82 protein-coding genes, 1 tRNA gene and 2 pseudogenes are annotated in these 91,865 nt (G+C 35.9%); 47 read left to right on the top strand and 38 right to left on the bottom strand.

Features of this window, described 5'->3' with window-relative positions; genetic code table 11:
* The 4 genes from ACGH4F_RS05935 to ACGH4F_RS05920 all read right to left on the bottom strand — a co-directional run.
* Positions 1 to 615, bottom strand: a 615-nt coding sequence (locus tag ACGH4F_RS05935) for a hypothetical protein (protein ID WP_411590421.1), incomplete at its 3' end; no start/stop codon positions are given.
* 241 nt (positions 616 to 856) lie between these two features.
* Entirely contained in the window at positions 857 to 1,402 is a 546-nt protein-coding gene (locus ACGH4F_RS05930; RefSeq protein WP_411590419.1) for a hypothetical protein, read from the bottom strand.
* Between the two features lie 365 nt (positions 1,403 to 1,767).
* Entirely contained in the window at positions 1,768 to 2,838 is a 1,071-nt protein-coding gene (mltC, locus tag ACGH4F_RS05925) for a membrane-bound lytic murein transglycosylase MltC (protein WP_411590418.1), read from the bottom strand.
* A gap of 8 nt (positions 2,839 to 2,846) precedes the next feature.
* On the bottom strand, positions 2,847 to 3,116 hold the full coding sequence (locus ACGH4F_RS05920) for an oxidative damage protection protein (protein ID WP_065559651.1): 270 nt from the start codon (positions 3,114 to 3,116) through the stop codon (positions 2,847 to 2,849).
* Positions 3,117 to 3,324: 208 nt separating this feature from the next.
* Here ACGH4F_RS05920 and ACGH4F_RS05915 point away from each other — a divergent pair, with 208 nt between their 5' ends.
* The 3 genes from ACGH4F_RS05915 (at position 3,325) to ACGH4F_RS05905 (ending at position 6,215) form a co-directional block, all read left to right on the top strand.
* Complete coding sequence (locus ACGH4F_RS05915) at positions 3,325 to 4,536, top strand: aspartate aminotransferase family protein (protein ID WP_267379088.1); 1,212 nt, start codon at positions 3,325 to 3,327, stop codon at positions 4,534 to 4,536.
* Positions 4,537 to 4,604: 68 nt separating this feature from the next.
* A complete protein-coding gene (gene yihA / locus ACGH4F_RS05910; protein WP_065559653.1) occupies positions 4,605 to 5,216 on the top strand; it encodes a ribosome biogenesis GTP-binding protein YihA/YsxC in 612 nt (203 codons plus the stop codon).
* A 12-nt stretch (positions 5,217 to 5,228) separates the two neighbouring features.
* On the top strand, positions 5,229 to 6,215 hold the full coding sequence (locus ACGH4F_RS05905) for a serine/threonine protein kinase (protein WP_411590416.1): 987 nt from the start codon (positions 5,229 to 5,231) through the stop codon (positions 6,213 to 6,215).
* A 24-nt stretch (positions 6,216 to 6,239) separates the two neighbouring features.
* Here the strand turns inward: ACGH4F_RS05905 and ACGH4F_RS05900 are convergent, their stop codons facing one another.
* Positions 6,240 to 6,539, bottom strand: a complete 300-nt coding sequence (locus ACGH4F_RS05900; protein WP_267351934.1) for a GIY-YIG nuclease family protein — start codon at positions 6,537 to 6,539, stop codon at positions 6,240 to 6,242.
* A gap of 170 nt (positions 6,540 to 6,709) precedes the next feature.
* Between ACGH4F_RS05900 and ACGH4F_RS05895 the strand changes: the two genes are divergently transcribed.
* From ACGH4F_RS05895 to rpmE, 7 genes are all read left to right on the top strand, one after another.
* Positions 6,710 to 7,432, top strand: a complete 723-nt coding sequence (locus ACGH4F_RS05895) for a lipopolysaccharide core heptose(II) kinase RfaY (RefSeq protein WP_411590415.1) — start codon at positions 6,710 to 6,712, stop codon at positions 7,430 to 7,432.
* A gap of 182 nt (positions 7,433 to 7,614) precedes the next feature.
* Positions 7,615 to 8,199, top strand: coding sequence for a hypothetical protein (locus ACGH4F_RS05890; RefSeq protein ID WP_411590414.1), 585 nt, complete (start codon positions 7,615 to 7,617; stop codon positions 8,197 to 8,199).
* 739 nt (positions 8,200 to 8,938) lie between these two features.
* The gene (locus tag ACGH4F_RS05885) at positions 8,939 to 9,400 is read left to right on the top strand and encodes a DUF721 domain-containing protein (protein ID WP_267351938.1); all 462 of its coding nucleotides are present in this window, start codon (positions 8,939 to 8,941) and stop codon (positions 9,398 to 9,400) included.
* Between the two features lie 61 nt (positions 9,401 to 9,461).
* Entirely contained in the window at positions 9,462 to 9,863 is a 402-nt protein-coding gene (locus ACGH4F_RS05880) for a ZapG family protein (RefSeq protein WP_411590413.1), read from the top strand.
* A gap of 72 nt (positions 9,864 to 9,935) precedes the next feature.
* Positions 9,936 to 11,309, top strand: a complete 1,374-nt coding sequence (locus ACGH4F_RS05875; protein ID WP_324101220.1) for a Do family serine endopeptidase — start codon at positions 9,936 to 9,938, stop codon at positions 11,307 to 11,309.
* Between the two features lie 112 nt (positions 11,310 to 11,421).
* Positions 11,422 to 12,474, top strand: coding sequence for an outer membrane-stress sensor serine endopeptidase DegS (degS, locus tag ACGH4F_RS05870; protein WP_267351941.1), 1,053 nt, complete (start codon positions 11,422 to 11,424; stop codon positions 12,472 to 12,474).
* A 143-nt stretch (positions 12,475 to 12,617) separates the two neighbouring features.
* Positions 12,618 to 12,833 (top strand): 50S ribosomal protein L31, encoded by a 216-nt coding sequence (rpmE, locus tag ACGH4F_RS05865; RefSeq protein WP_065559662.1) that lies wholly within the window; start codon positions 12,618 to 12,620, stop codon positions 12,831 to 12,833.
* Positions 12,834 to 12,940: 107 nt separating this feature from the next.
* Here the strand turns inward: rpmE and metJ are convergent, their stop codons facing one another.
* Positions 12,941 to 13,258, bottom strand: coding sequence for a met regulon transcriptional regulator MetJ (gene metJ, locus ACGH4F_RS05860; RefSeq protein WP_065559663.1), 318 nt, complete (start codon positions 13,256 to 13,258; stop codon positions 12,941 to 12,943).
* A 174-nt stretch (positions 13,259 to 13,432) separates the two neighbouring features.
* Between metJ and metB the strand changes: the two genes are divergently transcribed.
* Entirely contained in the window at positions 13,433 to 14,617 is a 1,185-nt protein-coding gene (gene metB, locus ACGH4F_RS05855) for a cystathionine gamma-synthase (RefSeq protein WP_411590411.1), read from the top strand.
* A 107-nt stretch (positions 14,618 to 14,724) separates the two neighbouring features.
* Here the strand turns inward: metB and citX are convergent, their stop codons facing one another.
* The 7 genes and pseudogenes from citX to ACGH4F_RS05820 all read right to left on the bottom strand — a co-directional run.
* Entirely contained in the window at positions 14,725 to 15,261 is a 537-nt protein-coding gene (gene citX / locus ACGH4F_RS05850; RefSeq protein WP_411590409.1) for a citrate lyase holo-[acyl-carrier protein] synthase, read from the bottom strand.
* Positions 15,262 to 15,331: 70 nt separating this feature from the next.
* Complete coding sequence (gene citF / locus ACGH4F_RS05845; RefSeq protein ID WP_267379073.1) at positions 15,332 to 16,861, bottom strand: citrate lyase subunit alpha; 1,530 nt, start codon at positions 16,859 to 16,861, stop codon at positions 15,332 to 15,334.
* A 12-nt stretch (positions 16,862 to 16,873) separates the two neighbouring features.
* Entirely contained in the window at positions 16,874 to 17,761 is an 888-nt protein-coding gene (gene citE, locus ACGH4F_RS05840; protein ID WP_065559667.1) for a citrate (pro-3S)-lyase subunit beta, read from the bottom strand.
* Positions 17,758 to 18,048 (bottom strand): citrate lyase acyl carrier protein, encoded by a 291-nt coding sequence (gene citD, locus ACGH4F_RS05835; RefSeq protein ID WP_065559668.1) that lies wholly within the window; start codon positions 18,046 to 18,048, stop codon positions 17,758 to 17,760. Before citD ends, citE begins: the two co-directional genes overlap by 4 nt.
* The gene (gene citC, locus ACGH4F_RS05830; RefSeq protein WP_220215745.1) at positions 18,049 to 19,104 is read right to left on the bottom strand and encodes a [citrate (pro-3S)-lyase] ligase; all 1,056 of its coding nucleotides are present in this window, start codon (positions 19,102 to 19,104) and stop codon (positions 18,049 to 18,051) included.
* Positions 19,105 to 19,112: 8 nt separating this feature from the next.
* Positions 19,113 to 19,955, bottom strand: coding sequence for a fumarylacetoacetate hydrolase family protein (locus ACGH4F_RS05825; RefSeq protein ID WP_411590405.1), 843 nt, complete (start codon positions 19,953 to 19,955; stop codon positions 19,113 to 19,115).
* Between the two features lie 94 nt (positions 19,956 to 20,049).
* Positions 20,050 to 21,342: pseudogene (locus ACGH4F_RS05820) on the bottom strand (2-hydroxycarboxylate transporter family protein); the annotation flags it as partial.
* Between the two features lie 279 nt (positions 21,343 to 21,621).
* Between ACGH4F_RS05820 and ACGH4F_RS05815 the strand changes: the two are divergent.
* The 7 genes from ACGH4F_RS05815 to ACGH4F_RS05785 all read left to right on the top strand — a co-directional run bounded on the left by ACGH4F_RS05815 (position 21,622) and on the right by ACGH4F_RS05785 (position 27,912).
* Entirely contained in the window at positions 21,622 to 23,211 is a 1,590-nt protein-coding gene (locus tag ACGH4F_RS05815; RefSeq protein ID WP_267360554.1) for a sensor histidine kinase, read from the top strand.
* Between the two features lie 18 nt (positions 23,212 to 23,229).
* A complete protein-coding gene (locus ACGH4F_RS05810; protein ID WP_065559672.1) occupies positions 23,230 to 23,931 on the top strand; it encodes a response regulator in 702 nt (233 codons plus the stop codon).
* Between the two features lie 173 nt (positions 23,932 to 24,104).
* Positions 24,105 to 25,076 carry a glutathione S-transferase family protein gene (locus ACGH4F_RS05805; protein ID WP_411590403.1) on the top strand — a complete coding sequence of 324 codons (972 nt, stop codon included), beginning with the start codon at positions 24,105 to 24,107 and terminating at the stop codon, positions 25,074 to 25,076.
* Positions 25,077 to 25,093: 17 nt separating this feature from the next.
* Entirely contained in the window at positions 25,094 to 25,834 is a 741-nt protein-coding gene (locus ACGH4F_RS05800) for an amino acid ABC transporter permease (protein ID WP_411590401.1), read from the top strand.
* Positions 25,831 to 26,589 (top strand): amino acid ABC transporter ATP-binding protein, encoded by a 759-nt coding sequence (locus ACGH4F_RS05795; protein WP_411590399.1) that lies wholly within the window; start codon positions 25,831 to 25,833, stop codon positions 26,587 to 26,589. The genes ACGH4F_RS05800 and ACGH4F_RS05795 overlap by 4 nt, the downstream gene beginning before the upstream one ends.
* A gap of 18 nt (positions 26,590 to 26,607) precedes the next feature.
* The gene (locus ACGH4F_RS05790; protein ID WP_267351960.1) at positions 26,608 to 27,033 is read left to right on the top strand and encodes a GNAT family N-acetyltransferase; all 426 of its coding nucleotides are present in this window, start codon (positions 26,608 to 26,610) and stop codon (positions 27,031 to 27,033) included.
* Between the two features lie 42 nt (positions 27,034 to 27,075).
* A complete protein-coding gene (locus tag ACGH4F_RS05785; RefSeq protein ID WP_411590397.1) occupies positions 27,076 to 27,912 on the top strand; it encodes a transporter substrate-binding domain-containing protein in 837 nt (278 codons plus the stop codon).
* Between the two features lie 269 nt (positions 27,913 to 28,181).
* Here ACGH4F_RS05785 and ACGH4F_RS05780 read toward each other — a convergent pair whose 3' ends face one another.
* Positions 28,182 to 28,922: a carbonic anhydrase gene (locus tag ACGH4F_RS05780; protein ID WP_411590395.1), complete on the bottom strand. Its 741-nt coding sequence runs from the start codon at positions 28,920 to 28,922 to the stop codon at positions 28,182 to 28,184.
* Between the two features lie 336 nt (positions 28,923 to 29,258).
* On the opposite strand from ACGH4F_RS05780, the gene ACGH4F_RS05775 reads away from it, so the two are divergent.
* The 7 genes from ACGH4F_RS05775 (at position 29,259) to ACGH4F_RS05745 (ending at position 38,348) form a co-directional block, all read left to right on the top strand.
* On the top strand, positions 29,259 to 31,697 hold the full coding sequence (locus ACGH4F_RS05775; RefSeq protein ID WP_411590393.1) for an excinuclease ABC subunit UvrA: 2,439 nt from the start codon (positions 29,259 to 29,261) through the stop codon (positions 31,695 to 31,697).
* Positions 31,698 to 31,798: 101 nt separating this feature from the next.
* Positions 31,799 to 32,725 (top strand): serine hydrolase domain-containing protein, encoded by a 927-nt coding sequence (locus ACGH4F_RS05770; protein ID WP_411590391.1) that lies wholly within the window; start codon positions 31,799 to 31,801, stop codon positions 32,723 to 32,725.
* 241 nt (positions 32,726 to 32,966) lie between these two features.
* Complete coding sequence (locus tag ACGH4F_RS05765) at positions 32,967 to 34,349, top strand: MATE family efflux transporter (RefSeq protein ID WP_411590390.1); 1,383 nt, start codon at positions 32,967 to 32,969, stop codon at positions 34,347 to 34,349.
* Between the two features lie 625 nt (positions 34,350 to 34,974).
* Entirely contained in the window at positions 34,975 to 35,565 is a 591-nt protein-coding gene (locus ACGH4F_RS05760; RefSeq protein WP_220225343.1) for a hypothetical protein, read from the top strand.
* A 51-nt stretch (positions 35,566 to 35,616) separates the two neighbouring features.
* Positions 35,617 to 36,291, top strand: a complete 675-nt coding sequence (locus ACGH4F_RS05755) for a hypothetical protein (protein ID WP_411590388.1) — start codon at positions 35,617 to 35,619, stop codon at positions 36,289 to 36,291.
* A gap of 398 nt (positions 36,292 to 36,689) precedes the next feature.
* Positions 36,690 to 36,956, top strand: a complete 267-nt coding sequence (locus ACGH4F_RS05750) for a hypothetical protein (protein WP_411590386.1) — start codon at positions 36,690 to 36,692, stop codon at positions 36,954 to 36,956.
* A gap of 366 nt (positions 36,957 to 37,322) precedes the next feature.
* Entirely contained in the window at positions 37,323 to 38,348 is a 1,026-nt protein-coding gene (locus tag ACGH4F_RS05745) for a hypothetical protein (RefSeq protein ID WP_411590384.1), read from the top strand.
* Between the two features lie 337 nt (positions 38,349 to 38,685).
* On the opposite strand, the gene ACGH4F_RS05740 is transcribed toward ACGH4F_RS05745, so the two are convergent.
* Positions 38,686 to 38,761, bottom strand: a tRNA-Asn gene (locus ACGH4F_RS05740).
* Positions 38,762 to 38,909: 148 nt separating this feature from the next.
* On the opposite strand from ACGH4F_RS05740, the gene ACGH4F_RS05735 reads away from it, so the two are divergent.
* A complete protein-coding gene (locus tag ACGH4F_RS05735) occupies positions 38,910 to 39,485 on the top strand; it encodes a TIGR00730 family Rossman fold protein (RefSeq protein WP_267360717.1) in 576 nt (191 codons plus the stop codon).
* 52 nt (positions 39,486 to 39,537) lie between these two features.
* Here ACGH4F_RS05735 and fruA read toward each other — a convergent pair whose 3' ends face one another.
* The 11 genes from fruA to glnA form a co-directional block, all read right to left on the bottom strand.
* Positions 39,538 to 41,286: a PTS fructose transporter subunit IIBC gene (gene fruA / locus ACGH4F_RS05730; protein WP_411590382.1), complete on the bottom strand. Its 1,749-nt coding sequence runs from the start codon at positions 41,284 to 41,286 to the stop codon at positions 39,538 to 39,540.
* An 8-nt stretch (positions 41,287 to 41,294) separates the two neighbouring features.
* Positions 41,295 to 42,230, bottom strand: a complete 936-nt coding sequence (gene fruK / locus ACGH4F_RS05725; protein WP_411590380.1) for a 1-phosphofructokinase — start codon at positions 42,228 to 42,230, stop codon at positions 41,295 to 41,297.
* Positions 42,230 to 43,432 carry a fused PTS fructose transporter subunit IIA/HPr protein gene (fruB, locus tag ACGH4F_RS05720; protein WP_411590378.1) on the bottom strand — a complete coding sequence of 401 codons (1,203 nt, stop codon included), beginning with the start codon at positions 43,430 to 43,432 and terminating at the stop codon, positions 42,230 to 42,232. The genes fruK and fruB overlap by 1 nt, the downstream gene beginning before the upstream one ends.
* A gap of 389 nt (positions 43,433 to 43,821) precedes the next feature.
* A complete protein-coding gene (gene cra, locus ACGH4F_RS05715) occupies positions 43,822 to 44,850 on the bottom strand; it encodes a catabolite repressor/activator (RefSeq protein ID WP_267360724.1) in 1,029 nt (342 codons plus the stop codon).
* A gap of 128 nt (positions 44,851 to 44,978) precedes the next feature.
* Positions 44,979 to 45,734, bottom strand: a complete 756-nt coding sequence (locus ACGH4F_RS05710; protein WP_267360726.1) for an ABC transporter ATP-binding protein — start codon at positions 45,732 to 45,734, stop codon at positions 44,979 to 44,981.
* A complete protein-coding gene (locus ACGH4F_RS05705; protein WP_267385901.1) occupies positions 45,731 to 46,702 on the bottom strand; it encodes an iron chelate uptake ABC transporter family permease subunit in 972 nt (323 codons plus the stop codon). Before ACGH4F_RS05705 ends, ACGH4F_RS05710 begins: the two co-directional genes overlap by 4 nt.
* Complete coding sequence (locus tag ACGH4F_RS05700) at positions 46,692 to 47,651, bottom strand: ABC transporter permease (RefSeq protein WP_411590375.1); 960 nt, start codon at positions 47,649 to 47,651, stop codon at positions 46,692 to 46,694. The genes ACGH4F_RS05705 and ACGH4F_RS05700 overlap by 11 nt, the downstream gene beginning before the upstream one ends.
* Positions 47,652 to 47,657: 6 nt before the next feature.
* Positions 47,658 to 48,632: a siderophore ABC transporter substrate-binding protein gene (locus ACGH4F_RS05695; RefSeq protein WP_411590374.1), complete on the bottom strand. Its 975-nt coding sequence runs from the start codon at positions 48,630 to 48,632 to the stop codon at positions 47,658 to 47,660.
* Between the two features lie 179 nt (positions 48,633 to 48,811).
* Positions 48,812 to 50,278, bottom strand: a complete 1,467-nt coding sequence (gene glnG / locus ACGH4F_RS05690) for a nitrogen regulation protein NR(I) (protein WP_411590372.1) — start codon at positions 50,276 to 50,278, stop codon at positions 48,812 to 48,814.
* A gap of 11 nt (positions 50,279 to 50,289) precedes the next feature.
* On the bottom strand, positions 50,290 to 51,339 hold the full coding sequence (glnL, locus tag ACGH4F_RS05685) for a nitrogen regulation protein NR(II) (RefSeq protein ID WP_065559691.1): 1,050 nt from the start codon (positions 51,337 to 51,339) through the stop codon (positions 50,290 to 50,292).
* A 71-nt stretch (positions 51,340 to 51,410) separates the two neighbouring features.
* On the bottom strand, positions 51,411 to 52,820 hold the full coding sequence (gene glnA, locus ACGH4F_RS05680; protein WP_267360734.1) for a glutamate--ammonia ligase: 1,410 nt from the start codon (positions 52,818 to 52,820) through the stop codon (positions 51,411 to 51,413).
* A gap of 393 nt (positions 52,821 to 53,213) precedes the next feature.
* On the opposite strand from glnA, the gene ACGH4F_RS05675 reads away from it, so the two are divergent.
* From ACGH4F_RS05675 to gpsA, 3 genes are read left to right on the top strand one after another with little or no spacing between them, the layout of a single operon-like run.
* The gene (locus ACGH4F_RS05675; RefSeq protein WP_411590423.1) at positions 53,214 to 53,654 is read left to right on the top strand and encodes a rhodanese-like domain-containing protein; all 441 of its coding nucleotides are present in this window, start codon (positions 53,214 to 53,216) and stop codon (positions 53,652 to 53,654) included.
* A gap of 25 nt (positions 53,655 to 53,679) precedes the next feature.
* Positions 53,680 to 54,162: a protein-export chaperone SecB gene (gene secB, locus ACGH4F_RS05670; protein WP_411590371.1), complete on the top strand. Its 483-nt coding sequence runs from the start codon at positions 53,680 to 53,682 to the stop codon at positions 54,160 to 54,162.
* A 39-nt stretch (positions 54,163 to 54,201) separates the two neighbouring features.
* On the top strand, positions 54,202 to 55,218 hold the full coding sequence (gene gpsA, locus ACGH4F_RS05665; protein ID WP_370632180.1) for an NAD(P)H-dependent glycerol-3-phosphate dehydrogenase: 1,017 nt from the start codon (positions 54,202 to 54,204) through the stop codon (positions 55,216 to 55,218).
* Between the two features lie 86 nt (positions 55,219 to 55,304).
* Here gpsA and ACGH4F_RS05660 read toward each other — a convergent pair whose 3' ends face one another.
* A complete protein-coding gene (locus ACGH4F_RS05660) occupies positions 55,305 to 56,279 on the bottom strand; it encodes an ornithine cyclodeaminase family protein (RefSeq protein ID WP_411590370.1) in 975 nt (324 codons plus the stop codon).
* Between the two features lie 200 nt (positions 56,280 to 56,479).
* Here ACGH4F_RS05660 and aas point away from each other — a divergent pair, with 200 nt between their 5' ends.
* The 13 genes from aas (at position 56,480) to ACGH4F_RS05595 (ending at position 69,334) form a co-directional block, all read left to right on the top strand.
* Positions 56,480 to 58,621, top strand: coding sequence for a bifunctional acyl-ACP--phospholipid O-acyltransferase/long-chain-fatty-acid--ACP ligase (aas, locus tag ACGH4F_RS05655; protein WP_267351999.1), 2,142 nt, complete (start codon positions 56,480 to 56,482; stop codon positions 58,619 to 58,621).
* A gap of 14 nt (positions 58,622 to 58,635) precedes the next feature.
* Positions 58,636 to 59,844, top strand: a complete 1,209-nt coding sequence (gene lplT / locus ACGH4F_RS05650; RefSeq protein WP_411590368.1) for a lysophospholipid transporter LplT — start codon at positions 58,636 to 58,638, stop codon at positions 59,842 to 59,844.
* Entirely contained in the window at positions 59,810 to 60,715 is a 906-nt protein-coding gene (murQ, locus tag ACGH4F_RS05645; RefSeq protein WP_411590365.1) for an N-acetylmuramic acid 6-phosphate etherase, read from the top strand. The genes lplT and murQ overlap by 35 nt, the downstream gene beginning before the upstream one ends.
* A gap of 288 nt (positions 60,716 to 61,003) precedes the next feature.
* Positions 61,004 to 62,743, top strand: coding sequence for a carboxylesterase family protein (locus ACGH4F_RS05640; protein ID WP_411590363.1), 1,740 nt, complete (start codon positions 61,004 to 61,006; stop codon positions 62,741 to 62,743).
* 371 nt (positions 62,744 to 63,114) lie between these two features.
* Positions 63,115 to 64,089 carry a mannose/fructose/sorbose PTS transporter subunit IIA gene (locus ACGH4F_RS05635; protein ID WP_220215867.1) on the top strand — a complete coding sequence of 325 codons (975 nt, stop codon included), beginning with the start codon at positions 63,115 to 63,117 and terminating at the stop codon, positions 64,087 to 64,089.
* 22 nt (positions 64,090 to 64,111) lie between these two features.
* Positions 64,112 to 64,912, top strand: coding sequence for a PTS mannose/fructose/sorbose transporter subunit IIC (locus ACGH4F_RS05630; RefSeq protein WP_411590361.1), 801 nt, complete (start codon positions 64,112 to 64,114; stop codon positions 64,910 to 64,912).
* Positions 64,913 to 64,929: 17 nt separating this feature from the next.
* Positions 64,930 to 65,841, top strand: coding sequence for a PTS system mannose/fructose/sorbose family transporter subunit IID (locus tag ACGH4F_RS05625; RefSeq protein WP_267380138.1), 912 nt, complete (start codon positions 64,930 to 64,932; stop codon positions 65,839 to 65,841).
* 163 nt (positions 65,842 to 66,004) lie between these two features.
* Complete coding sequence (locus ACGH4F_RS05620; protein WP_411590359.1) at positions 66,005 to 66,379, top strand: DUF956 family protein; 375 nt, start codon at positions 66,005 to 66,007, stop codon at positions 66,377 to 66,379.
* A 238-nt stretch (positions 66,380 to 66,617) separates the two neighbouring features.
* Positions 66,618 to 66,866 carry a 30S ribosomal protein S16 gene (gene rpsP, locus ACGH4F_RS05615; RefSeq protein WP_065559705.1) on the top strand — a complete coding sequence of 83 codons (249 nt, stop codon included), beginning with the start codon at positions 66,618 to 66,620 and terminating at the stop codon, positions 66,864 to 66,866.
* Positions 66,867 to 66,891: 25 nt separating this feature from the next.
* A complete protein-coding gene (gene rimM / locus ACGH4F_RS05610; RefSeq protein WP_411590357.1) occupies positions 66,892 to 67,419 on the top strand; it encodes a ribosome maturation factor RimM in 528 nt (175 codons plus the stop codon).
* 17 nt (positions 67,420 to 67,436) lie between these two features.
* A complete protein-coding gene (trmD, locus tag ACGH4F_RS05605; protein ID WP_220215872.1) occupies positions 67,437 to 68,189 on the top strand; it encodes a tRNA (guanosine(37)-N1)-methyltransferase TrmD in 753 nt (250 codons plus the stop codon).
* 31 nt (positions 68,190 to 68,220) lie between these two features.
* A complete protein-coding gene (gene rplS / locus ACGH4F_RS05600) occupies positions 68,221 to 68,571 on the top strand; it encodes a 50S ribosomal protein L19 (protein ID WP_034900792.1) in 351 nt (116 codons plus the stop codon).
* Positions 68,572 to 68,725: 154 nt separating this feature from the next.
* On the top strand, positions 68,726 to 69,334 hold the full coding sequence (locus ACGH4F_RS05595; protein WP_411590354.1) for a MarC family protein: 609 nt from the start codon (positions 68,726 to 68,728) through the stop codon (positions 69,332 to 69,334).
* A gap of 112 nt (positions 69,335 to 69,446) precedes the next feature.
* Here ACGH4F_RS05595 and ACGH4F_RS05590 read toward each other — a convergent pair whose 3' ends face one another.
* Genes ACGH4F_RS05590 through lysA form a run of 4 tightly spaced genes read right to left on the bottom strand, consistent with a single transcriptional unit; the run spans position 69,447 to position 74,898 of the window.
* Entirely contained in the window at positions 69,447 to 70,856 is a 1,410-nt protein-coding gene (locus tag ACGH4F_RS05590) for an amino acid permease (RefSeq protein WP_411590353.1), read from the bottom strand.
* A gap of 53 nt (positions 70,857 to 70,909) precedes the next feature.
* Complete coding sequence (locus tag ACGH4F_RS05585) at positions 70,910 to 72,016, bottom strand: alanine/ornithine racemase family PLP-dependent enzyme (protein WP_267352017.1); 1,107 nt, start codon at positions 72,014 to 72,016, stop codon at positions 70,910 to 70,912.
* Between the two features lie 18 nt (positions 72,017 to 72,034).
* A complete protein-coding gene (locus tag ACGH4F_RS05580) occupies positions 72,035 to 73,447 on the bottom strand; it encodes an APC family permease (RefSeq protein WP_411590350.1) in 1,413 nt (470 codons plus the stop codon).
* 53 nt (positions 73,448 to 73,500) lie between these two features.
* Positions 73,501 to 74,898 (bottom strand): diaminopimelate decarboxylase, encoded by a 1,398-nt coding sequence (lysA, locus tag ACGH4F_RS05575; protein ID WP_065559713.1) that lies wholly within the window; start codon positions 74,896 to 74,898, stop codon positions 73,501 to 73,503.
* 258 nt (positions 74,899 to 75,156) lie between these two features.
* On the opposite strand from lysA, the gene ACGH4F_RS05570 reads away from it, so the two are divergent.
* Positions 75,157 to 76,593, top strand: a complete 1,437-nt coding sequence (locus ACGH4F_RS05570) for a sigma-54 interaction domain-containing protein (RefSeq protein WP_411590422.1) — start codon at positions 75,157 to 75,159, stop codon at positions 76,591 to 76,593.
* Here ACGH4F_RS05570 and ACGH4F_RS05565 read toward each other — a convergent pair.
* The gene (locus tag ACGH4F_RS05565) at positions 76,590 to 77,795 is read right to left on the bottom strand and encodes an NAD(P)/FAD-dependent oxidoreductase (protein WP_411590348.1); all 1,206 of its coding nucleotides are present in this window, start codon (positions 77,793 to 77,795) and stop codon (positions 76,590 to 76,592) included. The two genes, ACGH4F_RS05570 and ACGH4F_RS05565, sit on opposite strands and share 4 nt — an antisense overlap.
* A 155-nt stretch (positions 77,796 to 77,950) precedes the next feature.
* Positions 77,951 to 78,400 carry a DUF2846 domain-containing protein gene (locus tag ACGH4F_RS05560; RefSeq protein WP_411590346.1) on the bottom strand — a complete coding sequence of 150 codons (450 nt, stop codon included), beginning with the start codon at positions 78,398 to 78,400 and terminating at the stop codon, positions 77,951 to 77,953.
* 323 nt (positions 78,401 to 78,723) lie between these two features.
* Between ACGH4F_RS05560 and gltB the strand changes: the two genes are divergently transcribed.
* Complete coding sequence (gene gltB, locus ACGH4F_RS05555; protein WP_411590344.1) at positions 78,724 to 83,181, top strand: glutamate synthase large subunit; 4,458 nt, start codon at positions 78,724 to 78,726, stop codon at positions 83,179 to 83,181.
* Between the two features lie 13 nt (positions 83,182 to 83,194).
* Positions 83,195 to 84,607, top strand: coding sequence for an FAD-dependent oxidoreductase (locus tag ACGH4F_RS05550; protein WP_411590342.1), 1,413 nt, complete (start codon positions 83,195 to 83,197; stop codon positions 84,605 to 84,607).
* A 235-nt stretch (positions 84,608 to 84,842) separates the two neighbouring features.
* On the opposite strand, the gene ACGH4F_RS05545 is transcribed toward ACGH4F_RS05550, so the two are convergent.
* Together ACGH4F_RS05545 and mazG are read right to left on the bottom strand one after the other, a co-directional pair.
* Positions 84,843 to 85,280, bottom strand: coding sequence for a hypothetical protein (locus ACGH4F_RS05545; protein WP_065559718.1), 438 nt, complete (start codon positions 85,278 to 85,280; stop codon positions 84,843 to 84,845).
* On the bottom strand, positions 85,273 to 86,070 hold the full coding sequence (gene mazG / locus ACGH4F_RS05540) for a nucleoside triphosphate pyrophosphohydrolase (RefSeq protein WP_411590341.1): 798 nt from the start codon (positions 86,068 to 86,070) through the stop codon (positions 85,273 to 85,275). The genes ACGH4F_RS05545 and mazG overlap by 8 nt, the downstream gene beginning before the upstream one ends.
* A gap of 228 nt (positions 86,071 to 86,298) precedes the next feature.
* On the opposite strand from mazG, the gene ACGH4F_RS05535 reads away from it, so the two are divergent.
* Positions 86,299 to 88,311: an OPT family oligopeptide transporter gene (locus tag ACGH4F_RS05535; RefSeq protein WP_411590340.1), complete on the top strand. Its 2,013-nt coding sequence runs from the start codon at positions 86,299 to 86,301 to the stop codon at positions 88,309 to 88,311.
* 294 nt (positions 88,312 to 88,605) lie between these two features.
* Positions 88,606 to 90,528: an ABC transporter ATP-binding protein gene (locus tag ACGH4F_RS05530; RefSeq protein WP_411590338.1), complete on the top strand. Its 1,923-nt coding sequence runs from the start codon at positions 88,606 to 88,608 to the stop codon at positions 90,526 to 90,528.
* A gap of 179 nt (positions 90,529 to 90,707) precedes the next feature.
* Here the strand turns inward: ACGH4F_RS05530 and nusG are convergent, their stop codons facing one another.
* From nusG to ACGH4F_RS05515, 3 genes and pseudogenes are all read right to left on the bottom strand, one after another.
* Positions 90,708 to 91,253: a transcription termination/antitermination protein NusG gene (gene nusG, locus ACGH4F_RS05525; RefSeq protein WP_065559722.1), complete on the bottom strand. Its 546-nt coding sequence runs from the start codon at positions 91,251 to 91,253 to the stop codon at positions 90,708 to 90,710.
* Between the two features lies 1 nt (position 91,254).
* Positions 91,255 to 91,656: a preprotein translocase subunit SecE gene (gene secE, locus ACGH4F_RS05520; RefSeq protein ID WP_065559723.1), complete on the bottom strand. Its 402-nt coding sequence runs from the start codon at positions 91,654 to 91,656 to the stop codon at positions 91,255 to 91,257.
* A 136-nt stretch (positions 91,657 to 91,792) separates the two neighbouring features.
* A pseudogene (locus tag ACGH4F_RS05515) lies at positions 91,793 to 91,865 on the bottom strand (elongation factor Tu); the annotation flags it as partial.

The raw sequence follows: 91,865 nt of genomic DNA, 5'->3' as shown, positions 1-91,865 counted from the left end.
CTGATGGTTTATTCGGCTTTCACCAAAGCCCGGTATGGTGCTGTCTGATTTTAATTGACCAAATAATAAATTCGACGAGGTAGATTGGAGGTTAGATTTGCTATAGGAAATAAAATCACTGTCGGTTTGTGCACTGCCATAACCTAATGTCTTAAAAAATGTCGCATAAACATTGTCTTTCAAACCGTCATAACTGGTGGTGGTTAAAATCGCTTTATACTCGCTATCAATCGATAATGGCTCACCATTATCCGTATCGCCATTCCATAATACCGCTTCATAAGGGCTGATATCACTAAAACGGAAAGTCTTTAAGGGATATTGGTTATCTAAATCAGATTGTCGGTAAATGGTGATTTGGTATTCCGCAATTTTGGTTGGATAGTTGGTATAAACATAAAGCCCCATTGGTGTTGTAAATAATCCTTGTGAAGTTAACTTCACTTTAGGATTATAGATACTTAAATTAAGCTTTTCTTCTGCATTAAACTCATCCCGGATAATGTTCAATTTGGGCACGTTATCCGTACCGGCATAAACACCATTTGAGCCGAGTAAAAAAGCAACACTTATCCCCAAACAAAGCGGATGTCGGGTCCAGTTATGTTTTTTCATCTAATTTATTTCCTTTCTTTTAATAGCTATTATTTTTATTTATTGTTAGTTCAGTTAAATGTCTTTTATTAACATCTATACCGATTATCGTTTTAAGTTAACATTTAATTAATAATTAATGATTTAAATAACATTTTAGTTTGAGACTTTTTGAGCTGACATAACATATTGATCGAATAAAACGATCAATAAATAATAAATTTTTGTCTTAAACTATCAAGATATCATCAAGTTAATATCTTTATGTGTATTTTTTATACGCTCTATCTTTTCGTTGAAATAAATTAGTTAGCAAATTGCTATCTTGCACAACACATTGACCTAAAATCTGAAAGGATGCCGCATTAACACTGTTTTTGAAAAGTCCGTATTGAGCAGCCGAGATTACACTGTATTTATTGTCTATTGATAATAGTTCTTTTATAACAGTAACAGTCTTTTCAAATAGCGCTGTAACAAAATGGCTATGACTGAAAAACAATGTTTCTAATTGACGGTGATTATCTAAATTAGGTTGCTGATATATCTCATTGTGAGATCCGACATTTTTAATCGGATAATTTGTATCTTTATAAAATCCCAAAGAAGCAAGAAATAACTTTTGTAAGGAGAGTCCAGAATGGTAGATGCCTGAATTCAATTTTTCTGTTGTATTTAATTCATCATCAATAGCTCTAAGCATGATTAAATTAGTCATTGTTTTAGCGAAAGCAAAAATTGATCCAAGAAAAATCAACAAACCTATTACCAGATCAGAAAAAATACGGAACCGTTTACATTTATTCATGAATTAGAATTTCCTTTCATTTTATTGCAACTCTGTTATTAAATTTAGGTTGATGACCTTAAACGATATAAAGAAAAGATAAAATTTACTAAAAATTTAATAGCTAAAACTTTACTATTATTTTCACTTATTCTAAGTTTAGGTTGAAACCGCATCAACTCCTTATTTGCTAAGAGTTGTAAGCGGTTAAACAGCAAATAAAACAGATTATTATCAATTTCAATTACCTTCACGGTAAGCTTTTTTTAAGAAGTGAAATTTAAAATTAACAAATCGGGATTAATTAAATAACTATTGTTTCTTTAATAAAGACCATCATAATATAAATAAATCAATATAATATGATGGCACGACTATTTTATATCCTACCTATTGTCTAATATACTACTGACTTTTATAAGATAGTTGCGAGACTCTTGTGAAACATGGGAAGTAACCAATTTTCGATATACTTGCTGTGGGGTCATAGAATTGATAATGTTAATCGCTTCGTTACGATCATTAGAGAAGGTACGAAGTACACTACCTGCACCACCATTATAAGATGTTATCATTGCGTATCTCAAAGAAATAGGATTATTAATCCCAGCTAGATATTTTGTTTTTAATAGTGATAAATAAGCGGTACCCATATCAACATTATTTTTAGGATCGAGTAAAAATTGCCTGCTAGGTTCCCCTGATTTTCCCCTTAATGAAAAAATATCGCGTCCAGCAGTATGTTGTTGAACTTGCATTAATCCAAGTGCATCACTACGGCTCACAGCATAGGGGTTAAATGCCGATTCAACTTCCATAATCGCTAAAATTAATCGTTCATCTATAAGGTAACGATTTGATGCTTCAATCACTAACGGTAAAAATTTTCTGGCGCGCTGATTGATATGATTAGGAACAAGTTTAATTTCAACATAAGTAATTTGATGAGAACCCGATGTGCGAACTTGCATATTATGAGCAAGAACATAGTCAGCAAAGTTATTGGCTCTACCACTCCAACGAATAGGTTGCATTTCTTGGTCAAGCACCTGATTATACAAAAAAGGCTCTTGTGACTGATCCTGCCCCATTTTACCATGACGAATAATATCATCTGGTTCTGGCATTAGTAGCGTTGAAACAATAGCATCTTTTAAACTGATTATGGGCATATCAGACAATGTTTCTATCGTAATCACCCCAGAAACAAAGTTTATATGAACTCGCGTTTCTAAATTATCCTCATATTGAACATAATCTTTAGGTCCCGCAATAAGCACCTCTTTGGGCCCCCATATTTGTTCAATATTATTAGCATATTGGCTGATTAAAATATTAAATGCATTGGTATCTTTAACATAATAATCTTCATTATCGAAATTTGCATTTTTACTAGGACAACCCGCTAAAAAACTTGCAGTAACAAATAATGTAATAATTTTTATGTTATTTTTCATGTGATTTCTCAATTTTGTGGTTTATAGCCATCAATAATGATATCTTCACCATCAAATAAAAATTTAACCATTTCATCTTCAATTTTTTTTCGATGTTCAGGATTCATCATATTGAGTTTATTTTCGTTGATTAACATGGTTTGTTTTTTAAGCCATTCTTGCCAAGCTAGTTTTGAAATTTCGTTATATATACGCTTGCCAAGCTCTCCCGGATATAGCTGAAAATCCAAACCTTCCGATTCTTCTTGTAAATAATGGCAAAATATAATGCGGCTCATATTAATCTTTTTCCAAATACAATTAAAAATAGTGTCCAATTATAACTGAAAACATTTATGTAAAAGAAGAAAATTATTCGGTCGCTATCATACGCAAAACTTTCAAATTGAATTTTAATTCAAATAAAATGAATAATTATTTACTTTACTAAACCTCTATTTGGCATAAAATAGATTGCAACATGTCAATATAGGTAAGGATGTAACAATGCAACATAACGTTTCTCGAGAACTGTTTGATAAAGTCATTTTACCCGTTTATTCACCCGCACAATTTATCCCCGTTAAAGGTGAAGGTAGCCGGATTTGGGATCAAAATGGCGTAGAGTACATCGATTTTGCTGGTGGCATTGCAGTCAACGCTTTAGGGCATTGCCACCCAAGATTAATCAAAGCATTACAAGAACAAAGTCAAAAATTGTGGCATGTCAGCAATGTGTTTACTAATGAACCGGCATTAATGCTTGCTCAAAAACTGATTGACCATACTTTTGCTGATCGCGTATTTTTTGCCAATTCAGGGGCGGAAGCCAATGAAGCAGCGTTCAAACTTGCTCGCTATTATGCCACAAAAAAGTTTCATCCTTATAAAACTAAAATTATTTCTTTTTACCAATCTTTTCATGGACGCACTTTTTTCACGGTTTCTGTTGGAGGTCAAGCAAAATATTCCGATGGATTTGGCCCTAAGCCAGCTGATATCGTTCATGTTCCGTTTAATGATCTTAATGCGGTTAAAGCGGTCATGGATGATCATACTTGTGCGGTCGTCCTTGAACCGGTACAAGGGGAAGGCGGCTTAGCATCGGCTACACCTGAATTTTTGAATGGTGTTAGGTTGCTTTGTGATGAATATAATGCCTTGCTAATATTTGATGAAGTTCAATGTGGCATGGGACGAACAGGCAGTTTATACACCTATCAACAATACAATGTGATACCGGATATTTTAACCTCCGCTAAAGCATTGGGTGGCGGATTCCCGATTAGTGCAATGTTAACCACCGATCAAGTATCCTCTGTGATGCATGTTGGTGTACATGGTACCACTTATGGTGGTAATCCTCTTGCTTGTGCAGTAGGCTGTGAAGCGTTTGATATTATCAATTCACCAGACGTGCTTTCAGGGATCGAAAAGCGTCGAGCAATATTTATTGCTAAACTGGAAGAAATTAATGACAAATTCAATGTGTTTAGAGAATATCGAGGAAAAGGGTTACTTATTGGCGCTGAATTACAACCTGAGTTTCATGACAAAGCTCGCGATTTTTTGAACGTCGCAACAGAATATAAAGTAATGATTTTAAATGCCGGTTCAAATGTATTACGTTTTACACCTTCACTGATTATATCAGAAGATGAAATCCAAGAAGGGATGAACCGATTTGCAAAAGCCGTTGAAAAAGTTGTCAATGCTTAAGTTTTTCTATACAGTAACAGCATTTTAATCGATTAAATGCTGTCTACGCATTTATAGGATACTTATTTATGTACGATATTCGACCATTAAATTATGCAAAAACTAAATTTATATTAAGTGCACCAGATATTTCACATTTGCCCTTTGACGGTGGTGTAGAAGTCGCATTTGCCGGTCGCTCAAATGCAGGAAAATCGAGTGCGCTTAATACGCTGACTAACCAAAAAGGGTTGGCCAGAACCAGTAAAACACCGGGGCGGACTCAGCTTATTAATCTTTTTGAAGTCGAGCCTAATTGTCGGTTGGTTGACTTGCCAGGATATGGTTATGCGCAAGTGCCAGAAACAATCAAGCGAAAATGGCAGAAGTCATTAGGGGAATACCTACAAAAACGTGAAAGCCTTAAAGGTTTAGTGATATTAATGGATATAAGACATCCTTTAAAAGATTTAGATCAACAGATGATTGAATGGGCGGTATCGGTGAACATTCCCGTCATGTTGTTATTGACCAAAGCAGATAAGCTGGCGTCTGGAGCGCTCAAAAAACAAGTAAATATGGTCAAAGAAGCCATCTTACCTTTTCAAGGTGATATTACAGTATCCCCTTTCTCATCACCAAAACGTATTGGTCTTGAACCATTAAAATGGCAATTAAACGAATGGTTTAACCAACAATAAAAGAGAAAATTAATGCATCATCCTGCTTTTTCATTCCAAGCGCTATCCCCTGAATTTATTCTTGATTGTTTATTGTCTATCGGGATACGTGTTGATTCGGGTTTAATAGCATTAAATAGCTATGAAAATCGTGTCTACCAATTTATGGATGAAGAGCGAATACGTTATGTTGCTAAGTTTTACCGTCCACATCGCTGGAATCGAGAGCAAATTCTTGAGGAGCATCAATTTACCCAAGCATTATTTGATGCTGAAATCCCTGTTGTTACGCCTATAATAGTCAATAACAACACTCTGCATGAATATCAAGGTTATTTGTTCTCGCTTTTTCCAAGTATAGGCGGCAGACAATATGAATCTGATAACATTGAACAAATGGAGTCAGTCTCACTGTTATTAGGACGAATGCATCAAATTGGCGCTCAAAAAAACTTTATACACCGACCGACAATCGGTCTTGAAGAGTACCTTTATCAGCCTCAAGAGGTACTTTTATCTTGTCAGTTTATTCCTAAAAATATTCATTCAGCGCTTAGAACAAACCTGACACACCTAATTAAAGCCGTTGAACAACATTGGCATAATGATTGGCAATGCATCCGTTTACATGGTGATTGTCATATTGGTAATATATTATGGCGAGACCAAGCCATACTTGTCGATTTTGATGATGCACGTAATGGCCCTGCAATTCAAGATTTATGGATGTTACTGAATGGTAATCGGCAAGAACAACGTCTACAACTTGATGCGTTAATAGAAATGTATCAAGAGTTTAACGATTTTGATAGTCAACAAATTAAATTAATTGAGCCATTAAGAGCAATGAGAATGGTTCATTATCTGGCTTGGATTATTACACGTTGGCAAGACCCAGCTTTTACTGCTGCTTTTCCTTGGATCACAGATGTTGATTTTTGGTATCAACAACTCAAGGAATTTGAACAGCAAACTAAAGCAATTTACTCACCACCTTTAGCATTGATGTCGGCATTTTGAATTATAAACTCATCTAAAAATAAATTAGTTAGCAATGAATCTTGCCAATAATTCTGTTAAGTTAGGAGATTGTGCAATAAGTTTTTCTTTATGAGTCTTAGAAAGTTGTTTGATACGATACTCAAGCTTTAAAGCTGTGGATTTATCCCCAACATAAACTTGATAGACAAGCGTAAGATCTTGATGACCTTTCAAATATTTAGCTCCTTGACCAGTTTGATGTTGATGTAAACGTCGACTTATATCTGTAGTAATACCGGTATAGAATGTTTGATTAGCCGTTTTAATAATATAGAGAAACCAAACTGATGACTTATTTAGCATAGTAAACAATAGCAGTTAACGTATTTATCAATAATTTTCAATTATAAGAAAACATTTTAATCAGCGCAAAATTTTGATGATTATAATTAGGTTATGTAAACGTTATAATTATCATCGTTTCATTTACTTTAAGATAGATAGTGTTTAAGATAAACCAATTGTGTTGTTGTATGTTGGAGCCAAGTAATTTGAATAACTTTGCAAATATAATTGAAACTGAACGTGGTGATATGAAGTTCGCTTACGTCCAAAATGATGAAATTGACTATCTTGAACTGTTTGATCACTTTCTGGCAGAGGAAGGTCACCATGAATTACTGGATCCTAGTGATCGTATTGAAAGATATACTTATTTAATTAATCATAATCAAAGCAAATTTATTTTTAAAATTGATGGTGGCGTTGAAAATCGTTTGGAACGTCGACTGATTGCCAAAATAACCGGTGATTTTTATTTCAATTTAATCCACAAATTAGCTAAAATTTCGCAGGATAAATGCGACATAGCTTATGAGCTTTATTTAGTCGCATTCGATAAAAAAACTAAACGCCACTATATGATTTTTAATTTTATCGAAGGTCGTTCATTAACAAGGGACGAAATGAAATTACATGGCGAACAAGTCAAAAATTGTATCGAAAAACTTCATCATTATAATTTAGTCTCTAACGATGTGCATGGCGGTAATTTTATTTTAACGCCAGATGGCAAAATTAAAGCCATCGACTTAACAAATTCAGGGTTTATTTGGCTAACCAAAGCTAACGATGCCATAGAACTGCAAGAACGATTTAATATTAAGATTAAAGTTCCGGCTATGGCTATGGCAATTAAAAAATTCACCCATGGATTTAAACGATTATCACGAAAAATTCGTGGTAAAAAGGTTTAATATTATCTTAATGATGTGAGGTAATTATTTACCTCAATCGCATAACGTCTAAAATTGTTATTGATTTCCACATTTTTAACATTGGTTCTTTTCATTCAATTTTAAATATCAATTTATGGTTAATGTTTATCAATATGAGTAAACTAATCAATAAACCATTTAACACCTATGAGGAGCTAGCCATGAAAGCGTTTATAATTTTATTCACTCTTGTTGCTGTGCTAACGGGCTGTACATCGCCCAAAATGGCGTCGATTTATCAAACCCAAGGCGTCGAAATATCACAAAACGCATCGGGCGATGATATTCTCAATAAATATAGCAAAACAATACCAACCCAAAATCTTCATTCTTCCTTGTCGTTGTGTATTGCACAAGAACTCAATAATGGACCAGTTGTGCTAACAAACGAAAGTTATTTTGGATCACCTTGGTGGTATTCATACAACATCCCTAATCAACAATCGATCACAATAAATGGGGGGCAAACGATTAAGCTAGTTGAAGGAAATCATGTTGTTGCCAATGCCATAACCGACTATCATTATAACGCTAAATATTTTGTCAGTTATACTTTAACGGCTACTCACCATCAAAACAATATTCATTATCTATTTAGCAACATTAAACAGGCTCAACAATATACGGGTTCGACAGTAAATGATGGTTTTGAAAACATTAAAACTTTACAACGATCACATCCTGACTTAGTTATCGATGCACTAAATAAAGAAATCAATAAGATCCAATCATGTTTATTAAAATAATAACACGTTTTATTTGAATTAAATTTTTCTGAACTTATTAAGTATTAAACCAAAATCACCGTATTTAATATTTTAGTGTCATTGAACAGAAATCATTAATATACGGTTTGAAATACTGGTTTTAGATCAGGACATAATTTAAAGCGAATATTTTAACAAGCACAATTAAGATGCAAAAAACCAAAACAGTGACAAAATACGATAACCCAATCGCTTCATACTATTTATACTTTTTATACTTTTTCTGTTTAATTAAATTTTTTTAAGTTTTGTTATTAATTTTTATAATCGGCAATGATAATCTTATTTAAATTACAATCCACGTCATTTATTTACAATTTTCAACAATTTTTTATGTTTTAATTTGAAATATATCAAATTAAATTAGCTACATAAGTAATCTGTATCAATTATTTCTTTTAGTCATTTACTGCTTGGATATCTTTGTTAAAATAATAGTTATAAATGATGATTTCCTTTTTTATAAAACGATAATTATGCTATTACTTGAAATAAACGTTTTTAAACGGTGCTATTCCTTTAAAGTATCGACTTCAAAAACAAGTTGTTTATTTTCAGTATGCTAGATTAACAATTTGAAAAAGATTTTTTAACTATCTGTAAATGTTTTTTTTTAGTAAGATATTTTTTATTAGATGCGCTAAATTATTTTAGTCATATATTGCGTATGTTTTTTAAACAGAGCAAAAGATCATAATGGAGAGCATGAGGTTAGCCTATGCGTGATAATGAACCACAAATACTTTCGTCAATTTTGACGCAAGATTCTTCTTTATTGCATATTCAAGAAAGAATATATGCGTTAAAGAAATTAGCTAATGTTGTATTTGATCTATTGCCTCCTCCGTTAAATGTTCAATGTCGGGTATCTAATTTTAGGCAAGGTATTCTCATTCTTGAAGTCAGTTCAGCGAGTTGGCTTACTCGGCTAAAATATGAACAAAGCAATTTATTAACCGGTATTCGCAAAAACCTATTGCCATCTTTAGCATCAATTCAATATCGTATTAATCCTGATATTGCTGCACCTTCATCCCAAAGGGTTAATCATTCGTCAAATGATGCTACAATGAACAGTACCATGACACAAATTAGTGCAACTTATTTATATGCATTAGCAGAAAATGCACCAAATAAACTAAAAAAACAATTGATTAAACTTGCTAACCATGCAAAATGATAACTAGCAAGTTTATATTAATTTTATATAATCAGACTATATAAAGTACAAGGAGTAATTTATGGAAAAAGACATCATCATTTATATTTTAATTGGATTAGTGATAGGCTTGATTGTTGGCGCTATTTTAATGAATGTGGTTAGTCCTAAAGCTCGTCAATATGCAAATACCAAACGAGAGCTTGATAAAGCACAAGAAGAGTTGAAAACTCAAAAACAAATGATTGCTCAACATTTTTCCCACAGTGCTGAAATCTTAGATAATATGGCTAAAGAGTTTAGACGTCTTTATCAACATATGGCAGAAAATTCGCAACAGATTATTGGTAGCGAAAATATGCCTAATCTTAGTCTTGATGAAAATACTTCTGACAGTAGCCCAAAATTAGTTTTAGAAAAGCAACCTAAAGATTATTCTGATAATCCTTCAAATTTATTTAAAACGGATGATCAACGGTCTTAATACGAATTCACTAGTAAACGCTAGTACAAGTTTCTATTATTTTTAAATTATTCGAAAAGCGAGAGTTGTAAAATGAACAATTCAGTAAAAAAACAAAAAAAACTATTAAGTGTTATTGCTTTAAGTATAAGTATAAGTTTATCGATGTTTTCAAATGCTTATGCTGCTTTTCCATCGATACCTACCGATAATAATACTGAAAAACCGAGTTTGGCTCCAATGCTAGAAACAGTATTACCGTCTGTTGTTAGCATTAAAGTTGAAGGTGTTGCTCAGATGCAAAATAACATGCCAGAGGAATTTAGACGTTTCTTTGGTTATCCTGACAGTCAATCGAGAGCGTTTACTGGTCAAGGTTCTGGTGTCATTATTGATGCTGAAAAAGGCTACGTAGTAACCAATAATCATGTTATTGAAAATGCAGATAAAATCATTATTTCTTTAAATGATGGTCATGAGTATCAAGCCAAATTAATTGGTAAAGATCAACAAAGTGATATTGCATTACTGCAAATTCAAGATGGTAAAAAATTAACCGCACTGAAACTCGCTGATTCGGATAAATTACGTGTTGGTGATTATGTTGTGGCAATTGGTAATCCTTTTGGAATTGGTCAAACGGTTACTTCGGGTATTATTTCCGCGCTTGCTCGTAGTGGACTTAGTATGAATGGTTTTGAGAATTTTATTCAAACAGATGCGTCAATTAATCGAGGCAATTCTGGTGGAGCCTTGGTCAATTTAAATGGTGAATTAGTTGGAATTAATACCGCCATTATTGCACCTAGTGGTGGAAATGTAGGTATCGGTTTTGCGATTCCAAGTAATATGGTGAAAAATTTAACTTCGCAATTAATTGAATTTGGCGAAGTCAAACGGGGTGTATTAGGTATAAAAGGGAATGAATTAACTTCTGATATTGCAAAGGCGTTTGATCTCGAAATTCAAAAAGGCGCATTTGTTAGTGAAGTTATCGATGACTCGGCCGCAAAGGAAGCGGGTATTAAATCTGGCGATGTGATTGTGTCAATGGATGGAAAACCCGTTGATAGTTTTGCCGAATTACGAGCTAAAATTGCTACCGCTGGTGTTGGACGAACTGTTGAATTAGGTTTAATTCGTGACGGTAAAAATCTAACCGTTAGTGTAAAATTAAAAAATAGCGACGAATCGACGACCGAAGCAAAATCTTTACACGCTTCCCTTGACGGCGCTATATTAACTAATGGTGAAATTAAAGGACAAAAAGGTGTAATTATTGAAAGCATTGCTAAAAATTCACCTGCATCAAGTTTAAGCCTACAAGAAGGCGACCTTATCACGGGTGTAAATAAAACACGTGTCAACAATATTGCGGATCTTCGTAAAATTATTGACAGCAAACCATCTGCAATTGCGCTAAATATTGTTCGGGGTGATAGCCGTTTATATTTAATTTTACGCTAATTCCTGAATAAATTTTTCTTCGTCGATGCTTTTGTATCGACGAAAATCATTAATTTCAACATCTAGTCAGATGTGCTAAAATCTTCTTATCACCCTTTACAATCAAATCATTATGCTTAAGAAAATTTTATGGCCTATATTGATTGGTACTGTTTTAGCGATAGTGCTATTGATTATATTTCCAACCTTGCGCAATGGAACACAATCAAACTTTTCAAGATCAATCTTTGATAACGAACCCATAAGTTATTCTGATGCTGTCAAAATTGCTGCACCAGCGGTTGTGAATATCTACAGCCGTTCAGTGAATGCAATGTCTCAACAATCGACAGATAACCCAATTACACCACTAGGCTCTGGGGTAATTATGAGTAAGCAGGGTTACATTATTACCAATTATCATGTTGTTGATGGTGCAGAACAAATTATCGTTGCTTTACAAGACGGACGAATTTTTGAAGCGCTAACTGTTGGTTCTGATAAACTGGTTGATATTGCAGTTCTTAAAATTGAAGCTACCAATATACCAACAATTCACATCAATCCTAACCGAGAACCAAAGATTGGAGACGTTGTTTTAGCTATAGGTAATCCATATAATATTGGGCAAACCATTACGCAAGGTATTATCAGTGCAACAGGACGTGATGGTTTAAGTCCTTATCGTCGACAAAACTTTATTCAAACTGATGCATCAATTAACCATGGTAATTCTGGAGGGGCACTCGTCAATACTAAAGGTGAATTAGTCGGAATTAACACCCTAACCTTTGCTAAAAATTTAGGAAATGAAGTACCCGAAGGTATCGGTTTTGCCATTCCAACGGCCTTAGCGGTAAAGATAATGAATAAATTGATTCAAGATGGCAAAATAATTCGCGGTTATATTGGTATTGATGGATTAGAATTTACGCCTACTCGAAATCCAAGCGATATGCCGGTTGTTTTAGGTATTTTGGTTACTAATGCCGAAGGTCCCTCTTTACAAGCCGGAGTACAAACAGATGATATTTTAATTATGGTTGATAACAAGCCTGTAAAATCCATTATTCAAACAATGGATCAAATAGCCGAGTTGAAACCAGGCACAACCGTCCCCATAGTAGTATTGCGAAACGGTGAAAAGGTTGAGTTACAAGTAACTATTGGTCAGTTACCTGTTTAAACAAGGCTTTTATTGCTTGATTACCAGCAGTTTAAAGCGTATAATTCGCAACCTTAATCATGTTTTTTAACACTCGTATGGTGTATAGACTTTGCTTTCACAGCCGTTTATATAGCGATACGAACCAACTCTAGAGGCTTATTATGAAAGAAGGTATTCATCCAGAATATAAAGCAATTACAGCAACGTGTTCTTGCGGTAATGTTATCAAAACTCATTCAACTATTGGTCATGATATTCATCTTGACGTATGTGGTGAGTGTCACCCATTCTATACTGGTAAACAACGTGATGTTGCAACTGGTGGACGTGTAGATAAATTCAAACAACGTTTTTCAATGGTTGGCGGTAAAAAATAGTTTTTGTTGTAACGATTTTTTCGTTATTATCATATAAAAAAGGCGTTTTATGCGCCTTTTTTATATCCCTTCTCTAATGATACTGAACGATGATAACCATTTAATTTTTATTCATCAATCAGATCAGGATCAATACCTAAATCCCTCATCATTTTTTGAGCTTGCTGTGGAATACCATCTTCTCGATCCTTTTGTAAGTCTTCATCACATGGTAAAGGCTGCCCTGTATAAGCATGCAAAAAAGCTTCACAAAGAAGTTCACTATTGGTTGCATGACGCAAATTATTCACTTGTCGACGAGTACGTTCATCAGTCAATATCTTTAAGACTTTTAACGGAATTGAAACAGTAATTTTTTTTACTTGCTCACTTTTTTTACCGTGCTCTGCATAAGGGCTGATATAGTCGCCATTCCATTTCATCATTTTTCCACCAAATTACATCACAAATAATGTGGATAATTTTAACGTTTTTTTTGTTTTACTGCAATCTACACACCAAGATACTTAGACGTCTAGACATGTTGACGCCTTTATTAATTGTGTTATTCTTATACAACTGATATCTAAGAATAAATCAAGAGGTCTAGGAAGGTTATTATGGCTAATCAATCTAACAATCAAAGCCAATGTGCTAATTTAAATCAAGGGACGATTGCTGTCCGGGGTGGTCTAAATACCGATGATCAATACGGTAGTGTCGTTCCAGTGATTACACCTTCAACATGTTACCGCTATGAAGAGTTTGCAAACCCCAGAAAATTTGATTATGGTCGAAAATCAAATCCTAGCCGACGATTAGTTGAACAAACCGTCGCAAAATTGGAAGGTGGAGCCGATGCTATATTAACGAATTGTGGAATGTCAGCCATTCATTTAGTTAGCATTGCATTATTATCCCCTAATGATTTAGTGGTTGCGCCTCATGATTGCTATGGTGGCAGTTATCGGTTATTTAACAGCTTAAGTGAACGAGGTCATTTTAAAGCACAATTTGTTGATCAGTCCGATCCCGTTGCATTGAAAGAAGCGTTAAATCTACGTCCTAAATTAGTTTTGATTGAATCACCAAGTAATCCTCTTTTGCGTGTTGTCGATATTCAAGCGATCACTCAACAAGCGCATGAAGTGGGTGCAATTGTATTAGTGGATAATACTTTTATGACACCTATTCTACAAAAGCCATTAGAACTTGGAGCCGATATTGTCACCCATTCTTGTACCAAATTTTTAAATGGTCATTCCGATTTATTGGCTGGTATTTTAGTCTTCAAAGATCAAAAATTAGCAACAGATGTCTTATGGTGGGCAAATAATATTGGTACATTAACGTCATCATTTGATAGCTACTTATTATTGCGTGGATTACGTACTTTAGCTGCTCGTGTCAAACTACAACAAGACAATGCTAAACAGGTAGTTGAGTTTTTAGTGAATCATCCTAAAATTGCTAAAGTTTTCCATCCATCTTTGCCGTCCAATCTTGGTCACGATATTGCTAAAAAACAGCAAAAAGGATTTGGCTCTCTTTTAAGTTTTGAATTGGCCGGCAATGCTGATGTTATGCCTAAATTTTTAAAAGTGCTGAATATATTTACCTTGGCACAATCATTAGGTGGAGTTGAAAGCTTAGTCTGTCACCCTGCAACGATGACCCATTCAGGAATTAGTGCCGAAGCTCGTAAGACGGCTGGCATTTCCGATCAACTATTACGCATTTCAGTTGGATTAGAAGATATCGATGATTTAATCGGTGATTTAAAACAAGCATTAGCGGCTATTTAGCTTTAATTATTCAATTAAATTATGGGTTGATGATTTCCACTATTATAATCTTTTTCATCAATCCTTTTAAGATTTAATTAATTGATTTTGATAATGAATTTTAAATCTTATTTGCCGTAATGGATAATTTTATTTTGAATTGCGGTAAATATCTCATCAAGTGAGTGTCGTTTGGCTCGTCCGCAAATTTTGGCTACTTCATCACACACTAGACATTGCCTTGGATGTTGTTCAAATTGAGCTCGAGAAAGGCTCTGTTGGGTAGAGGGATCAATGACATCAATATCCCATAATCGTCCTAAAGGATGATTATCTTCAATATCAATACAAAATTGTTTTAACTTTTCTGTTTGACAAGCTAACGAAATAATCGCTTCAAACCCTGTGATTTGATGATAATGCTGTTCATTCACGATAGTGATATTGTTTGTACTGAAACAGTGATGTAATGCTTGGATCGCTTGCTTAAATAGATAGTGTGCTCCACTACTATTTTTAATAGCCCCTGGAATAACCAAACAAAGTGAGATGATTGGTTGTTGATAGTGTGTGATTGCAAAAAGTTGATTGGCAACTCGTTTTTCTTTCGCAAGTAACATCTGTTCAAGCGTGATTGGTGTACCATCATCAAATTTTACTATCATTGTGGTCTTGTCTGCTATTTAGATAAAAGAAGGCAATAGCATGTCATCATGTCATGCTATTGCAAGTTAGTTAGTCTTTAACTTCGCGTACTACATCAATCACCGAACCATCTCGGTAATGAACAATACCAACAATTTTATCCTTAAATTCAATTGGTTTTGGTTCACCAGTCAATGACACCGCACGTTGGTAAAGCTCTTCAATGCTCATTACCGGTAAGTTTGCTGCTTTTAAACGTTCAGCGATTTCTGGACGATTAGGGTTAACAGCAATACCATGGTCAGTTACAAGCACATCAACGCTCTCACCTGGTGTTACAACGGTTGTCACTTTCTTAATCACAGTTGGAATACGGCTACGAATTAATGGCGCAACAATAATGGTTAAGTTTGCACCGGCCGCGGTATCACAGTGACCACCAGACGCACCCCGCATAACACCATCCGATCCTGTTAATACATTAACGTTATAATCAAGATCGATTTCTAATGCACTAAGGATAACAATATCTAACTCATCCACACTCGCCCCTTTCGATGCAGGGTTTGCATAGACATTGGTTGAAACTTCGATATGATCTCGGTTTTTACCTAAAGATTGTCCTGCGGTACCATCAAAACTTTGCGTATCAAGTAAACGTTTAACTAACCCTTTTTCATGTAAATCAACAATACTTGCTGTAATACCACCTAATGCAAATGAAGCAGTAATATTTTTAGCTCGCATACGATTTTCTAAGAATCGGGTGGCTGCCGTTGAAGACGCACCTGAACCGGTTTGAATTGAGAAACCGTCTTTAAAATAGCCAGAATACTCGATGACATCCGCAGCATAGCGAGCAATCATTAGCTCACGCGGATTGCTGGTAATTCGCGCTGCACCGACACTGATTTTAGTCGGGTCACCAACTTCATCGACTTTAACAATATAATCGACTTGATCCTGACGAATACTTGCCGGATGATTTGGATAACCAACGATATCTTCAGTCAACAAGACTACTTTTTTCGCAAATTGCGCATCAACCATCGCATAACCCAATGCACCACATTGAGATTTACCCGATACACCATTGGCATTACCTTGCTCATCCGCTGTTGAAACAGCTAAAAATGCGATATCAATGTTAATTTCACCACTTTGAATAAGTTTTACTCGTCCACCGTGAGAGTGAATATGAACAGGATTATCCATTAATCCATGTGAAATAGCATCAGCCAATTTACCTCGTAAACCAGAGGTATAAATTTTGGTAATCACACCTGCTTCAATATGTGGAATCAAGGCAGAGTTACAACTTAACAATGAGCTTGATGCTAACGTTAAGTTTTTAATACCAAGTCTGCTGATCGTTTCAACAACTTTGTTAATGACCTTATCACCTTCACGAAAAGCATGGTGGAAAGAGATCGTCATTCCATCACGTAATTCACATTTATGAATTGCTTGTTCGATAGAATCACATAATTTACGTGTGTATTTTGACTCATCTTTTAAATAAGGCGTTGTTGCATTAGCATCAACAAACGGTGCAATATTTTTTAGATCGGGATGCTGTTTTAGCAAATCATCAATTTTTTTGTCTATAGAAGTCGTCATTTTTTAATCCTATCAAATTTCTTTACGTACACCAGAATATTTGGCTAGCTCAATAATTTTTTGAGCACGTGCAATAATCGGTGCATCAATCATTTTGCCATTTAATGAAACCACACCAAGCCCTTTTCTTTCACCTTCTTCAGCAGCTTCAACCACTTTTTGTGCGTTTTCGACTTCTGCAGCTGTTGGCGCATAAGCATTATGTAGTAATTCAATTTGTCTTGGATTAATCAGTGATTTACCGTTATAACCTAATTTTTTGATTAAGCTAACTTCTTTCAAGAAGCCTTCATCATCATTAACGTTAGAATAAACCACGTCAAATGCATCAATACCCGCCACTCGCGCTGCATGTAAAACAGCACAACGTGCATAAAATAGTTCGGTACCGTCTCCACGCTCAGTTTGCATATCAACTAAATAATCGAACGCAGCTAACGCTATACCAATTAAACGTGGTGAAGATTTTGCGATTGAAACAGCATTTACTACACCTAACGCAGATTCAATAGCTGCCATTAATTTAGTACTACCAACCTCACGACCACACTCTTTTTCAATTCGTTCAACATGAGCTTCAAGTTCATGGATATCTTCAGCACTATTTGTCATCGGTAGACGTACAACGTCAACACCTGCTCTCACAACAGCTTCAAGATCTTTTAATCCAAATGGAGTATTGAGCGCATTGATTCGAACAACAGTTTCAATTCCATGTTCTTTATAAACCGGAAGACGTAATGTTTGTGCAACCAATAAACGAGCAGAATCTTTTTCTTTTAATGATACTGCATCTTCAAGATCGAACATGATTGAATCAGGCTTATAGACAAACGAAGTGGATAACATCGCTGCATTCGCACCCGGCAGAAATAACATACTTCGACGCAATTTTTTCATAGTAATTTACTCCAATCTAAGTTCTCTTCTTCTGCGCCACGCAATACTGCACATTGTACTCGAGCTTTAATCGCACAATCTAAAGCGCCTTTATCATCAATAATAATTAAACCGTCAGTCACATTAAGACTTGTTAAGGTTTGCTCAACAACGGCGCGTATTTGATCGCCAAATTGCTTATTAACATCACTATTAATAACAATTTCAATTCCTGTATTAGGAGTGACTTTCACTAACAAATCGCTTGATTCGAGAGTGCCAGCCATGGCTTCTTTCTTGATTTTCATTTAGTTACCTTTTGAACGAATTAAATTTTTGACTGAATCTAAATTAGCCTCTAGATAGTTCCATGTTGTTTCAGGAACTAATCGTTTTACCTCTTCATATTGCTCATCAGCCAGTAATTTTCTAACCAACGAAGCGGATATGATATCTTCCCCTTCAAGAATACGTTGAATTTCAACTAACGTCACAACCGGGAAAGGACTAACGTCTTTATCCTGTAACCAATAACGCATTGAAGTGTTATAAGCATTAGTTATTTGACTGTAGGGCTCGGTTCCAACAAAACGATAGGTAATATTCAGTGCTGGGGCAATATAATTACGGAAAATTAATAAATCGATCCCCATGTAAGCGTAATCAATTTTATCATTATCCTTTAAAAAATAAGTAGGAAATGTTGCTCTAGATATAATATAGGCGGAACTGGCATGTACCGTGACATTTTTTAAGTGTTTCGATCCCTCTTTCACTAGTTGTAAACGTACATCAAATGGGAACAGTGAAACATTTTCATTGACGACAAAAACATGAAGCCAATCACATTGACTGGCAGCATACTGTAAAAGATGTTGGTGACCTTTTGTAAATGGATTAGCATTCATCACTACACTGCCAATCTTGTTCCCTTCTTTACGGTGTTCACTTAAATATTTACAGTATTGCTTAATTCCAACGGGGGTATTTTCCATCAATACGACAAGATTATTTACCTCGACGATAGGATAAAATCCACACCCTTTGAAAAAGTCGATATTTTCAGGTTTAGTATATAAAAAGAGATGAAAATGCCCCTGCTCATTAGCATATTTGATAACATTATCCAACAAAGTCAAATTAAGCTGATTTCCACGATAATCGGGGTCAATCGCAACACATTTAATAATATTGTCATCAATGCCTGCACAAGCTACCATTTTACCGTCCATGTAAGCAACGATAAATATATGGACTTGAGGGTCTAAGTTTAGATCCGATAGCGTTAACAAACGAATAATTTGTTCTCGTTCAGTTAATGATTTTGAGATATCTACCACTGAAAAATCGACTAAACTATACATAATATCACCTATTTTTCTGCTACCACATAGTTCGTTAAACGACCAATTCCAGAGATTTCAACTTCAATTTTGTCACCATCTTTCATAAATACTGGAGGATTGCGTTTTTTACCTACACCACCCGGTGAACCAGTAAGAATAACATCGCCAGGAGATAAACGGGTAAAAGTACTGATATAAGAAATAAGTTCAGGCACAGTATGAACTAAGTTTTTGACATAATCGTGTTGCATTTCCTGACCGTTTAAATAGGTCGTTAAAGATAATACGGTAGGATCAGGAATCTCATCAGTCGTGGTTAAACAAGGGCCAAATGCACCTGTACTTGGCCAGTTTTTACCTGCCGTAAACCAAGTATATTGCCAATCGCGGATTGAACCGTCCATATAACAGCTGTAACCTGCTACATGTGATAATGCATCTTCTTGCTTAATACGAAAACCACCTTTACCAATGATAATGGCAAGTTCACCTTCATAATCTAGTTCATTGGTAATAGCTGGTTTGAGAATATTTGTTTTATGCCCTGTTTGTGAATCAGGGAAACGAACAAATAATGTTGGTGCTGAACTGGTTTCATTAAATTCTGCTCTTTTTTCAGCATAGTTCATGCCAACACATAAAATTTTATTTGGATTCGGTATAACCGGTAAATAAGTGATATCTTGCTCATTAATGTCACTTGGAGCATTAACAGAGGTTTTCGCTAGCGACAAGCCTTCTTCATCAGCAAGTAATGATTTCAAATCAGCATATTTATCACCAAATTTTTGTTTTAAATCAACAATACCATGATTAGTGAGAAGACCAAAACTTGCTCTACCAGAGACAAGATAACTGACAAGCTTCATGAGTACTCCTTAAAAGCTGTTTGTATTAATTATTACTATAAAATAAAAACAAACAACCCTAGTCTAGGCTAAGGTTGTTGTTAAAAAAATTTAACTATACTAAGAAATTGCCGAGAATAAGTAACGATACCGATACATTAATCGCACCACCAATACGGGTTGCAATTTGTGCAAATGGCATTAACTCCATTCGTTCCGCTGCGGTTAATATTGCAACGTCACCTGTTCCGCCTTGACCACTTTGACAACATGAAATAACAGCCGCATCTACTGGATACATACCTAATTTTTTCGCTACAAAGAAGCCTGTTGTTACTAAGCTAACCACGGTACAAACAATAACTGCTAAGTTAGTTAACGTAAATGCAGAAACAATTTTATCCCATGGAGTGATTGCCACACCTACCGCAAATAAAATTGGATAAGTGACAGACGTTTGGAAGAATTTGTAAACGACTTGTGAACCACTCAATACTTTTGGTGAAACACCTGATATTAATTTAACAAATACAGCTGCAAATAACATTCCTACTGGCGCTGGAATACCTGTCACTTTATGACCAATCATACCAACCATATAAAGGATAGCGGCTAATAATACACCTGAAGCAAATGTTGTCACATCGATAACAGAATCTGCTTTAGTTGCTTTTTTATCTGTAATTTCGTCTTCTTCTGACGCTGGTAATAATCGTCCATTACCCGTTAAATGTGGATAAGCTTTACCAATACGGTTAAGGACACCACCACAAATAATACCCGTTAATCCACCTAACATAACGATCGGTAATACACGACCTAGGGCTTCACCTTGTTCCATACCTAAAATTGCAGCATAGCCAATTGAAAGTGGAATTGCACCTTCACCAACACCACCAGCCATGATAGGTAATACCAAGAAGAAGAATGTTTCAAACGGTGTTAAACCTAGTAGATAACCGACACCGACACCAACAAGCATCCCGACAATCTCACCACATACCATCGGTCCAAAGATTTTTAAGAAACCTTGAATAAGTGTTTTCTTATCCATGTTCATAATACTACCAACGATGATACAACAAATGTATAAATAAAGAATATGCGTATCTTTATAGAACTTAGTTGTTGCTTCAACAACTGGCGTAGGAAGAATTCCATAATAAACTAAAGCAGATGGAATGAAGGTTGCACAGATTGCTGCTGCACCCATTTTACCAACGATCGGTAGACGTTTACCAATTTCACCACACAAAAAGCCAAAAAATGCACAAGTGACAACCATAACAACGATTTCACTCGGTAACTTACCTGTTACTAACACTTCGGTGAAAATAAGAATACCAGCAATAATAAATAATGGAAGTGGAATTACACCAATTTTATAATTGTCCATGAGTCGCCACCAATTATAAGGCCACCCTTTTAAATTTTGCTCAACGGGCTTACTCGTTGATTCTTTTTGATTATGCGTTTTTCCAATTGAATTGAAATCCACCATATGTATTTTTTCTCCAAAATGATTTGATTTGTTCGAATTAATTGGCGCGTATAGTGACAAAATATGAATCTCATTTTTGTGATATAAATCATATTTTAACTGTGGTTTTTATGGTTTTAATGGCTCAAAGTTTTTTTATGCTGTGTTACACTCACCTCTACTTTAATTTGAAAAGTAAATGTAAAAATGCGAAAGAAAGTACAATTATCATTTACTACGAAATTATTTTTATCTCTTTTGATCTTTTCATTGATTATTTTAGCTCTATTACAAAGTTATATTTGGAATGCGACAGAAACAAATTTATACCGAAGTTTAGGTGAAAAAGCGCAAATTCAAGCAAGAGAATTAGCAGTAATACCCAGTTTAATAAAATATGTTAGAGAAAAAGATACTAATAAAATAGCTGAATTAGTAATTGATATTTTTCAACAAAGTGACGCAAGTTATATTGTTATTGGTGATGAAAATGCCCATCGTCTTTTTCATACTGCCAATAATGCCCTATTTTCACCCATGATTGGTGACGATAATCAGCAAGTACTCAATGGCAATAGCAGTGTTACCATTAGTAAAGGTTCTCTTGGGTTAGCATTAAGAGGCAAAGCACCAATAGTTGATCAAGGTAAAATTGTTGGCATTGTTTCAATTGGTTATATGATTGATGATATTTATGCACTACATATCAAACAAGTCATCCCTTTTATCTTTTTTTGTTCATTACTATTTTTAGCATTGTTTATCTTTTCTTATTGTTTTTCTAAGGCAATCAAAAGACAGATGTTTAATTTGGAGCCGAAAGAAATTGCATTACTGGTAAAAAGTCAAAAATCAATTATGGAATCCATTTTTGAGGGGGTCATTGCCATTGATCTTGAATACAAAATTATGAATATCAATCAATCAGCAAGATCGATGTTAAAAATTAAAGTCAAAGATAATGAATTGATTCATCATACCTTATGGGATTTTATTGAATCAACAGAATTTATATGTGGAAATGATAACAAGATCCGAGATATACATGATCATATTTGTTATTTTAATAATATTATTGTCATTGCTAATCGAATTCGAATTATGGTTGATAATAAGATTAAAGGTTGGGTTATTACGTTCCGTAATTACAATGATATTAACTTATTAAGCATGCAATTAACTCAGGTAAATCAATATGTGGATAATTTGCGCACATTAAGACACGAGCATCTTAATTGGATGGCAACACTATCTGGCTTAATTTATATGAAACGTTACCAAGAAGCAGAATCTTTTATTGCGTTGCACTCTGCCGATAATCAAGCTAGCTTAGATTTTATAACTGAACATTTTAAAGTACCTGCTGTATGTGGTCTGTTAATAGGTAAATATTCTAAATCACATGAAATTGGTTTAAAACTGATGTTCGATCCTGCATGCCAGCTAAATGCATTACCCGATTCAATTACCGAAACAGAATTTATGTCTATTTTAGGTAATTTACTTGATAACGCATTCAATGCTAGTTTGAAAAACGATCGTGGCAATAAAACGATCTATTTATATCTTAGTGATGCAACCGATGAAATTGTTTTAGAAATTAGTGATCAAGGTTGTGGTATAGATGAAAAAATTCGTGATTCAATTTTTAAACCCGGCGTCACATCACAAGATACTAAAGAACATGGGATTGGTTTGCATCTCGTTTTGACTTACATTAAAAAAGCTAATGGCTATATTACATTTGAAGATAATGAACCTTACGGTGCAATTTTTTCCGTTTTCATACCCAAATAACATGAGGGATAAGAAAGTATGAATCAATCAAAAGATGATATAATTAAAGCACTTATAGTTGAAGATGAGCCAATTTTAGCTGAGCTAAATGCTGATTTTATTCAACGTGATACCAAAGTAAACGTTATCGGTATTGCCTCCAATTTAGCTGAAGCAAAAATAATGATCGATAAATTAAAACCAACTTTAATTTTATTAGACAACTATTTACCAGATGGAAAAGGTATCGATCTTTTTGAATATATCATTAATAATCATCTAGATTGTTATGTTATCTTCATTACTGCAGCCAGTGATATGGATACGTGTAGCAAAGCAATACGCTTGGGTGCATTTGATTATTTAATAAAACCACTGTCCTATCAACGTTTAAAACATTCGTTAGAGCGCTTTGAGCTGTTCTTATATCGGCAAAGCCTACAAAAGCATGTCAATCAACGAAGAATTGATGAACTTTTTAATTTGCAAACGAAAGATTTTGTCGGCATTAATCGTCATTCAAAAGGTATCGAGGAAATCACTCTACAAAAAGTTAAAGATCTATTTATGAAAACAGACAAACCGTTAACGGTAGATGATATAGTCGAAAATGCCCAAATCAGTAAAACGACCGCCAGACGATATTTAGAACACTGTGTTCAAACAAAATTATTAACCGTTGAACTTAACCATGGAAAAATCGGGCGTCCTGAAAGACTATATAAACGATTAGGTAAATAGTTCCAATTACCAAACACGAGTTAAGTACCACTAAAACCAGTTATCCATATAATTGATAATTATATAAATATGCTTATTTATTATTTTATCCTCTAAATATTTGATGCTAGATTGAATTTATCCAATCCTGAAACAGGATTGATTCTGCCGTATCAAATAAGAGGAGTAAGCATATGTCTATAGCGATAGGAAAGGTAGTCACTACCGAAAATAATGAAATTAACCAAGATGGCGCTTTTGTTCGTCAATCTAATCGATTTGATACTCCCTTCGGCAACGAGCCAGGCATGCTGCCGGTTGAATCGGGTCGTTATCGTTTAATTTGGGCGGCAATTTGTCCTTGGGCACACCGCCAGATGATAGCGATTAAGTTATTGGGGTTAGAGCATGTGATCAGTGTTGGTAAAGTATCACCCGTCCGTACCAGCCATGGTTGGGAGTTTTCGCTTGATCCTAAAGGCGTCGATCCGGTGCTCGGTATTCGCTACTTACCTGAAATTTATGCCTCGACAGATCCCAATTACCATGGTCGAGCAACCGTACCAACCATAGTGGATGTGAAAACCGGCAAAGTGGTTAACAATGACTATTTTAATTTAACTTACTACTGGGAAACCGTTTTTAAACCCTTTCATAAATCAGGTGCGCCCGATCTGTATCCTCAACATTTACGTAAGGAAATTGATGAACTTAACCATGTGATTTTTCATGAAGTGAATAATGGCGTTTATAAGGCAGGGTTTGCACGCTCACAAAAAGCTTACGAAGAAGCTTATCATCTTGTATTCAATCAATTAGATAAACTGGAGCAACGTTTAGACAAATCACGCTATCTATTTGGTGATAATATTACTGATTCCGATATTCGTCTGTATGTTACATTAGCGCGCTTTGATGTTGCCTATTATTCTGCATTCAAAACTAACCGTAATCGAATTATTGATTACCCTAATTTATGGGCTTATGCCAGAGATCTGTATCAAATCCCGGCTTTTGGTGAAACCACCGATTTTGAAGCGATAAAAAAGGGCTATTTTTTGAGTAATAATGCGCATAATCCTTATGATATTTTGCCTTTAGGCCCTGATGTTAGCAATTGGCATGCTCCCCATAATCGAGATAAACGTTTTAGTACAAATCACTAATTATTGGGATAATACGAATGCCAAATATAGTAGATATTGGATTAATTTTCAGCCAAATTCCGACATTACTTGCTTATTTGCCGGTCACATTGTTTATTACTCTTTTTTCAATGTTACTAGGAGTAATGTTAGGACTTATCATCGCTATTATTAAAATGAACAAGATACCTGTTCTTTCCCAGATAGCGATGATATTTGTTTCATTTATTAGAGGCACGCCATTGCTAGTGCAACTCTATTTAAGCTTCTATGGTATTCCTATTATATTACGTTATATCAATTATTATTATCATACCGATTTTAATGTTAACAGTGTTCCGCCAATGCTGTTTGTTTTGATTGCGTTTTCTTTTAATGAAGCGGCATATAATTCAGAAACAATACGTGCCGCCTTGCAATCGGTAAATAAAGGACAAATTGAAGCAGCGCAGTCCCTTGGTATGACCTATAGCCAGTTATTACGTCGAATCATTATTCCGGAAGCCTTTATTGTCGCCTTACCCAACCTTGGTAACGCACTAATAGGCTTACTTAAGGGAACCTCCCTCGCCTTCGTTTGTTCTGTAACTGAAATGACGGGCAGAGGTAAAACCTTAGCTGGACATAGTTATCGCTATTTTGAAGTCTATATTTCATTGGCACTCATCTACTGGGCATTAACCATTATTATTGAATTAATCGTTAGATATTTGGAAAATCGCCTTACGATATCTGACACGGTGAATACACCAAGTTATCGCCGAGGGAAGCTATTATGATAAATGTGCAAAATTTAACTTTATCTTTTCAAGATAATTCAATACTTAATAATCTTAATTTTCATATTAAACCTCATGATATTGTGGCAATTATCGGTGCGTCAGGAGCAGGCAAATCAACATTGCTACGATGCTTAAATTTATTAGAAAGACCACAATTCGGTAAAATTACTATTGACGATATTGAGTTGGATGTCAGCCGTGTAAAGCGATCGCAATTAGTCAGATTTCGCCAACAAACTGCAATGGTATTTCAACAATTTAATTTATTCCAACAAAAAAATGCATTAGAAAATGTAATGGAAGGATTAGTTGTTGTAAAAAAATATCCCAAAGATAAAGCACAACAAATAGCTTATGACAAATTAGTTGAAGTTGGACTAGGTGAAAGAATCTATCATTACCCCAAACAGCTATCGGGAGGACAACAGCAACGCGTTGCCATTGCCAGAGCGTTAGCCATGGATCCTAAAGTATTATTACTTGATGAACCCACTTCCGCCTTAGATCCTGAATTAGTCGGAGAAGTGTTAGCTACGATAAAATTAGCAGCAAAGTCGGGTATAACTATGCTCCTCGTCTCTCACGAAATGAGTTTTGTACACGAAATCGCAACCCGAGTCTTTTTCTTGGATAAAGGGCAAATAATAGAAGACGGCACACCAAAACAAGTTTTTACCAATCCAACTCAGCAAAGAACCCGTGATTTTTTAACGCGCTATTACAATACCATGCAAATGGATTATGAAATCTAATGAATAAAAGAGGTCGTAATGAGTATTGTTTTACAACAACATTGTCAAAATATTAACTGGCAAGATGTCGCTGACTTACTTGCCTTTTATGGACTCAGTTCGCTTGATGCCAAAACCCAAGAACAAGTCTTTAAACAGAGTTATGGCGTCGTTTTTTTACTGGAAAAAAAACGAGTAGTGGGTGTGGGACGCACATTATCAGATGGTATTTGTCAGGCAGCCATTTATAACATTGCGCTGGCAAACCATTTACATGGTCAGCAATTTGGACGGTTAATTGTGGAAAAACTGGTAGAACAGGTCAAACACTGCAATATCATTCTTTATACTCATCCCCAAACCATCGAATTTTATAAAAATTTGGGATTCGATTTAATGAAAACGGGAATGGCTCGTTATCAGGTCGATCATCGAACAGAAATGAAAAATATGGGTTTTATCTAAAACTGTTTTAGCTTTATTCCGTAAAAAAAGGAGAGTAGCATTATGAATATCCCCACTAATTATTTTATTTCAGCTTTAAGCGTACTAACTTTAACTGTTTTGTTATCTGGCTGTGATAACGCAAAAGAAAACTCACCAACAACCCAAAAGGAAAAAATTACTATTGCTACCTCTGGCGCACCTAGCCCTTTTACGACGGTAAATGATAAAGGAGAATTAATTGGCTACGATATTGAGGTGGTCAAAGCGGTATTTGCCCAATTACCACAATATGAAATCAACTTTGAAGTTACCGAGTTTCCTTCGGTTTTAGCAGGACTTGACTCTCAACGTTATCAAGTCGGAGCCAATAATTATGCGATGAATGAAAAACGCAAAGAAAAATATTTTTATTCTTCGCCAATTTTCATGAACCAATATGTGATAGCAGTAGCTGAAAATAATGACAATATTAACCGTTTTAGTGATTTAAAAGGCAAATCGACTGAAGTTTCACCGGGGCTTAATTATGCTACAGCCTTAGAGTTATACAATGAACAAAATCCCGATAACCCCGTCAACATTATTTACAGTGAAGCAGACTTACTGCCAGTGTTACAGCATGTTGAAACAGGACAATATGATTTTCAGTTAATTGATAAAGTCATGTTGTCACAATATATCAGCGAACATAACTTGAAACTCAAAAGTATCGATTTAAGCAACGAAGATGCTGAACGTATTGCTTCCCCCTATAGTTACTTATTGATCAGCAAAGGAAAGAAAGGTGAACAATTAACCAAAGATATCAATCAAGGCATCCAAAAGATCATCAATAATGGAAAATTATCAGAAATTAGTATTCATTATTTTGGTGCTGATTATTCACCCAAACAGTGAACTAACATAATCAAAATAACCAATTAGTTTATAGCTAAAACATTGGGTTAAATAGCGTTGCCTACCATAATGAAATAGATATATAAAGCACTTATTCACAATGCTTTAAAATGCTGAATATTATGGGGAAGGCTTAGTAAGAATTTATACTCAAATGGTATCAAGGTCTTTACTTTTACAAGTATCTTTAAGCTATAAAATGTAAGACTAGAAGATTTTCTTATTGATAATTAATGGCTCTTGGAAAGATGATTCCAGAGCCAAACTAATTAATCAACAATGATTCGTCCATTTAACGGTTGAATTGGTCGGTTATTATCATGCTGCATAATTGAATGAAATTTTTCGATTTGTGCTTTTGATGCATAACTTTCATGTTCTAACACAATCCACCTTACCCCTTCTGTACAAGGTGGCGTAGTCAGTGAACCACTAAAGCGGTAGTAGTCCAATACATTGGGTAATAACGCTTTTATATCAATGGTATTATCTAATAACAAACTATTATTAACCACTGTTGGAATTTGCTGCCATGCTTTTTCTAATTCTAAATTAGTTTTACCTTCATTGAACATTAAGGCCATTACCGCTAAATCGCCATTTTGATTTTTATAAACAAAATGCGCCTCCATCGGATAATGCTTACCGTTAATTTCATTTTCGCTAGGCGTATGAAAGTGGAATTGCTGCAATGTAAAAACTTCATCATCCAACATTAAACTATTTTCACCCGATACATTGATTTGTATAGTATGACCATTATTAATCATTTCTTGCTTAGCAGAATTGAAAATAAGACTAAGCTCAGGATGATTTGTTTTAAACGCATGTTCAATATTGATTGGTGATTGATTCTTGCCATTTTCACAAGTTGAATATTCCGGTGAAAGCTTTCCCCAGTTTTCAGGCTTTTCTTGCCCATCATATCCCCAATGAGTGGTATGTTCATTTGCAAAACAGGGGAAGCTAAATGTTGCAATTAAAGCAACAATCCTTATGTTCAATTTCATAACTTATCAACTTAATAATGTAATTTGTGACGAAATTATAGACTTATTAAACTAGTCTGACTATCTAAAATTAGTTAATTAAACAATTATCACAAAATCCTCATTAAGGCCTCTTAAAAAAATTTGAACTGTTTTTTAAACAAACAATATAGTTAACCAAATATCGGTAAAATTCCAGCTTATGCACAAAATTGCAATTTTGTCAATAAATTTTAAAAAATATAGATATTTCATTTCACTAATAAAAAATAATGCTCTATATTTCCTCAATAGTTTGATCTTAACGATAAATAAATTAGTTGAAATTTCTTAATTAAAAAGACAAGGTGTGATTAGATGAAAAGTATAAAAATAACAGGAGCTCGGATTCACAATCTTAAAGATGTTGATATTACTATTCCCAAAAACAAATTAACCGTTGCCACCGGTATAAGTGGATCAGGAAAGTCTAGTCTGATGTTTGATATTGTGTTTGAAGAAGGACGTAAAGGGTATCTTCAATCATTAGGAATATTTCCGGGACTTGAAAATGAGAGAAAATTTGCAAGCATAGAGGGTATTGGCCCGACAATTGCAGTTAAACAAAGCGTTGTACGTCAGAATAACCCAAGATCAACAGTCGGTTCAAAAACAAACATATTCAACCTTCTCGCCCTACTGTATTCAAGTGAAGGGCAGGTTAAATGTTCAGAGTGCAACGAAACTATTGGACAAGATAGGGTCTGTGCTAAGTGTGGACATGAGGAAGAGCGCCTTGAATTAGGCTATTTTTCCTATAATAACCCTAACGGAATGTGTATGAAATGCGCTGGCAGAGGCGCATATTATCACGTTAATATGGAAAAGCTTGTTACAAATAAAAATCCCACCGTACGAGAGTTATTTAGTTATATCGGGGTAACCCCCGGTATACTTCGCGTCTTGGAAAGGAATTTCAAAGGCTATATGGATCAGCCTTATTTAGAAATACCGGATGAAATAAAAGAAGACGTGGTAAACGGGCATTATGTCAGCAATAACAGTGCAAATCAAAGCTTCTGCTTATCAAGAATTTTGCAAGCTAAACACAAAAGAGGCGAATATTTAAATGGTCTATACGAAATAACCCTTTGCTCAGAATGTCATGGATATCGCATAGGTGAAGAAGCTCGCAATATATTAATTAATGATAAACATATTGGTCAAGTCGGCAAAATGACTTTAGACGAGGCTAAAACGTTTTTTGAATCGGCATTAGAACTAAACGAAATAACGCAATGTGGGAAAAATCTTCTTAACGATATTTTGAACAAGACAAAATCATTAATTGCTTCTCGTTTAGGGCATTTATCACTTTATAGAGAAATGTCCTCACTAAGTGGCGGTGAAATACAACGACTCTTCCTTAACTCGCATTTGGAGTCCAAACTTGAATCACTTATCTATATTCTTGATGAACCCACAGTAGGTCTACATGAATCAGAAAAACTTGAACTTTTACAATCCATAAAAGCGCTTAAAGATTTAGGTAACACGGTTATTGTCGTGGAACATGACAGAAGTACGATAGAAATAGCTGAACATATCATTGATATTGGCCCAAAAGCGGGAATTGAAGGCGGGGAAGTGATTTATGAAGGTGATTATGCCGGTCTGTTAAAATGCGATAAATCATTGACAGGACAATATCTTTCCGGCAAGGCAAAAATGCCGGTAAGGATGTTAAAACAAAATATCGATGATTCTGCTATTCCTCGTTTAGTCATTCGACACGCCAAAACCAACAATTTAAAAGATATTTCAGTCGCATTTCCATTAGGCGTTCTTATTGGGGTTTCGGGCGTTTCTGGAAGTGGTAAAAGCTCCTTGATATCGAGCACGCTAACGCCCCTGTTAAAAAGTTATTTTCGCTTAGACGCCAATAAGAACAATACCAATAGAGAAGAAGACGAAGTAGATTTTGAAGATGAATCACTATTAATCGAAACAATAGCCGAAAGGCTTGATGGCGCAGAAAATATTTCTGGCTTTGCTGAAGTATCGCAGGCACCAATAGGAAGAAATATAAATTCGAATCCTGTTACTTTTACCAAAATATGGGACAAGATACGTAGATTATTTGCAGAACAACCCGAAGCAAAACGATTAAATTTAACGGCGGGACACTTTTCCTTCAATTCCGAGGGCGCTTGCCGAGAGTGTCATGGTAGTGGACGTAAAGCTATTTTTCCTGAAGGTAGTTTAAAGATGTACGCAACATGCGAAAAATGTAAAGGTAAAAGATATAACAACGAAGCTTTAACTGTCATGTATAAAGGGAAAAATATTTCTGAAATTCTTGATATGCAGATTTCTGAAGCGATAGCCCTATTTAGTGATAATGATGTCATCGTTCGTCCGTTACAGATAATGGAACGGATTGGTATGGGATATATAAAGCTTGGGCAACCCACTTCAACAATGAGCGGAGGGGAAACCCAAAGACTAAAACTCGCGAAGGAATTAGGACGGCAACGAAAAGGTCATATCTTGTATATCATGGATGAACCCACTACCGGTTTAAGCCTTTATGATACAGCTCAGCTGATAAAACTGTTGGATGAATTAATCAAAAGCGGAAACTCTGTGATTGTTATTGAACATAATCATGAAGTTCTTGAATCGTGTGATTGGATCGTAGAGCTTGGCCCTGAAGGAGGATTAAAAGGCGGTGAAATCATTGCCGAAGGAACCCCTAAAGACTTGGTGAAAAATCCAAAATCACTAATCGGAAAATATTTAACTCCTACGACTTGAAAAGTGGATACTTGATTATGGCTAATATAAAAGAATTGAAAACCATTGATGCAGAATCGGTGGATATGAATCCAGATAAATTGAGAGAGCTGGATGTCGCCTTGAATTTTCAACTAGGCATTATTAAAGGAATCGCGATTTTGCGAAAAGGCGGCATTGTGTTTGAAAAATATTTCAAAGGTTACCATGCTGAAAATACTCATCATCTCACTTCAGTAACACAAAGCGTTACTTCCGCTTTAGTGGGAATAGCCATTGATAAAGGATATATAAAAAGCGTCGATCAACCAATACTTGATTTCTTTCCAGAAGCGCAATCCAAAGCCAGTGATATGTTAAAGCGACATCTGACAATCAAACATTTACTAACCATGACTGCACCCTATTCTTGGAAAAAGAGTGAGCCATTAGATAGGTTGAGAAGGCAAAAGAATTGGACGATATTTATGCTTGAAATGTTGGGACAAAAAGGCCAGCTTGGGGAGTTTCAATTCAATATGTCTAATGCCCACCTTCTTTCAGCGATTATTACGCGGAGTACGGGGCTATCAACCCGAGAATTTGCCAATAAATCATTATTCAGCCATTTAGGGGTGAAAGAGATCGATGACCAACAGATGAAATCCTTTTCTAAAGAAGAGGTCTATGGTGAAAATATTACCGGTTGGATAAAAGATCCTCAAAATATTAATACCGGAGGCTGGGGGCTGTCTTTAACTCTGCGGGATATGCTTCGTTTGGGATATTTGTATTTGAATAAAGGCCATTGCAATGACAAGCCGATCATTTCAGAAAACTGGATAACTGAATCGCTAAAACAGCATACGGAAGATTGTGGCTATATGTGGTGGCTTAGAGAAGATAAGGGGATTAACACTTTTCTTGCGGCAGGCATAGGCGGAACTTATCTCTATTGTGTTCCCGAAAAGGATCTGATAGTGGCAATCGTATCGAAAGTCGACAAGATGATAATCGACAGGTGGGAACTCATGGCGGATTATATCATTCCATCGATAACAGACAGTTAATTTTAAGTCGTTAATAAAATTTTGTTTCTGCAATTCATTCCACCAAAAGGCAAGAAGGTTTTACCGCCATGAACTGTCTAACAAAACGTTTTAGGTTGGGATAGGTGCTGTTCGGGCAGGTGCTATAAAGTGAAAAATATAATGGATATTTTGCTCTCGATAACATGTCGATTAGACGCTTTTTTGCGCTAGAGAAAAATAATATCACTATTTATTAAAAAATAAACTTAAAGAGAAATCTATGTCAAATTTTCAAGAAAAATTGCAAAAAGGCATGTTTGAAGGTCCAATCATGCCAATAATTATAAAAATAGGTATTCCCATTCTTATTGGTCACTTATTAAATTATGCTTACTTAATAATCAATACCTATTTTATTTCATTGATCAATCCGACTTCTTCAGCTCCGTTGGCGGGAACCGGTCTTTTATTTCCATTATTTTTTGTCTTTGAAGCTATCGCCTCAGGTTTAGCCGTTGGACTCAGTACCACAACGGGGCGATTGATCGGCGAAAAAAAATTTAATCATTATCAAAATCTGGGGGGTACAGGTGTCGTCATAGCTTTACTGCTAACCGTGCCATTTATGATTATGTGTTATGCTTTTGGCCCACAAATTATTAATTTATTATCAGGTGATAAATTAAGCCTAGAAGCAACAGTCTATAGTCTACAGTTTTTATATTCATTAGCCCCAGGTTTACTGTTCATAATATTATTACAGGTTTATGGCGGTATTCTTATTGGCGAAGGCCTGACATATGTTACTGCAATATCATTTATGATTATGGTAACGCTCAATATCGTACTTGATCCCATATTGATATTTGTACTTGATATGGGGGTGGCTGGTGCAGGTTTAGCTACAACAATATCGTTATTTATGGCTTTTATTTATTTAATCCGCTTTATACACAAAGGAAAATCAAGAATTCCGTTAACATTTAACTTTGCTCACTTTAACGGAAAAATTGCCAGAGAAATCATACGGATTGGATTGCCTCAGTTTTTAATGACAGCCTCAACTTATATCATTATCGTTGCATATAACAAAATGATCACCAATACCTTTGATGAAAATGCAATGAATGCATGGACATTGGTTGGGAGAATTGATCAGATTTTAGTTATCCCGATGATTGCTATTGCTGGTGCAATGACGATCTTTATTTCGCAAAATTATGGACGTAATCAACTTGATCGGATTAAAGAAGCTTTTAATCTAGGCTTAAGGGCAATAATGATACTATGTAGCATCATTGCAGCACTTTATGTATTACTTTCTCCTTGGTTATTTTCAATATTTACTTCAATACCAGAAGTGCTTGATCTTGCCAGAAAACAAGTGCTAATCGTATCATTTACATTTTGCTTTATGGCAATATCGTGGATAATCGGATCATGCTTTCAAGCGACAGGAAAACCCCTACCTGCGGTAATTATCCTTTATATTAGAATGATCATTATTTTTTCTATAGGATTATATTTAGTCTATGTTCAAAAAATGGGAATGAATGGCATTTTTATCTCTATGGCACTCGGAAACCTACTTTCATGTTTATTGTCATTTTTGTGGGTGAAGAAAAGTCTGAAATCATTAAAATTCAAGTCGATATTGGAATAAGTTGTTCTCGTCTATTGCTACGCTATTATCACAAACAATATTAAGCAAATAAGCTAAGTACAAAAGTTAATCAAGGAGAAGAAAGACATATTGTAAAAAATAATTGGGTAGATATTGAATATCATTATATTATTGGAAGAAAAGAATAGGGAAAAAGTAATATTTATGAAGCACATCCCCGAATTAAAGTCGAAATTCAATCAGTTCAATAAGATTATAAATGGATGACAATATGAAATTATTAAAGATCTTAATATTACTATTACTATTAATTAAAGGTTTTACCCAAATTCTTATTTGCAACGATGATCCTACTGTCTTTCTGGCGCTAAAATTGAATCCTCTTTCTGAAAATTATAATTATATTAATTATTTAAGTCACAATAGTTATTATGTTTTGTTTTCTGATGAAAATGAAATGATAGGACAAAATATCATTGATATGATTTATAAGATTCCTTTAATTCTTTATATTTCAGTTTTACTTATACTGTTTTTTTTAAAACGTAAAAATACAAAAGAGAAAACCCTATGAAGCAATTTTTACCACATATTACTTTTTGGGGTTTGAATTTTTTTGTTTTTCCTGTCAGTCGACTTAATAGTAAAAGGAAGCAATTTTAAAATGAGAATATTATTACTGATTCTATTGTCTTTGGCTAACATAGCGTGTAGTCAAAAAATTGAGAGTCAACAAGCTGATGATCATGTCACTCCCATTGAATATGATTACGTAGTTACTGAGGTTTTTTTAGAGTCTCCTCCTTCTTCTACTCCTAAGGTTTCTCCTAAGATAGATTTGCAGTCTGATACGCATTTATCTGGTCAATCAGGCTATGCCTATAAACTAAAAATCAGCGATCAAGAAGAATTAATCTTCTTAAATTATATTAAAGATTACAAACTTTATTCAGAACCAAGACTAAGTAGAAATGGTGTTATATCTAAAATCGAAGGATATGAAGGATACGATGACGTATATGCAGGTATTTATTCAATTGATTTTAAAATATCTGAAAATAAACATTATGTTGAAATGGATACTATTAGCAAAGGTTATGTTGGAACATCAGAGGAACTAAACGGAAACTATCAATGTATCATTATCGATATCAAAAACTCAAAAGTTGTTAGGTCAGGGGTAGATATGTGTGACGGCGAGTGGAAAGATAATCAATGGATAAGTCAAGGAAAAGTTGAATTTGATGGCAAATGAAGTTTAAGTTCGAAAGAAAGATAAACAACTAAAAAACATGGGAATTTTAAAATGAGAATATTATTACTGATTCTATTGTCTTTGGCTAATATAGCATGTAGTCAAAAAATAGAAAATCAATCAGCAGTGACTCAAACAATCCCACATTTTGATGCTACGGTTTATCAACTTATTGACCTTTTTAATAAAAAGAATTTTAAAGAAATTAACCAATATATTAATAAAGATATAGGTCTTTTCATTGTATATAATGGAAGTACCAGCCCAACAATGAGAAGAATTGAACAATTTAAATCGAATAATAAAATAATTGAAAATACAATACCGTCTTGGGTAGACGATGAATTGCTAGGGTTTTCAATATCTGGCAATCCTAAAATACAATATGAACAATATCCTCCATTTGATCCATGTAGTGAAAAAGTCACTAAACTAGGTCTGTATGCCAATTCAAAAGAAAAAAATATTGAGGCTTTAAAAATAGCGCTTGGTTATTATCATTGGGAACTAAAACACTATCAATTTGAAAAAAAACCTGTTTGGGAGGAATATCAATCCATTGCCGATAAAATAGCCCCTAAAACAGTTAAAGTTGTCTATATAGAAAACTTTCCAGGTATAATACCGAATCATGAAAAAAATATTTTTATATTTTATCTAACCCAATTAGATAATAAATGGTATTTATCCATTCTAGATTTTTATACTATGGATTGCAGTGCATAAAATGCGTGGTAATAAAAAATATATCGGCAAAAATTAGACTAAATTCCTATAATACCAAAGATGGAGATGATGAAAATGAAAATAAACCGCACTACCATAAAAATTAAAAACTATTTGATTAGTTTATTTTTAGCAATTTTTTTACCATTCAGTTGTAATGCCTACGAAAATCAATATATAGATACAAAATTCGTCTATGAAGCACAATATGATCGAAATAATGATTATTTTAAATCAAAAGAGTTAGACATGCTTTTTAATCTTAATAATGAAGACTACTACCTACCAGATACTTTTGGTCTTGATGCAGAGTTTTATTATGTTCGACGATATGTATTAAAGGTAATCTTAAAGATAATTATATTCTTTTATATGATAAAAATGACATTTTAAGAGATGTGCTCCCCGTTGCTAATAAATATGTATATTCTATTGATGTTCGATTAGAAAATAATAAAAATGGAATTTGTTTGGGGACATTTGATAAAGAAAATGATTTTTTTGAGATTGAAAAAATTTATGAAGTCACTAAGGAAATAAAATTAAAACCTTTATCAATTGAAACCAAAATATTGGACTGTCCTATACCTGCTGATTACAATACTGAGGATATTGTAGGAATGGAAGATTACTTCAAATATGGCGTATTACGCAATAGAAAATAATAGTTTTAAAAAAGAATTAGTTTTAAATATTTTTATAGAAAATCAACATAAAAATCCTGAATAATGATATACCAATTTATTGCGACTAAATGATATATAATTATTCAGGATTTTTTTACTATGGATTGCCGTGCATAATATGCGTGATAATAAAAAAATATTCTGGCAAAAATTGTTAATATTCATAGTAAGTTATCAATTAAAAATCCACCTAAAATAAAGAAGAAATAAATTCACTATTATCTGAAATCAGGTATATACTCTCCATAAATTCTGAAAACCGCACTCATATACTGCACCCGTTATTTTATACGGGCGTTAAGTATGGAGGGAAACATTGTAAAAAATAAACAAGGAATATTGGCAATGAGATTGATAATAGTATGTTTCACCATCCTATTTATGATAGGTTGTAATCAAATGGCGAATAGCCAACCGATTAATAAAAATAAAAAAGACGATCTTATTACCCAAATTATGCAAGCTCCACTTGCCAGCCCGCCAATTGGTGATAAACATGTTTTATATCCTTTTGCCACACATTGGCAACATGCAGAAACAGAAAATGAACGTTCGGGGAGTGAAAAGGCTTTTGATGAATTGGCCGGAAATTTAGATAAGCAGTCCCAATCAGAACAATCCTATAAGATCACTTTAACCCAAGAAAATTTAAAGCAGGTTGTTCAGGATTCCTATGATATCCCATTTAATATCAACGATATTTTAAAACAGAAGATTACAGTTCATGTGGAAAAAATAGCCGGCTTTCCTCAGTTTGATCTGTTTCTACTCACCACTGAGAACCTTGAGTTAGAATGCAACCATTGCGAGTATGGAAGACACCTTATTTTTCAATCCATTATATCTATCAGCTCTGATCAAATTGTGGATAAATTAGCAGCCACTTACGAATATGGAAATGATCTGGGTAGAAGCTATCGATTTTTCCATTATAACAATGGGAAAATAATTATTAGGGATCTTGGTAGTGATGAGACAGACAGTGCTGCTAATGAAAAAAGAACATACCAACTGACACCCCAAGGCAAATTCATCCGCTATTATGATACTAATGGTCCTTTTCAAAACACAGATCTTAATGATACAGAGGAAGGTTTAGTTCAAAACCATACTCGCGAGGGGGTATGGATAGAGATAACAGGCAGTAAATATGCGCCTCTAGGTATCGGTTATATTTATCTCGAATCGGAATATAAAAATGGCCTGCCTGTTGGTATTTGGAAATGTCATCAATTAGAACAACAATATAATGAACTGTATGAACCCATCTTATCCACTCGCAAAAAAGGCAAACTTTTGTACACAGAAACCTATAAAGACGGTGAGCTTGTCGAACGTAAATTTGTGGGACCATTGTTAATGGTGAAATAATTACAAAATTTTGCAGAAATAGAAAAATTTATGAAGTTAATGCTATTATCTGCCAGCTGGTTTTGATGCCGAACAGGTTGCCAAAGCTTCAGCCCAAAGTTTTTTGTTGCTGAAGCTACTGCTTATCATGCAGCTCTCGAAAGAGATCCTCAAAGTATCGCTTTACTTTTTATTTGAAAAAAATGAGCATTTTTGCTAACCCTCATTTGAACCCGAAAAAATATTAAATTGCTAGAAAAATTGATAGATGTATAAGGATGAGCGGTATACTAAAAAAATATAACATATTGATTTATAATCAAATAGAGACGTATAGATATGAGATGAAAAGGAAAGTTGGCTCCTCCAACTGGACTTGAACCAGTGACATACGGATTAACAGTCCGCCGTTCTACCGACTGAACTATGGAGGAACACTCGACGGTCAGAATATTAACGATCTATAACGATTATGTCAATCGTTAAAACACGAAATAAAACTAACTGCTCAGTGAGTAAACAAATAATACAACGCCTATGCTAAAATAAAGGGCTACGGTAAGAATAGCTAGAGTATGATTTATGAAAAAAAATATTTGTGTATTTTGTGGTGCCAGTGAAGGCAATCGTTTGGAATATCGAACAGCTGCCGAGCAACTCGGTAAAATTATAGCAAAACAAAATCGGCGATTAATTTATGGCGGAGGTAATAAAGGGCTTATGGGAATGATTGCTAATGCTGTTTTAGCTCATGGCGGTGAAGTCATCGGCATCATCCCTGAACGTTTAGTTAAAGCCGAAACTGCTCACCATGGCATTACCCGATTAGAAGTGGTCGACAATATGCATCAACGTAAAGCAAGGCTTGCAGAACTAGCTGACGGTTTTATCGCTATGCCAGGCGGTACCGGCACATTAGAAGAGGTTTTTGAGGTTTGGACTGGTATGCAAATTGGTTATCATGAAAAACCGGTGGCATTATTTGATATTGCAAACTTTTGGCAACCGATGTTGAGTTTTTTAAACCATGCAGTGCAAGAAGGGTTTATTCGGGAAAATTTTTATAACACATTAATTGTTAGTGATAACGCCGAATTAGTGCTGAAACAAATGGACGATTTCGTTCCGAAAGATTTACAACGCTGGGTAAAGAAATAAGTGAATATAAGAAAAACGCCATCATTAGATGGCGTTTTTAGTTGCATGATTATTATGCGATAGCGGTTTCCGTTGTTTGTGATTCAGGTTTTTTGATCAATGCGTAAGCAACACCGGCGATTACGGAGCCTGCAACGATTGATAATAGATATCCCCCAACAGGATTAACTACACCAGGGATTGCTAATGCAAATAATCCGCCATGTGGGGTCATTAATGTTGAACCAAATGCTAATGCCATACCACCCGTGATAGCTCCACCAATAATACAACAAGGGATAACACGTAATGGATCACGCGCAGCGAAAGGAATTGCCCCTTCAGAGATAAAGCAAAAGCCCAATACTAACGAAACTTTACCGCTTTCTTGCTCTGCTTTAGCAAATTTTTTACGGGCGATTAGCGTAGCTAATCCCATCGCTAATGGAGGTACCATTCCACCCGCCATAACTGCAGCCATAGGTGCATAAACTTGGGAGGAAATCATACCCATACCAAATGCATAAGCAACTTTATTAATTGGTCCCCCCATATCAGTACACATCATACCACCTAGTAATGCACCTAAAATAACTGCATTAGCACCATTCATTGTGCTTAACCATACAGTAATAACTTTCATTAACCATGCGATTGGTGTACCAACGACAAATTGCATGACAATCCCTGTCGCTAATGTTGCCAATAGTGGCACAATTAGAATCGGTTTTAAGGCTTCCACACTTTTTGGTAATGGTAAATATCTAGTGACCGCTAATGCGACATAACCCGCAAAATAGCCAATAATAATACCACCTAAAAATCCAGCTCCAGTTGAAACAGCAAGTAAACCACCAACAAGACCAGGCGTAAGCCCTGGTCTATCCGCAATTGAATAAGCAATATAACCAGCCAGTAATGGAACCATTAATGAGAATGCTAAATCACCAATTTGTTTTAAATGAGGTTCACCAACTAGCTCTTTTACAAGAGTTTGTTTAACAACTTCTACACCATTTTCCATAACAGTTACTGTTTTTAATACTTCTTGGAATTGACCAAAAGCAAAGGAAAGTGCGATGATCAATCCACCAGCAACCACCATTGGTAACATATAAGAAACACCAGTTAGAAGATGTTTATAAAAACTTTTCTTCTCATTGCTTGATTTAGCCGATGCTGAAGTTGATGAAGGTTGATAAACCGTTGCCTCTTCGAATGCTTTATCAAACTCTTGCGCAGTCTTTTTGAGCGCTGGGCCAGTTTTTGTTCGATACAATTTTTTACCCGCAAATTTACTTAAATCTACATCGATATCGCAAGCAGCAATCACAATGTCTGCTGAGGCGACTTCTTCTGGCGTGAGTTCGTTACCAACCCCAACTGATCCACGCGTTTCAACTTTACACCACCAACCACGTTTTTTGGCTTCTTCTTCAATCGCTTCGGCAGCCATAAAAGTATGTGCCACTCCAGTTGGACACGCTGTTACTGCAACAATACGTTTTACAGCCGTATTAGTGGTAGGAGCTGAAACACGTTGAGCTGATTGTTCAAAAACAACCGCTTTACTTTGTGCTTCTGTTAGAATTTGTTTTGGGTTAGCGAATAACGCATTAATATCTTCTACCACATAAACTTTTTTACCGATAACGGATTTATCACTAATTTCACCAGTCCCGATAGCAATAATCGCATCAGCAGAATCTGAATTATCGGTTACGTTAAAATTCAACGAATTGGCAGCCAATGCGAGTTCCGCTCTGGCTAAACGTCCATTTACAGGACCTGTATTACTACCTTCAACAATATAAATATTCATGCTAACTCCTAACCAGCATTTATTTCAATTTTGCCTAGCATATCAGTTACAGCTTGGCGATCCGAAATCCCCACACCCGCTTGTCCAACAGACAAAGCAGCAACACTTGATGCAAATACCAGGGTATCTTTAATCGATTGATTTGTTATTAATCCATACATGATTCCAGCAACCATTGAGTCACCAGCACCGACCGTACTCACTACTTGACATTTTGGTGGTTTAGCCAACCATGCTTCATGTTGAGTCACCCACAAAGCGCCTTTACTTCCTAGTGAAATCACAACATTTTCAACGCCACCTTTTACTAATTCTAACGCTGCTGTTTTAATTTCATCTAATGTCGTTAATTTACGTCCGACCCACATTTCAAGTTCTTTATCATTTGGTTTGATTAACCATGGCTTAGCTTTCAATCCAGCGACTAACGCATCTCGGCTACTGTCAAACACCACTTTTGGGCAGATCTGTTTAACTTGTTCCATCCATTGTGTAAATTTATCGAGTGATACGCCGGCAGGTAAACTGCCACTTATTGCGACCATATCAATATCTTTTAACCATTCAAGAGAACTTGTCACAAAACGTTGCCAATCATGCTCTGTAATTGTAAAGCCTGAAAAATTTAGATCCGTCACTTCGCTATTTTCTTCAGTCAATTTGACATTAATACGTGTACGGCCTTCTACAGTTTGGAATTTGTCGACTACATTTAATGAATTAAATAATAGATTAAAACCATCTCGGTTTTCTTGACCTAAAAAACCACCAACAGTTAATTTTATATCTAGATCAGACAATACTTTAGCAACATTAATCCCTTTGCCTGCGGCAAGTAAAGCATTCGTTTGAACTAAATTTACATCACCCAACTCGACTTTTGGACAAAATCCTAATAAATCATAAGCAGGATTTAAGGTGATTGTTGCAACACGATAATTCATTATTCTGTTCCCTCACCAAGTCCGCTTTCAATTGCTTTACCGATAGCATCAAGTGCTTGCTCAGCATCATCACCGACCGCAGTAAATTGCAAACGGCTGCCTTTTTTGGCTCCAAGTGCAACGATTTTCATTAAGCTGGTAGCACTTACTGGCTCCCCTTTTCCATCAAGATTCGCAACAGTTACTTTGCTATTAAACTCTTTAACCAATTTAACTAATACTGAAGATGGACGAGTATGTAAACCATTTTCGTTAGGCACGATAAATTCACGAGTTAAAGCTTGGCTTGAATCCGATGCTAATGGCGCTGATGAGTTAGCTTGTTCAGTTTGAGAATTATCGATAGTTGAAGGTAGGTCATCTGTCATCAGTAAATTGATTAATCTATCCGTGCTTGCCGATAACATTAAATCTAACTTTTCATAAAATGCTAAACGTGCAATACGATCAATAACCTCAGACATTGCATTATCAACAACTGACATCGTGATAAGTAATTTTACCGGTTTATTATCTTCATTTACGTTGCTTATTGTACGACTAATAACAATCGCATTTTTTAGATTGCCTTCTTTGCTATCGTTCAACCAAACCCCACTACCTAGATAAGTTGGTTTATTATCCAGCACATGAGTGATAAAAGCCGTATTTACAGCATTTTGTTGTTTTAAGCGTGATGCATTTAACGCTTGTAAAGTGGCTAAACTATCAGCATTGATATCCAATAAAAGTGATGATTCATTCATTGAAAATTGGCTGTTTTCTTGTTCTGTTTTTCCGGTTAAAATAGCAAGTGCTTCATCTGCTGTTTTAATGTTTTTGATTCGTTCTTCAACACCGTCAGCACCTAAAACATGCGTCAATTGACGAAGTAACTCTAAATGTTCATCAGAACTAGCGGCGATACCAATAGCGACATAAGCTTTTTCACCATCATCACCCCATTCAACACCTTCAGGAAAACAAAAAACTTGAACACCCGTCTTTTTAACTAAATGACGAGTGGTGGTAGTGCCATGTGGAATAGCAAGGCCAATACCCAGATAAGTGGCAGCTTGCGCTTCACGTTCAAGCATTCCATTTACATATCCTTCTTCGACAAAACCGGCACTAGTTAATGCTGCCGCTACTTTTTTTATCGCTTCTGTTTTATTAGTAGCGTGTTCATTTAAATGTATATCTTCTTTAACTAAATGAAACATAGAATAAATACCTCTGGGTTAAAAATATTGGGTCGACTAAAATGACTCATCTATAAATCCATTTAATGATTTTTATTGAATCGTTTCAGCAATAATGAATAAATTAAAATTATTTATCCAATAAATTATAACTATCAATAACAAATATGTGATCGAGATCTAATTTTTTGATCTTAATTTATTTATTATAAATGCAAAATAGATTTTAGACATTTTTTGTTATTTAGTTACATCATTTTGCTACCTTTAATGTAATGTATTTTTCATTAATTTTTAAGTCATGTATTTCAGCCTTCATAAAACGTTAAACATGTCCAAGCAATAATATTATAGCGTTTTTAGTAATACATCATGCAACAACCTATTTAGTGACAAGCTTCCGAGTTTTTTTATTTTTCGTATTTACTCATACGTTGACGGCTCAAACTGCCACGGTAAATTAATTGTCTTGGGATCATAGTAGTACCTGATTGATAACTTTGCTGATTCAAACAATTTTGGAGTAATGTGATAGTCAACTCCACTATTTCTTTATGATCCTGAGAAAGTGAAATCACTTTACAGGGCAAAAAATCGAGTAATTCATTATCGCCAAACGTTGCAATAGTTAATGATTCAGGTAAATGACCAAATTTTCTTAATATGGCATCAATTGTACCTTGAAGAAGTGAAAATGAAGTTGCAAAAATACCATTTGGTAATTCATGATTGTTTAACCAATGACTAAAAGCCGTATCAGCATCTTGTCGGCTATAATTATTAGCATATAAAAAATCAACATCGTTACAATTTTTTAATGTTACCGCGTTAAACCCTTCAAGACGATGCTGACTTACCGATAAATTAGGTAGAGCACCAATATAAATGACTTTGCCTTGAACAAAATGGTTAAATGTTTGGGCAAGTGCTTTCGCATCTTGTTTATCTGCACCAACAATATTTCTAAATTTTTTACTCGATAATGTTCTGTCTAATGCAAATAGAGGAATCTTAAAATTTTCCCAATCATCATAAAACGCATAGTCTGAATCCGTAACAAAAGACGATGACAGAATTAAAGCGTCCACCCTTCTTTGTTTTAAATGTGCAATGCATTCTTTTTCAATTTCTGGATTATCGTCAGAACAGGATAAAAGTAGTTGGTATCCTTCTTTTCTGACGAGTTGCTCTAAATAACTGGCAATGCGGGTATAACTACTGTTTTCTAAATCAGGGATAATAATACCAATAGTTCTTGTTTTACCTGCTCGAAGTCCTGCAGCAACAACATTAGGCTGATATTTGTGCTTTTTAACAATTGCCATCACTTTAGCAATAGTTTGATCACTTACTCGATATTTTTTCGCTTTTCCGTTTATTACGTAGCTTGCAGTCGTTCTTGACACACCAGCTAAAAGTGCAATTTCCTCTAACTTCATCACTGTTATCTCGGCAAATGGCGTGTCTTTTTTTTAGCATGGAAAGAAGGAATTAGCAAATATTAATTTACTTTAACTTGTTTATTATTTGCAATATTTTACGCTTAAATAACATACGACAATCTACATTAATAATATACAGCGATATGTTGTCCTTGGATGGTTTCAATGCTAACCGGCGTATCAAAAATATCTTCTAAAATAGCTGAATTCATAATCTGTGTTGGAGTTCCTTGATAGACCAGTTCCCCATTTTTCATCGCTAAAATATAGTCCGAATAGACTGATGCAAAATTGATATCGTGAATAACAATGACAATGGTTTTACCAAGTTCATTCGCAGCACGTCGTAACTGTTTCATCATCGAAACTGCATGCTTCATATCCAAATTATTTAACGGTTCATCAAGTAACACATATTCAGTATTTTGACAAAGCACCATCGCGACATATGCTCGTTGTCGCTGTCCGCCAGATAACTCATCTAAAAAACGATCTTTAAACTCAGTTAAATTTAAAAAATCCAATGCTCGATGAATATGCTGATAATCATCAGGATTTAAACGCCCTTTTGTATGAGGATAACGCCCGAATCCGACCAGTTCAAATACGGTAAGCCTACTGGTAAAGCGATTTTCTTGTCTTAATACCGAAAGATGAGTAGCTAATTTATCACTCGGCGTTTCAAACACATCCATGTCTTGAATTTTAACGTTTCCTTCATCAGCGTTCAAAAGTCGACTTATAATCGAAAGTAAAGTTGATTTTCCAGCGCCATTAGGTCCAATGATTGCCGTTACTCCTCCTTGTGGAATAGTGGCGGTAACATTTTTTAAAACCGAAAGGGTTTGATATTTTTTATTAATATTATCAATTTGTATCACATCGGTACCTTTTTCAATAATAAGAAGATAAACAAACAACCACCAATAAACTCTATGACGACCGTAATGGCGCCAACCATATTCAAAACATGCTCTAAAAACATTTGACCACCCACCAGAAAAATCACGCCAAGTAAAAAGGCCGTGGGAAGTAAAAATCGATGTTGGCTTGAGCGACTTATGCTATAAGCTAAATTTGCTATCATTAGACCAAAGAAGGTAAACGGCCCAACCAATGCGGTTGAAATTGCAACTAATATCGAGACTAAAAGTAAAATAATGGTCACGCTTTGATGATAATTAACGCCAAGATTAATAGCGTTATCACGTCCTAAAGCCAAAACATCAAATTGAAAACGCATTCTCCATAAAAATAGTCCGATACATATTGCAATAATGAATGAAAAAATAATTAAGATGGGATCAGCCCGAGTGAACGTAGCAAAAATTCGACTTTGCAAAACAGCAAATTCAGTTGGTGTCATTAACCGTTGTAATAAGTTTGCAAAACTGCGGAAAAGTGTGCCCAGAATAATCCCAATTAATAATACTAAATGAAGATTTTGCTTAAATTTTGTGAATAAACCTTTATATAACAATAGAGAAAATAAGATCAGTAAAAGCGATTCAACGATAAATTTGCCCATAATACCGATGTAAGGAATACCTTGCACATCGATAAAGAAAATGACAATTGTTTGAATTAAGACAAATAAAGATTCAAACCCCATTATCGACGGCGTTAATATGCGATTATGGGTCACGGTTTGAAAAAGGAGTGTGGATGTTGCAGCCGAAAAAGCAACTAATATCATCGTCAATACTATCCACATACGATGAGTCAAAATATACCTAATATTCCCTTTTAGATTAAAGGTCATAAAAAAGATGATACAAATAAGCGCTATACTCAATAATAGCCAAACTCTTTTTTGACTGGAAAGATAGTGTTTTGAACTAACTAGCATGTTTTTTTCGACTTAATAATATTAAAAAGATTACGGCACCGACAATACCAAGAATAACACTGACAGGGATTTCAAATGGATAGCGAATTAAACGTCCAATAATATCGCAAATTAATACCAATCCCCCACCGAATAAACAGACCCAAGGAATGGTTTTACGCACATTATCACCGAATAACAAGCTGACAATGTTGGGGACGATTAATCCTAAAAAAGGTAATACACCAACCACCACAACTACAATACCGCCAATCAATGCTATGACAATTAGTCCAATTATTATGACTCGACGATAATTAAGTCCCACATTAACCGAAAAATCTCGACCTAACCCCACGACTGTAAACTGATCTGCACTCCAGCATGCTACCAATGTCAAACCACAAACTAGCCACAATAGTTCATAACGACCTTGTAAAATCCCAGAAAAATCACCTGATTGCCATCCATAAAGCGATTGCAATAGATCATAATACATGGCATAAAATGTGGTTACAGCACTGATTATCGCACCTAGCATAATCCCAATAAGTGGAACCATTAGTGCTGATTTGAGAACAATTTTATGGGATATTATCATAAAAATAATCGTACCCATCATCGCAAATAAACTTGCAACCACCATTTTGATCATGACACTTTGTTCGGGCGCTAATACCATCATGATGAGTAAACCAAGACTAGCTGATTGGGTGGTGCCAACAAGGGTAGGCTCCACAAAGCGGTTTTGTGTTAATAACTGCATCACTAAGCCAGCAACGCTCATTGCACTACCCGCTAACAATAACGCTAACGTTCTTGGCAAACGACTGACAAAAAAGATCTGCTGCATATTTGTATTGGTGAAAAGTTCATGTAAATTGACATGCCCTGCACCAATAAACAAACTTATTGCAGTCAAAATTAATAAAATAATGATGCCTGCAATAAAATATAACGACAACTTCATGTTTTTTTATTGATTAGTCGATGATTCTTGTAGTGCTTCTGCTATTTGATCCATTAAACGACTATACGTTTGAATCCCGCCTGCGATATACATCGATGTTGAATCAAGATAAACAATATGATTGTGCTGCCATGCTGCCGTTTTTTGAATTAATTCATTATTTAATACTTGTTGTGCTGATTGGGCTTCTTTATTACCAATGGCATTATCTCTATCTAACACAAATATCCATTCGGGATTAGTACTTAAAATGAATTCAGAAGTAACACTATTCCCATGACGACCGGCTTCTTGGAAAGTGGTTGCTGGCTGGAAACCTAACACATCAAAAACAAATCCAAAACGTGATTTAGGGCCATATGCAGACATTTTCCCACCGTTAATCATAATCACTAATGCTGAACCGGCTGTACTGGTTTTCGATTTTAGTTGGTCAATTTTTTGATTAAAGTCTTCAATCAATTTAGATGCTTCTTTCTCTTTTTCAAAAATCCAACCTAATTGACGAGTTCGCTCAGTTAAACTCGCTAAGAAGTTATTGGAATCAATATCTAAGGAGATTGTTTCTGCTAATTTTTCCAACTTTGGATAGGCATCTGTTGCTCGTCCACCTGCTATAATTAAGTCAGGATTGATAGAGCTAAGTACTTCGTAATTTGGCTCAAACAAAGTCCCAATGTTAGTATAGGACTTATCACTATATTTAGATAAGAAATCAGGTAAATGGACATTTGATTGTGGTACAGCTGAGACTGGAATATTCAATGCATCAATAATATCAAGAGTTGCAATGTTAAAAACAGCTACTTTTTTGGGAACATACCCAAAAAGTGCTTCGCCTTGAGCGTGTTTAATTACCAGAGCATCTTTCTTAATATCAGAATAATCTGGTTTTTGGTTATTCTTATTATTATCACACCCAACAACTAACAGCAATACAGCAAACAGCACTGTAATTTTAACTTTGATAAATGAATACATATGAACTCCTAATTATTGTTCAGATAAAAATAACACAAATATAAATAATTCTCATTTGCATTAAATTGTATCTAAAAACAACTCAGTGTTCAATAAACTTTAAAGAATATCTAAAGTCAGTGTTAAATGATTAGAAAACGTTTCTTTACATAGCGTTATGTCAAAATTTTATAGATTAATTAGCCAATATCACTGTCATTTTTATTTGAAAACTCTTTTAACTTTCTGGTTAAAGTATTACGCCCCCACCCTAATAAATTTGCTGCTTCTTGTTTATGTCCTCGGGTAAAATTAAGTGCGCAATTTAATAAAATACGCTCTACTTCTGTCACTGCCTCAGTTAAAATGCTCGATTTTCCTGCGACAAGCGATTGTTTAGCCCATTGTTCCAGTAAAAATTGCCAATCCATTGCAACTTGAGAGTCGTTTAATGTCAAACTTATATCATTACGACCAACCAAAATTTTAGGCATCGGAAATTGTAATAGCTCTGGTGGTAGATCTTGCACTAAAATTTCTTTACTAGAAGACATGACTGTCACCCAACGACAGGTATTTTCAAGCTGTCTTACATTGCCCGGCCAATTAAATTTACATAGAACACTCATCGCTTCGGGACTAAAAACTTTACTTTCAACGCCTAACTCTTTAGCCGTGGTATATAAAAAATGCTCTGCAAGTTTCGGAATATCTTGAGCACGATCACGTAATGGAGGCAATAAAATACGGATTACATTTAAGCGATGAAACAAATCATCCCGAAATTTGCCTTCGCGCACTCTTGCTTCTAAATCTTGATGCGTTGCGGCAATAATTCTGACATCAACTTTTACAGGGGAATAACCACCAATACGATAAAATTGTCCATCGGCAAGGACTCGAAGTAACCGTGTTTGAACATCAAGAGGCATATCACCGATTTCATCTAAAAATAAAGTTCCACCATTAGCCTGTTCAAATCGTCCATGCCTGATTTGTGCAGCCCCAGTAAACGCCCCTTTTTCGTGTCCAAACAGTTCCGATTCAATCAGATCTTTGGGAATCGCTGCCATATTAAGTGCGATAAAAGGTGAATGTGATCGAGGGCTATAAGTATGCAACGCTTTTGCGACTAACTCTTTACCTGTACCTGATTCACCATTAATCAGCACACTAATAGAAGATTTTGATAAGCGTCCAATAATCCGAAATACCTCTTGCATTGAAGGTGCTTCACCTATAATGCCTGTTGATGCTTTTGCTGTAACATGAGTACGCTGATGATTTGGTACTTGTAAATGTTGAGACTGTGCAATAGCACGTTCAACAAGTTGAATCATTTCATCCACATCAAAGGGTTTGGGAATATAATCAAAAGCGCCTTTTTGGTAAGCATTGACAGCAGCATCTAGATCAGAATGCGCTGTCATAATAATGACAGGCAAATGGGGGAATTGTGCTTTGATATAATTAAGTAATGATAGACCATCGATGCCAGGCATTTTAATATCAGAAATTAGTACAGCTGGTTTGGATAGTTGATTAGTCAAAGCTTCGATCACATCTTGACCGTTTGCAAAACTAATACAATTAAAATGCGCATTGGTAAGTGCTTTTTCTAATACCCAACGAATTGAACTATCATCATCAACAACCCAAACATTCATTTTAAATTACCTCATTGTTTGATTGGCAAATAGACAGAAAATTCAGTGTGTCCAGGCCAACTATTGAATTCAATTTTACCATGATGTTGATCAACAATATTATGTGCAATAGAAAGACCGATTCCTGTCCCACCTTCATAACCGCTTACCATAGGATAAAAAAGTGTATCTTGAATATGAACAGGTACCCCCGGTCCATTATCTTCAATATCAATACGTGCACATAGTCGATAACGTTGTCCATGCAATGTAACTTGAAAGGCAGTTCTCGTTCTGATTGTTATCGTACCTGTTTTCGTACCAATAGCCTGTAAAGCATTTCGCACAATATTTAAAATAACTTGTTCGATCTGCTCTGAATCATGGATAAATTCTGGCAAACTTGGATCATAATCCCGTAAAATAGTCACATTTAATGGTTTTTCGATGCACAATAACGCATAGGTTCGCTCAATCGCTTGATGAATATTTTGTACTTTTTGGTGCAAGCGTTGCTGTGGTCCCAATAACCTATCTACTAGATTTCTTAATCTATCTGCTTGTTCAATAATAATCTGCGTATAATCTTGCAACTCATTTTTTGGTAATTCTCGTGATAATAATTGTGCAGCACCTCGAAGCCCACCTAATGGGTTTTTAATTTCATGTGCTAGCCCTCGCACAAGTTCACGAGCAGCACTTTGTTGAGCTTGTTGTAACTGTTCTTGGCTTAACCGTTTATGATTATTTAAAGGCGCCATTTCAATTAAGATCTGTTCATTACTTAAGGGTTGTGCCGTTAACGATAAGATATGCAATTCATTATTCACCACCAAATTCACTTCAGTATCCGTAAAACCTTGATTTTTGGATAACGAACTTTGCATTAACTCGAAATCTAAAGAATGGTAACTCAATAAATCAGGAAGATAACTATCTAATAACTTTTTGGGACTTTGTGCTAATAGCTGTTGGGCAGCGGTATTGGCGTAAACAATATTGAGATTTTTATCAAGTAATAAAATACTTGTAATCATCGAGTTGAGAACAAGATCAGCATCAGATTCACTATCAAATGTCATCGTCGATATTCCGTCCTCATTAAAATCCACCGTTTTACACGGTGGATTAACTGTTTAAATTTTAGATAAATCTATAAACTATAGTAAAGTTCAAATTCAACTGGATGTGGTGTCATACGTACACGATCAACGTCTTGACGTTTTAAATCAATATACGCATCAATCGTATCATTAGTGAAGACATTACCACGCGTTAAGAAGTCACGATCAGCATCTAATGCATTAAGCGCTTCTTCAAGTGAACCGGCCACTTGTGGAATTAATTTAGATTCTTCCGGTGGTAAATCATATAAGTTTTTATCCATTGCATCGCCAGGATGAATTTTGTTAATAATACCATCTAAACCAGCCATTAACTGCGCAGCAAATGATAAATATGGATTACCTGCTGGATCAGGGAAACGAACTTCAATACGGCGTGCTTTCGGGCTAGTCACAACAGGAATACGAATTGAAGCAGAACGGTTACGAGCAGAATACGCAAGCATAACAGGCGCTTCATAACCCGGTACTAAACGTTTATATGAGTTAGTTGCAGGGTTAGTAAATGCATTGATAGCTTTAGCATGTTTAATAATACCGCCGATATAGAATAATGCCATTTCAGAAAGCCCTGCATATTTATCACCGGCAAATAAGTTAACTCCATCTTTAGCTAAAGATTGATGGCAGTGCATGCCTGAACCATTATCGCCAAACATCGGTTTCGGCATAAATGTCGCTGTTTTACCATAAATATGCGCTACATTTTGCACAACATATTTATAAATTTGAACTTCATCCGCTTTTTTAGTTAATGTATTGAAACGACAAGCAATTTCATTTTGTCCTGCAGTTGCCACTTCATGGTGATGAGCTTCAACCACTAAACCAAGTTGTTCCATAATTAAACACATCTCTGAGCGGATATCTTGCGATGAATCAACCGGAGGAAGTGGGAAGTAACCGCCTTTTACGCCTGGGCGATGACCTTTGTTACCTTCTTCATATTTTGTGCCTGAATTCCAAGCGGCTTCAATATCATCAATATGAACAAAACTACCTGACATCGGTGAACCAAAACGAACATCATCAAATAAAAAGAATTCGGGTTCTGGTCCAAAAATAACGGTATCAGCAATGCCTGAAGATTTTAAAAACTCTTCAGCACGTTTTGCGATTGAACGTGGATCACGATCATAACCTTGTAATGTTGCAGGTTCGAGTACATCACAACGGAGATTTAATGTTACATCTTCAAAAAATGGATCAATAACGGCACTTGAAGCATCAGGCATTAATACCATATCCGATTCATTAATCCCTTTCCAACCAGCAATTGATGAACCGTCAAACATTTTACCGTCTTCAAAAAAGTCAGCATCAATTTGACTAACGGGTATCGTAACGTGTTGCTCTTTACCTTTGGTATCAGTAAAACGCAAATCAACAAATTTAACATCATTTTCTTTAATTAGTGTTAATACTTTTTGTATAGACATGTATCTTCTCCGTTGAGGACAAATAATTGTTCAGTTCGTAAGGCATTCTTGCCAAGTTATTTTCTTTTATGCAAATATGATGCCAAGTTTTAAGTCACGTTTTTCTAGTGAATTTACGGGTTAAATAGTAACACAAATAGCATTAATGCACCAAAATAATGCATAAAAACACTTAGAATGCACCAATAAAAGGCGTTGCATATTTATTTTTGCTAAAAAGAAGTCGTTCACGCATTCAATCATCCTTGTAATAATTAAAATCTCAATAAGAATCTTCTCAATTTAACGCTCGATAATTAGGGGAACACAAGATTTTCTTATAGGTACTGTATTTCAGTGCATAATATCGCTATAATCTCTTCTTATATTGAAAAACTAGGTAATTATAAAAGTATGGACTTTATTACACTCGAAATTATACCTTTTGTTAAAAATCATATTTTACTTTCTTTAGGTTGGATTGTACTTTTTATTGCAATCATTGTATTAACCATCAAAAGTAAGTTATCAAAAGTTAAAATCATTAATAATGCTCAAGCAATCAATCTGATTAATAAACAAAATGCTAAAATCATTGATTTGCGATCAGCTGATAGTTTCAAAAAGGGGCATATTACCGATTCCCTGAATATACTCCCCATTGATATCAAAAATGCGAGTGAAAATTCTATTGAAAAACATAAAGAAAATTTTGTTATCTTGATTGATGATAATGGTCTGTCATCAGTCGGCATCGGTGAAATACTTGTTAAACAAGGTTTCTTGAATGTTTTTGCATTAAAAGATGGCATTGCAGGATGGAATGGCGAAAATTTACCATTAGTTAGAAAATAAAACTATATTAAAATAAGGTTAGATCATGACAGAACAAAACAATACACAACAACCAGAAACACAATTTGCAATTCAACGTATTTATACAAAAGATGTTTCATTTGAAACCAATAATGTACCTGAAGTTTTTACCAAACAATTTCAACCAGCCATGAATGTTGAATTGAATACATCATCTCAATCCTTAAATGATGATGTTTATGAAGTCGCATTACGCATTACAGTAACAATGAAGTCACAAGACGAAGTTGCCTATATTTGTGAAGTAACGCAAGCAGGTATTTTTTCACTCGTTGGATTCAATGATGCACAGTTACAATACTGTTTAGGTGCTTACTGTCCGAATATTTTATTCCCGTATGCACGAGAAACAATTTCTAACTTAGTCATTAAAGGTTCTTTCCCACCAGTTAATTTAGAACCGGTTAACTTTGACGTGTTATTTATGAACTATCTTCAACAGCAACAACAATCAGTTGAAGAAGAATCAACAGAAACATTACAATAATCATTGTGATTTAATCTAGAACGATAAATCTAACGGTTAATTATGGAAAAACATGCTGTTGTCACAGTAATCGGTGCAGGTTCTTACGGAACCTCTTTAGCTATTTTACTTGCACGTAATGGTCATCAAACATTATTGTGGGGACATAATTCACACAAAATGATGGCTTTACAGCATGACAGGCAAAATAAACAATTTTTGCCTGATATTCCTTTTCCTGAATTACTGCACATTGAAAGTGATCTGCAAACAGCTGTTTCAGCGTCACCAATCTTACTCATAGTGGTACCTAGCCATGCTTTTGGTACTATTTTAAAGCAAATAAAACCCTATTTACGCAAAGATAGTAAAATTGTTTGGGCAACCAAAGGACTTGAGGTCAATACCGGACGTTTATTGCAAGATGTCGCCAGAGAAATTTTAGGCAATCAAATCCCCCTAGCTGTCATTTCAGGCCCTACTTTTGCTAAAGAAGTTGCCTCAGGTTTGCCAACGGCGGTAACCGTTGCTTCAACGGATGATGATTTTTTAACTGAGTTACAAAATTTATTTCATTGTAGTAAAAGTTTTCGGGTCTATAGCAGTAAAGATTTTATTGGGGTGCAACTTGGTGGCGCCATTAAAAATGTGATTGCGATAGGAGCAGGATTGTCTGATGGGCTGGGTTTTGGTGCGAATGCAAGAACAGCGTTAATCACACGTGGACTGGCTGAAATGATGCGATTGGGCGAAGCGCTTGGTGCAGATCCTGCAACGTTTATGGGCATGGCTGGACTTGGTGATCTTGTATTAACCTGTACGGATAATCAATCACGAAATCGACGTTTCGGTATTTTGCTGGGACAAAATAAATCTATTCAAGAAGCACAAGATATTATCGCACAAGTTGTCGAAGGATTTAAAAATACTAAAGAAGTTTGGACACTTGCAAAACAATATCATGTGGATATGCCAATCACTGAACAAATTTATAAAGTACTATACGAGCATAAAGATCCTAAACAAGCGGCAATGACCTTACTCGGACGATCACAGAAAGAAGAACTAAAAAGTTAATTTTTAATACCGTTATATCATCACTTTGTATTAACGCTATTAAATAACGTTGTAATTAAAATGAGCTATTCTTTCTAATCTTTAGCTTATATAGTTGTTCCAATACCCTTTTCTTTTGCTTTTAGATAAATATCATATCCAACATAAACATCGAGAACGGCTGTTCCCACCGTTTTAAATAAAGTGATTTGCTCATCGTTTTGGCGACATTTTTGCGAATCAGTAACTAATTCACCCAACTCAAAAAAATCATTTTTTGATACACGTTTCTGGTTAATTGGATCAATAATATCCCCTGCTTCGGCAAAAACGCCCTCTTTAGTATCAAGTACACGAATGTCCGCTTTTTCAACAATATTACTTGGTATTTCATGCATTTCAGGGGTATATGCGCCCACACCATTAATATGAGTACCAGGCTTAACGATATCACCATTAAATGTGACCACTTTAGATGTTGTCACTGAGGTGATAATATCTGCTTGACCAATGTCTTCATCAAAATTTTGCGAAAAATAGAGATTGGCTGAAAAATGTGAAAAGTGTTTTTTCATCGCTTCCGTAAATTGTTTCGCTTTTTGTTCATCGATATCGTAAATAGCTACATCAGTAAGATCCCGAACGGTTAACATGGCTTCTAATTGTGATACTGCCTGACCTCCTGTTCCAATTAATACTGCTCGTCGAGCATTTTTTCTTGCTAAAAGATCGGTTGCCGCACCTTGTACCGCCCCTGTACGAAGTTGAGTTACAAAAGTACCATCTAAAATGGCACAAACTTCCCCAGTTAAAGGATCTAACATCATCACTTGCGCTGGTACGGAGGGTTTACCCAATTTAGGATTATCCGGAAATACAGACACAATTTTAATGCCAACAATATCCTTACCTTTTATATGCGCGGGCATAAATAAACTTTGCCCTTTCTGCATATCAAAATTGATACGTAAAGGCACTTCACTATCTCCTTGGGTATAGATTTTTAAAGCTTGTTTATCTGCCTCAATGGCATCTTTCATACTATAAACATGTTGAATATCATTTGCGGATAAAATTAACATTTTCACTCCAGACCTTTTTTTATGATTTATTTTACGTTTTTTATAGGCATTGTCTAACTTTTAGATAACTAACCAAAGAAAATCATTAATCATGTTCAGATTATTCATAATAAATTCAAAATAAACAACATATCTTGTGTATTTCCTCTATTTTCACTATTATGACAAGGTGCAATTTTGCACGGAAATTGAGAATTAAGATGTTATTCAATATATTAAGGGTTATTTTAAAGTTTCTTTTTCATGTCAAAATTTATGGTAACCTAAAAAACTTAAAGCAAGAAAGATTGCTTATCACTCCTAACCATGTTTCCTTTCTTGATGGTCTTCTAATCGGTGTTTTCTTACCTGTTAGACCCGTGTTTGCCATTTATTCAGGTTATATTGATCACTGGTTAGTTCGTTTAGCAAAACGGTACGTGGATTTTGTGCCGATGGATCCGATTAATCCTATGGCGATTAAACGCTTAGTACGCGAAATTGAAAAAGGACGTCCGATAGTCATATTCCCTGAAGGAAGAATCACCGTAACAGGGTCATTAATGAAAATTTATGATGGAGCGGCTTTTGTAGCGGCTCGATCGAAAGCAACGATTGTACCAGTCTGGATTGAAGGAGCAGAGTTCACATTAACTAGCCGCCTAAAAGGACTGTTTAAACGTCGCTTATTTCCTAAAATAACGATTCATGTACTTGAACCGACCACAATTCCAATGCCAAATGTGCCTAAAGCAAAAGACAAACGCTATATAGCGGGTGAAAAATTGCATCAAATCATGATGAATGCTCGTCTAGCAAGCCGTCCTAAATTAACACTATTTGAAGCATTACTTGAAGCACAAGTTCGCTACGGGACAAAATCAAGAACAGTACAAGACCCGACAACGTCCGAATTATCTTATCGTAATTTACTTAAGCAAATTATTGGTGTAAGTTGCATTATCGAAAAAATTACCGAGAAAAAAGAACGAGTGGGTGTTTTACTCCCCAATGCCACAATCACCGTTGCGACTATTTTCGGTTTATTAGTGAAAAACCGAGTACCTGCCATGCTTAATTATACTGCTGGTACAAAGGGATTAACCTGTGCAATTACTGCCGCCGAAATTAAATCCATTGTCACGTCGCGTAAATTTATTCAAAAAGGTAAACTCGATTATCTCTTAGATGAGATCAAAGGCATTAAGTGGTATTTTTTGGAAGATTTACGTAGTAGTTTGACCTTAAAAGATAAGCTCTATGTAGCAGTGAATCAATATATTCCACGTTTTGTTGAATGTAATCAAACGAGTGATGATGAAGCACTTGTTCTTTTTACATCAGGCTCTGAGGGTAACCCTAAAGGGGTTGTGCATACGCATGGTAGTCTACTTGCTAATGTTGAACAAATTCGTTCGGTCATTGATCCTACTCCAGCCGATCGATTTATGTCTGCGTTACCGTTGTTCCATGCTTTTGGTATCACGGCTGGTTTATTTTTACCGCTTTTTTCAGGTAGTCGTACATTTTTATATCCAAACCCATTACACTATCGAATGGTACCAGAAATTATTTATGACCAAAATTGTACCGTTCTATTTGGTACACCAACTTTTTTAGCTAACTATGCTCGCTATGCCCACCCATTTGATTTTATGCGTTTACGCTATGTGGTAGCTGGCGCTGAAAAATTATCAGAACCAGTACGAGAACTATGGAAAGATAAATATGGCATTCGTATTTTAGAAGGTTATGGCGTCACCGAATGTGCACCGGTCGTTGCCCTCAATGTACCTATGGCATTTAAAAATGGCACAGTTGGTCGTTTATTGCCGGGGATGACTTCACGGTTAATTCATATACCTGGCATTAGTGAGGGAGGAGAGTTACAAGTTAAAGGGCCAAACGTGATGAAAGGTTATTTGCGCGTTGAAAATCCAGGCACCCTTGAACCACCTGTCGCCATAGATGAAAACGGTGAAGCTGAACAGGGTTGGTACGATACCGGTGATATCGTTTCAATTGATGATGAAGGTTTTATCACCATTAAAGGACGACTAAAACGATTTGCCAAAATAGCAGGTGAAATGGTCTCTTTAGAGAGTGTAGAGGCACTCGCTAAAAAAGTGGATCCCGATGCAATGCATGGTGCAACAGTAAAAGCTGATGCAGCAAAAGGGGAAGCAATTGTACTTTTCACAACTTCAACCAAGTTAGATCGTGAACAACTAAGTCAAACAGCACAAGAACTTGGTATTCCTGCTTTAGCCGTTCCTCGTGATATTCGTGTTGTTAAAGAACTTCCACTTCTTGGGACAGGAAAAATAGACTTTATCACACTTCGAAAAATGGCTGACGAATAGCATAAGGATATCACATGAACCACAATTCACTATTAAGCAAAGGCATGGTGGCAACCATGCTGGCGCAATTCTTTTCGGCATTTGCAGATAATGCAATATTCTTTGCTATTCTTGCCTATATCAGAAAACTTCAGTACCCAGAATGGAGTGAGTCAGCACTACAAATCGGTTTTGTGATTCCTTTTATCATCCTTTCTCCTTTTGTTGGTCAATTTGCAGACTGTATGTCTAAAGGAAAAGTCATGATGATTTCAAATGGTATGAAGCTATTAGGCGCAGCCTGTATCTGTCTTAATTTCAACCCTTTTATTGGCTATTTTTTAGTAGGAGTTGGTGCAGCGGGTTATTCGCCTGCTAAATATGGCATTTTAGGCGAACTGACTTCAGGTAATAATTTAGTCAAAGCGAATGGATTGATAGAAGCATCCACTATTGCGGCTATTTTACTGGGTTCACTTGCTGGCGGACATCTTGCCGATATGAATGTCAGTGCGTCCTTACTTGCATGTGTATTAATGTATGGTTTTGCTGTTATTGCTAATATTTTTATTCCTAAACTCCCTGCTGCCAGAAAAGATATTCAATGGAATATAAAGGGTATGATAAAAGATTTTAGTAAAACCGTTCACATTATTCTCAATAATAAACTTGTTTTATATACTTTATTAGGCACAAGTCTATTCTGGGGGGCGGGAGTTACCTTACGATTTTTATTAATCCTTTGGGTACCAGCTGTTTTAAATATTACTGATATCGCAACACCAACAAATCTAAATGCAGTCGTTGCTATCGGCATTGTTATTGGAGCAGGATTAGCCAGCTTACTGATCTCAATCAATAATACGTTACGTTGCATTCCGGCAGGTATTATGATGGGCATTGCCGTTATCGCATTCACTTTACAAAGCAACCTTATTGCTTGTTATGTATTATTAATTGTTATTGGTGCGTTAGGCGGATTCTTTTTAGTACCCTTAAATGCATTAATTCAAAAAACGGGTAAAGATCTCGTTGGTGCAGGCAGTGTCATTTCCGTACAAAATTTAAGTGAATATACTACAATGATGGTTATGTTGGGTCTTTATACTGTTGCTGTATCTTTTAAGATTTCGATAATAACAATTGGCGTTAGTTTCGGCGCTTTATTTGCAATTATCATCTTTTTACTGTGGCGAGGATTAAAAAAGTATGCAACCAATAAATCTATCAAAAATGTTAACTGAAAGTCGTAATCCATACAGCGAAAAAATTGATAGCTGTTCGACGATCGATATACTCAAAATCATCAATAATGAAGATAAGCATGTTGCCGTTGCTGTTGAAAAAGAGTTAGCAAATATCGCTAAAGCAGTGGATGTGATTAGTCAAACTTTTTTAAATCACGGTCGTTTAATTTATCTCGGTGCCGGCACTTCAGGTCGGCTTGGTATTTTAGATGCAAGTGAATGCCCACCCACCTATGGCACCCCTCCTCAACAAGTCATCGGATTGATTGCTGGTGGTCAAACGGCAATTTTTAAAGCCGTTGAAAATGCCGAAGATAATCCTGAATTAGCAATAACTGATTTGAAAAATATTCACTTTTCAGCCAATGATATTTTAGTTGGTATTGCCGCAAGTGGTCGCACTCCCTACGTTATAGGTGGTATGCAATTTGCTAAATCAATTGGCGCAACAGTGATAAGTTTATGCTGTAACCCCAATGCCCCTATGATTGATCTGGCAGACGTCGCCATCACACCAATTGTAGGAGCTGAAGTGATAACGGGTTCATCAAGAATGAAAGCCGGAACAGCACAAAAACTTGTCCTTAATATGTTAACCACCGCTAGCATGATCAAAATTGGTAAAGTTTACGGTAATTTAATGGTCGATGTCGAAGCCACTAATGCTAAATTAATTGAGCGACAAATATCCATTGTCATGCAAGCAACTGAATGTGACCGCCAAACGGCAATGTTAGCGCTTAAACAGAGTGATAGACACTGTAAAACAGCTATTTTAATGATTCTCGGTCACTTTGATGTTAATCAAGCAAAAAAATTATTATCAGAAAATAATGGTTTTATCAGAAAAGCACTATCGGCGAGTTGATAAGATAATTATAGAAAAAATAAACATAAATGGTCTGTTTTTATGATCTATGTCTAATTTTCAAATTAGGATTATTGACAATCTATTACATAATAGAGAAATATAAAAACTGTACCATTTATTTAAACAGAATATTACAGGCATAACAGTGCACTGAGATAATTATAATAATATGATTTAGTAAGATTAAGCGTAAATTCATCACTTCTTTCATGGATGTATACACTTCTCGCTAATTTCTGATATTAATTTTTTATTCAATTTTTGAAAGACACACAAGGACATTGTATGAGGAAATCACTATTTCATATCGCTATACTTGGTATTTTCATCCTATCAACGCCAATGGTTGTCTATAGTCAAAATCATCAGCTTTTAACAAATTCCAATTTATCAACGATATCCACTATCTCGGATCCTACTTTGATAAAAACCCAATTTGGATTAGTTAAAGGTCAACTCGACAACATCAACAACGTTCTCGTGTGGACAGGCATACCTTATGCGAAAGCACCCTCAGGGGAGCTAAGATGGAAAAAACCGATTGACCCTGAACCATGGGAAGGTATATTTGATGCAACTCAAGCAAGTCCTATCGCATTTCAGCTCAATGAAAATAACATCATTGGTTCAGATAATAGTTTAAATCTCAATATCTATCGACCGAATAATAATAAAAAAAATTTACCAGTTCTCGTTTATATTCACGGTGGAAACAACCAAATCGGAAAAGCAGAAGAGATGACTGGCAACGGCATGGTAACCGATCTGGATGCAATTTTTATCTCAATCAATTATCGTTTGGGGCCACTCGGATTTAATCCGCTTCCTGCCTTGCAAACGGGTGATAAACTCGAAGATTCGGGTAACTATGCGTTATTGGATATGGCAAAATCATTGGATTGGATTAAAGACAATATTACCTATTTTGGCGGAAATCCTAACAATATCACTGTCTCTGGTTTTTCAGCGGGTGGGCGAGATGTGATGGCGATGTTAATCTCACCTATTTTTAAAGATAAATTTCAAAAAGCGATCTCTTTTAGTGGTGGTATGACCATTGCAAATAAAGAGGATAGCATTAAAGTCTTTGCCAAAGCTATAGCCCCACTTGCTGTTGAAGATAAAATAAAGCCAACTGAAGAACAAGCTTATCATTGGCTGTTAACCAATCATCCCGATGTCAAAGCATATTTGTATAGCCTATCTTCTGAAAGATTGGTTTCACTGATGAATAATGCCGGAATCAGAATGAGTGTCTTTCCGCATTTATATAACGACGGCTATGTGATCCCCAAAGAAGGGTTTAATACGCATCAATATCATTCTGTGCCATTGATCATGCTGACCGGTACGGGTGAATTTTCATTATTCGCAAAATCTTCAGCTTATTTTAGTGCGTCCTTTAATCATGGTATACCAAGTGGACAAACACTAACAGCATTTCAATTCGCCAATAAATATGGCGGAAAATTATATGATTTATTTAACGTTTCAGACTCAGCCCAAAAAATGGCACCTTTTTATAAAGCAAAAATTTATGGTATGGAAATACAATATGGCGAAGATCAAAATATTGTAGGCTTGCCAATGGGATTATATGGTGCTTTTCATGGTGTTTTTTTACCACTGATGGATCCGTATTCAGAAAATTATAACGGGTTAATAGCAAATGCCTATAAAACTCAAGGCGCTAAACAACTCAGTAAGATTTATAAAAAATATATTCATAATTTTATTTATAACGGCGATCCTAATGGTGACGATTTAGTTTATTGGAATAATTGGTCAACAACAAATAATTATGCGGATAAGGGACTACTCTATATCAATGCCGACAAAGAAAAAGCTATAGTTTATATGGGAAGACAACATTTTTCTTACCGTGATGTGCTTGATGAAATGGATAAAGACCAATCTATCCCACCAGAAATAAAAAAAACGCTAATATCTGAGGTATTAAATGGGCGGTGGTTTAGTCATGAACTTGATCTTAGATATCATAATAAGTCATTATGGTTAAAATAACTAATCTTAATGAATAAGATTATCGATCTTATTGTTCTGTCAAGAAGTTGAAATTTGTCAATGAGTAAACTTTATCACCCAATGACACAACACAATTATCTGATAAAAGACTTTAACTTTTTTATGATTAAACATTTTGTATTTTATGAAGGACAACAGATTATTTATACAAAAAGCTATTTACAAAATGGGGATTTATTTCAATAATTCTATTCGAAATAAAACTTATATTGGTTCGTTAATATCACGAATTTCAGCCCTATTTAAAGTTACAGACTATATTATTTATAGTTAATTTTTAATATCAATTTTTGATAAAAATTTATGACATTTATATTATGAATATAATATAAAAATTGGGAGGTAGTTGTATGGTAGGAATTATTCTAGCAACTCATGGTGAGTTTGCAGAAGGGATTCTACAATCTGGGTCAATGATTTTTGGAGAGCAAGAAAACGTGCAAGCCGTAACCTTGCATCCGAGTGATAGCCCTGAAAGTTTAAAAGAACGAATGTTAGCCGCAATAGCAACATTCGACGATCAAAATGAAGTACTTTTTTTAGTTGATTTATGGGGTGGCACGCCATTTAATCAAGCAAATAATCTATGTGGTGAGCACCCCAATTGGGCAATTGTTGCAGGTTTAAATCTACCGATGCTTATTGAAGCTTATTCATCTCGTTTTTCAATGGAAACAGCTAAAGAAATTGCCGTTGCAATCTTAGAATCAGCAAAAGAAGGAATTAAAGCAACAGTTGAAGCACCGGCTGCAAGCACCACTGCTACTCAACAAACAAATACCATACCTGAAGGCACCGTTCTAGGTGATGGTAAAATGAAAATTGTCTTGGCTCGGGTTGACTCTCGTTTATTACATGGTCAAGTCGCCACCGCTTGGACAAAATCAACCAATCCTAATCGTATCATCGTGGTATCGGATTCAGTATCGAAAGATGAATTAAGAAAAAAACTGATCGAAGAAGCCGCGCCTCCGGGGGTAAAAGCAAATGTCGTGCCGATTAAAAAAATCATCGAAGTTTCGCGCGATCCACGATTTGGCAATACTAAAGCATTGTTACTATTCGAAAACCCACAAGATGTATTACGAACTATTGAAGGCGGGGTCGACATTGATACCCTTAATATTGGCTCAATGGCGCACTCTGTCGGTAAAGTAATGGTAAATAAAGTGCTTTCAATGAATGCGGATGATGTAGAAACATTTGAAAAATTAAAAGAAAAACACGTTAAATTTGATGTTCGCAAAGTACCTAATGATTCTAATAGTAATATGGATGAATTGTTGAAAAAAGCGAAAGAAGAATTAGCAGCACAAAAGAATTAGGACTTATACAAGAGGTTATATTATGACATTATCAATTGTTGCTATCATTTTAGTGATAGTTATTGCCTTTCTGGCAGGAATGGAAGGTATTTTAGATCAGTTTCAATTTCATCAACCGTTAGTTGCCTGTTCATTAATTGGTTTGGTGACCGGTAATCTTGAAGCGGGTGTTGTTCTGGGTGGATCATTACAAATGATAGCCCTAGGTTGGGCTAACATCGGTGCAGCTGTTGCACCCGATGCGGCTTTAGCCTCTGTGGCTTCGTCCATTATTTTGGTTTTAGGTGGACAAGGTGCTGCAGGCGTATCAACAGCTATTGCTATTGCCATTCCTTTAGCAGTTGCAGGATTATTTTTAACAATGATTGTCCGAACGATTGCTGTACCATTAGTACATATGATGGATGCAGCAGCAGAAGAAGGTAATATCCGTAAAATTGAACTATTACAAATATTTGGTATCTGCTTACAAGGTTTAAGAATCGCCATTCCGGCAGCAGCGCTATTATTTATTCCAGCCGAAACAGTAAAAGGCGCATTAGAATCTATGCCTGAATGGTTAACAACAGGTATGGCAATTGGTGGTGGTATGGTCGTTGCTGTGGGTTATGCCATGGTAATTAATATGATGGCAAATCGTGAAGTTTGGCCATTCTTCATCATCGGTTTTGTGGTTGCGGCTATCTCACAATTAACCCTTATTGCGTTAGGTGCATTAGGTATTGCATTAGCAATGATTTATCTTAGCCTTTCAGAACGTGGCAATTCATCAAATGGTGGAAGCAAAGGTGATCCACTTGACGATATTTTAAATGATTACTAGGTACTTGGAGTAAAAAAATGACTGATAAAATTCAATTAAGCAAAAAAGATCGTTTAGCGGTTGCTTGGCGCTCAACCTTTCTCCAAGGTTCTTGGAATTATGAACGTATGCAAAATGGTGGTTGGGTCTATTCAATGATCCCTGCAATAAAAAAACTTTATACCACCAAAGAAGATCGTTCAGCAGCACTTAAACGCCATTTAGAATTCTTTAACACTCACCCTTATTTAGCTTCACCGGTTCTTGGTGTAACGCTTGCTCTCGAAGAAGAACGTGCTAATGGTGCTGCTGTTGATGATGTTGCCATCCAAGGTGTAAAAGTTGGAATGATGGGACCTTTAGCCGGAGTTGGTGATCCCGTGTTCTGGTTTACGGTAAGACCAATGCTTGGTGCGCTTGGCGCATCACTTGCACTTAGTGGCAATGTTATGGGACCAATTTTATTCTTTTTACTTTGGAATATTATCCGTTGGAGTTTTATGTGGTACACCCAAGAGTTTGGTTACCGTACAGGTTCTAAAATCACCGATAATTTATCGGGTGGCTTATTGCAAAAAATTACCAAAGGTGCTTCCATTTTAGGGATGTTTATTCTGGCGGCCTTGGTGCAAAGGTGGGTATCAATTAATTTTCAACCTGTTGTTTCAAAAGTTAAATTAGGCGACGGTGCTTTTATTGATTGGAATCACTTACCAGCTGGTTCAGAAGGCATTCAAACCGCATTACAACAAATGCAAGCGGGGTTATCCCTTACTCAAGAAAAGGTCACCACCCTACAAAATAACTTAGACCAACTGATACCAGGACTGGTTCCGTTACTTTTAACCTTTTTATGCATGTGGTTATTACGTAAAAAAGTATCACCAATCTTAATAATCCTCGGACTCTTTGTTGTCGGGATTGCAGGACACGTGATTGGTCTTCTATAAGTTCAAACTTTAAGTAATCGATAAAAAGCATAATTTACTGTTTAAATTATGCTTTTTTATCTTTTATCAACAAATATTTGAATAATTGAGTCCAAAGGTTTTGGCTGTTCAAGTCATAAAAAAACATTAAATTAACTTTAGTATTAATATGGAATTCATATAAATGGTTCAATCATTAAACTCCAAAATAGACCTAACCGTTAAAGCTACCGCATTTACAGCTTTTACCGAGTATGGACAAATTATGATTGGAAATAAAGCGTTGGAATTTTATCATCAGCGAGATGCACGTAAATACATCCAAATCCCATGGCAAGAAGTCGAATATGTTTCTGCATCCATCTTATTTGGGGGAAAATGGATACCACGTTATACTATCTACACAAAACAAAATGGTTCCTTTACCTTTGCCTCTAAAAATCCTAAAGACGTATTAAGAGCTATCCGAGTTTATATTGGTGGTGACAAAATGGTAAAATCATTAGGTTTTTTTGGTGTTTTAAAGCGAGCATTTACTCGCAAACCAAGTCAAAAATAATCGATGCTAATATCCAAAATATTATAAATTATTCTAGCGTTATTCATGGTGAGGGTGACAACGGATAATGAATGCTATTTTGTCTATTCATTTTTTAATTGAATCTATTATATACTATCTTGTCTCTATCAATCATAATCAGTCATTGCACTTTTTGCCAGAAGGAGTATAATTCTGGGGCTTTGATTCTGTCCATGTTGGGCAGGAAAAAGATTATTTTTTAATTTAAGAGGATGTTATGGTAACTATTCGTTTAGCTCGTGGTGGCTCTAAAAAGCGCCCTTTTTATCAAGTAGTTGTCACTGATAGCCGTAACCCACGTGATGGTCGTTTTATCGAACGCATTGGTTTCTTTAATCCAATTGCACAAGGTAAAGCAGAAGAATTACGTTTAGATCTTGATCGCGTAAATCATTGGGTTGGTTTAGGTGCAACTGTTTCTGATCGTGTTAATTCATTGATCAAACAAGCACAAAAAGCTGCTTAATTAAGTAATAGATAGTCACTGTAAAATGAATACTGAGAATTTCATTGTTGTTGGTAAACTTGGTTCAAGCTACGGCATTCGTGGATGGCTCAGAATTTTTTCGTTTACAGAATTTCCAGATAGTATTTTTGATTACACACCTTGGTATATCCAGCGAGCTGGAAAATGGCAAGAGGTAATCGTAGAAAGCTTTAAACCCCATAATCAAGATATGATTGTGAAACTCAAAGGTGTTGACGATCGTGATCAAGCCAATGCATTAACCAACATTGAAGTGTTTGTCGATGCTGAAAATTTGCCTGAACTGAATCATGGTGATTTTTATTGGAAAGATCTGATTGGGTGCCGAGTAAAAACAGTCAACGGTTACGATTTAGGTCAGGTCACTGATTTAATGGAGACCGGCTCTAATGATGTATTGGTGGTAAAAGCAAATCTAAAAGATGCATTTGGAGCAACAGAACGTTTAATCCCTTTTGTTGAAGAACAATTTATTAAACAAGTTGATCTAGCAACAAAAATGATTGTGGTCGATTGGGATCCTGCTTTTTAATTTGGTAAGGTAACACTATGTGGATTGGCGTAATTAGCCTTTTTCCCGAAATGTTTCAAGCCATTACCTGTTATGGCGTAACTGGTCGAGCTGTAAAAAATGGGCTGTTAACAGTAAATTATTGGAATCCGCGCGACTTTGCGCATGATAAGCATAAGACTGTTGATGACAGACCTTATGGTGGTGGGCCGGGTATGTTAATGATGGTACAACCCCTTAGGGATGCAATTCATGCAGCGAAAGCTGTGGCAGGTGACAATACAAAAGTAATCTATCTTTCCCCACAAGGGCGCAAATTGAACCAACAAGGCGTTTGCGAATTGTCACAAAATCAAAAATTAATTTTGATTTGTGGACGTTACGAAGGTATTGATGAACGCGTGATCCAAACCGAGATTGACGAAGAATGGTCAATTGGAGATTACGTATTGAGTGGTGGTGAATTACCGGCAATGACGATGATTGATGCACTGGCAAGATTTATTCCCGGCGTGTTAAATCATGAATCATCAGCAGAAGAAGACTCTTTTGCTAACGGTTTACTTGATTGTCCTCACTATACCAGACCTGAGGTGTTAGATGGAATGGCGGTGCCTGACGTGTTAATGTCTGGTCACCATGAAGCGATTCGTCGTTGGCGATTAAAACAATCCCTTGGACGAACTTGGTTAAGAAGAGAAGATCTTCTTGAAAATCTAGCTCTGACTGATGAAGAGCAATGTTTACTCGCTGAGTTTCAACGTGAATATCAGGATAAACATAGCCATTAAGATTTCAGTATAACTAGTAAGAGATAATATTATGAAAAATGCAATTATTCAGCAATTAGAACAAGAACAAATGAAAAAAGACATCCCGTCTTTTCGCCCGGGTGATACGGTTGAAGTAAAAGTATGGGTTGTTGAAGGTAACAAAAAACGTCTTCAAGCATATGAAGGTGTGGTTATTGCAATTCGCAATCGTGGTTTACATTCTGCATTTACAGTACGTAAAATTTCGAATGGCGAAGGTGTTGAAAGAGTATTCCAAACTCACTCACCGATTGTTGATTCAATTACTGTGAAACGTCGTGGTCAAGTACGTCAAGCTAAACTTTACTACTTACGCGAACTTCGTGGTAAAGCGGCTCGTATTAAAGAGCGCCTAAACTAGTTTTTATTGATTAACAATAAAAAACGATTAAAATAGATTAAATTAAATATGGTCACCATTAAGGTGACCGTTTTTATGTGTAACCAATATTTTTTCCCACCAGCTATCGTTGACACAATTCAAGCAATATCTTGGTCGAATAAAAGGTAATACTATGGCTAACTATCTTGTTGAGATTCTTGCCACAACAATAAAATTATTTGCATTAATGACACCACCTGCTGTATTAAGTGCATTTTTGAGTGGTACAAAACAGTATGATGAACAAGCACGCCGAAAAACCGCACGTAAAACGTCTTGTGCCGTTTTTATTATTGGCATTGTGCTATTCTTTTTCGGTAATGCGATGTTTAGTATTTTTGGCTTTACTCTCGATGCATTTCGAATTGGATCGGGGGCATTACTCTTTGTAACGGCAGTGGCATTAATGAACGATTCGCCTGACAAAAATAAAATTAATAGCGATGATGATATTAGTGTTGTCCCTTTGGCTATCCCGCTTTGTATGGGCCCCGCATCAATTGGTACAATTATCGTATTAGGGACAAGTTCAGATGGTTTAATTCAAAATTTAATTGGTGCGTTATCACTATTAATTGCATCAAGTGGTATTTATGCCATGTTATTATGCTCTAAAACCATCGCTAAAGTTTTAAAAAATACCGGAATTGCAATTTTATCAAAATTAACCGGATTATTAATTTCAGCAATTGCTGCCCAAGTCGTATTTACTGGCGTCGCCGGAATTTTAAATCTTAATTAGTCAGATCATTGAATATATTAGATAATGACAAAGGTCAGATGTTATCTTCTCGGTAATCACTACTACGTTTACGATAGTGAGTGATTACACCAACCTTATTTAACCAAATAGTTTAGTCATTTGCATGGGGCATAATTAATTTTCTTTTTTTGAAGAAAAAATACGAACTGATAATAATCATAATTAATACCAATTCCGATATAAAAATAAAATAACCGGATTCACCAAACCAAACTCCAATAATGATAATCGTATTAATCACGATCGAAATGATCGCAAGCCATGGATAAAATGGCGATTTAAATTTAATGGTCTCTTGCGGATATTTCCCCTTATTGACCCCTTGACGAAACTGAAATTGACACCAAGCGATAATAATCCAAGCAAAACATCCAACCTGCCCTGTCGCTGCAACCAAATAAAGATAAAGTTTTTCCGCAGCAATGTACTTTGAAAATAATGATACCAGCGCAATAATGGATATAAACAATATTCCTTTGGTCGGCACACCCCGCCTATTTACCTCTGCAAAATATTTTGGTGCTAAATTATCCTGAGACATTGACCATAACATTCTAGAACTGGCATAAATTGCAGAATTAGCTGCCGATATAGCGGCGCAAAAAATCACAAATAACATGACATAAGATGCAAAATTGATGCCTGCTTGCGTAAATACCCAAACAAAAGGGCTTATCTCTTCTTGTGCATTACCATAGGGATAAACAAGTGCCAAAACTGCAATTGCTAAAACATAAAATAGGATGATTCTAAAAGCGACACCTGTAATTATTTTAGGTAAAACGGTTTGCGGTGATTGGGCTTCCCCTGCTGCACTTCCTATCAATTCAACGCCTTGAAAAGAGTAAGTGACAATCGTCATACAGACAAAAATCGCTGAAAAACCGTTAGGAAACCATCCGTTTTCTGTTTTCAATGTTGGTAGCACATGGGTGTCAGCATATTGATGATATAGCAAGTAAATACCTGTCCCAATAAAAGCAATAATTGCCAGAACTTTTATTGTTGAAAACCAGTATTCACTTTCGCCGTAAGCTCGTACCGATGTGAGATGTACAAAGGTTAAAACAATTAAAATAATTAGACTAAACAGATAAATAGGAATAGAAGTGATAAATTGGTGAGCAATAATTGATGCCGCCGTTAAATCAGCCGCCATCGACAGCACCCAACTTAACCAATATAACCAACCTATAGTATAGCTCCAAATGGGATTAGGTATAAACATTAACGCATAGTGCTGGAAAGAACCAGCATGAGGAAATGCGCATGAAAGCTCACCTAAACAGAGCATGGTGGAGAGCATAATACAACCAGCCATCAAATAAGCGATAATCGTCCCTAGCGGACCAACTGTGCTAAGTGGTGCTGCAATACCAATAAATAATCCGGTACCAATCGAACCACCCAAAGAGATCATCAACAGATGCCGATTTTTTAAATTCTTTTTTAAACTAGTGGTACTCGGATAGGAACTTCCTTGATATTCAGATGTTGCCATGTAAACCGCCTAGTAAGGTAAAAAAGCTGCTGGAAACCAGCAGCTAACACGAATTAATAAATAAACCGTTTTTCTACACCATTCGTTTGACATGCCATAAGTAAGGCTGTGTAATCGAGTTCAAAACCAATCATATCACCTACTTTCAGTGTTTCTAACACATCTTCAATATCAACGATGGTATGATCACTAGTTTGCCCCAAAACCGTAATACTATCATCGATAGGTACACAGTTTTCAGCCGGCACATCTTGACGACCAAAAGCAAGTAGTGCACGTTTACGAGTACCATGATCGACAAAGGTTTTACTATTTAAAAAGGCATCGACTCCAAGCTCCCCTACAGGCACGGTTGGCTTACTATTAAGTTCAATAATTTGTGCGTATAGCTTATAGATATCGCTACATGCTTTATCGACAGGTTTATTGGAATGATGAAATTCATCCAGATATTTCATATCGACATATTCAATACCAAACTCATGTAAACCACCTATTCTGATGTGATTCAATCCTTTAGGCCAAACACCTTTATCTAACAAATGGTAACTGGTACAATTACCGGCAGATAAGTATTTGATTTTAATACCACAAGTTTCCTCTACTTTGCGTGCTATGTGTAAAAAATCAACACCATTTTTAACCGTAGGCAAAACGGTTCCATAGCAGTTAAAGTTGGTGCCAAGCCCATAAAGCTCAACACCCGGTAACGAAAGAATGAGATTGACGGTATCAATAATCTCATCAAGATGCTCAAACCAGATACCTTCTCGTAAGTCCCCCATATCCACCATGAGCAACACTTGGTGAATCTTTCGCTGTTTAACGGCTTCATCAGATAAAGCCGTTATGACTTGCTTTTCACTATTTAAGCTAATATCCGCATATTTCACAACGTCGCTGATTTCACTTAAACAAGGACTGCGTAATAAACACGTTTTACAATTTAATGCCTCTTTGAGTTTTTTTAAATTGTAAGTTCTTGATTCAGCAATAACATCAATACCACCCTCTAATACAGCTTTCGCTGTTTCGACGCAGCCATCAAATACTTTATTGACAGCCATGACTTCAATGCCGTGTTTAGCTAAAATGTCTTTCTCAACACGAGCATTTTCTTTTAATTTGCGTAAATCAATTTCCAATATGGGTTTGTACATGCTTTACTCCTCTATACCTTACTGTTCGAGCAAACGATTGCGTTTTTGAGCACGATGATATATCCATTCTGCTAATACAATCGCAAGTACAGCGCCACCAACTATCTTAGCAATATACTCAACGTATCCACCCATATCGATTTGAGCTGGTGGTATAAAGACTAAAATCACAGCAAATAGTGTAGATAAGAACCCTAAAGCGGGTAATACCACTGGTAACACTTTACCCGGAATTTTAAAGCTACGTGGTACATCAGGTTGAGTCACTCGTAGTCGATAGTAAGCGATAAACATCACTAAGTAAGGAATGAAATAGCAAATTGTTGTCAACGCCGTCAACATCCAATAAGCTGCAGCAATACTTGGTGATACAAATGTTGAGAAGCAAAGTACAGTAACGATGATTGCTTGAACAAACAGTGCAAATGTCGGTGTTTGATAAACCGGATGTAAACGACCTACACGTTCACCCAACAAATTATCCTCTTTAGAGGCTTCTTGTAGCATATAGATCGGCCCAACTAACCATGAGTTAATTTGTCCTAAGGCACCAAAGAATAAACATATTGCCATAACAGGTAACAACCAAGGCATATGTAATACATTGGCAGCAGATTGCATCGCTTGCATAACGCCAGCAACAATATCGGTATCTTCGGCTGGTAATAATGTATTGATAGCCCAAGAGCCAATCATATAAATACCAACAATAACAATTGCTGACACAGCCATCGCTTTTGGAAAATCACGTTGTGGATCACGTGTACGCCCGGCAATCATTGGTGCCACTTCAAGCCCAGCAAACGCAAACATCATACTGGATAAAAACACAATCGTATCCCAACTGCCTAAATCAGGGATCCAATCACTTAAATGCGTATAATCGGTTGCCATTGGATGACCAGTCAATAACCAAACAATCGCGAGTAAGACAATAATCGCTGCGGGAATAAATACACCAAGCCAAGCACTCACGCTATTAATAATCTTAGTCCATTTTAATCCCCGAATATTCATCAATGTTAAAATCCAGAAGACCACCATGGATCCCACCCCAATAAATACTTCATTTTGGGCTAATTCGGGACTAAACATATAACCAATAGCCGTAAAACCAAATTGCAGCATTAATGGGAAGAAGAGTACACAGGAAAATAAAAAACAAACCACTACAATCCAAGCGATACGTTTACCAAATGCCTCTTTAACCCAAACAAATATCCCACCATCTTTTGGCCAACCTGTTGAAAGTTCACCACACACCATGGCTAATGGAAAAAACAAACAAAATGCCGCAATGAGCCAAAGCACCATTGCTGATGCGCCATAAGGAGCAACGTTAGGAATTTGTCGTAAACTCAGTATCGCAATGACATTCATAAATACAATGTCTTTGATACCGAGCAAACTTGAATCTTTAGAATCACTCATAATAACCTCACATTGTAGTATCTAGGGCAACGTGTGCCCCAGATAAATCATGATTAATAGATGTCGTATCCAACCATATCTTCGTAAGTGTCCTCACGGCGAATCAAGCGATCTTTGCCTTTTTTGTCTATCATCACAACCGACGTACGAGGGCGATTGTTATAGACTGTCTGACTTTCAATGGTATAAGCTCCAGCATCAAGGAAAGCAATAATATCGCCAATGTCGGTATCTTTAGGTAATAAGAACTCTTCACCTTTAACACCAACATGATAATAGTCACCACCATCACACAAAGGACCGGCTAATTTAATATATTCATCATGTGATTCATTAATTCGAGATGCATTATAAACATAGAAGAACCAATCGAAATGTTGACTATCAGATAACACGCTATAACCTGCATCAACAAATTTCCATTCAACATGTTCTTCGATGTTACCGTCTAAATCGTAATTCGTTTTACGTTTTTCACAGGCAACTTCTGTTAATAGCACCCCAGCTGAACCGGTAACTTTTCGACCAGGTTCAATACAGATTTCGACATCGGTACGCCATTTATGTACTTCACGAATGACTGCATCAGCAAAATCTTGGGCTGTAATACCGGCATACATATTGTCTTGTAATGGGTTACCGTTTTCGTCATCGTATTTATAAGGAACAGGAATACCTCCCCCTACATTAATTAAATCAAACTTAATTCCTAACACCTCTTCTAAACGGCGAGATTCATCAACAAGTACTTTGGTTGCTTTCGCAAAAGGTTCAGCTTCCGGTACCTGATCCCCAACGTGCATATGTAAACCACGTAAATGGACATAAGGCATTTCAAGAATACGGCGACAAGTCTCTTCTGCTTGTTCTAAATCGATACCTGACTTAGCATGATAAGCAGTAACTAATTCAGCGTGTGTTGCAGATGGTACATTCGGTTCAACACGTACACACACATTCGCCACTTTTTTCAATTTTTTTGATATTTCATCGATAATATCAAGTTCATATAAACTATCGACGTTAATAATATACAAATCATTTTTAATGGCATATTCAAGATCAACTGGTTTTTTTACCACACCATTAAACACGATTTGGCTACCCGGAAAACCAATCTCTAAACATTTACGTACTTCAAACATTGAGTTTGCTTCAGCGTAAATACCCGCATCTTTAATGGCTTTGAGTACGCCCATAACAGAACAAGTTTTAGAAGCATAGAAAATTTTTGTTTTTGGATGCGCTTTGAATGCTTGTTTAATTTCTTGAACATTACGATCAATTTCTTTTTCAGAAAACACATAAAAAGGCGTTGGATATTTTCTTGCTAACTCTTCTAAATTAACGCCATCAAAACATAATTTACCGTTTTCAGCACTAAAACGACGATCTTTAGTTATAAGATCGTGACGTAATTTGTTATAATTTGACATAATTTTGTCGGACATATGACCTCCAGTTAATGAGTACTCAAAAAGTACATAAGAAAATAAGTAAAATGGCTTTTCTCTTGTAATGCAATCAGCATGCCAACTTAATAATACAAATAATCAATAAGTTAAAATAAACAATCTAGCAACAATTTTTGTCATTAAGTTAAAAATATGTCTTTATGACAAAAATTTGTCATTTTTTAGTGATAGTCGAAAGGTATTTAAATAAAAGTATGCTATTAAGCAATAATCCAAATTTTATAAGGTACTAATATCATGACAGTTGATCCTGAATTATTACAATCATTGGAAATATTTAAACATTTTTTTGATCTAATACATCAGCCAATGGCCATTATTGATAAAGAAGGTAAATATATTTACTACAATCAGGAAAGTGCAGAACTCGATGGCTATCCTCAAGATAAAGCTATAGGAAAACCATTGCTTAAAGTTTATCCTAATTTACAAAAAGAAGATAGTACTATGTTAAAAGCCTTGCTAGAAGGTAAGGAATATCTGGATAATTATCAATGCTATTATAATCATGTTGGTAAAGTTGTCGATTATTTGCATACCACGGTTCCACTTTACAATCATAACAAACAGATCATTGGCGCAATCGAAATCGGTCGAAATTTATCTAATGTAAGACAATTACAAGATCAAGTTTTTAAACTCAACAGCCGTTTATATCACAGTAAAGAACAATCACTTCCCGAAATCGTATTTGTATCTCAAAAAATGCAATCGGTCATTGATCAAACGAATATTTTAGGCGCTAATGATGTGCCAGTACTCATTGTTGGTGAGACAGGTACCGGTAAAGAACTCTTCGCCCATTTAATTCATCAAACTAGCGACCGCCGAGATAAAGCCTTTATATCACTCAATTGTAGTGCACTACCTACTACGCTAATTGAAAGTACACTATTTGGTACTGTGAAAGGCGCCTTTACGGGAGCTGAAAATCGCCAAGGTTATCTAGAACTGGCTAACGGTGGCACACTATTTCTTGATGAACTAAACGCCATGCCACTTGAAATGCAAAGCAAGTTATTGCGATTTCTACAAGAAAAAACCTACTGGCGACTTGGTGGCAATAAAGAATTGCATTCGGATGTCCGCATTGTGGCCGCCATGAACGAATCACCTACTGATCTTTTAAAAAACGGTAAAATGCGCAGTGATCTGTTTTATCGATTAAATGTGGGATTAATAAAACTTCCTGCACTACGCGAACGGACAGAAGATATTCCTGTTTTAGCTCGCTATTTTATTGATAAACACCAAGATGAGATAAAAGTAACCATCAGTGGTATAAGTAAGCATGCTTTGAAACAATTGATGTCAGCACCATGGCCAGGCAATGTACGTATGCTTGAAAATGCAATTGTCCGAAGTATGGTTTTACAAAATGAACCCGGAGAATTACAACATATCGTTCTTGATGAAGAGCTATTTGAAATTGAAAGCCCTGATCAGCAAGCAGATGTCATGACAAAAATCGATGATTCTGCCACAAATTTTTCTCGATTTAGGGATTTAACAACCCAAGTGGAAAACTATGAGCGACAATTGATTATCGATGCGTTAAATCAAGCTAATGGAAAAATTATCAATGCCGCTAAATTATTAAATGTTTCGCGTACTACATTACAATATAAGGTCAAAAAGTACCATATTCAAATGGGTGTAATGAATCATTAACATTGATGGCTAACAGTTTTTTCATCCAATGCCTTCGCACATGCAAAGGCACTGCTCCAAGCCCACTGAAAATTATAACCACCTAACCAACCCGTTACATCAACCACTTCGCCAATAAAATAAAGATTCGGCTGTGACTTGGTCGCCATTGTTTTTGATGATAATGCATCGGTACTCACCCCACCTAATGTGACTTCAGCCGTTCGATACCCTTCGGTTCCGTTTGGTACAATATGCCACTTGGTTAATGTGTCAAAAAGACGCTGTTGTTGATGCAAATTGAGTTGTTTCACAGTGATATCTGTAATCATATCCAGTTGTATCAATGCTTCTACTACTCTTTTAGGTAAAATTTGTGCTAAACAATTTTTCAAAGTCTGGTTACGATTTTTTTCTAATAACGGTTTAAATGATGATTCAAATGTCATATCTGGTAATAAGTTGATCGTAATGGGCTCACCCACTCGCCAATAGTTGGATATCTGTAAAATGGCGGGGCCTGAAAGCCCTCGATGAGTAAATAATAAATTTTCTTTAAAATGCATTTGCTCATAAGTCACTTCAACCGGAATAGCAATACCGGATAGTTGCGATAACACATCTAATAAGGGTTTATGTAAGGTAAAAGGCACCAGCCCAGCTTTGACCGGTACAATTGGAATGGAAAATTTTTCTGCCACTTTATAACCTATTGAAGTCATACCGAGTGCTGGCATCGATAACCCGCCTGTAGCAATAATCAGGTTTTGACAACTCAGCATACCTTGCGAAGTCTGCAATTTAAATCCATCTTCAACCTCTTCTACGTCATCTAATTGCGTTTGCATCATTAGGTTAACTTTTCCTTTTTGACACTCGTTAAGCAGCATATCGACAATATCTTTGGCTGAATTATCACAAAACAACTGACCATGATCTTTTTCATGATAAGCAATATTATATTGATTAACTAATTGGATAAAATCCCATTGGTTAAATCGTTTCAAGGCTGATTTACAAAAATGACGATTTTCAGAAATGTAATGGTACGCATCCACATCAAGATTAGTAAAATTACATTTTCCGCCACCCGACATTAAGATCTTTCGTCCCGGTTTTTTTCCGTTATCAATAACGGTCACACGATGCCCTTTTTGCCCTAATAATCCAGCACAAAATAGACCCGCAGCCCCTGCTCCAACAATTGTAATTTGAGTTTGCATAATAATCTTGTGAAACCATAAATAGAAGGAATTATAGCAGGATTAAGTAAATAGACTAGAACTTGAAAATATGACAATTCCGTCAGTTTTTACCAACGGAATTAAGTAAATTAAAAATAGTAATTTTGAACAATGCTTATCAAGTTAGAATAATTTTATTCTGTTTTGATTAATTTACTTTTTATTATACTTTTCTTGGCTAACAGTTCATTAACCTCTTGAAGACCCGCTCCTGGAACAAAAACACCCATTTTAATATATTGCCTGATAAAATAGTTACTGCCTCCCTCTGCATAAATCTCTAGCGAATTATTACTAAATTCAGATTCTGTTTCAATGGTATGATAGCCAGGCTTAACAATTTTATAAAAATAAGTTCTGTCAGCCGTTTTACCCAAATATTCCCCATCAATATAAATAGCCTTTTTGCTAGGTTTACCCATTAGACTATCTCTATAAATATAAATACCTGAAAAATTTGCATCTGGTTCAGCAAATTTTTTAGCTTCACGATCTAATTTTGGATCGGCTAAATCAACTCTTGCAGAACATCCAACAAATAACATACTTGCAATTAATATGAACACTATTTTAAAAATTTTCATTAAATTAAACATTCCTTTCATAATGATTAATGAATTAAATTGTTATCACACTATTTAAAATTTACATTAGCATATTATCATTAACAATTTTATAAGCCCAATAATTTTTATCATGTTAAATCATTTAGTTATGCTAATTATTAAATAAAAAGATAATGTTCTATTATTAGCTTCATTAATAACTTTAGTACAACTTATTAAAAGATTGACTTATAAGTAATATTTATTTGACCAAAATAGCATTTTTCTTTAATTTCTTAGCCAATATGGGATTAATGCCTATACCTTCACAAATTATAAAGCGATGAATTAGAGGCAATGATATGTTATATAACCAGCATCATGAAAAAGATAACTGCGGATTTGGTCTGATTGCTCATATTGAAGGGCAACCAAGTCATAAAGTGGTGCGCACCGCTATTCACGGATTAGCAAGAATGCAGCATCGAGGCGCAATCTTATCTGACGGTAAAACCGGCGATGGCTGTGGACTTTTATTACAAAAACCAGATCGATTTTTTAGATTAGTTGCGCAAGACGCAGGTTGGCGTTTAGCAACTAATTATGCGGTAGGCATGCTGTTTCTTAGCCAAGATGAGCAAGAAGCACAAGCAAGCCGTCAGATTGTAGAAGAGGAATTAGCTGACGAAACGCTATCAATATTAGGTTGGCGAGAAGTGCCTATTGATAAAAGTGTTTTAGGTGAAATTGCATTATCTTCACTGCCTAAAATTGAACAAGTCTTTGTCAATGCGCCAGCAGGATGGACGAAAATTGATTTAGAACGCCGTTTATATATGGTTCGCCGTCGCATTGAAAAACGCGTACAAGACGACACCTTTTATGTTTGTAGCTTTTCGAATCAGGTTAATATCTACAAAGGCTTATGTATGCCTAAAGATTTGCCTCGATTCTATTTAGATTTAGCCGATATTCGAATGGAAACGGCGATTTGTTTATTCCATCAACGTTTTTCAACCAATACCGTTCCACGTTGGCCACTTGCTCAACCGTTTAGACATTTAGCGCATAATGGTGAAATCAATACCATTGAAGGCAATCGTCAATGGGCAAAAGCCCGTTCCTATAAATTTAAAACACCACTGATTCCTGATTTACAAAATGCGGCTCCGTTTGTGAATGTCACAGGGTCTGATTCCAGTTCACTGGATAACATGTTAGAACTGTTCCTTGTCGGTGGGATGGATATTGTCAGGGCGATGCGCTTATTAGTACCACCGGCATGGCAAAATAATCCCGATATGAATGAAGATCTTCGTGCCTTCTTTGACTTTAATTCGATGCATATGGAACCGTGGGATGGCCCTGCTGGTATTGTTATGTCAGACGGTCGCTATGCCGCATGTAATTTAGATCGAAATGGCTTACGTCCTGCTCGTTATGTTATTACCACCGATAAACTCATTACCTGTGCTTCTGAAATTGGTATTTGGGATTATCAACCTGATGAAGTCGTCAGCAAAGGACGAGTTGGGCCGGGTGAGTTATTAGTAATCGATACCGAAGAAGGTCGTATCTTACAATCTTCTGAAACGGACAATGACTTACAAAAACGTCATCCTTATAAAGAATGGATGGCAAAAAATGTTAAACAGCTTATCCCTTTTGAAAGTCTACCTGATGAGAACATTGGCTCACGTGATTACGATGACACTTTACTAGCTACTTACCAAAAACAGTTTGGTTATAGTGCAGAAGAAATTGATCAATGTATTCGTGTCTTAGGTGAAAATGGGCAAGAAGCAACAGGTTCAATGGGCGATGATACGCCATTTGCTGTCTTATCAAGTAAACCTCGATTAATCTATGATTATTTTCGTCAAAAATTTGCGCAGGTAACCAATCCACCTATTGATCCATTACGTGAAGCTCACGTCATGTCGCTATCAACTAGCATTGGTCGAGAGATGAATGTCTTTGCTGAAGCCGAAGGTCAAGCACATCGAGTCGCGTTTAAATACCCTGTTTTGGTTTACTCTGATTTCCAACAATTAACAGCATTGGAATCACGTTACTATCAATCTGAAACACTAGATATTACTTACGAAATCGATGGTAGCTTGCGTGATGCCATTGAACAATTATGCGGTGATGCCGAAGCCAAAGTACGTAATGGTACCGTATTAATCATTTTGTCCGATAAAAATATCGCAGCCGATCGATTACCGATTCCTGCCCCAATGGCTGTAGGTGCAGTACAGCAACGTCTAGTTGAAAAAAACTTACGCTGTGATGCCAATATTATTGTTGAAACCGCAAGCTGTCGCGATCCACACCAATTTGCCGTGCTGCTTGGTTTTGGTGCAACGGCTATCTATCCTTATTTAGCTTACGAAACCCTAGCCCAAATGGTCGATAATGGCACGATAAATAAGTCTTACCGTGAAGCCATTATCAACTACCGCAATGGTATTAATAAAGGCTTGTACAAAATTATGTCTAAAATGGGGATATCCACTGTCGCCTCGTACCGCTGCTCAAAACTTTTTGAAGCGGTTGGTCTGCATAAAGATGTGGTAGAACTCTGTTTCCAAGGTGTGACTAGCCGTATTAGTGGTGCAAATTTTGATGATTTTGCTCAAGATCAGTTCAATTTATCGAAAAAAGCATGGTTACGCCGTAAACCATTAGACCAAGGTGGTTTACTCAAATTTGTCCATGGCGGCGAATATCACGCTTATAATCCCGATGTAGTTCAATCGTTACAAAAAGCGGTTAACAATGGGCGTTACGAAGATTATAAGCTTTATACCGATATCGTTAATAATCGCCCGCCAGCGACATTACGGGATTTATTAAAACTTAATCCCCCTGAAAATGCAGCAATTTCGTTAGATCAGGTTGAACCTGAAGAGTCACTATTCAAACGTTTTGATTCGGCGGCAATGTCAATTGGTGCATTAAGTCCTGAAGCTCATGAATCGCTTGCTGAAGCAATGAACACATTAGGTGGCTATTCTAATTCAGGCGAAGGAGGTGAAGATCCTGCTCGGTATAACAGTATAAAAGTGTCACGCATAAAACAAGTCGCATCAGGTCGATTTGGTGTAACGCCGGGCTATTTAATGAGTGCTGATGTGATTCAGATCAAAGTAGCGCAAGGTGCAAAACCGGGTGAAGGCGGTCAATTACCAGGTGACAAAGTAACCCCTTACATAGCTAAATTACGTTTTTCCGTACCGGGGGTGACATTAATCTCGCCACCACCGCATCACGATATTTATTCAATCGAAGATTTGGCACAGTTGATCTTTGATCTAAAACAGATTAACCCTCAAGCAATGATTTCGGTGAAATTAGTGTCCGAACCTGGCGTAGGAACTATTGCAACTGGGGTCGCAAAAGCTTATGCCGATTTGATCACGATTTCGGGATATGATGGTGGTACCGGTGCTAGCCCATTAACGTCAGTCAAATATGCTGGCTCACCATGGGAACTGGGTTTAGTTGAAACACAACAATCATTGGTTGCTAATGGTTTACGTCACAAAATTCGTTTACAAGTTGACGGTGGGTTAAAAACCGGTACAGACATTGTAAAAGCGGCAATTTTAGGTGCTGAAAGTTTCGGCTTTGGTACGGGGCCAATGGTGGCTTTAGGTTGTAAATATCTACGTATTTGCCATTTAAATAACTGTGCCACAGGTGTTGCGACACAAGATGAAAAATTACGTAGTGACCATTACCATGGTTTACCTGAAAAAGCGATGAACTATTTCCGTTTTATTGCACGTAACACAAGGGAAGTCATGGCAGAACTTGGCGTAAGTCGAATTGTTGATTTAATTGGACGTACCGATTTACTGTTAGAGCTTGATGGCATTACGGCTAAACAACAAAAACTGGATTTATCAGGATTACTTGAAACTGCGACACCAGTAGAAGGCAAACCCGTCTACTGTATTGAAGATAATAAACCGTTTGATAAAGGTGTATTGAATAAAGAAATTATTACTCAAGCAGAACAATTTGTTGATAATCGTCAAAGTAAAAGTTTCTACTTTGATATTCAAAATACTGATCGTTCGGTGGGAACTAGCTTATCAGGTTATATTGCCAAAAAATATGGCGATCAAGGTTTAGTTGCCGATCCAATTTCACTCAATTTCACCGGTACTGCCGGGCAAAGCTTTGGTGTTTGGAATGCTGGTGGCGTAAATTTAACCCTAACAGGTGATGCCAATGACTACGTTGGTAAAGGCATGGCTGGGGGGCGCATCGTCATTCGACCACCTCAAGGCTCGGCATTTTTAAGTCATGAAGCAACCATTGCCGGTAACACCTGTCTATATGGTGCAACAGGCGGTAAATTGTTTGCAGCAGGACGTGCTGGTGAACGTTTTGCCGTACGTAACTCTGGTGCAATTAGCGTGGTTGAAGGTATCGGCGATAACGGCTGTGAATATATGACAGGTGGCATTGTCTGTGTCTTAGGTAAAACTGGTGTTAACTTTGGTGCTGGCATGACTGGTGGATTTGCTTATATTTTAGATGCCGATGGTGATTTCCATAAACGGATTAACCAAGAACTTGTTGAAATGTTAAACGTTGCTGATTATTCGATTCATGAAGAGCATCTACGAGGCTTAATCATGGAACATGCTCAACTAACCCACTCTTCACGTGCTGAAGAAATTTTAGCTAACTGGGAAGATTTCGCTAAACAATTTGTATTAGTTAAACCTAAATCCAGTGATGTAAAAGCGCTGCTCGGTCACCGAAGCCGATCATCAGCAGAACTTCATGTTCAAGCACAATAAGGAGAGCACGGAAATGAGTCAAAATGTTTATCAGTTCATCGATTTACAACGTGTTGATCCACCTAAAAAATCGTTGAATATTCGAAAAATAGAGTTTGTTGAAATTTATGAGGGCTTTTCGGCTTCACAATCACAAGCCCAAGCCGATCGCTGCTTAGCGTGTGGTAATCCTTATTGTGAATGGCGTTGTCCTGTTCATAACTATATACCTAATTGGCTAAAACTGGTGAATGAAGGCAAAATTTTAGAAGCAGTTGAACTTTCTCATCAAACTAACAGTCTACCAGAAGTGTGTGGTCGGGTTTGCCCTCAAGATCGGCTTTGTGAAGGCTCATGTACTTTAAATGCTGAGTTCGGTGCGGTAACAATTGGTAACATTGAACGTTATATTACCGATGAAGCCTTTAAACTGGGGTGGAAGCCTAACTTGTCTAATGTTGAAAAAACAGGATTAAAAGTTGCAATCATTGGTGCAGGGCCTGCTGGACTTGCATGTGCTGATGTTTTAGTCCGTAATGGCGTAACGCCCGTTGTTTTTGACCGTCATCCTGAAATTGGTGGACTGTTAACCTTTGGTATCCCTGCCTTTAAATTAGATAAAGAAGTATTGATTAATCGTCGACGTATTTTTACCGACATGGGTATTGAATTTCGGCTGAATACCGAAGTGGGGAAAACGGTACAATTAACGGACTTACTCAATGAATTTGATGCCATTTTTGTTGGAACCGGTACTTATCAATCAATGCGAGCCGGTCTAATGAATGAAGATGCGGATGGTGTTTATGATGCCCTTCCATTCTTAATTGCCAATACCAAACATATTATGAAGCATAATCAAAGCGATGATACGCCTTACATTGACATGAAAAATAAGCGTGTTGTGGTTTTAGGCGGTGGTGATACAGCCATGGACTGTGTACGGACGTCAATTCGTCAAGGTGCAATTGAAGTCACCTGTGCTTATCGTCGAGATGAAGCCAATATGCCCGGCTCTAAACGAGAAGTAAAAAATGCGAAAGAAGAAGGTGCACAATTCCAATTTAATGTGCAACCCCTCAGTATTGAAATTAACAATACAGGTCAAGTTACTGGTGTCAAAATGGTTAGAACAGAACTCGGTCAACCCGATGCAAATGGTCGCCGTTCGCCAGTGATTATCGAAGGATCTGAATTCATACTTCCTGCCGATGCTGTTATTATGGCATTTGGTTTTAAACCTCATGCCATGCCTTGGTTAGCAGAACATGGTGTCAATTTTGATACTCAAGGTCGTATTGTTGCCCCAGAAATTAAAGGCTACCAAACCAGCCATCCAAAAATCTTTGCTGGTGGTGATGCAGTAAGAGGATCGGATTTAGTGGTGACTGCCATTAGCGAAGGTCGCAAAGCGGCAGAAGGGATTTTAGATTATTTAGAAGTATAAAGCGATTGACTAAGTTAACCTTATGCCCATACCCTACTGAGTGGGAGTAAGGTTTACTACTCAATATTTATTGATCTGTCTAAACCATAACGTTTATTGATTACAACCTAAATATCGTTATTTATCGGGTTGAAATTGCCAATGAATATTTACTTTGATAATTGGCATTAAATTACCATTAGCTGATACCATGAATTTGTATCAGCTAATAACCTTTGATTATTGGATTACTTGGCTATAAATAGACAACCTGAGAACCATTTTCAGGATTTTTAGTCGCCTCAGCAAACCCTTCTAAGAAAAAGGCAAGATGATCTGCTTCATCCCCTAAAAGGCGCCCTTTGACTTTATTCCAAGTTAATAACACGATAGCCGCTTGTGGTTCACAACTAATTAACATCGGTTGTTCAAGTTCTTCATTCCAATAAAACTCACCGCCGTATAATTTTTGGGCTGTCAGTAACAAATAACAACCATACTCTTGAGCAATCATATTAAGCTGTTCTTCAGGAATACTAAAATTTTTCTCAGCTAATTCACCAATAATCATTTCAACGACAGAAATACTTTTTTCGGAATAATCGAGTTGATTGATACTCCACGTTGGACTATGTAAAATGGCATTTTGAGCCCATGCTTCAATTTCTTGATATAATTCATTTTTTTCAGTCATATTTATTTACTTCGCTAGTTGATATTTCCAATTGTTTAACAAGTTGCCATGCGGCTTCCATTTCTTCAAGTGTTGCATCCGTTAAACGACGATTATTTTGTTTCAGTATTGCTTCAACTTGTTTAAATCGACGTTCAAATTTATGATTTGCCCGTTGTAAACAGAGCTCCGATTTAACTTTTAGATGTCTGGCTAAATTGACGGTCGCAAAAAACAGATCCCCCAGTTCTTCCTCGATTTTTGATTGATCTTGTACCGTTTTATTAAGCTCATGTTCTACTTCGTCGAGCTCTTCCTTAACTTTATCTAAAACTGGAGTTAACTCCTGCCAATCAAACCCAACCGATGCACAACGTTTTTGGATTTTTTCGGCTTTCATTAAAGCAGGAATGGCGTTAGGTATGTCATCTAACAATGAGTATTGTGCGCGCTCGTCACGCTCTTTTTGTTTTAATTGTTCCCAATTCGGTTTTTCAGTTGTCTTATCATCAAAAATATGCGGATGACGACTAACTAATTTATCAGCAACAGCTTGACAGATATCCTCAAAATCAAACTGACCTTGTTCACTGGCAAGATCGGCGTAAAAAATAATTTGAAACAATAAATCGCCCAATTCTTTTTTGAGTTCTTTCATATCCTGTTTATCTATCGCATCAAGAACTTCATAAGTTTCTTCTAGTGTATAAGATTTTAATGAATCAAAAGTCTGCATGCGATCCCATTCACAACCGTCAATAGGGTCACGTAATTGTTTAGTAATTGCAAGTAAACGCTTGAGTGGGTTCACAATCTATCTCACCAATCGTAACGGAACATTAATCTAATCAGTGTATCATAAATTTAAACTGTTTTTATTTTCAATAGTGAATTTATACTATTGTAAATATAATTGTCTATTATTTATCCTGAAACACGCACAAAAAAGATTAAATTAATTGAGTTATCATAACTTCTAGCCCATAAAGCTGAATTAAGTATATAATAACTGCATATTGAATTAACTTTACGATAATATATGAATAATTTACGAGAACTTACACTTCGAGGCACAATACTGGGTGCTTTTATTACAATTATTTTTACTGCATCAAATGTGTACCTTGGTTTAAAAGTCGGATTAACCTTTTCTTCGGCTATTCCTGCCGCTGTCATCTCAATGGCAATCTTAAGACTATTTTCAGGATCAACCATATTAGAAAATAACATGGTACAAACTCAAGCTTCTGCTGCCGGAACGCTATCATCTATTATATTCGTTCTACCTGGATTATTGATGATTGGTTACTGGCAAGATTTTCCATTTTGGTTAACTTTTGCCATTTGTGCCGCTGGGGGAATGCTTGGGGTACTATTCTCAATTCCATTACGTCATGTGATGGTAGTCAAAAGTACATTACCTTATCCTGAAGGTGTTGCTGCCGCTGAGATTTTAAAAGCAGGCTCGAAAACAGACAGTAATGATGCTTCTGCCAACGAAGGATTGAGAGATATTTTAGTGGGAGGCGTTATCGCTTCTACTGTCAGTTTATTGACCAATGGTTTTCGGGTTTTATCTGAAAGCGCTTCATACTGGTTTACCGGTGGAAAATCGATTTTTCAATTACCTATGGGGTTCTCATTAGCACTTCTTAGTGCAGGTTACTTGATTGGAATTGTATCTGGGATTGCCGTTTTAATAGGAACCATTATTGCCTGGGGATTTGGAATTCCAATTTTAAGTGCAATGACAGATTATGATACAACGCAACCACTGGCAAATATTGCAATGGGACTTTGGGCTAAAGATATCCGTTTTATTGGCGCAGGAACGATTGCTATTGCGGCAATTTGGACATTATTAACCTTAATCAAACCAGTTATTGAAGGTTTAAAAACATCATTCAAAACGTTACGTTCAGATGTATCTGTAAATGATATTGCACCGACAGAACGTGATCTATCACCTAAATCAATCTTTTTGATTATGGCTGGTATGGTTATTATTTTAGTCGCTACGTTTTACTCATTTATTTCAGATAGTGGGTTATCGACGGGCGTTGCATGGATACTGGTTATTTGTGCTGTTTTATTTGCTTTTATTATGGGCTTTCTTGTTGCAGCTGCTTGCGGATATATGGCAGGATTAGTCGGATCGTCAGCTAGCCCTATTTCAGGTATTGCAATTGTTGCCGCTATCGTGATATCACTTATCTTACTTGGATTAGGCGAAGCAAATAATATACTTTCCACGGCTGAAGGCACAAACTTTGCGACAGCCTTAGCGCTATTCACAACCAGCGCAGTATTAGCCGTTGCTTGTATCTCAAATGATAACTTGCAAGATCTTAAAACGGGTTACTTGGTTAATGCAACACCTTGGAAACAACAAGTTGCATTACTAATAGGTTGTGTTGTTGGTGCCATTGTTATCGCTCCTATTTTAGAAATTCTTTATAACGCGTATGGTTTCACGGGGGCATTACCACGACCAGATATGGATCAATCACAAGTTTTAGCTGCACCTCAAGCAACACTGATGACAACCATTGCAAAAGGAATCTTTTCACATAAACTTGATTGGACAATGATTCTCATTGGATTAGTCGTTGGAACCGTGATTATTATTATTGATCTTCTTTTGGCGAAAGCAAAATGTAAATTTCGCTTACCCGCACTAGCTGTCGGTTTAGGTATCTATTTACCACCAACGATTACTGCCCCAATTTTTGTCGGTACATTGCTATCATGGATAATTAAACGTAATGCTTACGCTAAAGCTCAAAAATATAATTTAGATCCTGAAGAACAATTTAAAAAAGTGGATCGTAAAGCGGCATTAATTTCTTCGGGATTAATAGTTGGTGAAAGCTTAGTTGGTGTCTTATTAGCGATCGTTATTGTTATTAGTATCACGCAAGGTAAAGGTGAAGCTCCATTAGCAATAGAGGCTGATTTAGGCTTCTTACCACAATATTTAGGTTTAGCTGTCTTTGTGGGTATTTGCTTATATATTATTCGTCGAGCATTATCCGCAATTAAAAAACAGTAATAATTTATATTTATAATTAAGCCCTTTATTGCTTAAAATAGAGGGCTTGATAAAATCGCTTTTCCAATTTAAACCCCGCTATAAATTAATTATCATCCTTCTTTTGTGACTAGATTAAATGATAACCATTTCCCTATCTGGAAATATTCAATAGCACGCTCAACCAATTATTGCCACAAGTTAAAGTTTAAAATAATGAAACTTTCACTTAGCCCATTAAACTTTTTCATTTTGCATAACGTTCAATATTTGTTAGCATAACCCAATTTATTTTACATATTAAACAGCAAAATCATGATAGTATTTGATTCCATTCAAGTTCGCTTAGGCATTAATCTACTTTTAGATAATGCATCTGCTACCATTAATCCTAAACAAAAAGTAGGGTTAGTTGGGAAAAATGGTTGCGGAAAGTCCACTCTCTTCTCATTAATAAAAGGCGAAATTCAAACGGATGCAGGCAGCTTAAGTTTTCCATCACAATGGCAATTAGCTTGGGTTAACCAAGAAACTCCCGCGCTAGATATACCCGCTATTGAATATGCTATTGATGGTGATCGTGAATATCGACAGCTAGAACAAAAGCTAGCTATCGCCAACCAACACAATAATGGTGAGCAAATTGCTAATATTCATGAAAAACTGGATAACATTGACGCATGGACAATACGAGCAAGAGCCGCCACATTATTACATGGTTTAGGGTTTTCTAACGAGCAACTACAATTACCAGTTAAATCCTATTCAGGTGGTTGGCGCATGCGTTTAAATCTAGCTCAAGCACTCATGTGTCGTTCTGATCTACTCCTTCTTGATGAACCTACCAATCACCTTGACTTAGATGCCGTTATTTGGCTGGAAAAATGGCTGAGTAACTATCAAGGTACATTAATTTTAATCTCACATGATCGTGATTTTTTAGATCCGTTAGTTAATAAAATTATTCATATTGAACAAAAAAGTTTGTTTGAATATACCGGTAACTATTCATCATTTGAAGTTCAACGTGCAACTAAATTAGCACAGCAACAATCACTTTATGAAAGCCAACAACAAAAAGTCGCACACCTACAAAGCTACATAGACCGCTTTAGAGCAAAAGCGACCAAAGCCAAACAAGCTCAAAGTAGAATAAAAATGCTAGAAAAAATGGAACTCATTGCCCCTGCACATGTAGACAATCCTTTTCATTTTAATTTTAAACCTTCTGAATTTTTGCCAAGTCCATTACTGATGATGGACAAAGTTGTGGCAGGCTACGATGATAAAATCGTACTAGAAAAAATTAAATTAAATCTTGTTCCGGGGTCACGCATAGGCTTACTGGGTCGTAATGGTGCCGGTAAATCAACCTTAATAAAATTATTAGCGGGCGAACTTCAACCTAAAGAGGGGCATATTAATCTCGCTAAAGGTGTTCAATTAGGCTATTTTGCTCAACATCAATTGGAATATTTACGTGCCGATGAATCACCACTTTGGCATTTAACTCAGCTTGCTGATCCAAAAATAACAGAACAGGAATTGCGTAACTATCTGGGTGGTTTTGATTTTCATGGTGATAAAGTGAATGAACCTGTTAAAACATTTTCGGGCGGTGAAAAAGCTCGATTGGTTTTAGCGCTAATTGTGTGGCAAAAACCGAATCTATTATTACTTGATGAACCCACTAACCATTTGGATTTAGATATGCGTCAAGCATTAACTGAAGCACTTATAGGCTTTGAAGGTGCTTTAGTCGTTGTATCGCATGATCGCCATTTATTGCGCTCGACAACGGATGAATTTTATTTAGTGCATGATCACAAAGTCGAACCATTTAATGGCGATCTTGATGATTACCAAAAATGGCTTGCCGAAGAACAAAAAGCAGAAAATAAACCAGATACCGTTAACATAGCCAGTAAAAATGATAGCATTCAAAATGTTTCCGCCACCGATCGCAAAGAACAAAAACGCCGTGAAGCAGAATTAAGAGCACAAATGCAACCCATTAAAAAAGAGCTACAAAAAATGGAGCAAAAACTTGAGCTATTAACTGAGCAATTACAAAATATTGAACAGTTACTAGCAGATCCTGCTATTTATGAAAACGATAAAAAAACAGCGTTGACCGAATTACTACTTAAACAAAGTAAAATTAAAAGCGAACAAGAAGACACTGAAATGAACTGGTTAGATTTACAACAACAACTTGAAGATTTTCAATTAAACTAACTTTGTATTTAAGATACAAAAAGAGAAGCACACAAAATATTAAGAGCATGAGTCTTAATTCAATCGCAATAAGTTTCAGGTTGTTAATCGTATTTTAACTATTTATTTTGTGCAAAAAAAATCACAGCCTTTGCTGTGATTTTTTTATTCTTAATTGAACTAAACTTATTCAATTAAAATTAACTTTTTTCAACTTGACTAAAATCAAGCTCAACAGGTGTTGAACGTCCAAAAATTGAAACTGAAACTTTCAGGCGACTTTTTTCATAATCGACTTCTTCAACCACACCATTAAAGTCTGCAAATGGACCATCATTAACACGTACCAATTCGCCTGGCTCAAATAACGTTTTAGGACGAGGTTTATCACCAACTTGTTGTAAACGATTCATAATAGCATCAACTTCACGTTGGCTTATTGGGGCTGGTCTGTCAGAAGTACCGCCAATAAATCCCATGGTTCTTGGTACACTTTTAACTAAGTGCCAAGTTGCATCATTCATCATCATTTCAACTAAAACATAACCGGGAAAGAATTTACGCTCACTTTTACGACGTTGACCACTTTTCATTTCAACAACTTCTTCGGTAGGCACAAGCACTTCACCAAAAGAATCTTCCATATTATGTAACTTGATATATTCACGTAGTGATTGTGCAACACGTGCTTCATAGCCAGAATAAGCTTGAATAACATACCATCGTTTTTGTTGTATTTCACTCATATTAACGTCCTATTGATGTTAAATAAAAGACGACCCAACGGAATAAAGTATCCATTCCCCAAAGGGCTAAACCAACGACTACTGTAACAGCCACAACGAGCATAGTTGTCTGTGTAGCGTCTTTACGAGAAGGCCATACCACCTTTCTTAACTCTTTTCTTGAATCCTGTAAAAATGCAAGAAATGACTTACCTTTAGTGGTTGTAAGAGCAATAAATAAAGTGAAAAGTGAAATTACACTAACCGTAATAATGCGGACGATTGTATTAGGTTGATATATATCATTTGCTTGAGCAAAATAGGAATTTCCCCAAACAATAATTGCAATCAATACTAAAACTAAACCCCATTTAAGTTTATCTAGAACCGAGTTTGTAGCTTGACTTTCGTTACTTACTTGCATATAAAACCTATGAGTATGTTATTTATAATAATATCTATTTTCCAAAATGCTCTTTTTAAAATAAAAACATTTTGCTAAACAGACCAGATAAGAAAGGGCATCGCATGATACCCTTTCAACAGTTATTAAATATAAATTATTTAATAACCTTAGCAACAACACCCGCACCAACAGTACGACCACCTTCACGAATCGCAAAACGTAAACCT

The organism is Gilliamella sp. CG35 (genome assembly GCF_046635745.1).
GTDB lineage: Bacteria > Pseudomonadota > Gammaproteobacteria > Enterobacterales > Orbaceae > Gilliamella > Gilliamella apicola_I.
This window is presented reverse-complemented; position numbering and strand designations above follow the sequence as displayed.

Excerpts from the sequence above, each read along its gene's own strand:
- ACGH4F_RS05550 (WP_411590342.1), top strand. The coding sequence starts at position 83,195 with ATGAGTCAAAATGTTTATCAGTTCATCGATTTACAACGTGTTGATCCA.
- glnG (WP_411590372.1), bottom strand. The coding sequence starts at position 50,278 with ATGAATGTTTGGGTTGTTGATGATGATAGTTCAATTCGTTGGGTATTA.
- rimM (WP_411590357.1), top strand. The coding sequence starts at position 66,892 with ATGAATACTGAGAATTTCATTGTTGTTGGTAAACTTGGTTCAAGCTAC.
- glnL (WP_065559691.1), bottom strand. The coding sequence starts at position 51,339 with ATGACATTTGATAGTGAATCTGATGCTGATCTTGTTCTCAACTCGATG.
- fruA (WP_411590382.1), bottom strand. The coding sequence starts at position 41,286 with ATGAATATTTATATTGTTGAAGGTAGTAATACAGGTCCTGTAAATGGA.
- ACGH4F_RS05545 (WP_065559718.1), bottom strand. The coding sequence starts at position 85,280 with ATGACTGAAAAAAATGAATTATATCAAGAAATTGAAGCATGGGCTCAA.
- ACGH4F_RS05530 (WP_411590338.1), top strand. The coding sequence starts at position 88,606 with ATGATAGTATTTGATTCCATTCAAGTTCGCTTAGGCATTAATCTACTT.
- ACGH4F_RS05775 (WP_411590393.1), top strand. The coding sequence starts at position 29,259 with ATGAAAAGTATAAAAATAACAGGAGCTCGGATTCACAATCTTAAAGAT.
- citX (WP_411590409.1), bottom strand. The coding sequence starts at position 15,261 with ATGATAGTAAAATTTGATGATGGTACACCAATCACGCTTGAACAGATG.
- secB (WP_411590371.1), top strand. The coding sequence starts at position 53,680 with ATGACAGAACAAAACAATACACAACAACCAGAAACACAATTTGCAATT.
- ACGH4F_RS05640 (WP_411590363.1), top strand. The coding sequence starts at position 61,004 with ATGAGGAAATCACTATTTCATATCGCTATACTTGGTATTTTCATCCTA.
- ACGH4F_RS05895 (WP_411590415.1), top strand. The coding sequence starts at position 6,710 with ATGTTGGAGCCAAGTAATTTGAATAACTTTGCAAATATAATTGAAACT.
- ACGH4F_RS05810 (WP_065559672.1), top strand. The coding sequence starts at position 23,230 with ATGAATCAATCAAAAGATGATATAATTAAAGCACTTATAGTTGAAGAT.
- ACGH4F_RS05700 (WP_411590375.1), bottom strand. The coding sequence starts at position 47,651 with ATGAAGTTGTCGTTATATTTTATTGCAGGCATCATTATTTTATTAATT.
- mltC (WP_411590418.1), bottom strand. The coding sequence starts at position 2,838 with ATGAAAAATAACATAAAAATTATTACATTATTTGTTACTGCAAGTTTT.
- ACGH4F_RS05805 (WP_411590403.1), top strand. The coding sequence starts at position 24,105 with ATGTCTATAGCGATAGGAAAGGTAGTCACTACCGAAAATAATGAAATT.
- citE (WP_065559667.1), bottom strand. The coding sequence starts at position 17,761 with ATGAAAAAATTGCGTCGAAGTATGTTATTTCTGCCGGGTGCGAATGCA.
- lysA (WP_065559713.1), bottom strand. The coding sequence starts at position 74,898 with ATGTCCGACAAAATTATGTCAAATTATAACAAATTACGTCACGATCTT.
- ACGH4F_RS05875 (WP_324101220.1), top strand. The coding sequence starts at position 9,936 with ATGAACAATTCAGTAAAAAAACAAAAAAAACTATTAAGTGTTATTGCT.
- ACGH4F_RS05765 (WP_411590390.1), top strand. The coding sequence starts at position 32,967 with ATGTCAAATTTTCAAGAAAAATTGCAAAAAGGCATGTTTGAAGGTCCA.
- ACGH4F_RS05880 (WP_411590413.1), top strand. The coding sequence starts at position 9,462 with ATGGAAAAAGACATCATCATTTATATTTTAATTGGATTAGTGATAGGC.
- metB (WP_411590411.1), top strand. The coding sequence starts at position 13,433 with ATGGCTAATCAATCTAACAATCAAAGCCAATGTGCTAATTTAAATCAA.
- ACGH4F_RS05915 (WP_267379088.1), top strand. The coding sequence starts at position 3,325 with ATGCAACATAACGTTTCTCGAGAACTGTTTGATAAAGTCATTTTACCC.
- ACGH4F_RS05930 (WP_411590419.1), bottom strand. The coding sequence starts at position 1,402 with ATGAATAAATGTAAACGGTTCCGTATTTTTTCTGATCTGGTAATAGGT.
- ACGH4F_RS05635 (WP_220215867.1), top strand. The coding sequence starts at position 63,115 with ATGGTAGGAATTATTCTAGCAACTCATGGTGAGTTTGCAGAAGGGATT.
- ACGH4F_RS05625 (WP_267380138.1), top strand. The coding sequence starts at position 64,930 with ATGACTGATAAAATTCAATTAAGCAAAAAAGATCGTTTAGCGGTTGCT.
- ACGH4F_RS05580 (WP_411590350.1), bottom strand. The coding sequence starts at position 73,447 with ATGAGTGATTCTAAAGATTCAAGTTTGCTCGGTATCAAAGACATTGTA.
- ACGH4F_RS05885 (WP_267351938.1), top strand. The coding sequence starts at position 8,939 with ATGCGTGATAATGAACCACAAATACTTTCGTCAATTTTGACGCAAGAT.
- ACGH4F_RS05815 (WP_267360554.1), top strand. The coding sequence starts at position 21,622 with ATGCGAAAGAAAGTACAATTATCATTTACTACGAAATTATTTTTATCT.
- ACGH4F_RS05595 (WP_411590354.1), top strand. The coding sequence starts at position 68,726 with ATGGCTAACTATCTTGTTGAGATTCTTGCCACAACAATAAAATTATTT.
- yihA (WP_065559653.1), top strand. The coding sequence starts at position 4,605 with ATGTACGATATTCGACCATTAAATTATGCAAAAACTAAATTTATATTA.
- ACGH4F_RS05800 (WP_411590401.1), top strand. The coding sequence starts at position 25,094 with ATGCCAAATATAGTAGATATTGGATTAATTTTCAGCCAAATTCCGACA.
- ACGH4F_RS05745 (WP_411590384.1), top strand. The coding sequence starts at position 37,323 with ATGAGATTGATAATAGTATGTTTCACCATCCTATTTATGATAGGTTGT.
- murQ (WP_411590365.1), top strand. The coding sequence starts at position 59,810 with ATGCAACCAATAAATCTATCAAAAATGTTAACTGAAAGTCGTAATCCA.
- ACGH4F_RS05890 (WP_411590414.1), top strand. The coding sequence starts at position 7,615 with ATGAAAGCGTTTATAATTTTATTCACTCTTGTTGCTGTGCTAACGGGC.
- ACGH4F_RS05755 (WP_411590388.1), top strand. The coding sequence starts at position 35,617 with ATGAGAATATTATTACTGATTCTATTGTCTTTGGCTAATATAGCATGT.
- ACGH4F_RS05660 (WP_411590370.1), bottom strand. The coding sequence starts at position 56,279 with ATGTTAATTTTATCCGCAAATGATATTCAACATGTTTATAGTATGAAA.
- gltB (WP_411590344.1), top strand. The coding sequence starts at position 78,724 with ATGTTATATAACCAGCATCATGAAAAAGATAACTGCGGATTTGGTCTG.
- ACGH4F_RS05735 (WP_267360717.1), top strand. The coding sequence starts at position 38,910 with ATGAAAAAAAATATTTGTGTATTTTGTGGTGCCAGTGAAGGCAATCGT.
- ACGH4F_RS05585 (WP_267352017.1), bottom strand. The coding sequence starts at position 72,016 with ATGTACAAACCCATATTGGAAATTGATTTACGCAAATTAAAAGAAAAT.
- ACGH4F_RS05785 (WP_411590397.1), top strand. The coding sequence starts at position 27,076 with ATGAATATCCCCACTAATTATTTTATTTCAGCTTTAAGCGTACTAACT.
- cra (WP_267360724.1), bottom strand. The coding sequence starts at position 44,850 with ATGAAGTTAGAGGAAATTGCACTTTTAGCTGGTGTGTCAAGAACGACT.
- citC (WP_220215745.1), bottom strand. The coding sequence starts at position 19,104 with ATGTATAGTTTAGTCGATTTTTCAGTGGTAGATATCTCAAAATCATTA.
- fruK (WP_411590380.1), bottom strand. The coding sequence starts at position 42,230 with ATGAATTATCGTGTTGCAACAATCACCTTAAATCCTGCTTATGATTTA.
- fruB (WP_411590378.1), bottom strand. The coding sequence starts at position 43,432 with ATGTTTCATTTAGTTAAAGAAGATATACATTTAAATGAACACGCTACT.
- ACGH4F_RS05780 (WP_411590395.1), bottom strand. The coding sequence starts at position 28,922 with ATGAAATTGAACATAAGGATTGTTGCTTTAATTGCAACATTTAGCTTC.
- nusG (WP_065559722.1), bottom strand. The coding sequence starts at position 91,253 with ATGAGTGAAATACAACAAAAACGATGGTATGTTATTCAAGCTTATTCT.
- citF (WP_267379073.1), bottom strand. The coding sequence starts at position 16,861 with ATGACGACTTCTATAGACAAAAAAATTGATGATTTGCTAAAACAGCAT.
- ACGH4F_RS05630 (WP_411590361.1), top strand. The coding sequence starts at position 64,112 with ATGACATTATCAATTGTTGCTATCATTTTAGTGATAGTTATTGCCTTT.
- ACGH4F_RS05900 (WP_267351934.1), bottom strand. The coding sequence starts at position 6,539 with ATGCTAAATAAGTCATCAGTTTGGTTTCTCTATATTATTAAAACGGCT.
- ACGH4F_RS05560 (WP_411590346.1), bottom strand. The coding sequence starts at position 78,400 with ATGAAAATTTTTAAAATAGTGTTCATATTAATTGCAAGTATGTTATTT.
- ACGH4F_RS05675 (WP_411590423.1), top strand. The coding sequence starts at position 53,214 with ATGGACTTTATTACACTCGAAATTATACCTTTTGTTAAAAATCATATT.
- rpmE (WP_065559662.1), top strand. The coding sequence starts at position 12,618 with ATGAAAGAAGGTATTCATCCAGAATATAAAGCAATTACAGCAACGTGT.
- ACGH4F_RS05795 (WP_411590399.1), top strand. The coding sequence starts at position 25,831 with ATGATAAATGTGCAAAATTTAACTTTATCTTTTCAAGATAATTCAATA.
- rplS (WP_034900792.1), top strand. The coding sequence starts at position 68,221 with ATGAAAAATGCAATTATTCAGCAATTAGAACAAGAACAAATGAAAAAA.
- ACGH4F_RS05620 (WP_411590359.1), top strand. The coding sequence starts at position 66,005 with ATGGTTCAATCATTAAACTCCAAAATAGACCTAACCGTTAAAGCTACC.
- glnA (WP_267360734.1), bottom strand. The coding sequence starts at position 52,820 with ATGTCTATACAAAAAGTATTAACACTAATTAAAGAAAATGATGTTAAA.
- ACGH4F_RS05565 (WP_411590348.1), bottom strand. The coding sequence starts at position 77,795 with ATGCAAACTCAAATTACAATTGTTGGAGCAGGGGCTGCGGGTCTATTT.
- ACGH4F_RS05760 (WP_220225343.1), top strand. The coding sequence starts at position 34,975 with ATGAGAATATTATTACTGATTCTATTGTCTTTGGCTAACATAGCGTGT.
- ACGH4F_RS05535 (WP_411590340.1), top strand. The coding sequence starts at position 86,299 with ATGAATAATTTACGAGAACTTACACTTCGAGGCACAATACTGGGTGCT.
- lplT (WP_411590368.1), top strand. The coding sequence starts at position 58,636 with ATGAACCACAATTCACTATTAAGCAAAGGCATGGTGGCAACCATGCTG.
- trmD (WP_220215872.1), top strand. The coding sequence starts at position 67,437 with ATGTGGATTGGCGTAATTAGCCTTTTTCCCGAAATGTTTCAAGCCATT.
- secE (WP_065559723.1), bottom strand. The coding sequence starts at position 91,656 with ATGCAAGTAAGTAACGAAAGTCAAGCTACAAACTCGGTTCTAGATAAA.
- rpsP (WP_065559705.1), top strand. The coding sequence starts at position 66,618 with ATGGTAACTATTCGTTTAGCTCGTGGTGGCTCTAAAAAGCGCCCTTTT.
- ACGH4F_RS05825 (WP_411590405.1), bottom strand. The coding sequence starts at position 19,955 with ATGAAGCTTGTCAGTTATCTTGTCTCTGGTAGAGCAAGTTTTGGTCTT.
- ACGH4F_RS05920 (WP_065559651.1), bottom strand. The coding sequence starts at position 3,116 with ATGAGCCGCATTATATTTTGCCATTATTTACAAGAAGAATCGGAAGGT.
- degS (WP_267351941.1), top strand. The coding sequence starts at position 11,422 with ATGCTTAAGAAAATTTTATGGCCTATATTGATTGGTACTGTTTTAGCG.
- ACGH4F_RS05705 (WP_267385901.1), bottom strand. The coding sequence starts at position 46,702 with ATGCTAGTTAGTTCAAAACACTATCTTTCCAGTCAAAAAAGAGTTTGG.
- aas (WP_267351999.1), top strand. The coding sequence starts at position 56,480 with ATGTTATTCAATATATTAAGGGTTATTTTAAAGTTTCTTTTTCATGTC.
- ACGH4F_RS05590 (WP_411590353.1), bottom strand. The coding sequence starts at position 70,856 with ATGGCAACATCTGAATATCAAGGAAGTTCCTATCCGAGTACCACTAGT.
- ACGH4F_RS05695 (WP_411590374.1), bottom strand. The coding sequence starts at position 48,632 with ATGTATTCATTTATCAAAGTTAAAATTACAGTGCTGTTTGCTGTATTG.
- ACGH4F_RS05790 (WP_267351960.1), top strand. The coding sequence starts at position 26,608 with ATGAGTATTGTTTTACAACAACATTGTCAAAATATTAACTGGCAAGAT.
- metJ (WP_065559663.1), bottom strand. The coding sequence starts at position 13,258 with ATGATGAAATGGAATGGCGACTATATCAGCCCTTATGCAGAGCACGGT.
- citD (WP_065559668.1), bottom strand. The coding sequence starts at position 18,048 with ATGAAAATCAAGAAAGAAGCCATGGCTGGCACTCTCGAATCAAGCGAT.
- ACGH4F_RS05905 (WP_411590416.1), top strand. The coding sequence starts at position 5,229 with ATGCATCATCCTGCTTTTTCATTCCAAGCGCTATCCCCTGAATTTATT.